The organism is Corynebacterium sp. 11A (assembly GCF_008930935.1).
In the GTDB taxonomy this organism is placed as follows: domain Bacteria; phylum Actinomycetota; class Actinomycetes; order Mycobacteriales; family Mycobacteriaceae; genus Corynebacterium; species Corynebacterium megadyptis.
Window position 1 is genome coordinate 1 of the sequence record NZ_PQMR01000003.1, and the last position, 115,343, is coordinate 115,343.

104 protein-coding genes, 3 tRNA genes, 1 other RNA gene and 1 riboswitch (1 of these 109 running past the window's edge) are annotated in these 115,343 nt (G+C 62.8%); of the genes, 40 read left to right on the forward strand and 68 right to left on the reverse strand.

The genetic code is table 11. The features are described from left to right. Nucleotides 1-1,151 (forward strand): PASTA domain-containing protein (locus tag GBB18_RS03610; protein ID WP_151640791.1); only part of this gene is annotated, 1,151 nt, incomplete at its 5' end. 77 nt (nt 1,152-1,228) lie between these two features. Here the strand turns inward: GBB18_RS03610 and GBB18_RS03615 are convergent. The 14 genes from GBB18_RS03615 to GBB18_RS03680 form a co-directional block, all read right to left on the reverse strand. Then, the gene (locus GBB18_RS03615; protein ID WP_151640792.1) at nt 1,229-2,620 is read right to left on the reverse strand and encodes a class II 3-deoxy-7-phosphoheptulonate synthase; all 1,392 of its coding nucleotides are present in this window, start codon (nt 2,618-2,620) and stop codon (nt 1,229-1,231) included. Between the two features lie 68 nt (nt 2,621-2,688). Continuing rightward, entirely contained in the window at nt 2,689-3,213 is a 525-nt protein-coding gene (locus GBB18_RS03620; RefSeq protein WP_151549195.1) for a polyadenylate-specific 3'-exoribonuclease AS, read from the reverse strand. Between the two features lie 207 nt (nt 3,214-3,420). After that, nucleotides 3,421-4,689 carry an acyltransferase family protein gene (locus GBB18_RS03625; RefSeq protein WP_192795916.1) on the reverse strand — a complete coding sequence of 423 codons (1,269 nt, stop codon included), beginning with the start codon at nt 4,687-4,689 and terminating at the stop codon, nt 3,421-3,423. Between the two features lie 195 nt (nt 4,690-4,884). Then, on the reverse strand, nt 4,885-5,634 hold the full coding sequence (locus GBB18_RS03630; RefSeq protein WP_151549197.1) for a 1-acyl-sn-glycerol-3-phosphate acyltransferase: 750 nt from the start codon (nt 5,632-5,634) through the stop codon (nt 4,885-4,887). A 179-nt stretch (nt 5,635-5,813) separates the two neighbouring features. Then, nucleotides 5,814-6,779 carry an ROK family glucokinase gene (locus GBB18_RS03635; RefSeq protein ID WP_151640794.1) on the reverse strand — a complete coding sequence of 322 codons (966 nt, stop codon included), beginning with the start codon at nt 6,777-6,779 and terminating at the stop codon, nt 5,814-5,816. Between the two features lie 72 nt (nt 6,780-6,851). After that, nucleotides 6,852-7,994 carry a glycosyltransferase family 4 protein gene (locus GBB18_RS03640; RefSeq protein WP_151640795.1) on the reverse strand — a complete coding sequence of 381 codons (1,143 nt, stop codon included), beginning with the start codon at nt 7,992-7,994 and terminating at the stop codon, nt 6,852-6,854. A gap of 109 nt (nt 7,995-8,103) precedes the next feature. Further along, nucleotides 8,104-9,129: an NlpC/P60 family protein gene (locus GBB18_RS03645; protein WP_151640796.1), complete on the reverse strand. Its 1,026-nt coding sequence runs from the start codon at nt 9,127-9,129 to the stop codon at nt 8,104-8,106. 386 nt (nt 9,130-9,515) lie between these two features. Further along, a complete protein-coding gene (locus GBB18_RS03650; protein WP_151549362.1) occupies nt 9,516-10,145 on the reverse strand; it encodes a C40 family peptidase in 630 nt (209 codons plus the stop codon). Nucleotides 10,146-10,158: 13 nt separating this feature from the next. Beyond that, a riboswitch (cyclic di-AMP (ydaO/yuaA leader) is annotated at nt 10,159-10,356 on the reverse strand. 732 nt (nt 10,357-11,088) lie between these two features. Further along, entirely contained in the window at nt 11,089-12,711 is a 1,623-nt protein-coding gene (locus GBB18_RS03655; RefSeq protein ID WP_151549201.1) for a cytochrome bc complex cytochrome b subunit, read from the reverse strand. Then, complete coding sequence (locus GBB18_RS03660) at nt 12,708-13,913, reverse strand: ubiquinol-cytochrome c reductase iron-sulfur subunit (RefSeq protein ID WP_151550457.1); 1,206 nt, start codon at nt 13,911-13,913, stop codon at nt 12,708-12,710. Before GBB18_RS03660 ends, GBB18_RS03655 begins: the two co-directional genes overlap by 4 nt. Continuing rightward, complete coding sequence (locus GBB18_RS03665) at nt 13,910-14,791, reverse strand: c-type cytochrome (protein ID WP_151549363.1); 882 nt, start codon at nt 14,789-14,791, stop codon at nt 13,910-13,912. The genes GBB18_RS03660 and GBB18_RS03665 overlap by 4 nt, the downstream gene beginning before the upstream one ends. A 131-nt stretch (nt 14,792-14,922) precedes the next feature. Next, on the reverse strand, nt 14,923-15,537 hold the full coding sequence (locus tag GBB18_RS03670; RefSeq protein ID WP_151529247.1) for a heme-copper oxidase subunit III: 615 nt from the start codon (nt 15,535-15,537) through the stop codon (nt 14,923-14,925). Nucleotides 15,538-16,178: 641 nt separating this feature from the next. Next, a complete protein-coding gene (locus GBB18_RS03675; protein ID WP_151640797.1) occupies nt 16,179-16,610 on the reverse strand; it encodes a cytochrome c oxidase subunit 4 in 432 nt (143 codons plus the stop codon). Between the two features lie 18 nt (nt 16,611-16,628). After that, entirely contained in the window at nt 16,629-17,735 is a 1,107-nt protein-coding gene (locus tag GBB18_RS03680) for a cytochrome c oxidase subunit II (protein WP_151640798.1), read from the reverse strand. Nucleotides 17,736-18,340: 605 nt separating this feature from the next. On the opposite strand from GBB18_RS03680, the gene asnB reads away from it, so the two are divergent. Next, the gene (asnB, locus tag GBB18_RS03685; RefSeq protein WP_151640799.1) at nt 18,341-20,263 is read left to right on the forward strand and encodes an asparagine synthase (glutamine-hydrolyzing); all 1,923 of its coding nucleotides are present in this window, start codon (nt 18,341-18,343) and stop codon (nt 20,261-20,263) included. A gap of 106 nt (nt 20,264-20,369) precedes the next feature. On the opposite strand, the gene erpA is transcribed toward asnB, so the two are convergent. Continuing rightward, nucleotides 20,370-20,714 carry an iron-sulfur cluster insertion protein ErpA gene (erpA, locus tag GBB18_RS03690; RefSeq protein WP_151529243.1) on the reverse strand — a complete coding sequence of 115 codons (345 nt, stop codon included), beginning with the start codon at nt 20,712-20,714 and terminating at the stop codon, nt 20,370-20,372. 347 nt (nt 20,715-21,061) lie between these two features. On the opposite strand from erpA, the gene GBB18_RS03695 reads away from it, so the two are divergent. The 5 genes from GBB18_RS03695 (at nt 21,062) to GBB18_RS03715 (ending at nt 24,767) form a co-directional block, all read left to right on the forward strand. Next, nucleotides 21,062-21,769, forward strand: coding sequence for a DUF3043 domain-containing protein (locus GBB18_RS03695; RefSeq protein WP_151549205.1), 708 nt, complete (start codon nt 21,062-21,064; stop codon nt 21,767-21,769). Nucleotides 21,770-21,790: 21 nt separating this feature from the next. Then, complete coding sequence (locus GBB18_RS03700; protein WP_151549206.1) at nt 21,791-22,318, forward strand: bifunctional adenosylcobinamide kinase/adenosylcobinamide-phosphate guanylyltransferase; 528 nt, start codon at nt 21,791-21,793, stop codon at nt 22,316-22,318. 92 nt (nt 22,319-22,410) lie between these two features. Then, nucleotides 22,411-23,481, forward strand: coding sequence for a nicotinate-nucleotide--dimethylbenzimidazole phosphoribosyltransferase (cobT, locus tag GBB18_RS03705; protein ID WP_151549207.1), 1,071 nt, complete (start codon nt 22,411-22,413; stop codon nt 23,479-23,481). After that, nucleotides 23,471-24,322, forward strand: coding sequence for an adenosylcobinamide-GDP ribazoletransferase (locus GBB18_RS03710; RefSeq protein WP_151549208.1), 852 nt, complete (start codon nt 23,471-23,473; stop codon nt 24,320-24,322). The genes cobT and GBB18_RS03710 overlap by 11 nt, the downstream gene beginning before the upstream one ends. Nucleotides 24,323-24,572: 250 nt before the next feature. Continuing rightward, entirely contained in the window at nt 24,573-24,767 is a 195-nt protein-coding gene (locus tag GBB18_RS03715; RefSeq protein WP_151529238.1) for a hypothetical protein, read from the forward strand. Nucleotides 24,768-24,868: 101 nt separating this feature from the next. On the opposite strand, the gene GBB18_RS03720 is transcribed toward GBB18_RS03715, so the two are convergent. Further along, nucleotides 24,869-25,975, reverse strand: a complete 1,107-nt coding sequence (locus GBB18_RS03720; protein ID WP_151549209.1) for a branched-chain amino acid aminotransferase — start codon at nt 25,973-25,975, stop codon at nt 24,869-24,871. A gap of 190 nt (nt 25,976-26,165) precedes the next feature. On the opposite strand from GBB18_RS03720, the gene GBB18_RS03725 reads away from it, so the two are divergent. Then, the gene (locus GBB18_RS03725; protein WP_151640800.1) at nt 26,166-27,647 is read left to right on the forward strand and encodes a leucyl aminopeptidase; all 1,482 of its coding nucleotides are present in this window, start codon (nt 26,166-26,168) and stop codon (nt 27,645-27,647) included. A 74-nt stretch (nt 27,648-27,721) separates the two neighbouring features. Here the strand turns inward: GBB18_RS03725 and GBB18_RS03730 are convergent, their stop codons facing one another. Continuing rightward, the gene (locus GBB18_RS03730) at nt 27,722-28,132 is read right to left on the reverse strand and encodes an oxidoreductase (protein ID WP_151549211.1); all 411 of its coding nucleotides are present in this window, start codon (nt 28,130-28,132) and stop codon (nt 27,722-27,724) included. A gap of 240 nt (nt 28,133-28,372) precedes the next feature. Between GBB18_RS03730 and sucB the strand changes: the two genes are divergently transcribed. The 8 genes from sucB (at nt 28,373) to GBB18_RS03770 (ending at nt 39,731) form a co-directional block, all read left to right on the forward strand. Next, nucleotides 28,373-30,454, forward strand: a complete 2,082-nt coding sequence (gene sucB, locus GBB18_RS03735; RefSeq protein ID WP_151640801.1) for a 2-oxoglutarate dehydrogenase, E2 component, dihydrolipoamide succinyltransferase — start codon at nt 28,373-28,375, stop codon at nt 30,452-30,454. Between the two features lie 251 nt (nt 30,455-30,705). After that, nucleotides 30,706-33,555, forward strand: a complete 2,850-nt coding sequence (gene gcvP / locus GBB18_RS03740) for an aminomethyl-transferring glycine dehydrogenase (RefSeq protein ID WP_151640802.1) — start codon at nt 30,706-30,708, stop codon at nt 33,553-33,555. A 15-nt stretch (nt 33,556-33,570) separates the two neighbouring features. Next, nucleotides 33,571-34,683: a glycine cleavage system aminomethyltransferase GcvT gene (gene gcvT, locus GBB18_RS03745; protein ID WP_151640803.1), complete on the forward strand. Its 1,113-nt coding sequence runs from the start codon at nt 33,571-33,573 to the stop codon at nt 34,681-34,683. Between the two features lie 45 nt (nt 34,684-34,728). Beyond that, nucleotides 34,729-35,115 (forward strand): glycine cleavage system protein GcvH, encoded by a 387-nt coding sequence (gene gcvH, locus GBB18_RS03750; RefSeq protein WP_151640804.1) that lies wholly within the window; start codon nt 34,729-34,731, stop codon nt 35,113-35,115. A 146-nt stretch (nt 35,116-35,261) separates the two neighbouring features. After that, a complete protein-coding gene (lipB, locus tag GBB18_RS03755) occupies nt 35,262-36,026 on the forward strand; it encodes a lipoyl(octanoyl) transferase LipB (RefSeq protein ID WP_151549216.1) in 765 nt (254 codons plus the stop codon). A gap of 44 nt (nt 36,027-36,070) precedes the next feature. After that, nucleotides 36,071-37,105, forward strand: coding sequence for a lipoyl synthase (gene lipA / locus GBB18_RS03760; RefSeq protein ID WP_151549217.1), 1,035 nt, complete (start codon nt 36,071-36,073; stop codon nt 37,103-37,105). Nucleotides 37,106-37,193: 88 nt separating this feature from the next. Next, complete coding sequence (locus GBB18_RS03765; protein WP_151529228.1) at nt 37,194-37,982, forward strand: DUF4191 domain-containing protein; 789 nt, start codon at nt 37,194-37,196, stop codon at nt 37,980-37,982. A gap of 144 nt (nt 37,983-38,126) precedes the next feature. Then, nucleotides 38,127-39,731, forward strand: coding sequence for an aspartate:alanine exchanger family transporter (locus GBB18_RS03770; protein ID WP_151640805.1), 1,605 nt, complete (start codon nt 38,127-38,129; stop codon nt 39,729-39,731). A 66-nt stretch (nt 39,732-39,797) separates the two neighbouring features. Here the strand turns inward: GBB18_RS03770 and GBB18_RS03775 are convergent, their stop codons facing one another. Beyond that, entirely contained in the window at nt 39,798-40,271 is a 474-nt protein-coding gene (locus GBB18_RS03775) for an RDD family protein (protein ID WP_151549219.1), read from the reverse strand. A 349-nt stretch (nt 40,272-40,620) separates the two neighbouring features. On the opposite strand from GBB18_RS03775, the gene glnA (GBB18_RS03780) reads away from it, so the two are divergent. Beyond that, nucleotides 40,621-42,054, forward strand: coding sequence for a type I glutamate--ammonia ligase (gene glnA, locus GBB18_RS03780; RefSeq protein WP_151549220.1), 1,434 nt, complete (start codon nt 40,621-40,623; stop codon nt 42,052-42,054). A gap of 138 nt (nt 42,055-42,192) precedes the next feature. Here glnA (GBB18_RS03780) and GBB18_RS03785 read toward each other — a convergent pair whose 3' ends face one another. The 6 genes from GBB18_RS03785 to GBB18_RS03810 form a co-directional block, all read right to left on the reverse strand. Next, nucleotides 42,193-42,462, reverse strand: coding sequence for a hypothetical protein (locus GBB18_RS03785; protein ID WP_151640806.1), 270 nt, complete (start codon nt 42,460-42,462; stop codon nt 42,193-42,195). A gap of 20 nt (nt 42,463-42,482) precedes the next feature. Continuing rightward, nucleotides 42,483-42,776 (reverse strand): hypothetical protein, encoded by a 294-nt coding sequence (locus GBB18_RS03790; protein ID WP_151640807.1) that lies wholly within the window; start codon nt 42,774-42,776, stop codon nt 42,483-42,485. Nucleotides 42,777-43,016: 240 nt separating this feature from the next. Continuing rightward, complete coding sequence (locus GBB18_RS03795; protein WP_151549223.1) at nt 43,017-43,877, reverse strand: metal ABC transporter permease; 861 nt, start codon at nt 43,875-43,877, stop codon at nt 43,017-43,019. Beyond that, nucleotides 43,870-44,547, reverse strand: coding sequence for a metal ABC transporter ATP-binding protein (locus GBB18_RS03800; RefSeq protein ID WP_192795917.1), 678 nt, complete (start codon nt 44,545-44,547; stop codon nt 43,870-43,872). Before GBB18_RS03800 ends, GBB18_RS03795 begins: the two co-directional genes overlap by 8 nt. Next, on the reverse strand, nt 44,544-45,863 hold the full coding sequence (locus GBB18_RS03805; protein ID WP_151640809.1) for a metal ABC transporter solute-binding protein, Zn/Mn family: 1,320 nt from the start codon (nt 45,861-45,863) through the stop codon (nt 44,544-44,546). Before GBB18_RS03805 ends, GBB18_RS03800 begins: the two co-directional genes overlap by 4 nt. 40 nt (nt 45,864-45,903) lie before the next feature. Beyond that, nucleotides 45,904-46,584 (reverse strand): ZinT/AdcA family metal-binding protein, encoded by a 681-nt coding sequence (locus tag GBB18_RS03810; protein ID WP_151549226.1) that lies wholly within the window; start codon nt 46,582-46,584, stop codon nt 45,904-45,906. Between the two features lie 346 nt (nt 46,585-46,930). On the opposite strand from GBB18_RS03810, the gene GBB18_RS03815 reads away from it, so the two are divergent. Then, on the forward strand, nt 46,931-47,623 hold the full coding sequence (locus GBB18_RS03815) for a hemolysin III family protein (RefSeq protein WP_151640893.1): 693 nt from the start codon (nt 46,931-46,933) through the stop codon (nt 47,621-47,623). Here GBB18_RS03815 and GBB18_RS03820 read toward each other — a convergent pair. Further along, entirely contained in the window at nt 47,620-49,110 is a 1,491-nt protein-coding gene (locus tag GBB18_RS03820; protein ID WP_151640810.1) for an MFS transporter, read from the reverse strand. The genes GBB18_RS03815 and GBB18_RS03820 overlap by 4 nt on opposite strands. 90 nt (nt 49,111-49,200) lie before the next feature. Between GBB18_RS03820 and GBB18_RS03825 the strand changes: the two genes are divergently transcribed. Then, nucleotides 49,201-49,737, forward strand: a complete 537-nt coding sequence (locus GBB18_RS03825) for a TetR/AcrR family transcriptional regulator (protein WP_151549229.1) — start codon at nt 49,201-49,203, stop codon at nt 49,735-49,737. Nucleotides 49,738-49,744: 7 nt separating this feature from the next. Here the strand turns inward: GBB18_RS03825 and GBB18_RS03830 are convergent, their stop codons facing one another. The 5 genes from GBB18_RS03830 to GBB18_RS03850 all read right to left on the reverse strand — a co-directional run bounded on the left by GBB18_RS03830 (nt 49,745) and on the right by GBB18_RS03850 (nt 55,764). Next, nucleotides 49,745-50,395, reverse strand: a complete 651-nt coding sequence (locus tag GBB18_RS03830) for a hypothetical protein (protein WP_151640811.1) — start codon at nt 50,393-50,395, stop codon at nt 49,745-49,747. Between the two features lie 128 nt (nt 50,396-50,523). After that, complete coding sequence (gene glpK, locus GBB18_RS03835; protein ID WP_151640812.1) at nt 50,524-52,056, reverse strand: glycerol kinase GlpK; 1,533 nt, start codon at nt 52,054-52,056, stop codon at nt 50,524-50,526. A gap of 38 nt (nt 52,057-52,094) precedes the next feature. Continuing rightward, a complete protein-coding gene (locus tag GBB18_RS03840) occupies nt 52,095-52,835 on the reverse strand; it encodes an MIP/aquaporin family protein (protein ID WP_151549232.1) in 741 nt (246 codons plus the stop codon). After that, the gene (locus GBB18_RS03845) at nt 52,835-54,559 is read right to left on the reverse strand and encodes a glycerol-3-phosphate dehydrogenase/oxidase (RefSeq protein ID WP_151640813.1); all 1,725 of its coding nucleotides are present in this window, start codon (nt 54,557-54,559) and stop codon (nt 52,835-52,837) included. Before GBB18_RS03845 ends, GBB18_RS03840 begins: the two co-directional genes overlap by 1 nt. A 665-nt stretch (nt 54,560-55,224) precedes the next feature. Further along, on the reverse strand, nt 55,225-55,764 hold the full coding sequence (locus tag GBB18_RS03850; protein ID WP_151549234.1) for an NUDIX domain-containing protein: 540 nt from the start codon (nt 55,762-55,764) through the stop codon (nt 55,225-55,227). A gap of 134 nt (nt 55,765-55,898) precedes the next feature. Between GBB18_RS03850 and thrC the strand changes: the two genes are divergently transcribed. After that, nucleotides 55,899-57,329 (forward strand): threonine synthase, encoded by a 1,431-nt coding sequence (thrC, locus tag GBB18_RS03855; RefSeq protein ID WP_151640814.1) that lies wholly within the window; start codon nt 55,899-55,901, stop codon nt 57,327-57,329. Nucleotides 57,330-57,382: 53 nt separating this feature from the next. Further along, nucleotides 57,383-57,739, forward strand: a complete 357-nt coding sequence (locus tag GBB18_RS03860; protein WP_225976647.1) for a YbaN family protein — start codon at nt 57,383-57,385, stop codon at nt 57,737-57,739. An 83-nt stretch (nt 57,740-57,822) separates the two neighbouring features. Here GBB18_RS03860 and GBB18_RS03865 read toward each other — a convergent pair whose 3' ends face one another. The 3 genes from GBB18_RS03865 to GBB18_RS03875 all read right to left on the reverse strand — a co-directional run bounded on the left by GBB18_RS03865 (nt 57,823) and on the right by GBB18_RS03875 (nt 61,613). Further along, on the reverse strand, nt 57,823-59,448 hold the full coding sequence (locus GBB18_RS03865; RefSeq protein WP_151549236.1) for a cation acetate symporter: 1,626 nt from the start codon (nt 59,446-59,448) through the stop codon (nt 57,823-57,825). A gap of 35 nt (nt 59,449-59,483) precedes the next feature. Continuing rightward, a complete protein-coding gene (locus GBB18_RS03870) occupies nt 59,484-59,825 on the reverse strand; it encodes a DUF485 domain-containing protein (RefSeq protein ID WP_225990231.1) in 342 nt (113 codons plus the stop codon). A 525-nt stretch (nt 59,826-60,350) separates the two neighbouring features. Further along, nucleotides 60,351-61,613: a glutaminase gene (locus GBB18_RS03875; protein ID WP_151529208.1), complete on the reverse strand. Its 1,263-nt coding sequence runs from the start codon at nt 61,611-61,613 to the stop codon at nt 60,351-60,353. 124 nt (nt 61,614-61,737) lie between these two features. Here GBB18_RS03875 and GBB18_RS03880 point away from each other — a divergent pair, with 124 nt between their 5' ends. Next, complete coding sequence (locus GBB18_RS03880) at nt 61,738-63,018, forward strand: nitrate/nitrite transporter (protein ID WP_225979143.1); 1,281 nt, start codon at nt 61,738-61,740, stop codon at nt 63,016-63,018. Here GBB18_RS03880 and GBB18_RS03885 read toward each other — a convergent pair. The 3 genes from GBB18_RS03885 to glnA (GBB18_RS03895) are packed head-to-tail and all read right to left on the reverse strand — an operon-like array spanning nt 63,015 to nt 68,029. Beyond that, nucleotides 63,015-63,422 carry a hypothetical protein gene (locus GBB18_RS03885; RefSeq protein WP_151549238.1) on the reverse strand — a complete coding sequence of 136 codons (408 nt, stop codon included), beginning with the start codon at nt 63,420-63,422 and terminating at the stop codon, nt 63,015-63,017. The two genes, GBB18_RS03880 and GBB18_RS03885, sit on opposite strands and share 4 nt — an antisense overlap. Before the next feature lie 44 nt (nt 63,423-63,466). Next, the gene (locus GBB18_RS03890; RefSeq protein ID WP_151640816.1) at nt 63,467-66,649 is read right to left on the reverse strand and encodes a bifunctional [glutamine synthetase] adenylyltransferase/[glutamine synthetase]-adenylyl-L-tyrosine phosphorylase; all 3,183 of its coding nucleotides are present in this window, start codon (nt 66,647-66,649) and stop codon (nt 63,467-63,469) included. Between the two features lie 39 nt (nt 66,650-66,688). Beyond that, nucleotides 66,689-68,029: a type I glutamate--ammonia ligase gene (gene glnA / locus GBB18_RS03895; RefSeq protein WP_151529205.1), complete on the reverse strand. Its 1,341-nt coding sequence runs from the start codon at nt 68,027-68,029 to the stop codon at nt 66,689-66,691. A 130-nt stretch (nt 68,030-68,159) separates the two neighbouring features. Between glnA (GBB18_RS03895) and GBB18_RS03900 the strand changes: the two genes are divergently transcribed. After that, nucleotides 68,160-69,752, forward strand: a complete 1,593-nt coding sequence (locus GBB18_RS03900; protein WP_151640817.1) for a CYTH and CHAD domain-containing protein — start codon at nt 68,160-68,162, stop codon at nt 69,750-69,752. Between the two features lie 17 nt (nt 69,753-69,769). On the opposite strand, the gene GBB18_RS03905 is transcribed toward GBB18_RS03900, so the two are convergent. Further along, on the reverse strand, nt 69,770-69,967 hold the full coding sequence (locus tag GBB18_RS03905) for a hypothetical protein (protein WP_151549241.1): 198 nt from the start codon (nt 69,965-69,967) through the stop codon (nt 69,770-69,772). A gap of 142 nt (nt 69,968-70,109) precedes the next feature. On the opposite strand from GBB18_RS03905, the gene GBB18_RS03910 reads away from it, so the two are divergent. Continuing rightward, on the forward strand, nt 70,110-71,399 hold the full coding sequence (locus tag GBB18_RS03910) for a hypothetical protein (RefSeq protein WP_151640818.1): 1,290 nt from the start codon (nt 70,110-70,112) through the stop codon (nt 71,397-71,399). A gap of 21 nt (nt 71,400-71,420) precedes the next feature. Next, complete coding sequence (thiD, locus tag GBB18_RS03915; RefSeq protein ID WP_151640819.1) at nt 71,421-72,284, forward strand: bifunctional hydroxymethylpyrimidine kinase/phosphomethylpyrimidine kinase; 864 nt, start codon at nt 71,421-71,423, stop codon at nt 72,282-72,284. 10 nt (nt 72,285-72,294) lie between these two features. Here the strand turns inward: thiD and rnpB are convergent. From rnpB to cobC, 5 genes are all read right to left on the reverse strand, one after another. Beyond that, nucleotides 72,295-72,741, reverse strand: an RNA gene (gene rnpB, locus GBB18_RS03920) — RNase P RNA component class A. 16 nt (nt 72,742-72,757) lie between these two features. Continuing rightward, the gene (locus GBB18_RS03925) at nt 72,758-73,960 is read right to left on the reverse strand and encodes a bifunctional RNase H/acid phosphatase (RefSeq protein ID WP_151640820.1); all 1,203 of its coding nucleotides are present in this window, start codon (nt 73,958-73,960) and stop codon (nt 72,758-72,760) included. A gap of 12 nt (nt 73,961-73,972) precedes the next feature. Further along, the gene (locus GBB18_RS03930; protein ID WP_151640821.1) at nt 73,973-74,689 is read right to left on the reverse strand and encodes a C4-type zinc ribbon domain-containing protein; all 717 of its coding nucleotides are present in this window, start codon (nt 74,687-74,689) and stop codon (nt 73,973-73,975) included. 9 nt (nt 74,690-74,698) lie between these two features. Continuing rightward, nucleotides 74,699-75,838, reverse strand: coding sequence for a Nif3-like dinuclear metal center hexameric protein (locus GBB18_RS03935; RefSeq protein WP_151640822.1), 1,140 nt, complete (start codon nt 75,836-75,838; stop codon nt 74,699-74,701). A gap of 48 nt (nt 75,839-75,886) precedes the next feature. Further along, entirely contained in the window at nt 75,887-76,915 is a 1,029-nt protein-coding gene (gene cobC / locus GBB18_RS03940) for an Rv2231c family pyridoxal phosphate-dependent protein CobC (RefSeq protein WP_192795918.1), read from the reverse strand. A 50-nt stretch (nt 76,916-76,965) separates the two neighbouring features. Here cobC and GBB18_RS03945 point away from each other — a divergent pair, with 50 nt between their 5' ends. Genes GBB18_RS03945 through GBB18_RS03955 form a run of 3 tightly spaced genes read left to right on the forward strand, consistent with a single transcriptional unit; the run spans nt 76,966 to nt 79,032 of the window. Further along, on the forward strand, nt 76,966-77,625 hold the full coding sequence (locus GBB18_RS03945) for an HAD hydrolase-like protein (RefSeq protein ID WP_151640824.1): 660 nt from the start codon (nt 76,966-76,968) through the stop codon (nt 77,623-77,625). Further along, nucleotides 77,609-78,097 carry a low molecular weight protein-tyrosine-phosphatase gene (locus tag GBB18_RS03950; protein ID WP_151640825.1) on the forward strand — a complete coding sequence of 163 codons (489 nt, stop codon included), beginning with the start codon at nt 77,609-77,611 and terminating at the stop codon, nt 78,095-78,097. The genes GBB18_RS03945 and GBB18_RS03950 overlap by 17 nt, the downstream gene beginning before the upstream one ends. Before the next feature lie 5 nt (nt 78,098-78,102). Continuing rightward, a complete protein-coding gene (locus GBB18_RS03955) occupies nt 78,103-79,032 on the forward strand; it encodes an SURF1 family protein (RefSeq protein ID WP_151640826.1) in 930 nt (309 codons plus the stop codon). On the opposite strand, the gene GBB18_RS03960 is transcribed toward GBB18_RS03955, so the two are convergent. The 4 genes from GBB18_RS03960 to GBB18_RS03975 form a co-directional block, all read right to left on the reverse strand. Beyond that, on the reverse strand, nt 78,969-79,943 hold the full coding sequence (locus GBB18_RS03960; protein ID WP_151640827.1) for a CobD/CbiB family cobalamin biosynthesis protein: 975 nt from the start codon (nt 79,941-79,943) through the stop codon (nt 78,969-78,971). The genes GBB18_RS03955 and GBB18_RS03960 overlap by 64 nt on opposite strands. A gap of 71 nt (nt 79,944-80,014) precedes the next feature. Next, the gene (locus GBB18_RS03965; RefSeq protein ID WP_151640828.1) at nt 80,015-80,950 is read right to left on the reverse strand and encodes a GDSL-type esterase/lipase family protein; all 936 of its coding nucleotides are present in this window, start codon (nt 80,948-80,950) and stop codon (nt 80,015-80,017) included. A gap of 469 nt (nt 80,951-81,419) precedes the next feature. Further along, a tRNA-Val gene (locus GBB18_RS03970) sits at nt 81,420-81,492 on the reverse strand. A gap of 95 nt (nt 81,493-81,587) precedes the next feature. Beyond that, entirely contained in the window at nt 81,588-82,016 is a 429-nt protein-coding gene (locus GBB18_RS03975; RefSeq protein WP_370513260.1) for a DUF3052 domain-containing protein, read from the reverse strand. Between the two features lie 463 nt (nt 82,017-82,479). Between GBB18_RS03975 and aceE the strand changes: the two genes are divergently transcribed. Then, nucleotides 82,480-85,215, forward strand: coding sequence for a pyruvate dehydrogenase (acetyl-transferring), homodimeric type (gene aceE / locus GBB18_RS03980; RefSeq protein ID WP_151640829.1), 2,736 nt, complete (start codon nt 82,480-82,482; stop codon nt 85,213-85,215). 63 nt (nt 85,216-85,278) lie between these two features. Here aceE and GBB18_RS03985 read toward each other — a convergent pair whose 3' ends face one another. Continuing rightward, entirely contained in the window at nt 85,279-86,298 is a 1,020-nt protein-coding gene (locus GBB18_RS03985; RefSeq protein WP_151549254.1) for an alpha/beta fold hydrolase, read from the reverse strand. 37 nt (nt 86,299-86,335) lie between these two features. On the opposite strand from GBB18_RS03985, the gene GBB18_RS03990 reads away from it, so the two are divergent. Continuing rightward, nucleotides 86,336-86,650: an acyl carrier protein gene (locus tag GBB18_RS03990; RefSeq protein ID WP_151549255.1), complete on the forward strand. Its 315-nt coding sequence runs from the start codon at nt 86,336-86,338 to the stop codon at nt 86,648-86,650. A 5-nt stretch (nt 86,651-86,655) separates the two neighbouring features. Next, nucleotides 86,656-87,519, forward strand: a complete 864-nt coding sequence (locus tag GBB18_RS03995) for an HAD-IIA family hydrolase (protein ID WP_151549256.1) — start codon at nt 86,656-86,658, stop codon at nt 87,517-87,519. Here the strand turns inward: GBB18_RS03995 and GBB18_RS04000 are convergent. The 5 genes from GBB18_RS04000 to GBB18_RS04020 all read right to left on the reverse strand — a co-directional run bounded on the left by GBB18_RS04000 (nt 87,516) and on the right by GBB18_RS04020 (nt 91,389). Next, a complete protein-coding gene (locus GBB18_RS04000) occupies nt 87,516-87,902 on the reverse strand; it encodes a hypothetical protein (protein ID WP_151640830.1) in 387 nt (128 codons plus the stop codon). The two genes, GBB18_RS03995 and GBB18_RS04000, sit on opposite strands and share 4 nt — an antisense overlap. Before the next feature lie 282 nt (nt 87,903-88,184). Next, complete coding sequence (locus GBB18_RS04005) at nt 88,185-89,030, reverse strand: serine hydrolase (RefSeq protein WP_151640831.1); 846 nt, start codon at nt 89,028-89,030, stop codon at nt 88,185-88,187. Nucleotides 89,031-89,079: 49 nt separating this feature from the next. After that, entirely contained in the window at nt 89,080-90,420 is a 1,341-nt protein-coding gene (locus tag GBB18_RS04010; RefSeq protein WP_151640832.1) for a dicarboxylate/amino acid:cation symporter, read from the reverse strand. A gap of 118 nt (nt 90,421-90,538) precedes the next feature. After that, nucleotides 90,539-91,285: a trimeric intracellular cation channel family protein gene (locus GBB18_RS04015; RefSeq protein ID WP_151640833.1), complete on the reverse strand. Its 747-nt coding sequence runs from the start codon at nt 91,283-91,285 to the stop codon at nt 90,539-90,541. 32 nt (nt 91,286-91,317) lie between these two features. After that, nucleotides 91,318-91,389: transfer RNA gene (locus GBB18_RS04020), tRNA-Asn, on the reverse strand. 189 nt (nt 91,390-91,578) lie between these two features. Here GBB18_RS04020 and GBB18_RS04025 point away from each other — a divergent pair. From GBB18_RS04025 to GBB18_RS04035, 3 genes are all read left to right on the forward strand, one after another. Further along, nucleotides 91,579-91,655, forward strand: a tRNA-Ile gene (locus tag GBB18_RS04025). A 249-nt stretch (nt 91,656-91,904) separates the two neighbouring features. Continuing rightward, nucleotides 91,905-93,581: an AMP-binding protein gene (locus GBB18_RS04030; protein ID WP_151640834.1), complete on the forward strand. Its 1,677-nt coding sequence runs from the start codon at nt 91,905-91,907 to the stop codon at nt 93,579-93,581. Nucleotides 93,582-93,653: 72 nt separating this feature from the next. Beyond that, nucleotides 93,654-93,893 carry a hypothetical protein gene (locus GBB18_RS04035; protein ID WP_018019019.1) on the forward strand — a complete coding sequence of 80 codons (240 nt, stop codon included), beginning with the start codon at nt 93,654-93,656 and terminating at the stop codon, nt 93,891-93,893. On the opposite strand, the gene dnaG is transcribed toward GBB18_RS04035, so the two are convergent. Then, nucleotides 93,890-95,770: a DNA primase gene (gene dnaG / locus GBB18_RS04040; protein ID WP_151549262.1), complete on the reverse strand. Its 1,881-nt coding sequence runs from the start codon at nt 95,768-95,770 to the stop codon at nt 93,890-93,892. The two genes, GBB18_RS04035 and dnaG, sit on opposite strands and share 4 nt — an antisense overlap. 85 nt (nt 95,771-95,855) lie before the next feature. Between dnaG and GBB18_RS04045 the strand changes: the two genes are divergently transcribed. Genes GBB18_RS04045 through crtI form a run of 4 tightly spaced genes read left to right on the forward strand, consistent with a single transcriptional unit; the run spans nt 95,856 to nt 99,001 of the window. After that, the gene (locus GBB18_RS04045) at nt 95,856-96,305 is read left to right on the forward strand and encodes a ribonuclease domain-containing protein (RefSeq protein WP_151640835.1); all 450 of its coding nucleotides are present in this window, start codon (nt 95,856-95,858) and stop codon (nt 96,303-96,305) included. Nucleotides 96,306-96,307: 2 nt separating this feature from the next. Further along, nucleotides 96,308-96,550: a hypothetical protein gene (locus tag GBB18_RS04050; RefSeq protein ID WP_151549264.1), complete on the forward strand. Its 243-nt coding sequence runs from the start codon at nt 96,308-96,310 to the stop codon at nt 96,548-96,550. 2 nt (nt 96,551-96,552) lie between these two features. Beyond that, nucleotides 96,553-97,440, forward strand: coding sequence for a phytoene/squalene synthase family protein (locus GBB18_RS04055; protein WP_151640836.1), 888 nt, complete (start codon nt 96,553-96,555; stop codon nt 97,438-97,440). Beyond that, nucleotides 97,427-99,001, forward strand: coding sequence for a phytoene desaturase family protein (crtI, locus tag GBB18_RS04060; protein ID WP_151640837.1), 1,575 nt, complete (start codon nt 97,427-97,429; stop codon nt 98,999-99,001). The genes GBB18_RS04055 and crtI overlap by 14 nt, the downstream gene beginning before the upstream one ends. On the opposite strand, the gene GBB18_RS04065 is transcribed toward crtI, so the two are convergent. Both GBB18_RS04065 and GBB18_RS04070 read right to left on the reverse strand, forming a co-directional pair. After that, on the reverse strand, nt 98,998-100,260 hold the full coding sequence (locus GBB18_RS04065) for a deoxyguanosinetriphosphate triphosphohydrolase (RefSeq protein ID WP_151640838.1): 1,263 nt from the start codon (nt 100,258-100,260) through the stop codon (nt 98,998-99,000). The genes crtI and GBB18_RS04065 overlap by 4 nt on opposite strands. A 10-nt stretch (nt 100,261-100,270) precedes the next feature. Further along, on the reverse strand, nt 100,271-100,825 hold the full coding sequence (locus GBB18_RS04070; protein ID WP_192795920.1) for a YdcF family protein: 555 nt from the start codon (nt 100,823-100,825) through the stop codon (nt 100,271-100,273). Between the two features lie 47 nt (nt 100,826-100,872). On the opposite strand from GBB18_RS04070, the gene GBB18_RS04075 reads away from it, so the two are divergent. Beyond that, nucleotides 100,873-102,861, forward strand: a complete 1,989-nt coding sequence (locus GBB18_RS04075; RefSeq protein WP_151640839.1) for a TPM domain-containing protein — start codon at nt 100,873-100,875, stop codon at nt 102,859-102,861. Here GBB18_RS04075 and GBB18_RS04080 read toward each other — a convergent pair. From GBB18_RS04080 to GBB18_RS04090, 3 genes are read right to left on the reverse strand one after another with little or no spacing between them, the layout of a single operon-like run. Beyond that, a complete protein-coding gene (locus tag GBB18_RS04080; protein WP_151640840.1) occupies nt 102,858-103,337 on the reverse strand; it encodes a hypothetical protein in 480 nt (159 codons plus the stop codon). The genes GBB18_RS04075 and GBB18_RS04080 overlap by 4 nt on opposite strands. 25 nt (nt 103,338-103,362) lie before the next feature. Continuing rightward, on the reverse strand, nt 103,363-103,920 hold the full coding sequence (locus tag GBB18_RS04085; RefSeq protein WP_151640841.1) for a hypothetical protein: 558 nt from the start codon (nt 103,918-103,920) through the stop codon (nt 103,363-103,365). Between the two features lie 12 nt (nt 103,921-103,932). Beyond that, nucleotides 103,933-105,318: a glycine--tRNA ligase gene (locus GBB18_RS04090; RefSeq protein WP_151529172.1), complete on the reverse strand. Its 1,386-nt coding sequence runs from the start codon at nt 105,316-105,318 to the stop codon at nt 103,933-103,935. 266 nt (nt 105,319-105,584) lie between these two features. Here GBB18_RS04090 and GBB18_RS04095 point away from each other — a divergent pair, with 266 nt between their 5' ends. Further along, nucleotides 105,585-106,019, forward strand: a complete 435-nt coding sequence (locus tag GBB18_RS04095) for a Fur family transcriptional regulator (protein WP_151549269.1) — start codon at nt 105,585-105,587, stop codon at nt 106,017-106,019. A 3-nt stretch (nt 106,020-106,022) separates the two neighbouring features. On the opposite strand, the gene GBB18_RS04100 is transcribed toward GBB18_RS04095, so the two are convergent. The 10 genes from GBB18_RS04100 to dnaJ form a co-directional block, all read right to left on the reverse strand. Further along, nucleotides 106,023-107,165: an HNH endonuclease signature motif containing protein gene (locus GBB18_RS04100; protein WP_151549270.1), complete on the reverse strand. Its 1,143-nt coding sequence runs from the start codon at nt 107,163-107,165 to the stop codon at nt 106,023-106,025. A 302-nt stretch (nt 107,166-107,467) separates the two neighbouring features. After that, nucleotides 107,468-108,610, reverse strand: a complete 1,143-nt coding sequence (locus tag GBB18_RS04105; RefSeq protein WP_151640842.1) for a VIT1/CCC1 transporter family protein — start codon at nt 108,608-108,610, stop codon at nt 107,468-107,470. 160 nt (nt 108,611-108,770) lie between these two features. Further along, nucleotides 108,771-109,511 carry an isoprenyl transferase gene (locus tag GBB18_RS04110; RefSeq protein WP_151549272.1) on the reverse strand — a complete coding sequence of 247 codons (741 nt, stop codon included), beginning with the start codon at nt 109,509-109,511 and terminating at the stop codon, nt 108,771-108,773. Between the two features lie 15 nt (nt 109,512-109,526). Then, entirely contained in the window at nt 109,527-110,270 is a 744-nt protein-coding gene (gene recO, locus GBB18_RS04115; protein ID WP_151640843.1) for a DNA repair protein RecO, read from the reverse strand. 15 nt (nt 110,271-110,285) lie between these two features. After that, complete coding sequence (era, locus tag GBB18_RS04120; protein ID WP_151549274.1) at nt 110,286-111,200, reverse strand: GTPase Era; 915 nt, start codon at nt 111,198-111,200, stop codon at nt 110,286-110,288. Nucleotides 111,201-111,218: 18 nt separating this feature from the next. Then, nucleotides 111,219-112,547, reverse strand: coding sequence for a hemolysin family protein (locus GBB18_RS04125; RefSeq protein WP_151640844.1), 1,329 nt, complete (start codon nt 112,545-112,547; stop codon nt 111,219-111,221). 3 nt (nt 112,548-112,550) lie between these two features. Continuing rightward, complete coding sequence (ybeY, locus tag GBB18_RS04130) at nt 112,551-113,153, reverse strand: rRNA maturation RNase YbeY (protein WP_151640845.1); 603 nt, start codon at nt 113,151-113,153, stop codon at nt 112,551-112,553. Further along, entirely contained in the window at nt 113,150-114,145 is a 996-nt protein-coding gene (locus GBB18_RS04135; protein WP_151549277.1) for a PhoH family protein, read from the reverse strand. The genes ybeY and GBB18_RS04135 overlap by 4 nt, the downstream gene beginning before the upstream one ends. A gap of 40 nt (nt 114,146-114,185) precedes the next feature. After that, the gene (locus GBB18_RS04140; RefSeq protein ID WP_151640846.1) at nt 114,186-114,947 is read right to left on the reverse strand and encodes a 16S rRNA (uracil(1498)-N(3))-methyltransferase; all 762 of its coding nucleotides are present in this window, start codon (nt 114,945-114,947) and stop codon (nt 114,186-114,188) included. Between the two features lie 5 nt (nt 114,948-114,952). Next, a protein-coding gene (gene dnaJ / locus GBB18_RS04145; RefSeq protein ID WP_151640847.1) for a molecular chaperone DnaJ crosses the window boundary here: on the reverse strand, nt 114,953-115,343 show its 3' end. 746 nt of this gene lie beyond the right edge of the window; the window shows 391 of its 1,137 coding nt (coding positions 747-1,137); its start codon lies beyond the right edge, outside the window — the gene reads right to left on this strand; its stop codon occupies nt 114,953-114,955.

The window sequence follows — 115,343 nt, forward strand, 5'->3', positions numbered from 1 at the left end:
CCGATGCCCCTGATAATCCCCCAGCCCCCGCTGCGTCGGCAGCGCCCTCACGCCCGTCTCGGCCCGCCGGTAATCGCCGCGGCATCGGTTTTTGGGTATGGCTGGTGGTGATTGCCCTCACCACCGCAGCGGTGGCCGTGGGCGGTTGGTGGTTCGGCTCCGGACGCTACGGCGATATCCCCTCGGTCCTCGGCATGGACCAAGAACAGGCCGTAGCGACCGTGCAGGAGGCTGGTTTTTCGGTAAGTACCGACGAGATCTATGACGACGAGGCCGCGGCTGGGGAGGCGGTGAATACCCAGCCCCCTTTTGGCGAGCGAGTACCACGCGGTCATGATGTCGTGGTACTCCTCTCCCGTGGCAAGCCGACCGTCCCCGCCATCCCCCAAGACCACGATCCGCTGAAATACGAGGCGGCGGTCACCGACCGCACCTTGGAGTGGGAGCTGGGCGAGGCCGCCTATGATGACACCGTTCCCGCCGGCAAAGTCCTCGACGTTTCTCCCTCCCCCGGCACCGAGGTGAAGGTGGGATCGGCGGTATCGGTGATTCTGTCCAAAGGCCCCGCCCCCGTCGAGGTACCGGACATTCGCGGCCGCAGCGAAGACTCTGCCCGCGCTATGCTCAAGCGGGCCGGCTTGAAGGTCTCCGACGTGCGCAAGGAATACGACGAGGGCGTGGACCCAGACGAGGCGGTATCGACCATCCCCTCCTCCGGTACCTCGCTGAACCGCGGCGACTCGGTGATCCTGGTGATGTCGAATGCCATCAAGGTACCGAAGATCACTGGGCTGAGCCTCGACGAGGCGAAAGACGTCCTCTCCGACGCCGGTATCAGCGTCCGGGATGCCTCCTATGTATCGCAGACCGGCCGCGTGGTCGATGAAGTGGTGGCGGTGAGCCCCTCCCCCGGCTCCGGCCTGGATCCGTCCAACCCCACCGTCTCCGTGGAGGTGGCGTCGAAGGTGAAGATCCCGAGTGTTTTGGGCAAGCGGGTATCCGATGCGGTGAAACAACTTACCAAGGACGGCTTCGCGGTGGATACCTCGGGGCTAGACGACGATGATCGCGTGATCGCCCAAAGTCCCCTCCCTGGACTGAGCAGAGACTCCTCCCGCGGGGACGTGACCATCGAACTCACGGCCCTTTAGCGCCCAGCCCGCACAACACAACGGCCCGCACTCCCTGTATCAGGAAGGCGGGCCGTGGGCGTGTCGCGAGCAGGACGCTACTGGTTGCGCAGCATCTCCGCGACGAGGAAAGACAGCTCCAAGGACTGCTGGGTGTTCAGCCGCGGATCGCAGGCCGACTCATAGCGACCGGGCAGATCGATATCAGTGATGTCTTCGGCGCCACCCAGGCACTCGGTGACGTCTTCTCCGGTGAGCTCCACGTGGATGCCGCCGGCGTGGGTGCCGAGGGCGCGGTGCACCTCGAAGAAGCCCTGCACCTCATCCAGCACCTTGTCGAAGTGGCGGGTCTTGTACCCATTCGAGGAGGTGTGGGTGTTGCCGTGCATCGGATCGGTCTGCCACACCACCTTGTGGCCGGCTTCTTCCACGGCGCGGACGATTCCGGGCAGCACGGTGCGCACTTTGTCGTGCCCCATGCGGGCCACCATGGCCAAACGCCCCGGTTCCTTGTTCGGATCCAGCTTCTCGGCGTAGGCAACGGCCTCTTCTGGGCTGGTCTTCGGGCCCAGCTTGATGCCCACGGGGTTAGAGATCAACGCGGCGAAGTTGACGTGGAAATCGTCGATGCCGCGGGTGCGCTCACCGATCCACAGCTGGTGCGCGGAGAGATCGTAGAGTCCGGTGTCGCCGTTTTCGTCCTGGCCGAGACGCAGCATGGCGCGCTCATAATCCACCAGCAACGCCTCGTGGGAGCAGAAGATATTGGCTTGGCGCAGGGACTCGTCGGAGACACCGCAGGCCTGCATGAAGCTCAGTCCGCGCTCGATCTCCCGCGCCAGGGCCTCATAGCGGGCACCAGCCGGCGATTGAGCCACGAACTCGCGGTTCCACTCCGTCAGGCGGTACAGATCCGCCGTGCCGGAGGCAGTAAGGGCACGCACCAAGTTCATCGCGGCCGAGGAGTTTGCGTATGCGCGGATCATGCGGGCCGGGTCGTGGCGGCGCGCCTCAGGGGTTGCCTCCACGCCATTGACGATGTCGCCACGGTAATTGGGCAGCCCATTGGCATCGAGATCCTGGGAGCGCGGCTTGGCGTACTGGCCAGCAATACGGGCCATCTTCACCACCGGGGTGGAAGCGCCATAGGTCAATACGACCGCCATCTGCAGCAGGGTCTTCACATTCGCCTTGATGTGCGGCTCAGTATTGGCCTCGAAGGTTTCGGCGCAGTCGCCGCCTTGCAGCAGGAATGCATTACCAAGCGCCACTTCACGCAGCTGGTTCTTCAACAGGTGAATCTCCGGTGGCAGCACCACCGGCGGCACAGACTCGAGGATCTTGCGCACCGCAAGGGCTTCCTTCTCGTTCCACGATGGCTGCTGCTTGGCTGGGCGCGCCACGACATCGTCGAAACGCTCCCGAATGCCCGCAGGCAGCGGGGGAAGATCGGGCAGCTCGGATTCTGATATATCTACACTCCAACTCACACGTTTATTCTTAGCACACCGAACTATTCTTCCCTCCCCTTGCCTACCCCAGCAGAGCGGGGCGGATGCTACTTTCGGCGCGAGATGGACTGAGCCGCCCCATCGAGGCCCAGCGGCATGGCGTTGGTGCAGATAAGAAACTTGGCGCGGTTATGCCTAGCGTCGACAAGCGCATCGTGTACTGCGCTCGGCACGGCGGGTAGTTGCGGTCTACCAGCCATTTCCCAGTACTGCTTCAGCTCGCGGGTAAAGCGCGGCAGCTGCCGTGGCAGGCCCCGCATATCCCCCCAGAGCTGCGCGAGCACAATGTGGTCATAGGCGCCCACCCAGGCCCACAATTCGGGGCGCGTGCCGTCATGGGTGAGGAACTCAAAGACCTCGTGGCGGATGGTGGCCCGCGTTTTCCACTCGCGGCTGCCGCGCTCCGGCAGCTTGTCGAGCACGTGCGCGCGCACCCAGTCATTGGCTGAGCGCGGATCAAACTCGCTCGACACGGCGTAATATTCACGGCCGTCCTCGGCAACAATCCCGATGGAGACCAGCTCGATGGTGGTCCCGTCCTCAATAAACTCGGTGTCGTAGAAGAATCGCACGGTGGTTGTCTGCTTGCTTTCTACGCCCCGGAAACTCGTGTGCCCCGGCGCGAGCGTGGCCGTTTGCGCGCTGCACGGTTAAGAGAAGCCGACAGAGCACAGAAAGGCGAACGTACTCGAAGTGTTATTTCAGTCTAAGCACACCAGCGCGCCACGTGCTCAGCGGGGGTATAGCCACCCTCGCCACAGCCGGCCACACGCCCGCGACTAGGAGTGTTGGTGGTGGACGGCCGCGGCCGATTCGGCGTTGTTGTCCGGATGATTCTTCCTCGCATCCCTGCGGCCTGCAATCATCGGATCGATCGCCGGCGGCGCCAGAGTCCAGCCGATCACTGGTATACGAGAGAGCAGGTAGAAGACATAGCAGGCGGCCATAGCCACGATGAACACGCCGATCACCCAGAGCGATGGGCTGGCTAGGAGCCCGTTACCCGGTTCAATGAGCACGTCCTCACGGTAGCGAAAGAGCATGCCGAAGAGCACGGAGATCGCGATAGGGTGACCGATGTAGACCACGAGGGTGTGGCGGCCGACGAAAGCGAGTGCGGAAAACAGCAGCGGCACGCTAGCGAGCGCCACCGCCAACAAAATGGCCGTGGGCAGCAGCCAGAGCCGCCACATCAGCCCCTCGATGAGGTCGATGAACTCAGTGTTCCATCCCCACATGCCTTCCTCGCGCACGGGTATGTCCATGATCGCCTCAGAGCGAGCCGAGTCCAGCCACCATTCATGCGCCGCATAGGCTGCCAGCCCACTGAGTGCATAGGCCGCAATGAAGCGCGGCTTGGCGCAGCTGCGGGCAATCCAAGTGATGGCGAAACGGTAGCGCAGTCCGATCATGTAGATGGGCAGATATTGCGCGAAATGCAGCACAATCGACGCGCTCACGGGGGTGAGCTGCAGCAGCACCGGGCTAAAGGAGGCGGCCACTGCCACCCCATTGCTCAGCCGACGAGTGGCCCATGCCCAGAGGCAGAACACGGCCAAGCAATACAGGAACCAGTACATGCCCTCGCCGCGGAGCACGCTATCGAATACCCACCCCGTCCCGCGGTGCTCAAAGTCGGCGAAGCGCACCATCTCATACTCTTTGATGAACAAATAAATGGGCATCCACACCAGGTAGGGCAGAAAGAAAAACCAGATACGTTTGGTGAAGACCTCGCGGAGGGAAAAGCGCAGCACTTTCGCCGAGAAGTAGCCGGAGACCAAGAAGAATAGCGGCATGCGCAGTGGATCCAGCAGATGGTTGAGCTCCGCCAGCCAGGTGTCCATACCATAGGGCACCTCTAAGCACACGTGCAGCAGCGCCACCCCCACAATGGACAGCCCCTTCGCGGCATCGGGCCACTTCAGGCGCTCTTTCACCACCGTGCGCTCATGCATATGTGGCATCCCGTGGCCGGTGGCATCCGGCTCCATCTGCTGTTCCACATCAGCAGCGTTATATCGCGCGGCAGGCTGATTCTGCATCATGCGCCCTTCACTTTCTCCCTCGTGCCTCTTCATCGACGAGCGCGCTTATCGACGCTCAGCTCCCCGACACGATCACCGCGAGTGCGCATGCAGCAGCGGCGCCGATAGGGGGTTGTGCAGGACTGCCCTAACCCTATCGACGCCGCTCAAAAAAGTTAAACTATGCCACCTTAGCGTAACCTAAAAATAGCTGTCTTAGCCCTCCCAATTGGCGGGAAGTTCTGCCCCTTCCGGATAGCCCTTGCCCGCAGCGAGCGCTTCTTTGACATCGGCGGCGTAGAGGTTCACATAGGGATAGCCGGACATCTCCGAGAACAGGGCCGTGATGTGGTCGGTGAGCGCGCGAGCGGCCTCATAGCTATCGGGGTCTAGGCCGCGCTCCTGCACAAAGGCGATAGGGTCGATCGGTGGGGCAACCTTCATCCATACCTTGGCGGGGCGCACAATCCACGAGCCAATGGGATTGGCCTTGCGGGAATTAATCATCGCCACCGGCACGATGGGCTGCTGGCACTCCAAGGCGGTGCGGGCCATGCCGGTCTTGCCGCGATAGATGCGACCATCCGGCGACCGGGTGCCCTCGGGGTAGACGCCGAGCACGTCTCCGCGATCGAACACCTTACGGGCCGCAGCAATAGCGTTAGCGGCTGCATCCTCAGATGTGCGGTCGATCGGCACCTGGCGTAGCGAGGTAAAAAACCACAGCTGGATCTTGCCCACCAGACCAGTACCGGTGAAGTACTCGTTTTTGGCGAGGAAGGTGATCTCACGGTCGCACAGCAGCGGGAAGAAGAAGGAGTCCATCACGGACTGATGGCTAGAGGCGATGATCGCAGAGCCACTCGCTGGGATATTCTCCTTGCCTTCGATCTCTGGGCGGTTATACACCCGCAGGAAGGGTCCGATGAGGATGTTCTTAAACACCCAGTACCACTTGTTTTTCATGTGCGACTTCCCTAGCAAATGGGGCGCTGCAGATGATCTGCCCTGCACGGGGCACACCACGGCTCGGCGCCGGTGAATGCATGATCTGTCCTCCCAGGAGGACCGTAAGTATAGGTTAGTAGAAACTAGCCTTCACGTCCCGAAGTTTCGCCGCGGGGAGCCCCTCGGTGCGCACAGAATCACTCCACTGGGGCGAGGAAACGGGTGCGCGCCCGATCGGCGGCGCCAATCATGCCAGCATCCGAGCCCAGCTCCACCGTCTTAATATCGGCGAGCGGACGGTATCCGGCGCCCACAATGCGCCGCGCGAAGCGCTGCTTCGCGGCCTCCAGATACAGTGGGGAATCCTTGGCCACGCCACCGCCGACCACAATGAGTTCGGGGTCGAGGATATCGGCGACAATGGCCAGCCCCTCTCCTAGCCAATGGCTAAAGTGCTCCACCACCTTCAGCGCGGCAGGATCACCATTACAGGCCGCCTGCATAATCCGCCTGCCGGTGAGCTCATCAGCCTGCGAGCGGAAGCGGCGCACAAACCTCGAATCCTCGAACTCACCGGAGCCGATGATCTCCTTGGCAAAATCCGGCAGCGCCGTGCCCGAGCAATAACGCTCTAAACAGCCCCGTTTGCCGCAGGGGCAGCGGCGCCCATCGGGAACCACCGTGATGTGACCAAACTCGGGGGCAGTGCCGAAAGCGCCACGATAAATTTCCCCGTTATGCATGAGCGTCGCCCCGATCCCAGTGCCGATAGCAAATAGCACCCACGTCTGCACATCGCGGGCGGCACCGAAACGGTACTCGCCCCACGCGGCAGCATTGGCGTCGTGCTCGAGCACAACGGGCAGGTCAATGAGCCGCTCGATATCCGCGCGCACATTCTTATCGCGCCACGGCAGATGCGGGGCGAAACGCACCCGCTCACAATCGGGATCAATAAAGCCGGCGACAGCCAGGCCCACCGCCCCCACATCGTGGCGAGAACGCAGAGACGTGACCACATACGCAATCGCCTCGTCGAGCCCACGCTGGGTGGACGGGGTGGGAACCTGTGCCGAGTCGATAATGCGCCCCTCGGGCGTCACTACGGCGCCGCGAAGGTTGGTACCGCCGATATCGAAACCGATGGAGTGGGTGGCAGACATAATGGAAGCTCTATAGGTCCCGTCTCTAGACGTTAAAACTCACCCAGTATATATGCGCCAGACTGCGCCACTCTAATCGCTGGATGAGCAAAGAATACGCTGCAGCCGTGCCGCCATAATCGGCCACGCCCAGTGCTCCAGCACATGGGCACGGCCCCGCTCGCCCATTGTGCTGCGCAGGACGTCATCATCGAGCACATGAACTAGCGCATCCACCAGGCTGTCGATATCGCGGCCATCGACCACGATGCCGGTCTCCTTGGTCACGGTCTCTGGCGCACCGCCAGAGTCGCCTGCTACCACCGGCACCCCGCAGGCCTGGGCCTCGAGGTAGACGATACCGAGTCCCTCGACGTCCAAGCCTTTGCCGCGGGTACGCGCCGGCATACTAAAGACATCACTGGCAGCAAGCAGCTGCCGCATCTCGGTGAATTCAAGCTGGCCCATGAGGTGGATGCGCTCGCTGCCAAGGGAGTTGGCGTCGATAAGCGTGCGCAGCTTCTTCTCATAAGAGCCGGTGCCGACAAGTACGAGCCGCGCCTCGGGGTGGCGGGCAAGGATACGCGGCATAGCGCGGACCAACTGGTCTTGCCCCTTACGGGGCACAAGCCGCGAGATACAGATGATCAGCGGCTCATCGCCAAATCCATAGCGGGCGCGCACCTGTTGCCGCTGCGTCTCGCTCAGGGGGTGAAATAGCTCGGGATCCACGCCTGAGGGCAAGGGCTCATAGCAGGGATGGGGGCCCAGTGCTGGGCGGATCCGGCCCAAGGTGTAGTCGGAGATATAGGTAATCACATCAGCGGAACGGCCAATGCGCCGCAGAATCTGCCGGGCCCCGGGCAGCATCGACCACCCGACCTCATGGCCATGGGTGGTGGCCACCACCTGGCGGGCCCCAGCCGCCCGCGCCGCCGAGCCGAGCACCGCGAGTGGAGCCGCGGCCCCAAACCATACGGTGTGGATGTCGTAGAGCGCGATGAGACGACACATCTCCGCCTTGAGCCCTGGGGTGGGCAGCATGACCCGGCGAGGCCAGCGCACCACCGTGTACTCGGCCTGCGCATCCCATGCCGCGGCCACCGCAGCGTCTTGTGTGGAGGCCAACACCACGATCTCCGCGGGGTCGAGATAGGAGACGAAATCACGGAGATAGGACTGGATCCCGCCGACTGTGGGCGGGAAATCATTGGTAACAAGCAGCGTGCGGCCCATAGTCACCCCATTCTAGCGACGCACCCTAGGCCGCACCGTGGGGCCTAAAAAAATCACACCACGCGATCCTCCCGGAGAGGACGGTGGCGTGAAGAGAGGCCGGACGGTATTAGTAGCGGCGCGCGCCGTAGAAGGGCATCGAATCCACGGAGACGACCTGCACGGGAATACCGTAATCCGAGGCGTGAACCAGCTTGCCATCGCCGATGTACATGCCCACGTGGGTGGCTCCGGGGTAGTAGCCCACGATATCGCCCGGCTGCAGCTGATCACGAGAGACCGGCGTCCCACCAGCCATCTGGGCCTGGGAGGTACGCGGAATGGACTTGCCCTGCTGCGCATAGGACCACACCATCAGCCCGGAGCAGTCGAAGGCGTCGGGGCCGGTGGCTCCCCAGCCATAAGGAGCGCCGAGCTTGCTCATCGCGGCATTAACCGCGCTCATCCCGCCCGGGTTCGAGCTGGTAATACCGGCGAGATCGAATCCCTCGATGGGGCCGTTCTTATTTTGCCAGGCCTGACGCAAGCTCGGCTCGAGCGCGTCGATACGCGCCTCCAGCTCGCTGGTGCGCTTATTCAGCTCATCCTGCTCACGTTCGAGCTTGGCACGCTGGGCCTTCAGGTCGCCGAGACGGAAATCAGCCACCGCCTTGGCTGCGGCGGCACGCTCGTGTTCCTGAGCGGCCTCGCGCAGCGCCTCCTGCAATTCCACAATGATGCGCTCATTACGCTGACTCAGAGCGCTCATATAGGCAGTGCGATCAATGGCGTCCTGCGGGTTATGGGCCGAGGAGATACCAGAAAGAGGATCGAGGCTCGCACCTCGGTAGCGAGCCTTAGCCACCTGGTTCACATCGCTACGGATGCTCTCGGCGTTCTCGGCTGCTTCTTGCGCAGCTGCAGAAGCGCGCTGGAACTCCTCCGCGAGGCGACCCGCCTCCTCCTTGCTCTTGTCAATGTCGATGGAGAGCTGCTTGACTTCCTCGTTCTTCGCAGTGGCCTCGTGGGAGACCGCGTCCATCTCCTTAATGAGGCTGTCCATCTGGGCGGGGTCAGCGCTGGCAAGGGGCGCGGCAATGCTGCTGGCAGATAGGGCTAGGGCGCAGGTAATAAGCCCGAGCTTGGTGAGTTTCATGTGTTCTCCACGTGCGAGTTCGAAGTGCCGGCGCTGAAACATCAGCGTCACAGTAAAAGCTACAGCGGGCCAAGGGCCTCGCTGTGTGGTGTTCCTGCTCCCCTAGGGAGCAAACACCCAGATAGCAGGTAAGTTTAGCGTAAATTCTGCCAATACCAACCTTGATGTGGCCACTGAGGCTTAGAGTAAATCACAGTGGTGAAAGTTATTGGCCTATCCAGCTCGGCACGGCCACTGCCTTGCCCACCCCCAAACGTAGGCGGCGGGCGAAGAGGGTCTATGAGCACCGGCGACCCAGCGGATGCCGAGGCGCCACCATAACGACAAAACCGCAGACCGTTCGTTGGTCTGCGGTGTGCTGTCACGGCTGGTCTAGCCGGTGGCTCTTAGAAGCGAACCACGGAGTGGATCGGCATGTAGTCGAGCGGACGCTCGCCCACCGGAGTGCCGGACTGCATGGCGTCGATGATGGTGCCATTGCCCACGTAGATACCGACGTGGGAAGCGCCGCCGTAGTAGGCAACGATGTCGCCGGGCTGGATCTGGGACAGCGGCACGCGGATGCCGGCGGCTGCCTGCTGCTGAGAGGTGCGCGGGATGGACTTGCCCACCTGGGAGTAGACCCAGGAGGTGAAGCCGGAGCAGTCGAAGGCATCCGGGCCAGCAGCGCCCCACACGTAGGGAGCGCCGGTCTTGGAGCGAGCGATGCTCACGATGCGGTCACCAACGGAGTTGGAGGATGCCGGAGCGACAGAGCGGGCGACCTGAGCCTGACCGGGAATCTGCACGGGCAGCTGAGAGGTCAGCTGGCCGGTGTCAACGATGTTGTTGATCTCTGCCGGCACACCGGGAACGTTCGGCACGCCAGGAACGGACACGTTGCCAACGACCGGCACGTTGATGTCGAGGGCCTGAGCCGGAGTGGCCAGCGCGGCGGAGGCACCGGCGGCGACAGCGGTTGCGGCTGCTGCGTTGCGAACGATACGGCTTGCGCTACGACGATTGTGATTACCCATTTGAAACTTTTCCACGTCTTCCTTGTTTGAACCGGCCGGGTTAGCTGACGGGCTAGGCATCCGGAAGGCCTCCCATCCTCGCGCCGCGCTCTCTATAATGAGCACTCTTGCGAGAATTTCACCCCAGATAATTAGGTGGTTCCCCGGCTCCGGCGGCATCCCCATGATCGGAGTCGATCAGAGACTGTGCCGGATTAGGTCTGGCTTATTCTTTTCGGTAGATGTTCGTCGGTGGCGACCAGATCGTTTTCTACTCTCTGCTTCGTCCCGCGAAGTCTCGTTTAGGTTACGAAACGGCAACGATACTTGTCCAGCTTTCAGCAAAATCTAGGCGCTGTTATCAAGTCGTAATCTTCTAGTGACCATTCGGTGATCGAAAGGAGCGGCCGCGACACGCCCGCAGAATGTTCGAACACCGGCTCTTTTACCTGCGGCTTTTCGCATATTTTAGGCCTATCCTGCACCGATAGTGGGGGTTACCCACCGTCGCTCGGGACTCCAGAAATATTTTTTGTGACCTTCCCCACTATGGCCGTTATCGGGCCGTGATCGTGCCCTCAACGTTATCTCAGCGCGATCAAAGCTAGGTCTCCTGTGTCTGAGGACTAGCGCCGCAAACGCTTCGGTTGCACCCCCTGGGCGCACCACCGCACTCTCTAGAAGGCAGCGTTCCTCCAGTACTGCGTGCTGGCGGTGTGGCGGGCCGAAGAGCGCTGTGCGCGCCTCTTCCCTACCGCGCAGGGCCTGTGATCCACCGGCGGAGCGTGCTACCAACCACGGTAGCCACGGGCAGCTTCTCCCCACCACGCGGAGTGCGGGCGCGGGGTGCGGGCCCTCGCTTGTGTGACCCGAACATAAGAGAAGGACCCTCACCCCTAGGGTGAAGGTCCTTAACTCTATGACGCAGTAGTCTCAGTACAGCATATGCACTTCAGGTGTGGCGCTAGTCGCGGCCGGCATCCTTGTCGGCGCGGCGATTAGCCTCGTTGAGGTTCTCGAGCATGGTGCGCTCTTCCTCTTCGTTGGCGTGCTCGATCTCGGCAGCGCGGCGAGCGACATCCTCGCTGTCGGCCTTCCACAGGCCGCGACCCGGGTGTCCACCGAAACCAAGCTGGTTCGGCTGGTTTGGCACCTTGGCGCCTGCGTAATCGAGCGGAATCTGGTGTCCGTGTTCGTCCACCGGACCGATGGGCTGGTGAACTTCCACGTACTCGCCGTGCGGCAGGCGCACGATCACGCCGGTTTCCACGCCGTGCTCCAGCACCTCGCGGTCAGCGCGTTGGAGGCCAACGCAGATGCGGTAGGTGATGAAGTAAGAGATCGGCGGCAGCAAGATGAGGCCGATACGACCAACCCACGTCATGGCGTTGAGCGAGATATCGAAGTGATAAGCGAAGAGGTCGTTACCACCAGAGACGGTCAGCAATCCGTAGAAGACCAAGGCCATCACGCCGATACCAGTACGCGCCGGTACGTCGCGGGGACGCTGCAGCAGGTTGTGGTGCTCGTCGTCGCCGGTGATCTTCTTCTCGATCCATGGGTAGGCGAAGAGCAGGACCACGAGGATGCCGAGCATGATGGCAACCCAGAACACGGCCGGGATGGTGTGGTTACCGATGTAGAGCTCCCACGCCGGCATGACACGGGCAGCACCGTCAGTCCACAGCATGTAGATATCGGGCTGGGAACCAGCGGAGACCTGTGCCGGGTTGTAGGGGCCAATGTTCCAAATGGCGTTGATCGTGGTGATACCTGCCATGAGGGCCAGAGCACCGGCGGTGATGATGCCGAAGGCAGAGGCCTTCAGAGCGAACACCGGGAGAATGCGGACGCCCACAACGTTGTTCTCGGTGCGGCCTGCGCCCGGGAACTGGGTGTGCTTCTGGAACCAGACAATCGCCAGGTGTGCACCGATCAAAGCCAAGATAATGCCCGGCAGGATCAGCACGTGAGCGATGTAGAAGCGGTCCAGCATGATATCGGAGGGGAAGTCTCCACCGAAGATCAGCCAGTGCATCCAGGTACCGATGATCGGCATACCGACGATGATGGCGGACATAATTCGCAGACCCACACCGGAGAGCAGATCGTCCGGCAGTGAGTAGCCGAAGAAGCCCTCGGCGACGGACAGCAGCATCAGCACGCTGCCGATGATCCAGTTAGCTTCACGCGGGCGACGGAAGGCGCCGGTGAAGAAGATACGCATCATGTGCACGATGATGGAGATCGCGAAGGCCAAGGCGGCCCAGTGGTGCATCTGTCGAATAAACAGACCACCACGCACCTCGAAGGAGATGTTCAGCGCTGTCTCGTAGGCACGAGACATCTCCACACCGTTGAGCGGTGCGTAGGCACCGTCGTAGATGACCTTGGAGATAGACGGATCGAAGAACAGGGTCAGATAGACACCCGTGACGATCAGGATAATGAAGCTGTACAGCGCGATCTCACCGAGCATAAAGGACCAGTGAGTCGGGAACACCTTGTTAATTTGGGTGCGCAGGAAGCCGGCTCCGCTGTAGCGAGAGTCAATGGCTTCTGCGCGCTCAGCTAGTTTATTGCTCATGATTTACGCTCCCAGAATGCCGGTCCGACAGACTCGATAAAGTTGCCTGCGGCGACGAGGTAACCATCTTCATCGACGGTAATGGGCAGCTGCGGCAGTGCACGAGCGGCGGGGCCGAACACCGGCTTGCCGAAGTGCAAAGCGTCGAACTGCGATTGGTGACAGGGGCACAGGATTCGGTTGGTCTGGGCCTCGTAGAGCGAGGTCGGGCAACCGATGTGCGTGCAGATCTTGGAGTAGGCGTAGTAGTCGCCGTAATGGAAGTTTTCCTGTCCGACACGCTCGATCACCTTGGCAGCGTCGGCGCTGCGCAGGCGGATCAACATGACGGCGTTACGCGGACCGTGGATCGAGTGCATGTGCTCCTCGTAGACCATGGCCTGCTTGTCGTAGCGGTCACCGTCGTTGACGTACTCGTCAGGAAGCGGGAACACCGTTTCCATCGAGGCTGCCAACAGGTCTTCGGGACGCATACGCACCAGACGGGTCACGCCCTGGGTGGTGTAGTGCCCATCGTGCTTCTCCGCGGTCACGCCGGTGTCGCGACCCAAGTACAGCTTGGTGCCGTGCTCGGAGAGGGTCCAGCCGGAGGTCCAAAGGGTGCCGTCACCCTGGATGCCCAACTCGTGAGGCTTCCACGGGTTCTTCACCATGCCGCCGAGCGGGGCCAAGATTCCCAGGCCGGCGACGGCTGCGCCGGCGCCCATGACACCCTTGAGCATCTTGCGACGCCCCAGAGTGGAGGTCTCCCATGCGTCGTTGAGCAACGCGCCGAGGGTCTTTGCATCGACCTCAGCGGAGCCGCCGTCGTGACGCTGCTGGACGGAAATCTCTTCGGGGATGAACTTCTTCACATAGGTAACTACGCCCATACCCATCGAGATGATGCCCAGACCGGCAGTCAGGCCCAACATCGGGGTGTAGAAGGTGTAAAGCCACAGTCCCTCTTGGCCGAGTGCCTTGTACTGCCACGGCCAGAAGAGGTAGATCGCCATGAAGGCGAGCATGAGAACGATGCCCGCGATGAAGAAGAAAGCGACCGAGCGCTCGGCTCGCTTCTCTGCGGGGTCATTCTCAATAGGGAAGCGTTCCTTGCGGTACGCAACCGTGACGTCATCAAGCTCGGTTCCGAGACGGGCGAGCTCCTCGTTGCTCATCGCAGCGAGTTCTTGCGAGGTGTATTCTTTGCTGTTTTTGCTCATGAGCGCGATCCAATCCACAGAGCAGCAGCGATAAGCGCTGCCATACCGGCAAGCCACATGAACATACCCTCAGCCACTGGGCCGAGGCCGCCGAGGCTCCAACCACCGGGGCTCGGGGTTTCCTTCGTGGACTTGATGTACGCGATGATGTCCTTCTTCTCGTCCAGCGAGAGCTGACGATCAGAGAACTTCGGCATGTTCTGGGGGCCAGTGAGCATAGCCTGGTAGATCTCTTGCTCGTTGGCGGGATCCAGAACCGGGGCGTACTTACCGGAGGAGAGCGCACCGCCACGTCCGGTGAAGTTGTGGCACGACGCGCAGTTCAGTCGGAAGAGCTCGCCACCGCGGGCGACGTCTGCCGGATCGATAGTGCCGTCGTAGTGGCTACCGCGCAGCGAGTCCATGGCGATGGTGCCATCTTCGTTCTTCACGAGGCCGGGACCGCCACCGTTGGCGTCAACATATGCGGCGAGGGCCAGTGCCTGGTGCTCGTTGTAGCGCGGGGTCTTGCGCTGTGCCTGTGCCTCATTGCGCAGCATCGGCATACGGCCGGAGTGCACCTGGAAGTACACGGCGCCTTCGCCAACACCGATCAGGGAAGGACCGCGTCCCTCAACGCCCTGAAGGTTGGTGCCGTGGCACGTAATGCAGGCTACGTCGTAGATGTCCTTGCCCTCTTGAACGAGAGCGGCATCGTCTTTTTGGGCGGTTGCTACCTGTGCATCGGGGGTCAGTGCGTGAGCCAGCAGGCCGGCGCCAGTCAGACCCACCGTGAGTGCAAGAGCACCCGCGACGGAACGGCGTGCCTTACGCCGCGTCCGGGTCTTCTTTGCTTCCGCGGACTTCGCCGCAGAAACATCGTGTGGTGTGGTATCCATCATTTTCCTTTTTCGGGTTTCGGAAAGTGAAGGGCTGTTGATCCGCGACCACTCCTTCTGCCCTGCCGCATTAGCGCCTGCCTGTCACAGACTGCGGTTGAGAGCCAGAAATGGCGCGAGACCGATACGGCCTACTGAATGAAGTAAATGGTTGCGAACAGGGCAATCCAGACAACATCGACGAAGTGCCAGTAGTAGGACACTGCCATTGCTGCGGTTGCCTGTGCCGGCGTGAACTTGGACTTCGCGATACGAAGCAGGACAACCACAAAGGCCAGAACGCCCGCGAGGACGTGGGCTGCGTGGAAGCCAGTCGTAATGAAGAAGACCGAGCCGTAGACACTGCTCTGAATAGTCAAGCCGTGCTCGACCAAGTGGTAGTACTCGTATGCCTGGCCAACGAGGAAGATCGCGCCCAACAGCGCAGACAGTGCATACCACCGGCGGAGACCGAAGACGTCACCCCTTTCTGCTGCAAAAACGCCCCACTGTGCGGTGAAGGACGACGAAATAAGGATCGCCGTGATCATCATCGCGTAGGGGACATTGAGGTGGCCCGTTCCCTCGTCCCACGAAACTCCCTGGCCATTGGCGCGGGAGACGAAGTACATGGCGAACAGACCACAGAAGAACATCAATTCCTGAGACAGGAACACGATCGTTCCCACACTGACCATGTTGGGTCGGTTCAGTGCGGCAACGCGCTGTGTTGCTGCCGTTCCTGAGTTATTTACTGCGCTCGTCACGCCTCTAAGTATGACTGATTCCTAAGGAAGATTCATCATCTACCCCCGATATAGCGCCAACTTTTTCCGTTTTCCCAGTTCGCGCTCGAGGGTTTTCTAAGAATTTAAGAAGTTTTCGATGAGCCGGGAACTTTTTGGAACCGAATCCGACGCCCCTCCGTCGGCGGTGGCAGTCACTCCCCCAAGCGGGCCTGCAGCGTGATCGTCGAGGATCTCAGCAGCGTGTGCCCAATTCTCTCGCGCTCTGCTATCTCTGCGGGCGAAAGTGAGTATGCGTTTATGCTAGCGGATCAGTGCTTATTAACTCTCATAAATGCACCCTAAGAACGGCGAGATTCATCTCACACCGTTACACAACTGGGTCCCGACGCCCATAGTTACCCCCATGCGGAGGCGCTATCCGCCTGAAGATTCACCTCTTCCACCCTCAATGAGGACAGGGCGCCACGATGCCCCAGAACCGCGCCTAGGTCAGCCGAGGTTCTTAGGCTGCCCTTAGATACAACACACGCGGCACCCGCCTCAACCGAAAGTGAGGTGGGTGCCGCGTGAAAAGTTTTTGTGCGCTATACGGGCCGTACGTAGGAAGCAGACAACCTACACACCGCGGGCCCGTCTAACCGTTGTCTCGGAAAAAAGACTTAGTGCTTTTCCTTCGGGATGCCGTACTGCAGGTTGAGCATGGTGGTGGACCAGATAACCAGAACCGCACCGAAGCCAATCATCCAGTAGTGCATGTAGATAATGCCCGCGCCCAGCACGAAGATGGAACCAGACATCACGGCCGGCCAAATGGAGCTCGTGGAGAAGAAGCCGTACGTGCCGGCACCGTCTTCCACTTCTGCTTCCTCCCAATCCTGCGGGAGGATGTCTTGGCGCTTCTCAGTGAAGTGGAAGTAGCCCGCGAGCATCAGGGTCATGAGAGTGGAGATCACCAGCATGGTGATACCGATCCACTCGCCACCCGGCAGGTTTCCGGAGTCTTCAACGAAGATGGTCGCGAAAATGTAGATGACGGACGCCGCACCAATGTATGCGGTGAGGGCGTACAAGAGTTTAGAGCTGACCTTCATGTTTCTTGACCTCGTTTCCTAGTTGCCCGCGTTGGCGCCGGGCTTGTCGAGGAAGTTCCCGCCATCGCGAGAATCCTCACGGCCAGAGACGAACGGAGCGGTGGAGGTGGCGTAGGGGGCCTCGCCGATCGACTCCAGAGCAGCCGCGTTGGTGGCCTGCGGATTATTAATACGGTACTCGAGGTACTGCTTGAACTTCCCGGGGGAGACTGCACGAACTTCGAAGTTCATCATGGCGTGGTAGGTACCGCACATCTCAGCGCAGCGCCCCACAAATGCGCCTTCCTTATCGATGCTCTCAATCTGGAACTCACGCTGAGACTTATTAGCCTCCGGGTGGGAGTACACGTCGCGCTTGAAGAGGAACTCCGGCACCCAGAAAGAGTGGGAGACGTCAGCGGAAGCCAACTGGAAGGAGATTGCGGTGTTGGTCGGCAGGACCAGAACCGGAACCTCTTCGGTGGTGCCCACGGTCTCGATCTTGTTGTAGTGGAGGTACGAACGATCGTTCAGGGACGTGCCGTGAATCGGGTTCGGGTTCTTCACGCCCTCGGGATCCTTAACGGATGCCTCGGCTGCAGCCTGACGCTTCTCATCGGTGCCCTGGTACTCGTTACCGGTCGGGGTGAACTGGCCGTCCACCTCTTGGTAACCGAACTTCCAGTTCCACTGGTAGGCGGTAACATCCACAGTCACCTTCGGATCCTTATCCAACGCGGTGACGCGGTCCTGGGTCTGCACGGTGAAGAAGAACAGTGCCATCACAATGAGGATTGGCACACCGGTGAGCACGAGCTCAAGGGGGATGTTGTACTGGGTCTGGCGCGGGAACTCGTCCTTGCCAGCCTTCTTAGCGCGCTTCGCGGAGAACCCAAAGATCGAGTAAATCATGAGGCCCCACATGATGATGCCGATGATCCAGGCTGTAACCCAGACCCACACCCAGAAGTTTCCCATCTCGTACGACTCAGGGGTCACACCCTCGGGCCAACCCATGCGCAGGGCATGGAAAAAACCGTTATCAGGTGGGGTGACGTCACAACCAGTCAACGCAAGTGCGCTGACACCGGTGACGCCTGCAAGCATCGCCTTGCGCGAAATACCACGCTTTTTACGCTGTTCCACGTGTGTCTGCCTTCCTGTCCACACAAAAACTCTATGAGTGCCTAGAGCTGCGAGCTCGTCCTAAGACACTCTCTTAACTAAGCAGAGTACTGCATATCGGCTGTTTTTCCATGTTGTTTGTCATGATTCTTTAAGGATTCGGGTGATTCCTGAAAATTCTCTGAGGATTGTACTCGGCACTTCCTGCCACAACGAGAGCGATGCCCGTCAATATTGTGCCCTAAGTCACCAGTTTCGGGGTGTGCTGTTCTCCCCCGTTCGGGCGTAGCCGCCCCCGCTCGCGCTCGCATCACGGGCACCATCGCGGCCGCGCCATGGCGAGTATTGAGACTACATGTCTCTCGACCCAGCCCGCCTAACGCTTAGGGCTCCACGTGATCACGGCTGTACTATTGGGAACGGCGTAGCATGCCCTGTCGTGGATACGTCGCGCGCTTGGGCACCGTGGCTGAACCCGCGCCGCCTCAGGCGCCATAGCCCGCGCCCGTCGCGGGGATCCCGCAGCAGTGTCGGTCGCGCCAGAGCGCACCGTCGGCACTGTACGCTACGTCCCTAATATCTATAGCCCTCTGACACTCTTTAGGAATCGAGGAACCAGCCCGACTATGTGTGGTCTTCTTGGAATGCTCACCGCCGAGGCGAATGCCGCCGACTTTCAACACGCCGTGGAGCAGGCGCTGCCCTGCATGCATCACCGCGGCCCCGACGCCTCGGGCACCTGGCACGATGAGCATGCTGTCTTTGGCTTCAACCGCCTCTCTATCATCGACCTCGCACATTCCCACCAGCCCCTACACTGGGGCCCAGAGGGTGAGCCGGACCGTTACTCGATGACCTTCAACGGCGAGATCTACAACTACATCGAATTGCGGGAGACCCTACGTAAGGAGGGCTATACCTTCCACACCGATGGCGATACTGAAACTATTGCCGTGGGCTATCACCACTGGGGCGATAAGGTGGTCGAGCACCTGCGGGGTATGTTTGCCATCGCCATCTGGGATACCAAGGAGCAGGTCCTCTTCCTGGCTCGCGATCAGTTCGGCATTAAGCCGCTCTACTTCGCCACTACCCCAGCCGGCACGGTCTTTTCCTCCGAGAAGAAGACCATTCTCTCCATGGCGGAGGCCATCGGTCTAGAGTTGGGCCTTGACTATCGCGCCATCGAGCACTACGTGGACTTGCAGTATGTGCCGGAGCCGGAGTCGCTCCACGAGGATATTCGCCGCCTCGAGTCGGGTTGCTTCGCCACGGTGCGCCCGGGTGAGAACCTGGTGCAGCAGCGCTATTTCCGCCCGCAGTTCAACACCACCCCCGTGGCCAAGGGTGCCGAACAGGATCTTTTTGACCGTATCGCTCGGGCACTGGAGGATAGCGTCGAAAAGCATATGCGTGCAGATGTGACTGTCGGCTCGTTCCTCTCTGGCGGTATCGACTCCACCGCCATCGCCACCCTCGCTAAGCGGCACAATCCGAACCTGTTGACCTTCACCACCGGCTTCGAGCGCGAGGGCTATTCCGAGGTGGATGTGGCGGCGGAATCTGCGGAGGCGATCGGCGTCGAGCACATCGTGAAGATCGTCTCCCCAGAGGAGTACGCCACGGCGATTCCGCGGATCATGTGGTACCTGGATGATCCGGTGGCGGACCCCTCGCTGGTGCCGCTGTATTTCGTGGCGCAGGAGGCCCGCAAACACGTCAAGGTAGTGCTGTCCGGCGAGGGCGCCGATGAGCTCTTCGGCGGCTACACAATATATAAGGAGCCGCTGTCGCTGGCGCCCTTTGAGAAGGTGCCCTCTCCCCTGCGCGCGGGGCTGCGTCGTTTGGGCGCTGTGCTGCCCGAGGGCATGAAGGGCAAGTCGCTGCTCGAGCGCGGCACCATGACGATGGAGGAGCGCTACTACGGCAATGCGCGCTCCTTCAACTTCGAGCAGATGCAGCGGGTGATTCCATGGGCGAGCCGCGAGTGGGATCACCGTGAAGTCACGGCACCGATCTACGCCGAGTCCACCCACATGGATCCGATAGCCCGCATGCAGCACCTCGATCTCTTCACCTGGATGCGCGGCGATATCTTGGTCAAGGCCGACAAGATCAATATGGCCCACTCCCTCGAGCTACGCGTGCCCTTCCTTGATAAGGAAGTTTTCGCCGTGGCGGAGACCATCCCGCACGAGCTCAAGATCGCGCAGTCCACCACCAAGTACGCGCTGCGTAAGGCCATGGAGCAGATCGTGCCGGCGCACGTGCTCCACCGCAAGAAGCTGGGCTTCCCCGTCCCGATGCGTCACTGGCTGGCTGGCGATGAACTGCACGGCTGGGCGCAGGACACCATCAACGAGTCCCAGACCGAGGAGATCTTCAATAAGCCTAAGGTGCTGAAGATGCTCGCCGAGCACCGCGCCGGTTCCTCGGATCACTCCCGTCGCCTGTGGACGGTGCTGGCCTTCATGGTCTGGCACGGCATCTTCGTGGAAAAGCGCATCGATCCGCAGATCGAGCAGCGCGACTACCCGGTGGATCTCTAAACCACCACACACAGCACCACAGCCCAGCATCCCGCGCAATCGGGAGCTGGGCTGTGGTGTGTGTATGGACGCTTATCGACGCCGCTCTCCACTCACACGTGCGTGCTTAGTGGAAGGAGTCGCCGCAGGCACAGGAGCCGGTGGCGTTCGGGTTGTCGATGGTAAAGCCCTGGGCTTCGATGGTGTCGGAGAAATCAATGGTGGCGCCGGCGAGATATGGGGTGCTCATCTTGTCCACGACAAGCTTCACGCCGCCGACCTCATCCATCTTGTCGCCGTCCAAGGAACGGTCATCAAAGTAGAGCTGATAACGCAGACCAGAGCAGCCGCCAGGCTGCACGGCGATACGCAGGGAGAGATCTTCGCGCCCCTCCTGCTCGAGCAGGGCCTTCGCCTTCGCGGCGGCAGCCTCGGTGAGGATTACTCCGGTGGCGGATTCGGGTGCAGTCATGGTGAGTGGATTCTCCTTATAGTTATTGAGTCATACGACACACGGCGATCCTCGTGGGAGGCGGGCTGATGCTGTGCTCCCGAGCATGGACGCTGCTGTCATGTCAGTGGCACCAAGGCTACCGCGTGCCTCTACTGAGTGTAAACACATCCTCACAGGCACCTATTCCCCACCCTGTGTTCGCCGGCGGGACGCCTGTGAACAGCGCTCCGGCCCGCCGCGCTGCAGCTCGGGCGGGGGTGCGTCGCCGCCACCACATACCCGTATCACCTGCCGCGCCGGCCAGCGTGGGTACTTCGCGCGCGCCGATGGGTATCTCTGGGGATTCTTTTACTAGCCTATTAGGCGTGAAACTACCGTGGCAGAAGAATCAAGACGAGACCGCATCCGACGCCCCCGCTGACACCAGCGCTGCGGCGGAGCATTCCACCGACTCCGAGGAGCAGCGGCCGCGGGGCTATACCCCGAAGAAGGGCCGCCCCACCCCGAAGCGCAATGAGCGTGAGCGCGAGCGCGGGGTGCGCCGCGAGCACTTCTCCGCACCGGAGACGCGCGCCGAGGCCCGCGCTCGGCGGAAGAAGTTCAAGGAGTCGATGACGAAGGAGGAGTACAAGGAGTACAAGGCGCGGCAGAAGCGGCAGCGCCGCGACGAGCAGCGCCGGGTCCAAGAGGCCATGGACCGCGGCGACGAGCGCTATCTCCTCGAGCGCGATAAGGGCGAGGTGCGTGGCTTTGCCCGCGACTGGGTGGATGCCCGCCGGTTCATCACCAATATGATGATGCCGCTGGCCCTGATCCTGCTGTTTATCATGCTGGTCTCTAATGCCGTGCCGCAGATTTCGATGGCAGCATCGGTGATCGCGATGATCATTATGCTGGCGATCTTCATCGAAGGCATCATCATGGGCCGCCGCGTGAATAGGGCCGCCCGCCTGAAGTTCCCAGGCTCCACCGAGCCTGGTTTCGGTTTGGGCTTCTACGCTTTCTCCCGCGCCGGCCAGCCCCGCCGCTGGCGTTCCCCGCGCCCGCGCGTGGAGATCGGCGCCGAGGTCTAGAGCCATGCTGAAAGGTGCGCGATGCGTCATCTGATTCTCGGCGGGGCCCGCAGTGGCAAGTCGGGCTATGCCGAAGCGCTGCTCAGCGATGCCCCAGATGTGCTCTATGTGGCCACCGCTCGGCCGTGGCCGGGGGATGAGGATTTCGCCACCCGCATCGCCGAGCATCAGCGCCGCCGTGATCCGCGGTGGCGCACGGATGATTCCTCCGATCTTCTCGCTGTGCTGCGCACCCCGCCTGCCGCGACTCTGTTGGTGGACGATCTGGGAACGTGGATCACCCATGAGCTCGACCGCGCCCAAGCGTGGGAGGCACCGCGTGGCACCATCCGCCCGCGCTGCACGGCGCTTATCGACGCCATCTCCTCGCTTCCCGCATCCACCACACTGGTACTGGTCAGCCCAGAGGTGGGCATGGGTGTGATCCCCGAGCACCGCTCCGGCCGGCTCTTTCGCGATGAGCTGGGCTGGCTGAATGCGCAGCTCGCCGCGGTGATGGACCGCGTCACCTTGGTGGTCGCCGGCCAGGCGCTGCCCTTAAAAAAATGAAATTCTCGGTGCTGCGGCCGTATTCTGGGTACGTCTGATCCCCAATGCGGAAACCACCCGCGGTTTCCCGTGCCACTATAAGGAGCTGTCTCATGGAGTCCCTGCCCTCCGCCTCCGATCTATTTGCCAAGGTAGATCCCCCTAGCACTGCGGCGCGGCAGGCGGCGATCGCGCACCAAGCGGACCTGACGAAGCCTGTGGGCGCCCTCGGCCGCTACGAAGAGATCGGCATCTGGATCTCCTCCTGCCAGGACCAGTGCCCGCCGCGCACCATTACTCAGCCCACCATTGTGGTTTTCGCTGGCGATCACGGCATCGCCGCCAATGGTGTCTCCGCCTATCCTTCTGAGGTCTCGATTCAGATGGCGGAGAATATCCGCCACGGCGGCGCCGCGATCAATGTGCTGGGCCGGGCCGCCGGCGCCGAGGTGCGGCTGGTGGATGTCTCCCTCGACCACGATGTGTGGGGCGATGAGCGCGTCTCCCGGTCCTGCGGTTCGATCGACCGCGAAGATGCCATGACTAATGAGCAGGTGGTGCGCGCCCTCGAGATCGGCAAGCGCATCGCCGATGAAGAAATCGATCGCGGCGCGGATCTCCTCATCGCCGGTGACCTCGGCATCGGCAATACCACCCCGGCAGCTGCCCTCACCGGCGTCGCCACCCGCCTGGAGCCCGTTGTGGTGGTCGGCCGCGGCACCGGCATCGACGATGAAGGCTGGAAACGCAAGGTCGCCGCGGTGCGGGATGCCATGTTCCGCGCTCGCTTGCTCAACCGGGAACCCGTCAGTGTGCTGCGTACCATCGGCTCGCCGGATCTGGCCGCCATGGCTGGGTTCCTCGCCCAGGCTGCGGTGCGCCGCACCCCCGTGATCCTCGACGGCGTCGTCGTCACCGCCGCCGCGCTCTGGGCCAACCGCCTCGCTCCCGGCGCGCGTCAGTGGTGGATCGCGGGACACCGTTCCGTGGAGCCGGCGCACTCCGCCGCACTCGAAGCCTTAGATCTCACCCCAGTTCTGGATTTCGGTATGCGCCTCGGGGAGGGCTCCGGCGCCGCCGCTGCCCTGCCGATCGTGCGGGCTGCTGTAGACATCATGACGGACATGGCCACGTTCAGCTCTGCGGGAGTCTCCACCCACAATGAGGACGAGAGTGTCGGGTAAAGCGGGCCCCTCCGGCGGTGGCCGCCACGGCCATCCGCTGTGGGAGGGGCCAGCCACCATCTTTTCTTGGCTCACCGTGGTTCCCCTCCGCGGGGCCACGGTATTTGATAGCACCACGGGCCGGCGGGCCATGACCTCCGTGCCGCTGGTCGGCCTCGCCTTCGGCGTCGTCGCCACCCTGATCGCTGTGGTTTGCGCCCCCGCCTCCGCCGCGCTGGCCGCGGTACTCGTCGTGGTGGCGGTGCAACTCTTGAGCCGCCTCATGCACCTTGATGGGCTGGCCGATGTGGGCGATGCGCTGGGCTCCTATGCTCCGCCGGAGCGAGCACGCGAGATTCTTGGCGATCGCTATACTGGGGCGCTGGGTATGGGCGCGGTCGTGCTCGCCCTGCTCACCCAGGTGGCTGGGCTGGCCACTGTTCTCGGCGCAGTAGCCCCTTCGGCCGCGCTGGTACTGGCCCTGCTCAGTATCTTCTTTCTCTCCCGGTGGTCGGCGCTGGTGGTGTGTCGCCGCAGTGCATCGCCGCACCGCCAGGCGCTCTCTCCCACCGGTTTCGGGGCACTGATCATGGGCACCGTGCCCGCGTGGCGGGTGGCCGCATGGGCCGCCGGATTCTGCATCGTCTCCACTGCGGGGTGGCTCGCGCTGGGTGCTTGTGGCATGGCTGCCGCTACGATCGTGAGCACTGCGGTGATCTGGCTCTGCGCCGAGGGCTTGGTGCGCCATATGGCTCGCCGCTTCGGCGGACTCAATGGAGATTGCACCGGCGCGATCATCGAGATCACCACCGCCCTTGCCGCCGTGGCCTACGGGCTTAGCCTCTCCTGGCTCGCCCCTTAGGTGCAGGGGGAGGCAGCGGGGGTGACACGGCATGCTCCCGCCGCAGGCGTTGTGGACACGTCGACATCGTGGAGAAAATTCCCGCCCCGAGCGAGAAGTAATGAATAAATTTTCTGCGGCCGCATCAGCATTGTTTCCCCAGCGCACACAGCGTTTTTTACTTATTGCCCCTTAGTGAGCGAGCAATTAATCTCCTCTGTGCAAGTGTTCAGAAAGCCACGATTGTGGCACCACAAGAGGGAGACACACTTTGTCCTTCGTCCTATCCATTAATGAGATCGTTGATGGCCCCATCAAAGATCTGTACCTCGAGTTTGGCGGCAACAATTGCTGCCCGCCCCCGGCACCGGCGATCCTGCCGAACCTCACCACCGTAGATTTCTCCGGTGCGCACTTCGGCTCCACCGATCTGCTCGACCTCAACATCGATCTCTCGGCTCTCTAAGCCACCCTTAGATTTAAGCGATACATCTCACGCACACAACAACACCGGCGCCCCCTTCTTTTAAGGGACAGCGCCGGTGTTGTCTGCTATGACTCAGCCGCTTAGGCCTCGATGAGAGTGTGAATCCAGCCGTGGGTATCCTCCACGGTGCCGCGCTGGATACCCGTCAGGTGATTGCGCAGCTCCATGGTGACCGTGCCGGTGGCACCGCCGGCGATCTCAAAATCGCCGTGGGCGGACTTCACCGCGCCCACCGGGGTGATCACAGCCGCGGTTCCGCAGGCCAGGGCCTCGGTCATGGCCCCCGAGGTGGCGTCGTCACGCCACTGCTCCTTCGACACCAGCTTCTCCTCCACCTGGTAGCCGAGATCGCGGGCCACCTGCAGCAGAGAATCGCGGGTCACGCCGGGAAGCAAGGAGCCGGACAGGGCGGGGGTCACCACGGTGACATCCTCCCCTTCGCCGTAGACGAACATGAGATTCATGCCGCCCATCTCCTCGATGTAGTTCAGCTCGATAGAGTCCAGCCACACCACCTGGTCGCAGCCCTTTTCTTCCGCCTGGGCCTGGGCCAAGAGCGAGGCAGCGTAGTTGCCAGCACACTTGGCCGCACCGGTACCACCGCGGGCGGCGCGGACGAAGTCCTCACAAATCCACACCGACACGGGCTTGATGCCTCGCGAGAAGTAGGCGCCGGCTGGGGAGGCGATGAGCACATAAGTGTAGCTATTCGCCGGGTGCACGCCCAAGGAGGTCTCGGTGGAGATCATGAAGGGACGCAGGTACAGAGATTCCTCGCCGCCGGCGGCCGGGACCCAGTCGCGATCGATATCCACCAGCTGGCGGATGGACTCGAGGAATACCTCTTGGGGCAGCTGCGGCATGGCCAAGCGGTGCGCCGAGTTTTGGAAACGCGCAGCGTTGGCGTAGGGGCGGAAGGTCACAATGGAGCCATCCTCGTGCCGATAGGCCTTCAGCCCTTCGAAAATGGCCTGTCCATAATGAAAGACATTCGTGGCCGGATCAAAGGACAGCGGGCCATAGGGACGCACCTGGGCGTCGTGCCATCCCTTATCGTGGGACCACTCAATGGTCACCATGTGATCGGTGAAGTGCTTGCCAAACCCCGGGGCCTCAAGAATCTTCGCGATCTCAGCGGCGGGGGTGGGGTTCTCGTTCTTCCTAATGGTGAACTCTAAATCTTGCATGGTATTAAGCTACTCCCTCTCTGGTTTCCGAGCCCTGATTACCCTAAGTTTCGGGCAACCAACTCGCGACGGCGCTTCTCTGCTCACGCTAGGCTGGTGGAAGTCTTATTCACAAGACGCTGCCGGCGCCACCGACCACAGCTGGGCGTCGATAAGCATTGACCGCTGTACAGAAAGGATTGCGAACCATATGGTGAACTCCCTGCCCGCGCGCGGCTACCTGCCTGAATTAAAGCGAAGCAAGAAGCTGGAGAAGAACACCTCCGTGCTACTCGTGCCCGTTTATGAGGGCGAGAGTGAATTGGAGCTGCCCGTACTGGGGCCGCTGGACGATGCCTCGGCGCGCTCCTTGTGCGCTGCGCTGAGCGCTGTCGGCGCGACCGGCAAGGCCGGCACCGTGCACACTGTGCCCGCCCCGAAAAAGCTCAAGGTAGAGGCAGTCGCCGCGGTGGGTCTGGGCGCTGCCGAGGACTCCGATGCGGAGACGATTCGCCGTGCCGCCGGTAACGCCATGCGCAGCCTGCCTGAGCACGCCGTTGTGGCCACCACCCTCTCTGAGCTCAATACCGCAGCCGCCGTCGAGGGCTGTGCGCTGGGTGCTTATGACTATCGCGGACTGCGCACTGAAGGCGAGAGCACCCGGCCTACCTCGGTGACCTTCCTCGGCGCCGATAAGAAGGACTTCGAGGCCGCCGTGATTGTGGCCGAGTCCGTGGCGCTGTGCCGCGACCTCGTCAACACTCCCTCCTCGCACCTCTACCCCGAGTCCTATGCATCCTTCGTGGCCGAAGAATCCGCGAAGGTGGGGCTGCAGGCCACCGTGCTGGATGAGAAGAAGCTCGCCAAGCGCGGTTTTGGCGGCATCCTCGCCGTAGGCATGGGCTCGTCCCGCACCCCGCGGCTTGTTCGTCTGGAGTGGAAGCCGAAGAAGGCGAAGACCCATGTGGGCTTGGTGGGCAAGGGCGTGACCTTCGATACCGGCGGCATCTCCATCAAGCCGGGAGCCAATATGGAGAACATGATCTCCGATATGGGCGGTTCCGCGGCCATGATCGCCACCATCATTGCCGCCGCCCGCCTCGAGCTGCCGGTGCAGATCACCGCCACTATCCCGCTGGCGGAGAACATGCCGGGTGGCAAGGCCTACCGTCCGGGTGATGTGATCACCCACTATGGCGGCACCACCTCCGAGATCCAGAACACCGACGCCGAGGGCCGCCTCATCCTTGCGGATGCCTTGGTTCGCGCCAGCGAGGACAACCCGGACTATCTCATCGATAGCGCTACCCTCACCGGCGCCCAGGTAGTTGCTTTGGGGGACCGTACCTCCGGCGTGATGGGCGATGAAGCTCTCCGTGAGCGCATTGCCGCCACGGGCCGCGATGCAGGTGAGCCGGCATGGGCCATGCCGATTCCGGAGGAGATCGCCGAGCAGTTCTCCTCACCTTCCGCGGATCTGCGCAACATTGGCACCAACCGCTCCGCCGGCATGATGCAGGCCGGCTATTTCCTCAGCCGTTTCGTCGGCGAGGGCATACCGTGGGCCCACATCGATATCGCGGGCCCCGCCTTCAACACCACCGCCGTCCACGGCTATACCCCGAAGCGCGCCACCGGTGTTCCGGTGCGCACCCTGGTGGATCTGCTCCGTGACATCTCGGCCAATGGTTAAAGACCTGCACCCATGATTAATCCCATCCACTTCGGTGGATGGGATTTTTCTTTTTCTCTGCCTTCTACCTAGGGCTACTTATCGACGTCGCCCTCGGGCTCATTGTGTCTCTTTTCCCATTCCTCGCGCCGCTGCCGCTGTTCCTCGCGCTTGCGGAGGATACGGTCACGTTCGATTCGCTCGCGCATCCTTTGCGGATACCCCGTCTCCTCCACATCGAAGAGGCCGATACCCAGCGCGGAGGCGGTGTCGTTGATGCCCTTGGGCCCGCCAATCCGGCGGCGGATGAAGTCCCCATGCTCATCCACCAACACCACGCTCATCTCATTCACCAGCGTTTCGGGCTCAACAAAGCCCTCCACGAAGCCACGGCCCTGCATCCATGCGCGCAGCTCGGCGAGATCGGCGTCCCGGATGGATCCGGTGGCGCTGCGGGGAGCCTTGAGCCCCTTTTTGGATCTGCCACGGTTGAAAAGATTGAACATGACACATCATTCTACAAGCCCCCTGCGATAAGGCGGGGCTGCTCTCCACTGGGGCCGCGGCGCGCCTGCACAGCATGCAGAGATGCACTCCCACGCGCGGGGCCACGCGGATGGGGGCACGCTATGCACAGAATGCGGAGCCTAACCGCCTACAATGGACCCTTAAAAGCGGTACTCTCTTTGTTGTTACCGTTTGACGATTTTTCACACGCTACTTTCATGCGAGGAGACTTAAAAACAATGGCGTTCTCCGTAGAGATGCCCGAGTTGGGCGAGTCAGTTACAGAAGGCACCATCACCACGTGGCTGAAGTCCGTGGGCGATACGGTCGAGGTCGACGAACCGCTCCTCGAGGTGTCCACCGACAAGGTTGATACCGAGGTTCCTTCCCCCGTCGCCGGCACCCTACTCGAGATCCTCGCCGAAGAAGACGACACCGTCGACGTCGGTGACGTCATCGCCCGCATCGGCGACGCCGACGCAGCCAGCTCCTCCGACGACTCCGACGACGACTCGGATGAAGACGAGGCCGAAGAGGCTGAAGCCAAGGAAGAGAAGAAGGAGTCTGAGGACAAGCCGAAGGCGGACAAGAAGTCCTCCTCCAGCGAGGCCACCGACGTGGCCATGCCCGAGCTGGGCGAGTCAGTTACAGAAGGCACCATCACCTCCTGGCTGAAGTCCGTCGGCGACAGCGTCGAGGTCGACGAACCACTCCTCGAAGTCTCCACCGACAAGGTCGATACCGAGGTCCCCTCCCCCGTCGCCGGCACCCTACTCGAGATCCTCGCCGAAGAAGACGACACCGTCGACGTCGGTGACGTCATCGCCCGCATCGGCGACGCCGACGCAGCCAGCTCCTCCGACGACTCCGACGACGACTCGGATGAAGACGAGGCCGAAGAGGCTGAAGCCAAGGAAGAGAAGAAGGAGTCTGAGGACAAGCCGAAGGCGGACAAGAAGTCCTCCTCCAGCGAGGCCACCGACGTGGCCATGCCCGAGCTGGGCGAGTCAGTTACAGAAGGCACCATCACCTCCTGGCTGAAGTCCGTCGGCGACAGCGTCGAGGTCGACGAACCACTCCTCGAAGTCTCCACCGACAAGGTCGATACCGAGGTCCCCTCCCCCGTCGCCGGCACCCTACTCGAGATCCTCGCCGAAGAAGACGACACCGTCGACGTCGGTGACGTCATCGCCCGCATCGGCGACGCCGACGCAGCCAGCTCCTCCGACGACTCGGATGAAGACGAGGCCGAAGAGGCTGAAGCCAAGGAAGAAAAGGAAGAGAAGAAGGAGGAGCCTAAGCAGGAGTCTGCTCCGAAGAAGGAGGAGAAGTCCGAGGCTCAGCCTGAGAAGAAGGAAGAGAAGAAGCAGGAGAAGGTCAATACCGGCGATAACCTGCCGTATGTGACCCCGCTCGTGCGGAAGCTGGCTGATAAGCACGGCATTGATCTCTCCACTGTCGAGGGCACCGGCGTGGGCGGCCGCATCCGCAAGCAGGATGTGCTGGCTGCCGCCAAGGGCGAGTCCGAGGACGCGGCCCCGACCAAGGAGGAGACTCCCCGCGTGTCCACCAAGTCTGTGGACCCAGCCAAGGCCGAACTGCGTGGCACCACCCAGAAGGTCAACCGTATTCGCGAGATCACCGCGAAGAAGACCCTCGAGGCCCTGCAGATCTCCGCACAGCTCACCCAGCTGCACGAGGTGGACATGACCACCATTGCTGCCCTACGCAAGGAGGCCAAGCCGGCCTTCACCAAGGCTCATGGTGTGAACCTCACCTACCTGCCCTTCTTCGCGAAGGCCATCGTGGAGGCCCTGGTGTCTCACCCGAATGTCAACGCCTCCTACAACGCTGACACCAAGGAGATCACCTACCACCCGAGCGTCGGACTGGCTATCGCCGTCGACACGCCGAAGGGCCTGCTCACCCCGGTGATCCACGAAGCAGAGAAGCTGTCCCTGCCGGAGCTGGCGAAGGCGATCGTGGACCTGGCTGATCGTGCCCGCAATAACAAGCTCAAGCCGGCCGATCTGACCGGTGGCACCTTCACCATCACCAATATTGGTTCCGAGGGTGCGCTCTCCGATACCCCGATCGTGGTTCCGCCGCAGGCAGCCATGGTGGGCACCGGCGCTATCACCAAGCGTCCGGTCGTGGTCAGCGAGAACGGCAATGACGCCATCGCTATCCGCCAGATGGCCTACCTGCCCTTCTCCTATGATCACCAGATCATCGACGGCGCTGACGCTGGTCGCTTCATGACCACCGTCCGTGACCGCCTCGAGAACATCGACTTCACCGAGGATCTCGAGCTGAGCTAAACACACGGCTCTCCCCAACCACCCCGCGCAGTGCTTCAACGCCAGCGCGGGGTGGTTGTCTTTATGTACCACCCCGCAGTTACCCCCACCGCTACCCCCGCAATCCATCACTGCAGGATGTCTGCAATCCGAGAATGGGGGCCACCACTCTCAATCCCAAACAGTGACCCAGCTCCTATAATGAGAGGGACATTTCTTTTCCTTACTGTCCTTAATCCCCAAGGCACATCAACCCCACGGAAAGGCCCACTTTGTCTTTCAGCGATCGCCATATCGGCCCCGACGCTCATGAAACTTCGATCATGCTGGACACGCTTGGCGTCTCCTCGTTGGACGAACTCATTGAGAAGGCCGTCCCGGCCTCGATTATCAATACCGAGCGGATGAACCTGCCGGGCGAGCAGTCGGAATTTGAGGCGCAGCGCGTGCTCGCCCACGACGCCGAGCAGAACATCCCCCTCAAGTCCTTCTATGGCCAAGGCTTCTCCTCCACCATCACCCCGTCGGTGATCCGGCGGGGCGTTCTTGAGGATGCCGGCTTCTATACCGCCTATACCCCCTATCAGCCGGAGATCTCCCAGGGCCGCCTCGAGGCCCTGCTGAACTTTCAGACCATGATCTCCGAGCTGTGCAACCTGCCCATCGCGAATGCCTCGCTGCTGGATGAGGCCACCGCCGTGGCCGAGGCCATTAGCTTGATGAGCCGCAAGGTGAAGAAGGGTCGCAGCGTGGTGTTGGACAGCCGCCTGCATCCCCAGGTGCTGAGCATCGCCCGCGAGCGTGCCCGCGTTATGGAGCTCGACGCGCACGTCCAAGACCTGTCCGTGGGGTTGGTCGCCGAGGATCTTGTGGGCACCGTGATTGCCTACACCGGCACCGAGGGCGATATTCGCGATATTTCTTCGCTTATCGACGCCACCCACCACCGTGGCGGCCTCGCCACCGTGGTAGCGGATCCCATGATGCTGGTCCTGCACACCGCCCCTGGTGATCTCGGCGCGGACGTGTGCGTGGGCACCACCCAGCGTTTCGGTGTGCCGTTGTTCTTCGGCGGGCCACATGCCGCATTCATGGCGGTCACCGACTCCTTGAAGCGCCAGATCCCAGGCCGCATCGTCGGCGTGAGTAAGGATCTCGATGGCTTCCCGGCGTATCGCCTGGCCCTGCAGACCCGTGAGCAGCACATTCGCCGCGATCGCGCCACCAGCAATATCTGTACCGCCCAAGCATTGCTGGCCGTCATGGCCTCGATGTATGCCGTCTATCACGGCGCGGAGGGGCTCAAGGGCATCGCCCGCGAAATCCACCGCAAGGCCTGCAGCTTTGCCGATGCCATAGAGTCTGTGGACGCGGGGCTATCGCTGGTGCACTCCACCTTCTTCGATACCGTTTGCATCTCCACGGGCAACCGTGCCGAAGAGTTCTCCACCACCGCCCTCGAGGAGGGCTATCTCATCCGCGCGGTAGACGAGGACCGCGTGTGCGTGAACTTCGGCGAGGCCACTACAGAGGACGATATGGCGGCCTTGTGCCGCATCTTCGGTATCGCCGAAGATGCCCTGGAGCAGGAGGCCGAGTCGCGCATCGAGCAGGAGCGCGCCGATGAACCGCTGCGGCATGAGATCTTCTCCCAGATCCACTCCGAAACCCAGATGATGCGCTATATTCGCCGTCTCGGCGACCGCGATCTGGCCCTCGACCGCACCATGATCCCGCTGGGCTCTTGCACCATGAAGCTCAATCCCACCTCTGCGGTCGAGCCGATCACCTGGCCTCATTTGGCGGATGTGCACCCCTTCGCTCCGGAATCGCATACCAAGGGCTGGCGTCGCATCATCGAGGATCTCGAAAAATGGTTGGCAGAGATCACCGGCTACGCCAAAGTGTCGGTGCAGCCCAATGCCGGCTCCCAGGGCGAGCTGGCCGGTTTGCTGGCTATCCGCCGCTACCACGTCTCCCGTGGCGATGAGCAGCGCGATGTGTGCATTGTGCCTGCCTCCGCCCACGGCACCAATGCCGCCTCTGCTGCGTTGGCGAACCTGCGCGTGGTCGTGGTGGCCACCGCTGATGATGGCACGGTCGATATCGAGGATCTCAAGGCCAAGCTGGAGGTCCATGCCGGCCACGTCGCCGCCATCATGATCACCTACCCCTCCACCCATGGCGTGTATGAGGAGAATGTGGGCGAGGTGTGCGAGCTGGTGCACGAGGCCGGTGGCCAGGTCTACATCGATGGCGCCAACATGAATGCCCTCGCCGGTATTGCCCGCCCCGGCGCGTTCGGCGGCGACGTCTCCCACCTGAATCTGCACAAGACCTTCACCATTCCGCACGGTGGTGGCGGCCCGGGCGTGGGCCCGATCGGTGTGGCCGAGCACTTGGTGCCCTTCCTGCCCACCGATGCCCGCACCGCTAATCCTCATGAGGATGCCCCCGTGGGCGAGGGCGTGCCGATCTCTGCCACCTACTATGGCTCGGCGGGCGTGACCCCCATTTCGTGGATGTATCTGCGGTTGATGAGCAGCGAAGGCCTCTTCGCCGCCTCCGCCCATGCCGTGCTTGCCGCCAACTACATCGTGAAGAAGCTCGAGGGCGCCTATCCGGTGCTCTATACTGGCAAGAATGGTTTGGTCGCGCACGAATGCATCGTGGATCTGCAGGAGCTGACCAAGAAGTCCGGTGTCACCGCCCTCGACGTGTGCAAGCGCCTGGTGGACTTCGGTTTCCACGCCCCCACCCTCGCTTTCCCTGTGGCCGGCACCCTCATGGTGGAGCCCACCGAGTCCGAGGACCTTGCGGAGCTCGATCGCTTCGTGGAGGCGATGCTCGTGATCCGCGAAGAGATCCAGGAGATCATCGACGGCACGGTCGCTGTGGAGGACTCCGTGATCCGCAAGGCTCCCTTCACCGCGGCCAGCGTCATCAGCGATGAGTGGAACGAGAAGTTCAGCCGCGAAAAGGCCGCCTTCCCCGTGCCGGGGCTGCGCCGCGATAAGTACTTTCCCGCCGTCCGACGTATTGATGACGCCTATGGCGATCGCAACTTGGTCTGCTCCTGCCCGCCGCCGGAGGCCTTCGACATCGACTCCGACCACGCTTAACCCGAAAGGCTCACCATGACTGATCTTTTGCACTCCCCGTTGCACGATCTCAACGAGAAGCTCGGCGCCAGCTTCACCGACTTCGGGGGCTGGAATATGCCGCTGAAGTACGGCCGCGAGCTCGAAGAACACCGCGCCGTGCGCGAGCGTGTCGGCGTCTTCGACCTGTCACATATGGGCGAGCTCTCGGTGCGCGGTAGCGATGCCGCCGCATTCTTGGATTATGTGCTCGTCTCGCAGCTGTCCACCTTGCCGGTGGGCAAGGCGAAGTATTCGATGATCGTCAACGCCGAGGGCGGCATCATCGATGATCTCATCAGCTATCGCCTCGCCGAGGACGAGTTCTTGGTGGTGCCCAACGCCGGCAACCAGCCCGCCGTGTGGGCCGCCTTCGAGGATCGCGCCCGCGAGCGCTTCGCCGATGCTGATCTGGTGCTCGAGAACCAGAGCTTGGACACCGCCCTCATCGCCGTCCAGGGCCCGCGCAGCGCCGAGCTGCTCAGTGAACTGGTTCCGGCCGAATCGACCGACACTCTCAACGGGCTCAGCTACTACTCCGCCGCCCCGCTCGAGGTGGCCGGGGTGGACACCCTCGTGGCTCGCACCGGCTACACCGGCGAGGATGGTTTCGAGGTGTATGTGGACAAGGAGCACGCCCCCGCTGTGTTCTCCGCAGTGGTCGACAAGCTCGAGGCCTATCAGGGTGCCGTCTGTGGTCTAGCCGCCCGGGATTCCCTGCGTCTCGAGGCCGCTATGCCGCTCTATGGCCACGAGTTGAGCGAGGATCTCACACCCGTCGATGCCGGCTTGCGCGTGCTCGTGGGCAAGAACAAGACGGGTGAGTTCTACGGCGATCAGCTCCGCGAGCTGCCCACCCCGCAGCGCAAGCTCGTGGGGCTGCGAGGCGAGGGGCGTCGCGCCGCTCGCGCCGGATCCGTGCTGTATGTCGGTGAGAAGCGCGTCGGCGAGATCACCTCCGGCCAGCTCTCCCCCACCCTCGGCCACCCCATCGCTTTGGCCTATGTAAACGCCGATCACGCTGCAGAGGGCACCACCCTCGAGGCGGATGTGCGTGGCAAGCGCCAGCCGATGACCATTGTTGCCCGCCCCTTCTACAAGCGCGGCTAAACTATTTCCCATTACGTTCTCCAGCTCGACAGAAAGGACTCACCCATGTCCCAGCTGCCCTCCACTTTCTCCTACTCCGAGGATCACGAGTGGATCGATTGCGCCGCGGATGACGCCGCCGGCAACACCGTCAAAGTTGGTCTGACGTCCATCGCCGCGGATCGTCTCGGCGAGATCGTCTTCGTGGATCTGCCCGCTGTGGGCGATTCCGTGGAGGCTGGCGAGATCTGCGGTGAAGTCGAATCCACCAAGTCCGTCTCGGATATCTACGCCCCGGTCACCGGTACCGTCACCTCCGTCAACGAGGAGCTCGAGGACAACCCAGGCCTGATCAATGACGAGCCCTTCGCGGGCGGTTATCTCTTCGAGGTCGAGGTGCAGGAGGTCGGCGAGCTCATGGACGCCGCCGAGTACGAGGCACAGAACGCCTAACTCGTCTATCAGCCGCTTCACGCTTATTGTGTGGAGCGGCCTTTTCCTGCTTATCGACGCCCACCTCTGCCCCGCAACCAGCTGCCGCCCACGGCAGCAAGGCGAGTGAGGTGCACGCCACAGGGCGCGTGTACCCTTGAGTCATTATGACTGCACCGCGCGAGCCTTTTACCCCCGCAAGCCAAGCGATCAGGCATCTCGATACCCCTATTGAGCTGCACCGGCTAGGCAACCGCGACTATGTGGAGATGTGGCACGAGCAGGCGGATCTGGCGGCGGCGCGCGCCCGCGATGAGATCGCTGACCGCGTGCTCATGCTCGAGCACCCCTCCACCTACACGGCGGGGAAGCGCACGCAGGAGTCAGATCGCCCAACCAATGGTGTGCCCTGCATTGATGTGGATCGCGGCGGGCGAATCACGTGGCATGGTCCGGGCCAGCTGGTGGGCTATCCCATCATCAAATTGCGGGATCCGGTGGATGTGGTGGACTATGTTCGCCGCGTCGAGGAGGCCCTCATTCAACTGGTGCGTTCGCTGGGGTTGAGCAAGGCTGGGCGGATTGATGGCCGCTCGGGGGTGTGGGTGCCCGCTGATGAGCGCGGCCCAGATCGCAAGATCGCGGCATTGGGTATTCGCATTACGCGGGGAATAACTATGCATGGTTTTGCGCTGAACTGTGATAACACCTTGGAGTATTACGATCACATCGTTCCTTGTGGCATTAGTGACGCTGGGGTCACTACCCTGTCACGGGAGCTGGACACCGATGTGCGGGTGGAGGATGTGATTGAGCCGTGTTACCACTGGCTGGTTGAGGCTTTTGCAGGCCGGCTGGAGGTGGCCGATCACAGCTTTGGCTCCGCCGAGGACCCCTGCTCCCCAGCTGCCATCCGGAAACTATCGCTATAAAACACACGCCTCGCCCACGGTGGGGCCATTAATTTGAGGACAAAGTGAGCGAAAAGAAGCTACTACGCATCGAGGCGCGGAACGCCGAGACTCCGATTGAGAATAAGCCACGCTGGATCCGCACCCAGGTCAAAACTGGCCCAGAGTATAAGGACATGAAAAATCGCGTGTCCGGCGCCTCTCTGCACACGGTGTGCCAAGAGGCCGGTTGTCCCAATATTCACGAGTGCTGGGAGGACCGCGAGGCCACCTTCTTGGTCGGCGGCGATCAGTGCACCCGGCGCTGTGATTTCTGCCAGATTGCCACGGGTAGGCCCACAGAGGTCGATCGCGATGAGCCTCGTCGTGTTGCTGAGTCCGTGCAGGAGATGCAGCTGAATTACTCCACGATTACTGGCGTGGCCCGCGACGATCTCCCCGATGGGGCATCGTGGATTTATGCCGAGACCTGCCGCCAGATCCACAAACTCAACCCCAACACGGGTGTGGAGCTGCTGGTCGATGATTTCCGGGGCAACACAGATGCCCTGCAGCAGGTCTTCGAGTCCGAGCCGGAGGTATTCGCGCACAATGTGGAAACGGTGCCGCGCATCTTTAAAAAGATCCGTCCCGCCTTCCGCTATGAGCGTTCTTTGGATGTGATCCGCCAAGCTCGTGACTATGGGCTCGTGACCAAGTCCAACTTCATCCTTGGCATGGGCGAGACGGTGGAGGAAGTACGCGAGGCGATGCAGGATTTACATGATGCCGGCTGTGAGATCCTCACCATCACGCAGTATCTCCGCCCGGGCCCGCTGTTCCACCCCATCGATCGCTGGGTGAAGCCCGAGGAGTTCGTGGCGCATTCCAAGGCCGCGAAGGAGATCGGGTTTAAGGCCGTGATGTCTGGGCCGCTGGTGCGCTCCTCCTACCGCGCTGGGCGCCTCTATGCGCGGGCGATGGCCGAGCGTGGAGAGGCCCTGCCGGAGAATCTCGCGCACCTGGGCGAAGAGACCGGCACTACTGCCCAAGAGGCCTCCAGCCTCATTCAGCGCTATGGCGCGTCCAAGGACACTCCGGTAACCTCTGCCCGCCGCTAGAACGGCCCCGACAGACACACGTGAGGAAAGGGTGACACAGGAGGAGGCAATGCGGGCGTGAGCACGCTGATCGCCTATCCTAAAACACATGGCTGATACGAATAAGAAACAACGGAAACTAGCGGCAAAGCAGGCCGCGAAGGAAGAAAAGGCGCTGAAGAAACAGCAGCGCAAGCAAAGCCGGGCGCAGGTCTGGCAGGCCTTCAAGATGCAGGCGAAGAACGACAAGAAGCTCGTTCCGCTCATGCTTCTGGCCATCATCGGTCTCGGCCTCGTCTTCTTCCTCATCGGTTCGCTCTTTGGTGGCCAGTGGTTCCTGCTACCGCTGGGCCTGGTGCTGGGCTTCGCTTTGGCGATGTACATCTTCACCAAACGCGTGGAAAACACCGTGTACGATCGCGCCGAGGGCCAAGCCGGCGCCGCCGGCTGGGCGCTCGAGAATCTGCGTAGTGGTCCCGGCGTGGAGTGGCACACCCGCACCGCGGTGGCCACCAACCACCACATGGATGCCGTACACCGCGTCATCGGCCCCGCCGGTGTGGTGCTCGTTGGCGAGGGCGACATCAAGCGGGTCCGCCCGCTCATGGCGAATTACAAGCGCCGCCTCGTGCGTATCGCTGGGCAGACCCCGATCTATGAGATTTTCGCCGGCGAGGGCGAGGACCAGGTGCGAGTGCGCAACCTGCAAAAGGAAATGATGAAGCTGCCCCGCAACTATAAGAAGAAGGAGCTGGGCGCCCTTTCTGCTCGTTTCGAAGCCATGGACCGCGACCCGCTCCAGGCCGCTGGCATGCCGAAGGGACCTGTGCCCAAGGGCGCATCCATGGCGGGTATGAACCGCCGGGCCCGCCGCGCCGCCCAGCGTCGTTCCAAGTAGACCGCGCCTCAAAATCAGCCACGAGCACTGCCTCTTACCTCCGCTGCCCACTGGGCGCGGAGGTTTTTCTCTGCCCTCCCCCACGCCTGTTTGGCACGGGTGGGCGTCCTATGTTTTAGACTGCGAACGTGCAATGATGGATGGGTGAGTATCTTTGCTGAGAACCACCTGCTCGCGCTCACTGTCATCATGGCGGTGGGGCTGATTATCGGCAGGATTAACATCGGGGGATTTCGCCTCGGGGTAGCCGCTGTACTCTTTGTTGGATTAGGCTTTGCCACCGTTGAACCGGGCGTGAAGCTTCCCGAGGTGGTGTACCTGCTGGGGTTGGCGTTATTCGTCTACACCATCGGGCTCGAGGCAGGGCCGACATTCTTCGCCTCTTTACGCACCCGTGGGCTCAAGCACAATGCTTTCATCCTCGCGGTGCTGTCTTTAGTCACGGCCATATCCTGGGGATTGATCACGCTCACCGGCTTGGGGGAGTCTACCGGTGCCGGCATGTTTACCGGCGCGGTCACCAATACTCCGGCACTGGCCGCGGTGGTGGATTCACTGGCCGAGATCTCGAAACCGGAGCACCTCGATCTGCCCGTGGTGGCCTATTCCCTCGCCTATCCGCTGGGTGTGCTCGGCGTGATCATGGTGATCGCCATCTTGGCGAAAGTGCTCAAGATCGATCATGAGCAGGAAGCCATCGATGCCGGCGTGGCGCCCCACGAGCTGGTGTCACAGCGCGTCTTGGTGATCGCCAATGATGTTCCGGCCGTGGACAATATTCCACTGCTGTGGCAACTGCGCGTGATTATTTCCCGTGTCCAACACGGACACCGGGAAGGGCTGGCGGAGTATGGCGATCGGGTGCGCCCCGGCGATATCCTCACCATCGTCGGCGAACCGTCCGAGGTCGAGCGGGCCGTCGAGCGCCTCGGAAAACCTCTCGAAGGCGGGCCCTCTCACGACGAAGAGCTGGACTTTCGCCGCATCTTCGTCTCCTCGAAGGACGTCGTGGGAGTACCGCTGTCGAAGCTTGAGCCGAAGCTCCAGGGCATGCTGGTCACCCGTGTTCGCCGCGGCGACGCCGACATGGTGGCCACTCCCGATATGATGCTGCAGCTCGGCGACCGAGTCCGCGTGGTGGCCGACCCACAAACACTGCGCCGGGCGAACCGTATTTTCGGTGACTCCTATGCGCGGGTGTCCAATGCCGACATGCTGCCGCTGCTGGCCGGCTTGGCCTTGGGGCTACTCGTAGGCCTCATCCCCTTCCCGCTGCCTGGCGGTTCTGAGCTCAAACTCGGCAGCGCGGGAGGCCCGCTCCTCGTCGCGCTGGTCTTGGGCGCGATTGGCCGCACCGGGCCGGTGGTCTGGCAGATTTCCTATAGCGCGAATAACGTCCTTCGCACCACCGGCATCACCCTCTTTCTCGCGGGAATTGGTACCACGGCTGGGGCGGGCTTTAAAACTGCGCTCAGCGATCCTGCCTCATTGACCATCATTGGCGTGGGCTTCATCATCACCGTATTGGTCTCGACGATCACCATTCTCGCCGGCTATTTCTGGATGAAGATTCCGTTCGGCCAGGTTGCCGGCATTCTCGCCGGCGTGCAAACCCATCCTGCCGTGCTCAGCTATGTCTCTGACCAGACCAAGAATGAACTGCCTGCGATTGGCTACACCACGGTCTACCCCGTTTCCATGGTGGCGAAGATCATCCTGGCCCAAGTCTTGGTGTTCATGCTGCTCTAGCACGCGCCTCGACGCACCTCGTAGTACAGGCCCCTGGTAATTAACCAGGGGCCTGCATGCGTTCTTTTAGCCGAAGATTACGGCGGTTTTGGTGACTCGGTCGTGGATTCCGCGGCCGTCCTCATCCACCATCGCGGCGGGGAAGATCAGCAGGGTGAGAGCAGTACGGGCGGCGGCCCTCCACAGCCCCACCGTGGTCTCCTCATCAATGCGGGCCACACCAACTCCCAGCAAGGCCTGCCCAGGAGTACGGGCGAGCAACGCCACGCTGATCGTGCCCAGGATGAAGTAGCACAGATATGTCAGGGTGGCGGTACCGGTGAAGAAATCAGAGAACTGATCGATGATGATGGCGGTACCCCAACACAGGGTCCAGTCCACGAGAACACCGACGGACCGCCGCATCACCGATGCCAAAGCGCCGGGCCCCGACTCTGGGAATCCGAGCTTTTCACCAGCCCACTTGGCGGGTCGATCGGCGTTCTCGGCCGAACTAGGAATTGCGGGACCGTCAAGCCAGCTACGCCTCTTTTCTGCCATGATCCCAATGTAATCGGGGACACGATAGAAATGAAACTATTCGCGCTGCCCTTTTCCTCATCACGCTCACGGCCGCGTGGCGCCACCAGTGCCCGTGGCCGCTGGGCGAAACACCCCCCTTTTCGTTCGAGCTATAGATATTCGGGTACTATGGGGTTTCAGCGGCAGGCGCTATATCGCAATATAGCCCGCGCCGTTCTCCTCATACCTGACGGTGTTCATTAACTGGAGGGCTGCGTCGATAAGCGCGCATAACTCACACGCCATAGCGGCCCCACGGCAGCGATGTAGCACCTAGACTGGGGAGGAGATCTCACCCCAATAAAATAGCCCCAAGGAGCTAACACCCGTGGAGTTTGAAACCCCGAGCGACGTAGTCAAATTTATTCAGGACGAAAACATTGAGTTTGTAGACGTGCGCTTTACCGATGTTCCCGGCACGGAGCATCACCTCACTATCCCAGCGTCCATGCTCGACGAGGACGCAATGGAGGAGGGACTGGCGTTCGATGGCTCGTCGATTCGCGGATTCACCACGATCGACCAGTCGGACATGAATCTTCTGCCGGATCTGTCGAACGCCTATATCGATCCCTTCCGCGCTGCGAAGACCCTCAACCTTCGATTCTTCGTGCACGACCCCTTCACCCGCGAGCCCTTCACCCGCGACCCGCGCAATGTGGCCCGTAAGGCGGAGGAGTATCTAGCTTCGACCGGCATCGCCGACACCTGCTTCGTCGGCGCCGAGGCCGAGTTCTATCTCTTCGACAAGGTGCGCTACGCCTCCGATGTGCATCGCAGCTTCTACGAGGTGGACTCCGGCGAGGGCTGGTGGAACCGCGACGCTGCAACGCAGATCGACGGCAGCCCCAACCTGGGTTATAAGAACCGACACCAGGGCGGCTACTTCCCCACTGCCCCCTATGACCAGACCATGGATCTGCGTGACGCCATGGCCAAGAACCTGCTGCGCATCGGCTTCGATGTGGAGCGCTTCCACCACGAGGTGGGCAATGGTCAGCAGGAGATCAACTACCGCTTCGACACCCTGCTCCAGAGCGCCGATCTGCTGCAGAGCTTCAAGTACGTGGTGAAGAACACCGCCATCAAGTGGGGCAAGACCGCCACCTTCATGCCGAAGCCGCTGGCACACTCCGCCGGTAGCGGCATGCACGCTCACCTGTCGCTGTGGAAGGACGGCGAGCCGCTCTTCCACGACGAGTCCGGCTACGCTGGCCTCTCCGATACCGCCCGCTACTTCATCGGCGGCATCCTGGAACACGCCGGCGCTGTGCTGGCGTTCTCGAACCCGACGCTGAACTCCTACCACCGCCTGGTGAAGGGCTTCGAGGCCCCGATCAACCTCGTGTACTCGCAGCGCAACCGCTCCGCCGCTGTGCGCATCCCGATCACCGGCTCGAACCCGAAGGCCAAGCGCATCGAGTTCCGCGCCCCAGATCCTTCGGCGAACCCCTACTTCGCGTTCTCCGCGATGATGCTCGCCGGCTTGGACGGTGTGAAGAACCGCATCGAGCCGCATGCGCCCGTGGATAAGGACCTCTACGAGCTGCCGCCGGAAGAGGCCGCGTCCATCCCGACCGCGCCTACCTCCCTGGAGGAGTCCTTGGCCGCACTTGAGAAGGACGCCGACTTCCTCACCGAAGGCGACGTGTTCACCGAGGATCTCATCGACACCTACGTCAAGTACAAGTGGGACACCGAGATCACCCCGTCTCGCATGGGCCCGACCCCGCTGGAGTACGAGCTCTACTACGACTGCTAAACGCTGCGCGTAGCTCCACCGTCCGCATCATTCGTTGCGGGCGGTGTTTTTTATGCTTATCGACGCCTCCTCCCGCCACCATCACGGCCCGGACAGACGACGACCGCCTTCCCGCATAGAGCGAAAGAAGGCGGTCGACTACGGCGCTTCCGGCTTAGTCGTCGTGGTCATGCTCGGCGTGATCGTGATCGAAGAGCAGTTCCTCGATGCTGGACTGATCGGCGGTGGCGGGATCGAGGAAGGTCGGCAGCTGCCGACCTTGTCCTCGCCGAAACGGGCGTGGAAGAAGGTGGTGTCATCCTCCTTTTCCTTCTCGCCAAGCAGCAGGAAGGGGTACGGGGCGGTGTCATCCGTGGCCCTGAATACGTACCACGTGAAGTCATCATCATCGCCGACTGTAGGATCCACGGTCTCGAGGATCGTGTTCTTCAGATCAGCGCCCAGTTCTCGGAATGCTCGAGAGCGGCCTTGGCGAAGTCGGCGGCCATTTCGGGATCGTTGATATAGCTGCCGAGACTGCGGTAGGAGCCATCCCAATCCTGCAGGGCGGCCGCAGCCTCATCTGCCTTATCGGAGACCGCATCGGTGGCCTCGGTGGCCACCTCGAAGGCGGCGCTGGTGGCATCGGATACGCTATCGGAGACCTCGTCGCTGGAGCAGCCGGCTTGGTCCACTGCGCTGGCGGCACCCAGAGCGATGAGTGTCTTCGGTAGTTTCTTCATAAATAGACACCCTTCGATACTGCGACAAGGGTAAACAGCACCCAAGGCTACCGGAGATATATCGCCGCTGATCTATATATGGATAACGATCCGTTTGCGATTGCCCGCGAGCGACCGTGCACGTCGGGCGCCGGACGATACACAAATACGGGCCCTCGTCGTACCTGCGGCGGGAATGAGGTGCTCGTCCCTGCAGGCCGACCAAGGCCCGTGATGGTGTCTGTACTCAGCGGCGGCGGTTTAGGCGGCGCGGCTGAGCACTGCGGAGGTATCGCTGAGCGCCGACTGCTTACGATCCGGCTTCACGATGGCGCGGTAGCCAACGAAGATCAAGAGGCCCACCACAGCGGTGACGACGATCGCACCACCGGGGCGCAGATCGAAGGTGTAGCTGAGAGTCATGCCGAGCATGGTGTAAATGATGCCCAGCACGATCGAGAGCAAATAGGCCTGCTTGTAGCTGCGGGCCACAATGAGCGCGGTGGCCACTGGCAGCACCATGAGAGAGACCACGAGCAGCGCACCGATCACCTTGGCGGCCAATGCCACAGTGACTGCGGCGAGCGCGGTGAACACGGTGTTCACCAACTGCACCTTGGTGCCGGAGATACGAGCCAGCAAAGGATCGACCACCATATCTTGCAGGCTGCCGTAGAACACCACGCTGGCGGCGACGACGAGCACAAACACGATGGAGGTGGCCCACACATCGAATTGGGTGACGGCGGTAATCGAGCCGAAGAGATAGGACTCGAAGCTACGACCACTCGGCGCCAGGTCGGCGAGGATCACGGCCACACCAAGGCCGGCACTGAGGGTCACAGCCGTAGCCATGTCGCCGTACTGCGGGAACTTCTTACGCATAAGCTCGATGCCGAAGGCACCGATAACGGCTACCACAATGGCGCCAACGACGGGGCTGAAGCCCGCGATCAGGCCGAGGGCCACGCCGGCAAGCGAGGTGTGGGAGAGCGCATCGCCCATCATCGCGGTGCGGCGTGCCACCATCACGATGCCGATCAAGGGAATGGATATCGAGAGCAGCAGGCCCACCAGCAGGGTGCGGCGGACGAACTCGAATTCGAAGAAAAGCTCAAGCATCGATCAACTGTCCTTCCTCGATGCGTTGGATGCGATCAATGGTGACATGTCGGCGGATTTCGTCGAGATCGTGCGTAACCATGAGCACGGTGAGGCCATGCTCCTTACGCAGCTGCTCAATGAGAGTGAGAAACTCGACACGAGAGCCGGCGTCGACACCAGAGATCGGCTCATCCAGGATGAGTAGATCGGGTTGGGTAATGAGCGCACGGGAGATGAGCACCCGCTGCTGCAAACCACCGGACAGCTCTGAGAAAGGTACGTCGATGATCTTCTCCAGCCCCATGGAGCGGAGCGTTTCCTCTGCCTTGTCCCGTTGCGTCTTCCGAGCGAAGGTGAACATTCCCATCTCCCGAGTCAGGCCTTGGGCCACCAACTCGCGGGAGGTGATGGGAAAGGAGATCTTCTCGGTGGTGGTGGCCTGCGGCACATACCCGACGCGGTAGAGCTGATCCCCCTTCGCCGAGGGCGATCCGAACAACATCGAGGTGCCCTCGGTGGGCTTATAGGCGCCGATGAAGATCTTCAGGGCGGTGGACTTGCCGCAGCCGTTCTCACCGGTGAGACACACAGCCTCGCCGTTATTGAGGGTGAAGTTCACCCCTTTGAGTACGGGAAAACGGCCGAAAGAAAAGTGCAGGTCCTTAGTTTCGATAACTGCGGTGCTCACTGCTTTTCCCCCAATGATTCGTAGAGGTTTTCTAGATTCATGCGCATATATCCCGTGTAGCCTTTGTCGCCTCCGCCGTACTCCATGGAGTTCAGCGGCAGCGCCCGACCATCGACTTCTTCGGCCACCACATTCGCGGTCTTGGGATCGGTGCCGTCTTCGTAATACACAACGTCGATGTCTTGCGCACGGGCGAAGCGAATGGAATCGGTAAGCACGCGCAGGCTCGGAGCCGAGTTCGTCGTCAGCCCCTGCAGCGGATGCTGAGTGAGCTGATAGTCACGTGCGAGGTACGCGAAAGCATTGTGGGCGGTCACGAAATCGCGGCGCGGGGCGTCGAGCAGCTTCTCCTTGAACTGTGCCTCCATGGTGGTGAGTTCACGCACCAGGTTGGACTTGTTCTTCTCGATCTCTTTTTCATGAGCGGGGATCAGCTTGCCCAGTTCCACGTTGATGGCATTCGCGTAGCGCTTAGCGTTGACCACCGATAGCCACGAGTGCGGGTCGAAGCTCACGGTATCCGTTTCGGAGGAACCTCCGTCGACCACATTGCTCAGCTGTAGCTCATGGCCGTCACCGTCCACGAAGCTGTATTCCAGCAGAGACTCGGAGACGCGATCAGAGACGAACACCCACTCCCCCGACTCGGGGAATTTGAAGGTCACTTCGCCAGATTGGTGACCCATCTGAATGTCATACACCTGGCCGGGGACGACCTCGGTGGCGGCACGCTGCTCGAGCTGTGCCCCCTTATCGTCCATCACCTCGCGGCCTTTGTCGATGTAGTCCTGCTCGCTCAGGCCTTCCTCGAAGGGGAAGAAGGCACCGCGCAGCGAGCGTTCGTGGGTATGACCAAAGACCATGGTGTAGTTCTTCGACCTATCAATGGTGCCGCGCCCCATGTATTGGAACTCGCCGAGAGCGGCTGCGCCCTTGTAGTTAATGAGGTCCACGTAGTCAGAAAGCTGCAATACCGGCAGGTTGGGCAGAATGCCGCGAATTTGCGGTAACCACGGCTCCATATTGGCGCCGTTGACTACGAGCATGTCGGCCTCAGAGAGGGCCTTGATGTTTTTCGGTGTGGGCTCCCAGAGATGCGGGTCTTGGCCTTCGGGCAAGAAGCTACGTACCTCGGCGTGATCGCCGGCGATCTCGGAAACGAGGCTGTAGATGGGATAAAACGACGCGTAGATCAGCGGAGTATCGCCTGAAAGGCCTGAAGACGACTCGTCGCCCCCGCCGTTCGTTGCACTAGGCGAAGCTGCGCAACCAGCGAGAGCGACAAGCAAACTGAGGAGCAGAAGGATTCTTTTCATCACTTCAATGCGTGCCTAAACGGCACAACCTCCATCAATTTTAGTGAGCGTGCTCCAGAAGCTCTTCTTGGATCTGTGCCTGGGTAGCGCTATCTGGGTTCACGAAAGTCGGGAAGTTCTCGGAATCGAGAAGGGCATCCTTGTCATCGCCGAAACGAGCGTGGAAGTGCTCGAGGGTCTCCTCACCGTGCTTCGGCATGAGCAGGACATACTTGTTCTCGGCGTCACCCTTGGCCTCGAAAACGTACCAAGTGAAGTCTTTGCCGTTGAAGCTCTTATCCACGGACTCGAGGAACTCGTACTCGACGGGTTCCTCGGAGGGGTTCTCCAGCTCGTCCGCGGTCTTGACGAAGGTCATGGAGTCGCCATCGACAACCAGGCCCTCGTAGGGCAGACCGTAGGACTCCTGCAGCTCCTTCTTGAGCTCGTCGACGCTCTCGCCGTGCTCTTCAGCAGCCTTGGCGAAGCCTTCCTCCATCTCAGGGTCCTCAATGTAGCTGCCGAGGCTGCGGTAGGTGCCATCCCAGTCGGCGAGGGTGGCCTTGGTGGCCTCGGTGGCATCCGAGGCGGCCTCGGAGGCGGTCTCGCTAGCCTCGGAGACGGCGGAGGTAGCAGATTCGGTTGCGGACGACACAGTGTCCTTGGCCTCCTCGCTGGAGCAGCCAGCAAGCGCCAGAGAGCCGGCGGCGGCGATTGCGAGGATGGAGCGGGAAAGCTTCATGAGAGCCCTTTCCTTTTGTACACAGTTACGGTTTACATTGCGCCGCCGTCCAAAAATCCATCTTCTGGACGCGGCTCCGGACAAGATTCAATTGATTGAACCAAGCTGAGCTTAGGCTAAAACTATCTGGAGAAGAGTGTCAATAGATTACCCCCTAGTGGGGCAATACCCCAGCTATGCTCGAACTTTATACGTGAGCTAGCTCCCCTTGCCGGTGGATTCACCCGAGCTTAAGCTGTGAACGTCCACCCACCGCAGTGGCATGAAGGTTGGCTAGGCACACACTATCTATTTCAACCTTCCGAGCACTCTCGAGAGAAAGGCGTCCTCCGTGGAATCCTCCACAATAACGGTCCACAGCACTCGTGCTTATCGCGGCGAACGACCGCGGGGGCGCGGCTGGGTACACGCCGTGGCCACTGTGTTCGGGATCATTGCCGCAAGTGTCTTAGCTACCTACAGCTGGACCCTGCTCACCCCGGCACAGGCGAGCGGTGTGACCATCTACGGGATGGGCATGGTCGCCCTGTTTAGCGTGTCTGCGGCCTATCATCTTGGCCACTGGCGTCGACCGAGCACCGTGGTGTGGTGGCGTCGTGCCGATCATTCCACCATCGCTGTCTTTATCGCCGCTACCTACACCCCCATGCTGCTTTTGAGCGTCAACTCCCCCCTCGCTGAGTGGATGCTGCTCGCGGCATGGACCGGCGCCACCGCCGCGGTAGCGCTGAACATGCTGTGGATCAACCATCCCCGCTGGCTGGATGTAGCGGTCTATCTCGTCTTAGGCTGGCTAGTGGTGCCTATTCTCCCGCAACTTCTTGCCTCCATTGGGCCTACTGTGGTGTGGCTTCTTGCCGCCGGTGGCGTGATCTATTCCGCGGGGGCTGTCATCTATGGCCTCAAACGCCCAGGACGTAATGCCCGCTATATCGGCTACCACGAGTATTTTCATGCCGCCACGGTGGTGGCCGCCGCGCTGCACTATGCGGCGGTGTGGCTGGTGGTCATGAACCACGCTGCCGCACTGTGCGCTTAACGCTGTGGGCGCAGGACGAAAAATGCCATCGTCGCGGTGGCGCCCATGAGCACCACGGCGATCGAGGAGGTCACCACCACGCCGGAATCGAAGGCGGCCCGCGCCGAGGCAGCGAGCGCCTCCCCCGCCTCACCGCCGATGGACTCTGCGGTGGCAATAGCGCCGCCGAGAGTATCGCGGGCGGTAGCGGCCGCGGAGCCGGAGATGGCGTCGGGCACATCCACATTGCTGCGATAGACGGCATTTACCACCGAGCCGAGCACCGCGGTGCCAAGCACGGCCCCCACCTCATAGGCGGTTTCCGAGATCGCGGATGCCGCCCCGGACTTCTCCGGCGGCACAGCGGAGAGAATGAGGTCATTGGAAATAGTCTCCGCCACGCCTACGCCGATGCCGATCACCATGAAGGCGAGCACGAGGCCCAAGTCGGAGTGGGAGCGACCCGAGAACAGCACCATGAGATAGCCGGCCGCATTCATCAGCAGTCCGAAGGTCACCAGCAAGTGCGCGTCGATACGCATAGCGGCCCTCACTACCAGCAGTCCGGCGATGATCGTGGCGATCATTCCCGGCACGAGCAAGAGCCCGGCCACCATGGGGCTATGTCCACTGACCAGCTGGAAGTGCTGGGAGATGAAATACAGCAGCCCCACCAGCGACAGAATGGCAAAGAGGTTAGCCAGCACGGCGCCGGAAAATTGACCCAACCGGAACAGACGCATGTCGAGCATCGGATTCGCACTGCCCAGCTGCCGGCGCACAAAGAGCACACCGCAGAGCACGCCGGTGGTGGCGAAGAGAATCGGTTGCCAGCTGAAGCCGGAGGCGCCGATGTTTTTGATCGCCAGCACGATCGGCCCCATGGTGAAAAACGCGAGCACAATGGAGACAACATCCAGCGCCCCAGGATTCGGGTTACGAGATTCGGGGATCCACAGTGGCCCCAGCACGATCAACGGCACGAGCACTGGGATAGCCATCAAGAAGACGGAGCCCCAGTAGAAGTGCTCGAGCAACACGCCACCCACAACGGGGCCAATGGCGGCGCCGCCGGAGAATCCCGCGGCCCAAATCGCAATGGCGAGGCGACGCTCCGTGGGATCACTAAAGATATTACGAATCAAGGAGAGCGTGGCCGGCATGATCATCGCACCGAACAGGCCCATGCCCGCACGAGATGCCACCAACAGGGCGGCGCTCGGAGCGAGGGCGGCCACCACGGAGATCACCGCGAAGCCAGAGCAACCGATCAGCAGCATGAGGCGCCGGCCTACGCGATCGCCGATACTGCCCATGGGGATCAGCAATCCAGCCAATACCAGCGGGTAGATATCCACCAACCACAGCAGCTGGGTGCCCGTGGGCGTCAGCTGCTCGGAGATATTTGGCAGGGCGAAGCTGAGGACCGTGTTATCGATGGAGACGAGCAGCACCGGCAGCATGAGTACCGCCAGCGCCTTCCATCTATCTCTCTGTTCTGGAGTCATAGCGCTACACAATCTAACAGACCCAGACTAAACCGTCCAGCCGGTACAGTTTTGCTGGTAAAGAGCACCTTACTGCGCTAGTATGACGGCATGTCCGCACGCGAAGCTGTCCTCGACGCCTATGAAACGCTGCTCATTGAACGTGATGATCAGGCCGCCACAATCAAGGCCATCGCGCAGGCCGCCGGCTGTTCCAAGGGCGGGCTGCTCTACCACTTCCCCAGCAAACAGGCGCTCGCAGACGGTCTCATCGACAGGCTGAAGCGCCGCACCAGCGACGATATTGAGACGATGCGCACCGCCGAGGAGGGCGCGGTGAACTACTACCTGCGCACCTCCGCCGTCACCAATGATCACTTCGGCCGCACGCTCATGGCCGTCACAAAGATCGGCGCGAGCCACAGCGACACCGTGGAGAACGCGCTGTCGCTGGTACAGGAACGCTTTCTCGCCGAGCTGCGGCGCTACTGCCCCAACGAGAATGTGGCCATCGCCGTGCTGCTGCTGGGCGATGGCCTGTACTACAACGAAATCAATTCCGGATTCTGCTGCACGGCGAAGCGCGACGTGACCCCTGAGGTTCTCGCGGCTGCCGCCACGCTTATCGACGCCACCTCGCCGGATTAATCCCCGTTTAGGCGGGGGCGTTGATGTAGATATTCTCCAGCAACTGGTCCCGTAGTTCTGGCTGCACCGGCTCGCCTGATTCATCGATCACGGTGGCCACGAGGCTAATCGAACGCTCCCCGAGCGGCACCACGATCATCTTCGCCTCCTGCACGACCTGCACATCCAGCATGGTGGTGTTGTAGGTCATGTTCTTCGCAGGATAGCCGCAGACTTCGGGGGCGTCGGTGACCTGGAGGTCACCATCCTGGGAGAGCATGTTCAGGGTGTCGGTGTATTGCTGGAAGGCCTCCTCTGAGCCGACCTCGACGGTGCCGCCCACAATGCTGGCGGTGACCGAGCCGGAGCTCATGGACAGCAGAATGGAATCGGCTTCGGCCTCTGGGTGGCGCTCCCAGCCCTCGGGCAGGGGCATCGCCACGGTATAGCCGGTATCGCCGACGGTAACCTCGGCGCTCGGCCCCTCGATCGGGGCGCATGTGCCGGCGGTATCTGCGGGCACATCCGCCGCGGCGGGAGCCTCCTCGCTGGTGGAGCTAGAGGCTGCGGCAGCAGGGGACTCCGCGGCAGAATTATCGGCATCCGAGCCGCAGGCGGCGAGCGGCATGATGAGTGCGGTGGTGGCTAGGGCGGCGAGGGAGATTCTGAGGCAACGCATAGTTGAGTATCGTAGCGTGCCGAGCGGACACGGACAGGGCCAAGCCCCGCCCACGGTGGCTATGAGTGCGAATGCACACCGTGAACGGAGCTTGTATCTATTCCCTCACACACTGTCCCGTACGGAGGTTAATCCTCCTCGGGGACCTCCCAGTTATAGGAGCGTTCCACAGCACGGTTCCAATCGCTGTAGAGACGATCAACCTCTTCTTGCGGCATGGAGGGGCTCCATGTCTTCGCCTCAGAGGACTGGTCCTTCAATGCAGCCAGGTCTTCCCAGAAGCCGACCCCCAGGCCGGCAGCGTAGGCCGCGCCGGTCGCGGTGGTTTCCACGTTCTTCGGGCGCACCACCTTGGTGCCCAGAATATCGGACTGGAACTGCATGAGCAGCTCGTTCATGGTCATGCCGCCGTCGACGCGCAGGTTGGTGATCTCCACTCCGGAGTCGGCCACCATGGCGTCGGCCACCTCGCGGGTCTGGTAGGCAGTGGCCTCCAGCACGGCGCGGGCGATGTGCTTGCGGTTGGTGAAGCGGGTCAGGCCGACGATCACGCCGCGGGCATCGGAGCGCCAGCGCGGGGCGAATAGCCCCGAGAAGGCGGGCACGATGTACACGCCGCCATTGTCCTTGGCCTCGCGAGCGAGATTCTCCACTGAGGGCGAGTTGGGGATCAGCTGCAGGTTGTCTCGCAGCCACTGCACTAGGGAGCCACCCATGGATACCGAGCCCTCCAGGGCGTAGACGGGCTTTTCGCCCTCGAGCTGGTAGCAGACGGTGGTGAGCAGGCCGTTTTCGCTCAGCTGCGGCTTGGTGCCGGTGTTGAGCAACAAGAACAGGCCGGTGCCATAGGTGTTCTTGGCGTCGCCGGCGCGGAAGCAGCCCTGGCCGAACATGGCAGCCTGCTGGTCGCCCAAGATGGCCTTGATCGGCACCCCGGAGAGCGAGCCGCGGGCACGGATGGAGCGGAAGTCACCCACGGAGGGGCGGATCTCGGGAAGCATGGACATCGGAATACCCATGGCCGAGCACAGCTCCTCGTCCCACTCCAGGGTTTCCAGGTCCATGAGCAAGGTACGGGAGGCGTTTGTGACATCGGTGGCGTGCAGCGCCTCTGCCCCATCGTCACCCTCGGCGCCACCGGTCATGTTCCACAGCAGCCAAGTGTCGATGGTGCCGAAGAGCAGCTCGCCCTTCTCGGCACGCTCGCGGGCGCCCTCGACGTTGTCGAGAATCCACTTCACCTTCGGGCCGGCCGGATAGGAGTTGATGAGCAGACCCGTGCGCTTCTGCCACTTATCGGCAGTGCCCTCACCGATCAGCTTGCGGCAGATCTCAGTGGTGCGGGTGTCCTGCCACACGATGGCGTTGTAGATGGGCTCACCGGTGTTCTTGTCCCAGACAATGGTGGTCTCGCGCTGGTTGGTGATACCGACAGCCAGCACATCCTGGGCGGAAATGTCCTGGTTAGCCAGAGCGCGGCCGACGGCGCGGCGGGTGTTGTCCCAAATCTCCTTGGGGTCGTGCTCCACCCAGCCCTTCTGTGGGAAGTACTGCTTGTGCTCGTACTGGCCCACAGAGACTTGGTTGGCGTCGTGATCGAAAATGATGCAGCGAGTCGAGGTAGTACCTTGATCAATCGCGGCAACGTATTTGGTGGACATAGTGTTCTCCAATGGTGGGGGTGATGGGGGAAGGTGGATTACATGACGGTGGCCATGAGGCCAACGACGACGGCTGCAATCATCGGGGCGACAACAGGAACCCAGGCGTAGCCCCAGTTCGCATCGGCCTTGCCTTTGATGGGCAGGAGGAAGGCATAGGCGATACGAGGACCAAGGTCACGGGCCGGGTTGATGGCATAACCGGTGGGGGTACCAAGGGACATACCGATGGAGACCACCACGAAGGCCACGGCGAAGTAGGTCATCGGGCCGAGCTCGCCACCGGTGGGACCCCAAGCGATGAAGGCCAGGAGCACAAAGGTTGCCATGAACTCGGTGAATGCGTTCCAGCCATTCTTCGGATGGGCGGGGCCGGTGAAGAAGATGCCACCGGTCACACTGTTCGCATCGGTGTTCTCACCGTTGTCGTCCAGCGAGTTGGCGTCGAAAAGCTGCTTGAAGGTGAGGTAGCAGAGCACTGCTCCGAAGAGACCGCCGAGCATCTGACCGACGATGTAATATGGAACGAGCTCCCACGGGGTGGCACCATTGAGCGCAAGCATCACAGTCACGGCCGGGTTCAGGTGGCCTCCGGAGACATTGGCCACGGAGGCACCGATAAACACGGCCATACCCCAACCGAGGGCAATGAGAAGCCAGCCAGTGTTCCGGGCGCCGGAGGTGCGCAGCGTATTAACGGCGCACACTCCATTACCGAGGAGCAGGAGCAGGGCGGTGCCGAGGAATTCCCAGCCCAGCGCTTGGGTTGCTGTGATCATTAGATATCTACGCTTTCGTCGATGTTGGTTCGGGGATCACCGGCCTTGATCATGTAGTCGGTGGCAGCGGCATCGGTGAGAGCCTTTTCGGCGTTGAGCTCGGCCTCGACGCGGCCGCGGAAGCTCTCCAGCTCTGCTTCCACAGTTGCGTCATCCCAGCCAAGGTGCGGGGCGATGAAGGTGGCAACAGCCTCGGCCGCGACGGCGCCGCGGTCGTCGTACTCCATAGCCACGCGCAGGCGGCGGTTGAGCACGTCCTCCAGGTGCAGCGCACCCTCGTGGGTGACGGCGTAGAGCACCTCTGCCCAGATATAGCCCTCTGCACCCTCGATGGGCGTGAGCAGGTCCTTATCCTCGGCGGCCGGGGCCAGCACCTCTTCATAGAGGGAGCCATAGCGGCCGAGCAGGTGCTCGATGGTCGCGGCGGGCAGCCCGTGGCGAGCCGCCAGAGCGTCCACCTGGTTGGCGAGCGCATGGTAGCCATCGGCGCCCAGGATCGGGGTCTGATCGGTGATGGACTCCGGAACCTGCTTCGGGATGTCGCCGATAGCGAGATCCACGGCATCCTTACCGATCACGCGGTAGGTGGTGTACTTACCGCCGGCCACGGAAATCAGGCCTGGCAGGTCGCGGGCAACAGCGTGGTTGCGGGAGAGCTTGGTGGTGGTATCGGAGGAGCCGGCCACCAGCGGGCGCAGACCGGAGTAGACGCCCACGATATCGCCGTGGGTGATCGGGGTGCGCACCCGCTCGTTGAGCTCGCCCAAGATGTAGTCGATGTCTTCCTTGGTGGGGGCCGGGTCCGGGCGCCCCTCGGTGTACTCGGTGTCGGTGGTGCCGACGATCCAGTACTCGCCCCACGGGATCACGAAGAGCACCGACTTCTCGGTGACGAAGCAGAGTGCGGCGTCGGATTCGATCTTGTCCTTCGGCACCACAATGTGCACGCCCTTGGATGCGTGCACGGAGAACTTACCCTCCACGCCGGCCATCTTGTGGATGTCGTCATTCCACACGCCGGTGGCGTTGATGAATACGGAGCCGTGGACGCTGGTCTCACGGCCAGTGTCAGTGTCGCGCAGGGTAGCACCGACGACGCGGCCGTGCTTCTTCTCAAAACCGACCACCTGGGTGGAGGTGCGGATGGTGGCGCCGTACTCGGCGGCGGTGCGCAGCACCGTCATGGTGTGGCGGGCGTCATCGACAAGCGTGTCGTAGTAGCGGATACCACCGACAACAGCATCTTCCTTCAGCGCTGGGACTACCTTGAGGGCGCCCTTGCGGGTGTAGTGCTTCTGCATGGGGACGGTCTTGGCGCCACCCATGAGGTCATAGAGAGTGAAGCCGCCGAACATCATGACCCGCTCCCACACGCGGTTGGTCAACGGGAAGAGGAACTTCAGCGGCTTGACCTGGTGCGGAGCCAGAGTGGACATATTCAGCTCGCGCTCGCGGAGGGATTCTGCCACGAGGCGGAAGTCCAGCATCGCGAGGTAACGCAAACCGCCGTGGAACATCTTGGAGGAACGAGAGGAGGTGCCGGAGGCAAAGTCGCGGGTCTCGATCACCGCGACCTTGAGACCACGGGTGGCGGCGTCAAGGGCAGCACCTGCGCCCACCGAGCCCCCGCCGATGATGACGACGTCAAATTTCTCTGAACCGAACTTCTCCCAAGATTCTTCGTAGTACTCGGGGTTGAGTGCCTGCTTCGATGTGGAAGCCATGTGAAATTCACGACCTTTCCGGCCCGTCGACGCCTCGTGTTGCACTCACCAACAGGTGAGCTTCGGCGCATCGGTGGAGGCCAACAATGGGTTGAGGTGAGGACGCAGTGCGGGAGTTAGGAAAGTGCTAACACTCTCATCACCAAGAGCACTGAGTCCTGATGTCAAAGTCCAGAGTAACAGCGCCCACCCCACCCCAAAAGGGTGCTTTTTATTAGCAGGGCAAAGCAAGTCCCACACAAAGGGACATAAATGCAGGTCGCAGACATATATGCAGTGAGCTATACACATTTTGATGTGACCTGTAGCACACTATCCCGCTAACCTACGGCGCCGTCACTACCCCCTTTCGGGGCCTGTTTTTTGAGGATAAGGACTCCCAAAACTACGAAATAGTAACCGGCCCCTAGCTGGCGTTTTGAAGAATCCATCCCATGTCTATTCGCATAAGCTACGAAATGGTAATGAGTTATACCCCCGCGAATTTGAAAATGATCACCACACCACAGGAAACAAAGCTACCAATCGGTAAGCGGGCATATGTGTCCTTTCATTTTGCGCCCAGACACCCCCAGTTATCTCCCCCAAAACCGAACCCTTTATGTCTATTACGGCCATCACCGACCCCTCCCCCACAGGGCCGGTGGCCACGGCCTCCCCCGCCGCTAGAAGGCCGGCTTGTCCCGCTTGTGATAGCCCATGCGCGGCTGGAAGCCCTGCGGGCGGCGTCGTTGCGCAACGGCGTCGGCGATGAGCAGTCGGAAGCGCGGCGCCACAGAGGAGGGCAGCTGGGCGATGCTGAACCAGCCCACCGCGCTGGATTCGTCATCGCCCACGGCCGGCTCGCCCTCGCCCACCAGCTCGAGACGGAAGGCGATATCGATATAGGAGGCGACGTCTCCATTGGGATAGGTCACCGGCCCCACTGCCCCGCACCCGAGAAGCGCGGCCACTCGGGTATCGAGGCAGGCCTCTTCTTTGACCTCGCGTACGGCCGTGGTGGTGGGTTCTTCTCCTGCATCGGCGATACCGGTGACCGGCGTCCACATATCATTATCCGCGCGGCGGACGAGCAATACTTCGGGAGCATTGAGGAAATTGCCGGTGGTGGACTCGCGTAACACGATCGCGGTCACCCCTGGTAAGAGCAGCGGCTCGTGGCCGATTTTTTCACGAAGACTGAGAATATAGTCAGGTGTAGGCATATCACCTGACTCTACCCGCACACGCTGCACGGATAGCCGGTGCGCCCGCGCCCTCACCCGCTTCAGGGGAGACATCCGCCGCAGGAGCGGGGTTGAAGTTTTGCTCACTGCAGCAACCCCCTAAGCTGGGTGAGGTGCACTACATTTCTACTCGCGATACCTCGGCTACCCCGTATTCCTTCACCGACATTCTCCTCGGCGGCCTCGCCCCCGACGGCGGGCTCTTTTTGCCCGAAAGCTACCCGCAGCTCAGCGACGAGCAGCTCACTCAGTGGCGATCTGTGCTGAATGAGCAGGGCTATGCCGCCCTCGCTTTCGAGGTGCTACAGCTATTCGTCGATGACATTCCCGCGGAGGATCTGCGCGGTATCTGCGAGCGCGCCTACACCACCCCGAAATTCTCGGACCCGGAGATCGTTCCGGTGCGCGCCCTAGGCGATGGCCTGCTGCTCGGACGCTTGTCCATGGGCCCCACGGCCGCTTTTAAGGACATGGCCATGCAGCTGCTGGGCGAGCTCTTTGAATACGAGCTGGCCCGGCGCGAGCAGTCGCTCAATATCGTGGGCGCCACCTCCGGCGATACCGGATCCTCGGCGGAATACGCCATGCGCGGGCGCGATAATATCCGCGTGTTCATGCTCACCCCCGCAGGGCGTATGACGCCCTTCCAGCAGGCCCAAATGTTTGGCCTGCACGATGACAATATCTTCAATATCGCCCTCGATGGCGTCTTCGATGACTGCCAGGACGTGGTCAAAGACATTTCTGCGGATGCCGACTTTAAATCCACCCGGTCGATCGGTGCGGTGAACTCCATCAACTGGGCGCGGCTCATGGCGCAGGTGGTCTACTACGTTTCCTGCTGGATTCGCGCCACCTCCTCCAATGAGCAGCAGGTGTCCTTCTCCGTGCCCACCGGCAATTTCGGTGATATTTGCGCCGGCCATATCGCACGCTCGATGGGCGTTCCCATCGACAAGCTGATCGTAGCCACGAACGAAAACAATGTGTTGGAGGAGTTCTTCCGCACCGGCGATTACCGGGTGCGCAGCTCCGCCGAAACCCAAGCCACCTCCTCGCCGTCGATGGACATCTCCAAGGCCTCCAACTTCGAGCGATTCATCTTCGATCTCCTCGACCGCGACGCAGCGGCCACCGCGGAACTCTTTGGCACCCAGGTGAAGCAGGGCGGTTTCTCGCTCAGCGAGCATCCCGCCTTTGCCCGCGCCGCAGCGGAGTATGGCTTCCTCGCCGGCACGTCCACCCACGCCGATCGCCTGCGCACCATCGCCCGCGTGCACCGCGACTATGGGGTGCTCATCGATCCCCACACCGCGGATGGTGTGGCCGCCGCCGAGCAGAACCGCGAGTCCACCGACTCCCCCATCATCTGCTTGGAGACGGCGCTGCCGGTGAAATTCGCCGAGACCATCACCGAGGCCATTGGCTCTGCCCCAGAAGCACCGGAGCGCTTTGCTGGGATTGAAGATGTGGAATTCCGCGTCTTCGATATGCCCAATGATGCCCAGCGCGTCAAGGACTTCATCGACGAACGCCTCGCCTAGCGCCAAGCAGCAAATATTAGTCTTGCCTAAAGCACCCTTGTTAGTATGCAAGGGTGCTTAAGTTTATGCTGCGGGCGGTCGGTGTGATCGCCACCGGATGCGGGATCATCGGCATAGTATTGCCGCTGTTTCCCACGACGCCGTTTTTGCTCCTCGCAGCGTATTGCTTTGCCAAAAGCTCCCCGCGGATGCACGACTGGCTGCTCTCCCACCCGCAACTCGGCCCCTATATCACCAACTATCAATCAGGGGCGATGAGCAAAAAGCACAAGATTTTCACCCTCACCACGATATGGCTGGCCGTGGCCTTGGCCATCTGGCGCGTGGATCATGTGCTCGTCTACACCCTGTTCCCCTTGGGCGCGCTGGGCATGACCTGGCATATTTCGCGGCTGACCACCGCCCGCTAAAACCACCACCGGCCCACCCCTCGAGTCTGCACTGAGGTGGTGGGCCGGTGTGGCGCGAGGTGGCGTCGATAAGCGAGAAGCAGCTAGTGCTGCACCGCCTTAGCGGCGCCGATTCCGGTGAGGGCACGCACTTCCATCTCCGCCGCTTTGCCCTCGAAGTTATCGGGCTTACCGAGGTAGGTGCCGATAATGCCGAGGAGGAACCCGGCAGGGATCGCGACGATCGCGGGATTGGTAATCGGGAAGATCGCGAAGTCCGCATTCGGCAGCATGGCCGTCTCCGAGCCGGAGAATGCTGGGGAGAGCACGATGAGAATGACAGAGGTGAGCAGGCCGCCGTACATGGAGAACAGAGCGCCGGTGGTGTTGAAGCGCTTCCAGTAGAGCGAGTAAATGATCGTGGGCAGGTTGGCCGCGGCGGCGATACCGAAGGCCAAGGCAACCAAGAAGGCGATATTTTGGCCCATGGCACCAATGCCCATGACGATGGCGAGTACGCCGATGACCACCACGGTGATGCGCGAGACTCGCACCTGCTCCTCCTCGGTGGCCTGCCCCTTACGGATCACGTTGTTGTAGAGGTCATGTGCCACCGAGGCCGAGGCGGTGATGGCCAGACCGGCGACCACGGCGAGGATGGTGGCGAAAGCGATGGCAGAGATCACAGCCATGAAGATCGTGCCGCCGACCCGCGCCGAGAGCAGCAGCACAGCAGAGTTCACTCCACCGGGTGCGGCCTGGATCTGCTCGGGGCCCACCAGCGCCGCGGCGCCATAGCCCATGAATACGGTGAGCAGGAAGAAGAGCGCGACGATGGCGATGGTCCACGCCACCGAGCGGCGTGCCTCATGGGCGGTGGGCACGGTGTAGAAACGCATGAGCACGTGCGGCAGGCCAGCGGTGCCGAAGACGAGCGCCATGCCGAGGGAGACGAAGTCCAGTTTGGTCAGCGTGGAGGCGCCGTATTTCAGGCCCGGCCCGAGGATATCCTCGCCCTTGGGGTGATTGGCCACGGCGGATCCGAGCAGCTCATTGAAGCCACCCTTCACGGCGAAGAAAGTCAGCAGGGTGATGAGGATGGAGCCGCCCACGAGCAGCACTGCCTTGATCATCTGCACGTAGGTGGTGCCCTTCATGCCGCCGACGAGCACGTAGACGATCATGAGCACACCGACGATGGCGACCACGCCTGACTGCGCGACCTTGCCCTCGATGCCCAGCAGCAGGGCGACGAGTCCGCCGGCGCCGGCCATTTGGGCGATGAGATAGAACAGCGAAATAGACAGCGTCGAGATCGCAGCCGCGGTACGCACCGGCCCTTGCTTCAGCCGGAAGGAGAGCACATCGGCCATGGTGAAGCGGCCAGTATTGCGCAACGGTTCTGCCACGAGCACGAGTGCCACCAGCAGGGCCACGAGGAAGCCCACGGAGTAGAGGAAGCCGTCATAGCCATAGAGGGCGATGGCGCCGGTGACGCCGAGGAAGGCGGCGGCGGAGAGGTAGTCGCCGGCAATGGCGAGGCCGTTTTGCTTGCCGGAGAAGGAGGCGCCGCCGGTGTAGAAATCGGAACCCTTCTGCGAGGTCTGGCGGGTCACGCGGATCACGATGCCCATAGTGGCCACGATGAACGCCACGAAGATGGAGATATTGAGCACCGGGTTGCCGGTGCTGATCGCTTCAGTCGCGAGCACTGTTGTGGAGTGAGTCATAAGTAGTCCTTGGTATCTGCTCGGAGGGGGCGGCGCTAGTGCTGCTGGGGCTCAGTGAGGCGCTCGTTCATCTGCTCGCGGATCAGCGCGGAGGCGGGATCCAGCGTGTTATCGGCGAAGCGCAGATAGGCCCAGGTAACAATCCCGGCGGTGAGGAACTGGGCGATGCCGAGGACCATGCCGAGGTTGATATAGCCGAACACCTTGATGGTCACCACGTCCACCAAGAAGGTGGCGGTGACAATGTAGAGCAGATACCAGGTGATGAAGGCGACGAAGACGGGGAAGACAAATCCACGGAAGGTGCTACGCAGGTGTGTGAAGTCTTCTGTGTGGGCGGTCTCGATGAAATCCTGCTCGGTGGGAGTCCGGGGCACGACCGGATCCCTACCGTGCGAGGAGGGGGATGGGGACACAGGCATGGGTGTCTCACTTCCTATTGTCAAAGGTTGGGCTCATATCGACCGACACTGTGTTCCACCACATGCCTCCATGCATGTGACGTGGAGCTCATAATGTGCAGCCGTTGTGAAGTGAGACACTACAGGCAGATGCGAGGACTGTGAAGCAACTTTCCTTTCTCATCCGAGCGCAGCACCCCCGCAAAAAAATGAGCCTCGCCTAAACTTCTTTGCACGTCTGCAAAGGTGCGGCACACCACCATCGCAACCCATGCCGCAAGTGACGGAGAAAATGGACTAAAAAATACTTTGATGCATCAATAATCTACCTGCATGGGGGTAACCATGTCGCATTTCGCGCCCGATACACCCCCTTCCCCAACGTAAGTTATGCAAAGTTCTTCACTTTTTTTCGCCGCTCTACCCCCTATTGGGCGATAGTTCCGGAGCGAGCCGCGGCGCGGCCGCCACTACCCCCGCTGTGGCGGCGCCAGCCTGGCGCTAGTACCGAATCAACCCGATATCGGTGACTACTTCAAAGCACTCATCCCCGCTGAGGGAGGATTGGTCCACCTGCGAATCGGGGTCGATGATCACCACGCGGTGGCCCTCCTCGCGCAGCCGCCGCAGCCCCTCGAGCAGCATGCGCAAGGCCACCGGTGCCAAAGAGATAACGCGAGAGATGTCCACGGCGAAGATCGGGCCGCGAATCTCGCGGGTGCGCATGGCGTGCAATAAGGCCTCGCCGGCCGAGAAATTGAGCGTTCCCTGCAGCTTGAGAAGGGAAATATCTCCCTCTTGGACCAGCTCGCGCACCGCGTTCACGCCACGCCGGTCGGTGGACATCAAGTGCAGGCCCCAATCACGGGAGAGCCGCTGGAATACCTTGCGCCCCAGCACCGAGTTGCCATTGACGTCGAGCGGCGGGGAGAAGGTGGCAATGCCCAGCTGCCCGGGCAGACAGCCCATCATGCCGCCCGAAACCCCCGATTTAGCGGGAATGCCCACGGAGGTCATCCATCGCCCGGCGGCGTCATACATGCCCGCCGAGGCCATCACGGCCAAGGCTTGGTGGCACACGTCCTCGCTCACGACCTGCTCGCCGGTGAGCGGCTGCACCCCACCATTGGACAGGGTGGCGGCCATGACCGCGAGATCCCGCACGGTGACGTTGATGGAGCACTGATACACATAGGAGACCACGGCGTCATGGGCGTCGTCGCCGATGATGCCGTAGGAGCGCAGCATGTGCGCGATGGCGAAGTTACGATCCGAGTTGTCCAATTCCGAATAGGCCACCGCCATGTCCACGCTGAGCTCGCGGCCGGCCAGCCGAGAGAATTGGGCAAGGATCTTCTCCACGCGTTCTTCAATGGTGGAGTCCACGCCATTAATCAGCTGGTTAATAGCGATCGCCCCCGCATTAATCATGGGATTAACCGGGCGGTTGGTGGGCGTATCCAAAGACAGTTCATTAAACGCCTCGCCGGAAGGCTCCACGCCCACGGTTTCTAAGACGGTCTGCAACCCACATTCTTCGAGGGCGAGGGCATAGGCGAAGGGCTTGGAGACTGACTGCATGGAGAATTCGTGCTCGGCATCGCCGACACAGTAGATGCGGCCATGCGAGGTGCACAGGCCGATGGCCTTGCGCTCCGGATCGGCCTGCGCCAGCACGGGGATATAGTCGGCGACCGTGCCTTCCGCGTCATAGTCGATGGACTCGAGGGCGAGCGATAGGTAATCGTGAATCGGGGTAGACATACTTCAGCTCCAAAGCCTTCCTTATCGCTGCGGGCCACAGGCGGACAAACTCGACACTACCAACGCTCGGCCTCTGCCTAGGACCCGCCTGCCAGCAGCGCTCTTCCCAGCACTATCGTGGTGGATGATGAACACCTCTGATGCCGCGTCCGCCGCTGGCGCCACCGACCCCACCGACCCCACCGCTGCCGTCAGCCAGCGCCAAGCGATCGTGGTGTGGCTGGCCGCCGTCGTGGTCTACATCGTGGCCATCATGGGCCGCGGTTCCTTTGGCGTAGCCAGCGTCGAAGCCTTCGAGCGTTTTTCCGCCTCCGCCAGTGGGCTCGCCGTGTTCACCGCGGTGCAAATGGGGGTCTATGCCCTCGCCCAGATTCCCACCGGCGTGCTGATTGATCGTTTCGGTGCCCGCCGCCTGCTCGTCGCCGGCGCCCTCGTCATGGCCGGCGGCCAGCTGGTGCTCGCGCTGAGCACGAGCTTTACGGTGGCCATCATCGCCCGGGTGCTGGTGGCGATGGGCGATGCCACCGCATTTTTGTCGGTGATGCGCATCATTCCGCAGTGGTTTCCCTTGCACCGGGCGCCCATTTTCACGCAGCTGACTGCCGCGTTGGGACAGGTGGGCCAGTTTCTTTCCGCGGTGGTGTTTCTCGGTATCCTCCACGCCGCGGGCTGGGAAGTGGCCTTCATTTCCGCGGCGGCGGCGGGCGTGCTGGTGGCGCTGGCGGCCTGGGTGGCTATTCAGGAGCCGCCCCGCCGGCTGGTGAGTTCCACCCAGCCGCTGCGGGCCCGCCTGCGTATCGTGGCCACCCATCCGGCCTGCTGGCAGGGCTTCTTCATTCACGGCATCGGCCTATTTCCACAGGTGGTCTTCACTCTCACCTGGGGCATCCCGCTGATGACCCTCGGCATGGGAATCAGCGCCCACGTCGCCGGCTGGGTGCTGGTGGTCAATACCGTAGTTCAGGTTCTTGCCGGCCCGCTCCACGGGTTCATCTCGGCGCGCTTCGGGGCGAATCGCTGGATGCTGGCGCTGGTGAGCTCGGGCATCACGATAGCGCTGTGGGCGCTATTTTTCTGCAGCTCCTCCCCGCGCGGGGTGGCGTGGATCGTGGTGCTCAATGTGGTGATGGGTGCGCTTGCTCCGGTGGCCAATTATGGCTTCGACCAGGTGCGCGAGGCCGTGCCCCACGAGGTACTCGCCACGGGCACGGGCTTGGCCAACATGGGCGGCTTCACCGCCGGCATGATCGTCGCCCAAGGCTATGGCATGCTTCTCGACGTCGCCGCCGCGGACAGCACCCACTACACGTGGGGCGATTTCCGCTTCGCTGGGCTCGCCGCCCTCATCGTGTGGGCGCTGGGCGCCAGTGCTTTGGTGTGGGCGCGCCGCCGCGAGCGCCGCTAGCGCGGGCTGGGGCCACCACGGCCCCGCAGCAGCGCATCCACCACGCTGTGCACCGCTTGGTCGCCTAAGGTTTGACGCACGGCGTCATAGACCTTGCCGGCGTCGAAGCTCGTACCGCGCGGAAATTCGATCCTGTCCTCGCCCTCATCTCCGGTGGGCGGGGTCGCCGCTGCGGGCTCGGCATCCTCCACCTCCTCCGCGTCCACCACATCCTCGGCGGCCGAGGCAGCGGAGGGAGCACCGGGCACGCCGTTGTGCTCCACATAGATCTCGCGCGTGTCCTCATCGATCACGAGATATTCCTCGGGATCGACCCCGAGGGTACGGAGGGTATCGGCGAACTCGATGAGATCAGCGACGGTAGGGCTATCCATATCGAGCCCGATACGCATCGAAATATTCATTGCACTGCTCCTTCTAGGCACTACGTGCACCCCAGTGTAGCGATTTAGAAACGCTCACTCCCCCGGGGAATGCGCCGCATCTGCTGGGGCCGCTGCTGGCCGCCGCCGGAGAAAGAACCCATGGGTCCGAATCGGTGCTCCATCCCCTCCGAATCGGCAATCTCATCACTGATGGTGGACTCGCCCCAGAACACCTCGTCCACCACCTGCCGGGCGCGGCGGGTCTTTTTCAGATAGTCCTCCAAAAATTCCTGGTAATTCATGGGGTTCCAGCCGGCGGCCGCCGCGGTTTCCGCGAGCTGCGGCCCGGGCTGCGGCAGCTGATCGGTGCGCTTGCCCCGCACCAGCACCAGCGCATTGCGGGCGCGGGTGGCGGCCAGCCATGCGGAGCGCAGAATCTGTACCTTCTCCGCGTCCACGATGCCCTCATGTTCCATCACATCCAGCGCCTCCAAGGTGGAGGTGGTGTGCAGGGCTGGGTGCTTGTGCGCCTCGAGCATACTCACGAGTTGCACCGTCCACTCGATATCGGTGAGCGCGCCCCGCCCCAGCTTGGTGTGGGTTTTACGATCCGCGCCGCGCGGCAAGCGCTCATTGTCCACGCGCGCCTTCATGCGGCGCACCTCGCGCACAGTCTTCTCATCCACGCCTTCAGGGGGATAGCGGAACTCGTCGATGGCGGCAAGGAACTGCACGCCCAGCTCCTTATCGCCGGCAATGTCGGTGGCCCGCAGCAGCGCCTGCTTCTCCCATACCGCACCCCACGAGGAGTAGTAGCGCTGATAGCTTTCCACGGTGCGGGCCACGGCCCCCGATTTCCCTTCAGGGCGCAGGCCCAAATCCACCTCGAGGGAGGGATCGCTGGAGGGCTTGCTCAGCCGGCGGCGCATGCGATCGACGATGCGCTTAGCCCACATCAGCGCCTCATTCTCCCCCACCGACTCCACGGGCTCGGCCACAAACATCACATCGGCATCGGAGCCATATCCCAGCTCCTTACCGCCCAATCGGCCCATACCGATCACCGCGATGCGGGCAAGGGGTTTGTCCACCTCGCCCTTGTGCACGGAGCCGCGGATCTCGGCGGCGAGGGCGGCGTCGAGCACCGCATCCCAGATCTCCGAGAGGCTCGCACACACCGTCTGCACGTCGATAAGCCCGAGGAGATCCGCGGAGGCGATACGCGCCAGCTCTACTCGACGCAGAGAGCGGGCCACGGTGATCGCCCGGTCGGGATCATCGTGCCGGGCCGCGGCCGCACGCAGTGACTTGGCAATGGTCTCCGGGGATTGCTCCAAAAGCCGCGGCCCCTTGGCGGAGTCGCTAAAGAGCTTGAGCACCTCGGGGGCGGAGACCACCAGATTCGCCGCATAGGGCGAGGTCCCCAGCACTTTCATCAGGCGCTGCCCCACGATCCCCTCATCGCGCAGGGTACGCAAGAACCACGTGCGGTCATAGGCCGCATCCGAGAGCTTGCGATAGTTGAGCAGGCCTTGGTCCGGGTTGGCGGTATCGCCCAGCCACTCCATCAGGGTGGGCAGCAGCATCGCCTGGATCTTGGCCTTGCGGGAGGAGCCCGAGGCGAGCGCCGTGAGATGCTCATAGGCCCGATCTGGGAATTGATAACCCAAAGCAGCCAGCTGCAGCTTCGCGGATTCCTTACTCAAGGTGAGCGTGCCCGAATCGAGCGCCGCCACCGAGCCCAGCAAGGGGCGGTAGAACAGCCGCGTGTGCAGCCCACGGACCTGAATGGAGACGCGTTTGAGCTTCTTCAACAGGGTTTCCGCGCTGGTGCCGCGTCCCTCGCCGCGCAGCCCGGCAGACCGCGCCAGCCACCGCAGGGCGGTGGTGTCCTCCGGCTTGGGCAGGGCATGTGTGCGCCGCAGGCGCTGCAACTGCAAGCGGTGTTCGATGGTGCGGAGAAACTCATAGTCCTCGATGAGCACCTTGCCGTCTTCACGGCCCACATAGCCGGCGTCGATAAGCGCCTCGAGTGCAGACACGGTGGCCTTGGTGCGCAGGGTCTCGTCCACGCGGCCGTGCACCATCTGCAGCAGCTGCACGGCAAATTCCACATCGCGCAGCCCGCCGCGGCCGAGTTTGAGCTCGCGCTCTTGCATATCGGAGGGCACATTATTCAGCACCCGAGAGCGCATGTGTTGCACGCCCTCCACAAAATTATCCCGCTGGCTGGCCTCCCACACCATGGGATCGAGCGCCTCAATATAGCGGCGTCCCAGCTCCATATCGCCGGTGAGAGGGCGGGCCTTGAGCAGCGCCTGAAATTCCCAGGTTTCCGCCCAGCGCTTGTAGTAGCTCACATGTGATTCGAGGGTGCGCACCAGCGCCCCTCGCTTGCCCTCGGGGCGCAGGGCGGCATCGACCTCGAAGAAGGCTTTGCCGCCGATGCGGATGAGTTCGCTGGCCAGGCGGGTGGCCTTCGGGGTAGCCGGCTCGGCTACGAAGATCACATCAACATCGGAGATATAGTTCAGTTCCCGCGCCCCGCACTTGCCCATGGCGATCACCCCGAGCGCGCAGTCCAGGGGATCCTCGCCGTAGACCCCGGCGGCGGCCACGGCGAGCCCAGCGGTGAGCGCGGCATCGGCCGCATCAGACAGCCGCGCCGAGACCGTCTTAAACGCCACCATCTCCAATCCGGAGCGGCGGCTGGTCTCGGGATAGGTGCCGGCGAGATCCGCGGCGGCAATGCGCATGATGATGCTGCGATAGGCCACCTTCAGCGCCCGCTCGGCCTCAGTGCCCGCCATGCAGGCCACATACATGCCCACCTCGGAGCAGTTCTCGGCCGCGGGCTGGGCGGAGACATCCTCGGCAAAGCGGGCGGGACGGGCATCCACCGCGCCGAGCATGAGGCGCAGCATCTCCTCCTTGGTGGGCATCGGCTCTTTGAGGCTGCGCCACGTCTCCGGATGGGCCACCAGATGATCGCCGAGCGCGGTGGAACCGCCGAGGAGCGCGATGAGTCGGACCCGCAGCTCGCGGTGCTCGCGCATGCTGCGATCAAACTCGGCGCGTTCCGCATCGTCGAGGTTGCCGACCAAGCGAATGAGGGTATTGAGCGCCAGATCCGGGTCGGCGGCACCGGAGAGCTGCCGCAGCAGCTCGAGGGACTCCTCGTTATACCACCCCAGCTCCTTGAGGTCATCGGCGGCCGTGGGGCGCTGGAGGGACAAGCTGGCTGGGGTGGGCAGACTAGTGCGCATGATCTTTATCCTCGACTGCGGGCGGTGGAATGCTCGATCTTAGTAGTGCAGATTGGTGCGCAATTCCCACGCGCTGATCTGGCTTTGATAGTCCCGCCACTCGCTCCACTTGCTGCGCAGGAAAAACTCGAAGACGTGCTCGCCCAATACCTCGGCGAGGAACTCGGACTGCTCCATCATGTGCAATGCCTGGTCCAGGCTGGCCGGCAGGTCCTGATAGCCGAGGGCGCGGCGCTCCCGGCGGGTCAGCTGCGAGATGTCGTCCTCGGCCGGATCCGGCAGCTCATAGCTTTCTTTAATGCCGCGCAGACCGGCGGCAAGCAGCACCGAATAGGCCAGGTAGGGATTGCAGCCGGTGTCCGGGGAGCGCACCTCGATACGCCGAGAGGAGACCTTCGTGGGCCGATAGGTGGGCACCCGCACCATGGCGGAACGATTCGATACCCCCCACGTGGCCGCGGTGGGGGCCTCGTTGCCAAACATGATGCGCTTATAGGAGTTCACCCACTGGTTGGTGACCGCGGAGATCTCCGGGGCGTGGTAGAGGATGCCGGCGATGAACTGCTTCGCGGTGCGCGAAAGGTTGTACATGTCATCGGAGTCGTGGAAGGCATTGGTATCGCCCTCGAATAGCGACATGTGGGTGTGCATGGCCGAGCCGGCGAAATCCCGGAAGGGCTTCGGCATAAAGGTGGCCTTCACGCCGTGGTGGGCGGCCACATCCTTAATCAGGTAGCGGAAGGTCATGATGTTATCCGCCATATTCAGCGCCTCGGCATAACGGAGATCAATCTCCTGCTGGCCCGGCGCGGTCTCGTGGTGCGAGAACTCCACGGCGATGCCCATGGATTCGAGAGCGGCCATGGCGTCGCGGCGGAAGCGCGGGGCATCGTCGTAGGTGGCGTGGTCGAAGTAGCCGCCGTTATCGGTGGGCACGGGCTCTTTGCCATCAGTATCGAGGCTGCGGACCATGTAGAACTCAATCTCGGGGTGCAGCAGCGCCCGGAAGCCTTCATCGGCCAGCCTTTCGGTCTGGCGTCGCAGCACCTGGCGGGGATCCACCCAGGAGGGCTGACCATCGGGCATGACGATGTCGCAGAACATGCGGGCGGTGTTTTCCAGCCCTTCGCCATAGGAATCCGGCAGCATCTGGAAGGTGGAGGGATCGGGCTTGGCCAGGGTGTCCGATTCAGAGATACGGGAAAAGCCCTCCACGGCCGAGCCATCGAAACCGATGCCGTCTTCGAGCGCGATCTCGAGCTCTGCGGGGGCGATAGCCACGGACTTCAGGTAGCCGAGGATGTCGGTAAACCAGAGGCGCACGTAGCGGATGTCTCGTTCTTCAATGGCGCGGAGCACGAATTCCTGTTGGCTGTTCATATAATCCAACCTACTTGAGTTGGGCGCTCGAGTTGGTCCAGTATCCCGCCCTAATCTACGGCCGCGGCCCAGCACACCCCCGAGTGGTGTTTACGCAGCTAACACGGAGCAAAACTGGTAGATATTGGGCATGGGCACTGCCACGAATCTTGAGGTTGAAATAAAGTTCTCCGCCACCGAGGAGCTCGCGGTTCCGGATCTGACGCATGTCTCTGGCTGCGAGGCGGCGCGCGAGACCGTGGTGCATCGTTTATCGGCGGTGTATTTTGACACCCCCGATCTGCGGTTGACGCGGGCGAAAGTGACGCTGCGGCGCCGTACCGGCGGCAAGGATGACGGCTGGCATATTAAGCTACCCAGCGAGCAGGGTCGGCTGGAGATTCACGCCGATAGTGACCCCTCAGATCCGGAACGCATCCCCGCGGAGATTCTGGCGACGGTGCGGGCCCTAAGCCGCGGCCACAGCCTGGAGCCTATCGCCCGAGTGGATAATGAACGCCACGAGACGGTGTATGAGGATGCGGCGGGAGAAGCGTTGGCTGAGTTCTGCGATGATCACGTATCTGCCCGCTCTTTCCTGCCCACGGGCACGGCGCGGCGCTGGCGCGAGTGGGAGATCGAGCTCGCCGGGCCGGCGGCAGAGACCAAGCGCGGGGCGAAGTTCTTGCGCAAGGCCAGCAAGGTGGTGCGCGCCGCCGGCGCCAGCGACTCCGATAGCCCCTCCAAGTTGGTAGCAGCGTTGGGCGAGTCGATTACTGCCGCCCCTACTCCCCCACAGCTGGCCGAGCTGCCCTCCTCGTCCCCCGCGGCGGGCGTGGTGGCGGCGCTGGCGCAGAATCGCGATCGCATCGTGGAGATGGATCCGCGGGTGCGCCGCGATGAGTGGGATTCGATCCACCAGATGCGGGTGGCCACCCGTGAGCTGCGCAGCCACATGCGCACCTTCGAGGGCATTCTCGTGGGCGAGGCCTATAGCCATATTGAGCAGGAACTCAAGGCCTTGGCCGGCATCCTCGGCCAGGCCCGCGATGCAGAGGTGGTGGCCGAGCGCATGGTTCATCTGATTGAGGCCGAGGACAGCGGCATGATCGATGAGACCACCCGCGCCCGCGTGCTCCAGGGGCTCAACCGCGATTATCGCCGTGCCCACGCCCGGGTGGTGAAGGTGCTTGATAGCGAGCGCTATCTCACCTTATTGCGGGATCTCGACGAGCTGCTCGCCCATCCCCCGCTGGCCGCCGACGTGCATGAGGCCGCCAATGCTGCGGCAGCGCCCGAGCCGGAGCAGGTGCTGGCCGGCCATCTCGACGGCGCCTACCGCCGTTTGGTGAAGCGCCATAAGAATGCGGTGGCGCTGTGGGCCAACCAAGAGCTGGATCTGCACACCCGCGAAAACGCGGTGCACGATATGCGCAAGGCGGCGAAGAAGTTGCGCTATTCGGCGGATGCCGCCGGCGCGGCCACCTCCTTGAAAACGAAGAAGGTGGTGAAGGCCTGTAAGCGCATGCAGTCTGTGCTCGGCGACTTCCAGGACACCGTCACCTCGCGGGATATGATCGTGCGGCTAGCGCTGCGCGCCCGCGCGAAGGGCGAGGATACCTTCGCCTATGGGTTGCTCTATCAAAAAGAACGCCAGCTGGGGCTGCAGGCCCTCAGCGGCTATGAAGAGTCTTTCGACGCCATTCGCGCCGCCTATACAAAGATGAGCGCGCGGCGTCGATAAGCGCTACGACTGCGGTCTTATCCCCAGTCGTCGTCGTTCCAGTCGTCCTCGCGCTCGCGCTCATCGGCGGCCTCGTTGCGCTGGTGCACGATCTCGAAGGCGTTGCGGGCCTCTTCTTCGGTGGCATAGGGACCCATGCGGTCGTCCCACGATCCCACCTTGTCGGTGGATACTTCTCCGGTGGAGACGTTGTAGTACCACTTTTTCTCAGTCATGCACGCTCCTTAAAAACTTTGTGTATTGGGCATTATGCCTATTGTAGGGGTCTTAGCGCCCCCATGTCGGCGCATGTGGGAACGCGCTGTCCTAGAGTGGGTGAGAAGTTATGTTCCCGCGGAGTCCTAAGGAGGGGCCAAGGTGTTGTGGCCGAGCGCACATCCTGATCACGCAGCGGAGGTGGCACGGCTACACCCCACCGCCGCTCCGGTGGCCTCGGCCCCTGCGACTGTGCCGGTCATTGGCGAATATGGCGATGACACCGGCGGTACCGTGATCATTGCGCACACGACCTATCGCAGCGCGGTAGCCGCCAGCCCTGTCGCAGAGGATGTAGTGCGGGTGCAGGTGCACGCCCGCGATGTGGACGGCACCACCACCACGTTCAGCGAGACCATTGGCTGGTCGCGGGTGGTCGAGCTCATGGATCAGCCGCCCGCTGCCCACGCGGAGCTACGCACCGCTTATCCGTGGGCATGGCGCTTATCGACGCTCATTGCCAGCCTCGGCTGGCGTCCCTCCGCCGCCTCCGGCCACGCCGGCTTGGAGATCACTGTCTTCACCGATATTCCTGCCGTCGTGGGCTTTGGTCGCTTCGAGGCCACCGAGGCGGCGCTGGCGCTGCTCATTCACAGCGAGTCCACGGCCAAGGATGATGCGCCGGGGCGCACCCGCGTGGTGGACACCTTGGTGCATCATGCCGCCACGCTGGCCCCGCAACCGGTGCTTCCCGCCCGCTACCATGCGGCGCTGCGTAGCACCGGCGCATCCACGAGGCCGCATCTGGTGGTGCTCGATCACGCCGATGGCTCGGTAACGGCCGCCGCGAATCTCAGCCAGGACGGCGGGCAGCCGCACGTGGTGATCGGGGTGTATGCCCCGGGCCAGCGCCCCGCGCCTGCGGAGGCGAGCGCCACCCGCCGTGCCTGCATGGCTGCGGCGTGTTCCACCTTCGGAGTGACGACACTGCGGAGTCTCCCCGATGCCTCGGAGCGCATCCATGACTGGGTGCAGGCGCTGCATATTCACCATTCCCACAGCGATTCCCCCGTGCCGGACTATGTGCCGAGCGCCCGCGAGGCACAGGAGTGGGCCGAGTTTTTCGCGGCGGAAGATGAGCGCGCCCAGCACACCGCCATGTTTTTGCGCTCCCGGCGCGAATCCCAGGCCTATGATGCGCTGAATGCCTCGGCAACAGCACTAGCGACGCACTGTGCCACGGGCAGCGCCCTCGATGAGCACCTCACCGCGCTGGTGCAGCTCTGCCGCGCCCGCGGGGCCGTGGCGGCTCGCCCCCTAGAGTGGGGCGTCTCGCCCGCGGTACTCGCCGTTGTCCCCCAGTCCCGCGCCCAGCACACCATTGCGGAGCTCAGCGAGGACGGGTGTGTCGTCGTTGCGCTGGGCACCGGAACCACCGCTTGTATGCACTAGCCCCCATCTACACGAGAGCCTATGACCTTCGACTCCATCCCTCGCGTCCTGTCCATCGCCGGTACGGATCCCACCGGCGGCGCCGGTATCCAAGCCGATATCAAGGCCATCTCCGCGGCCGGTGGTTTCGCGATGACAGTCGTGACCTCCTTGGTATCGCAAAACACACGCGGGGTGCGCGAGATTTTTACCCCGCCCCGCTCTTTCCTGCGCGAGCAGCTGGAGGCGGTGCGCAGCGATGTGGATATTGACGCCATCAAGATCGGCATGCTTGGCGATCGCGACACCATCGGCGAGGTGGCGGATTTTCTGGGGCGTATCGACGCCGACATCCCGGTGGTGATCGACCCCGTGATGCAGGCCTCCTCGGGGGATCTGCTGCACGATGAGCGCTCGGCCGATGCCCTCATTGAGCTGCTTCCTCGCGCCGATCTGATCACTCCCAATGCTGGGGAGCTGGCGGTGCTCCGCCAGGCCATGAACGGCAGCGGTCCTTTCCACGCTGGGGAGTGCACGAATCGCGAGGAATCGCTCGCCTATGCCGCCGAGGTCGCGCGCACGCTGCACACCGCCGTGGTGTGCAAGGGCGGCCATATCTCCGATGCGGACGCCGGCAACACACTGATCACCCCCGATGGCGCCCAGTGGCATACCCCTGTCGAGCGAATCGATACCCGCAATACCCACGGCACCGGCTGCTCCTTGTCCTCGGCTATTGCGACTCGGCTCGGCGCCGGCGAGCATGCATCCGAGGCTGTGCACTGGGCCACCGTGTGGCTGCGTGAGGCCATCGCGCACGCCGATGAGCTGGAGGTAGGCCACGGCCATGGGCCGGTGCACCACTTCCACCAGCTCTACCGGCAGGCCGGGCTGCTGGGCGAGTAAAAAAGAGGGGCGAATGAGCCGGCCTATGAGCCGGATTCTGTTCCCGCGGCTGCTGCCGTGGGCGGTAATCATCCATCTGGACCCGCCATTGCTGACGGGCCTCACGCGGCCAACCCACACGGCTCAAGAAGTCGAGCAACCTCAGCCTTTCACTTGGCTGTCCGTGTGCAGGCACACCAGTGGTGCGCCCTTCGGCCTTGCTCCCGGTGGGGTTTACCTAGCCGCCCGCATCACTGCGGGCGCTGGTGCGCTCTTAACACACCCTTTCACCCTTACCTGCCAGTGCATATCTTCCAGTACAGCTGGGAGGCGGTTTCCTTTCTGTGGCACTATTCCCGCAGGTCGCCCTGGGTTGCCGTTAGCAACCACCGTGCTCTGTGGAGTCCGGACTTTCCTCGACGAGGCGACGTACACGCTCCCGCGCAGTTACGCCCGCCGCGATTACCCAGCCGACTCATTCGCAAGAAGCTAGCTTAGCCGGTGAGATTCACAATGCGCACACTCACTGGGCCATCGGCGTAAAACTCCACCACGGAGATGGAGGCGAGGTCGAGGTGTAGCCGGTGAAAGAAGCGCTCATCGGCGCCGAGGGCATGCCTCAGCACCGCCTTGATGGGGGTGACATGGGCGACGAGGGCAAGGGTGCGTTCGCGGTGGCGCTCGATGAGCTGCTGCACGCCTTCCCACACGCGATGATCGGCGTCGAGTACGGATTCCCCACCGGGGGCGGCCATGGTGGGGTCGTTCAGCCAGGTGCTGTGCAGCTGTGGATCGCGGGCGTGGGCGTCAGCGAAGCTCAGCCCATCCCAGTCGCCAAAGTCCATCTCGTGCAGGCATTCGGCGGTGTCCACAGCGGGGCCTTCGATCGTCTCGGCGAGGATCTCGGCGCTGCGCTGGGCGCGGCTCAGAGGCGAGGCCACGATGGCGTCGATGTGCTGCGCCCCATAGAAGCCCTCCCCGTCGAGGCCCGCGGCAATGCGCTGTGCAGCCGCCCGCACCTGCTGTTCGCCGAGCTCCGTGAGCGGGGCATCAGAGTGGCCGGCATAGAGTTTCTGCGCGGACATCTCGGTTTGGCCGTGGCGCAGCAGGATCAGCCGCGTCGGCGTGCTCGTCGCCCCAGTCCAGCGCGCCGCGGTGCTGGGGGCGCTCGGGGCGGGGTCGAGCGGCAGCTCCTGAACGGTGCCGGGCTCGTCGGTGGCGAGCAGCGGATGTACCGCCCGTGGCTGCGGGCGATCCTCCCCACCGAGCACCATGTGCCCCGGCTTCACCCCGGTGCCGTGCAGGTCCATGGCCTCATTAGAGAGCTCATCGGCCCGCTTATTCTTGGCCCGCGGAATCCAGTGATAGCTCACTTCCCCGATCTCCTGGGCCAAGGAGCGCGCCGCCAGTGCCAGCTTCTGCATATCGGCGTGTTTGATCTTCCACGCCCCAGACATCTGCTGCACCACCAGCTTGGAGTCCATGTACACCTCCACCTCGGAGGCGCCAAGGTCGCGGGCGACCCGCAGACCGTTAATCATGCCGTGGTATTCGGCCACGTTATTGCTCGCCGAGCCCAGGTATTCCACCACGGTGGCCAGCTCGCGGCTGCGGGTGGCGTTATACACCACGGTGCCGGCCCCAGCGATACCGGGATTGCCGCGGGAGCCGCCATCGGATTCAATAACCAGCTTCACAGATGCTCCCTCCTAGCCGCGCTCACGCACCAAGTAGGTGCCACACTCTGGGCAGGTGGGCACGCTATCGCTGGGGGCGGACATGATGGCGGATGCCTGCGCCACCGGCAGGATAATGGAACACCCGCCACAGGTGCGCCCATTAAAGAATGCGGCGCCGAAGGCGGAGGCGCTCGCCGCGAGCAGCCGCAGCGCGTCCTCGGGGAGCTCGGCGCGGAGCTCAGTGATGCGCTCCGCATTAGAGGCCTCGGCGGCCTCGGTGGCGTGCTGGGCGGCGGCCACCACCCGCTCCGCGGCCTCGATCTTGCGATCCAACTCATCGGATTCCGCGCCGCTGGCCATGGTATTCATCTCGGCGGCAGTCACCCTCTGCTCTGCCTCCTGCAGGAGGTTCTGCTGCTCGCTCAGTTTCTGGCGGGTGGAGCGGAGATCGTGCTCGAGATCGCGGCGGGTGGCGGTATCCGTCGACGCCCCCAAGGCCTGCACATTGGCCTTTTCGCGGCGCCGTAGCTTGCGGATATCCGCCTCGATCCGGCTGACCGCCCACCGCTGATCCTCGGTGGACATCTGCGAGGCGGCGCGGGCATTGCGCTCCTCGGCGCGCTGGGCGAGCAACGCCTCCAACACCTCGCGCTCGGCCTGCTCTTCTTTTTTCAGCGGGCCGGCTCCAACGCGTTCGCGGCGAGCTAATTCGGCGAGCATGGGCTGCAAGTGCGCAGCTAGGCGCATGATTCTCCTCTAGTGGTGGTGCGGGTGTGCGGACATCGTCCACGGGTCGGTACGGATGTCGATGATTGTAGTGTCTAGCCCCGTTTCCGTAGCGATCAGCTCACTGACCTGCGCGGTCCAGGGGAACTCGCTGGCCCAGTGCGCGGTATCGATCACGGCGGGGCCACCGGCGCGCAGATACTCGTCCACGGGGTGATGGCGCAGATCGGAGGTGACGTAGACATCCACGTCCAATCCGCGCACCGTATCGAGGAAGCTATCCCCCGCCCCCGAGGAGACCGCCACGCGCTGCACGAGCTGCTCGGGGTCGCCGGCGGCCCGAATCCCCCAGGCGGTTTCGGGCAGGGCGTTCGCCACCTGCTGCACAAAATCGGCGAGCCGCATCGGCTCGGGCAGCTGTCCGATGCGCCCCAACCCATAGGCCTGCTCGGGGTCGGTGATGCCGGCGAGCTCGACGATATCGAAGGCCACCTCCTCATAGGGATGGGCCTGCTGCAGTGCGGCATGGATGGCCTGGCGGGCTCGGCGCGGGGCCACGCATTCCACCCGCCACTCGGCGGTGTGCTGCAGGGTGCCCACCTCGCCGTCATAGGGATCGGCGCCGTCCTGGGGCTCAAATTGGCCGGTACCGGGGAAGCTATAGGCGCACTTGGCATAGTGCCCGATCTTGCCCGCACCAGCACTAAATAGCGCCTGCTTGACCTGCTCCAGATGGCTCTCGGGCACCTGTACGCCCCACTTATCCAGCCCCGCGGGATCGATCGGTTTGATGGGCCGGCCAGGGCGAATGCCGACCAGCTCGGCGAGCTTATCGTTCACCCCAGGCCGCGCCGAATCGGCATTGGTGTGCGCCGCAAAAAGCGCCACCCCGCCGCGGATAAGGGTGTGCAGCACCTGCCCCTTGGGGGTGTCGGCGGCCACCGAGTTCACACCCCGCAGCAGCAGCGGGTGGTGCACGATGAGCATGTCCACCCCCTGCTCCACGGCGCGCTGGGCCACCTCGAGGGTGACATCCAAAGCGAAGCCCACAGAACGCACTGGTGCTGTCGGGTCACCGCAGATCAGGCCCACCTTGTCCCAGGATTCCGCCAGATAGGGCGGGTAGGCGCGGTCTAGGATGGTGCGGATATCGGCCACGGTATAGCTCATGGACTCTCCTCATTCGCTGTGGTGTGTCGTCCACCCCAGCGTACGTGCCTAGTCCGTGGTGGTGGCGCAGGCCTGCAGGAAAGCGTCGATAAGCGTGCGCACAGCGGCCTCATCGCGCACCGCGAGCCGCCAATAGCGCTCATCTAGTCCGGGGAAGCTCTGGCAGGGGCGCACACTAATCCCGGCGCGGGCGAGAGCTAGGCGTACCTGCTCGGGGTGGGGGCAGCGCGGCTCGATAAGCATGAATGGCGCGGGTGAGGTGGGCAGGTGTATCCGCGCATGCGGGGCGAGCAGCGCGCACTGGCGTTGTTTCGCCGCCGCCAGCCGCTGCCGCTCATGGCGGAGAAACTCCTCGCCGTGTGCGGCCACGGCGAGAAAGGCTCGATACTGCAGCGTGCTCAGTGGCCAGTGCGGACGGTAGCGCGCCCAGCGCTGGAGAATCTCTGGACTACCCACCGCATAGCCACAGCGTAGCCCCGCTAGGGCGAAGGTTTTGGTGAGCGAGCGCAGCACCACATACTCCCCCGCCGCGGCCTTGTTGATCACGCTCCCGTGCTCGCCTGCGATGTCCATGAAGGCCTCGTCCACCACCACAGTGCGCTGTGGGGCGCGCAGCTCGGCGATCTCCTCGGCGCTATAGAGCCGGCCGGTGGGGTTGGTGGGATTGCCTAGCACCACCATGTCGGCCGCCGCGGGAATCGCCGGGAGCGAGAAATCGGCGGCAGTCGGACACAGCTCGACCTCATAGCCTTGGTCGAGCAGCTGGGCGGCGGGCTCGGTGAAACCGGGGCTCAGCACCACGGGATGGCGCGGCTCGCACCGCCCGAGCAGCGCAAAGCCCTCCGCAGCGCCGTTAAGCAGGAGCACGTTGTCTGCCCGTACCCCGTGCATCGCCGCGATCGCCTCTTGGGCCTGGGCGGCGATGCCGTGGTCCGGATAATCGCGCAGATTGTCCACCTCGGCGCGCAGCGGCGCGAGCAGCCACTCTGGGGTGCGGGCGGCGACGTTCACCGCGAAGTCGAGCTGCGCGGTGGCCGCAGGCACATCGCCGTGGAAATGTAAATCATAGAGGGACACAAACCTCAAGCCTAAAGCATGGCGTGGGGGTTTCTGACAGACTGGACAGCATGAGTTCTGGGACATTTCTGCTGCTCGATATCGATGGCACCCTCGTGGATTCTTTTCGCGGCATCCGCCACAGCCTGCTGCTCGCCTTAGACGAACTGGGGGTGGACCACCCCAGCGAGGAGTTCCTCTCCACTATCGCTGGTCCGCCCATGGAGCACACCCTCGGCCGGCTCGGCCTGGATGAGCAGACGACGCGCCGTGGTCTGCACTCCTATCTACGCCATTTCGGCGAGTCGGGCTGGTCGATGTCGCAGCCCTACCCTGGCGCGCTCGATTTCCTGCGCCGCGCCGCCGCCACCCCAGGGCTGACTGTGTCCACCTGTTCGAGCAAGGGCGAAGGCTTTGCCCGCCAGACCCTGGAGCACTTCGACATGATGGAGCACCTCGCCTTCCTCGGGGCGGCCGAGGAGCACGGCGCCCGCCGCACTAAGATTGCGGTGCTCGACTATGTCATGGACTGCCTCGAGATCGATCCGCAGCGCGACACAGTAGTGCTGGTGGGCGATCGCATCCACGATTTCGAGGCGGCCAACGCTCGGTCGATCGACTCCATCGCGGCCGAGTGGGGATATGGGCGTCCGAACGAGTACGCGGCGGCCACCCACTCCGCCTCCGATTTTGCAGCCACCGAAAGGATTCTCAGTGACTACTTCAGCTAAGCCCCACATCGTGTTCGTCTGCACCGGCAATATTTGCCGCTCCCCCATGGCCGAGGTCATCGTGCGCGCCGCAGTTGACGATGCGGGCATGGCAGACGCCGTCGAGATTTCCTCCTGTGGCATCGGCGGCTGGCATAGCGGACAAAAGGCGGATCGTCGCGCCCGCGCCGAATTGGCCGCGCATGGCTACGATGGCGAGTCCCATCGCGCCCAACAGCTCTCCAGTGCGCTTATCGACGCCGACCTGCTGATCGCTCTCGACGATGGACACGTCGATGACCTTCTCTCCCAGGGCGCCGCTGCGGAGCGTATTCGTTTATTGCGGTCCTTTGATCCGGACTCCGATCCGGAGGCCATCGTGGAGGATCCCTATTATGGCGGCAGCGAGGGCTTTAGCATTACCCGCAGGCAGATCGAGGCGGCCACCCCAGGCATTGTGGACTGGGTTCGCCACGCGACTTCGCTAAGCTAAGCACCGTGTCTGGACATAACAGCGCCGAAAGCAACCGCAGTACTGCGAGCCTCAAAGCTTTTCTCAATCCTGGCTGGGTGATCGCCGCCGTACTTGTGGTGGCCTTCACCTATCTTGCTATCGCGGTGCTTGCGCCGTGGCAGCTGGGCAAGAACTCCGATACCAATGAGCGCAATGAGCAGCTGGATGCTGCTTTTGCGGTGCAGCCGGTGGACTATAGCGAGCTGGTGGACCCCACCGGCCGTATTGATCCGGCAGATGAGTGGCATCGCGCGATGCTGCGCGGACACTATCTCCCCGAACACGAGGTGCTCTTGCGCATGCGCCCCGTCGGGGGCGGCCCAGCCTTCAACGCGCTGACTCCTTTCGAACTGGATTCCGGCGAGGTGGTGCTGGTTAACCGTGGCTATGTGCCGGCCCGCAACACCGAGGTGCCGCCCATCGCCCCTGCGCCCCGCGGCGAGGTGAGCATCACCACCCATGTGCGCGTTAATGAGCCCACTCCCGCCCAGGAGCCGATGCAGGATCAGGGCTATGAGCAGGTGTGGGGCATTAATACTGAGCAGCTAGCGGAGCTCACCGGCCTGCCACTAGGCCGCGATTTTGTGCAGCTCACCGCGGATCAGCCGGGGGTACTCACCGCTCAGCCGCTACCTTCTAAGGAGAGCGGCCCCTATCTCTCCTATGGTTTGCAGTGGATTGCCTTTGGCATCATGGCGCCCCTCGCGCTGGGCTATTTCATCTTTGCTGAGCTGCGGGAGCGCCGCCGCGATGAGGAGGAAACGGAGCACACCTCCGCCTTGGATCCGCTCTCTCAGCCACAGCCCTATCTCAGCGATACTCCGGCCGCGCCGAGTCCGAAGCGGGCACGCTATAGCGAGAAGCGCCATAGCGCCTTCCATCGACGCGCGGAACAGGACGAAGAGCGCTTCTGAGCCACCAGCACCGCCCCTAGCGCCGCGAGCGCCTGTGTGCGCCGCGCCAGCTGCACTGCTGCCCGCAGATCTTGGGCCTGCGGCGCCTTCCCGGCCCCCAAGTGGGGCCGGTTTTCTGTGCCATAGGCATAGACGGTAGGTCCACCCAAGCGCACCCCAAGATACCCCGCGGCGGTGGACTCCACCACCCCAGCATTGGGGCTAGGATGCTGCGGGGACTGCTCCCGCCAAAAACGCAGCGTGGCGCGGCCCCGGCCGCGGGTGGCAGCCAAGGCCACGTGCAGCGCCCCATTGATACGGGCGGGGATATAGGCAACGAGATCATCGATCACCGCGGCGACGCGCCCGAAACGGAGATAACGCTCGGAGCGATAGCCCACCATGGCGTCGAGGGTGTTGATGGCGCGGTGCGCGGCCACCAGCTCGGGACGGCCGGTGGCGGCGAGCACCAGCGGCACTACCGCAGCGTCGGAGGTATTCTCCGCCAGGGATTCGGTGCCGGCGCGGGCCATGGCCGGCAGATCAAGCAACTCGGGATCCCGAGAGCAGAGCCAAGGGATCCAAGCGCGGGCAGCCTCGCTCTCGCCGGCCTCCAGGGCATCGGCCAAGCTACTTCCGACACGCTCGAGGGTGGTGCCGCCGAGGCTGGCCCACAGTACCGCCGCCATGGTGATCTCGGGGGCGCGTGTCGCCGCCAAGCGCGTCGCTAGCACCACAGGGGCGAGGGCCGCGCCCCAATAGAGAGCGCCACGGGCCACCGAATCGGCATAGAGGTGGCGCTCCAGCCACAGCGCATAACGGCCAAATAGCGCCACGGGATGCCCGCGCTGCGGATCGCCGATGACCCGATCGGCGGTCACACCAGCGATAATGCCGCAGGCGCCGGCGCGGCCGTGCGTAGGAGGAATCATAAGCGTCTAGCCTACGACAACCGCCCCCGCACCTCGCGGGTGTGGGGGCGGTGGCAGTCACTCAGAGCGTATTAGCGCAGCTTATTGGCCACGATGTGGCCCATAGCCTTGGTGCCCTGGACGGTCGGGTGGTTCGGCAGCGGCCCGATCACCGGATCCACCACGCCGGCAACCCAGCGATCCTCATTGCGAGGAGCGCAGGTGCCGTGGCCGATGCTCTCGGGGTAGATGTCCACGAAGTTCATGCCAGCGAAGTGAGCGGCATTACGCAGCGAGTCGCGGAACTTCTCCTGCACCTGGGTAGCGCCCGGGGTAGCGACGGGGTGCAGCACGTTCTGCTCGTTGTAGAGGCAGACCTGATCGTTGGTGGCGAACTCAGGGTAGGACACCAAGGACACGCGAGCGTTCGGAGCAACTTGGTGGATGCGGTTAGCGGTGTCGCGCATGGTCTCACGGAAGAGAGTGGAATCTGGGGTGGGGATGTTGGCCATGTCCATGCCGGCATCGACCCACTGCAGGGTATCGAGGCCGCCGTACATCATGGCGACTTCCTTGGTGCCCGGACCAATGGAACCCTGCTGGATGGCGAGCTCCAGGTAGGCGCGCAGCTGAATGACGGGGGCGCCGCCGGTGCCATTGCAGGACCAGTCAGCGAGGGAGTAGCCGAGAGCGTGGGCAGCGGTCTTGGGCCAGTTATCCATATCGGTGGCGCAGTTCGGCACCAGCGGGCTCTGCGCGGGAGCCAGGCCACGCGGGCCGCCCTTACCGGCGTTAGCGGTGAAGGAGTCACCGAAGGTCACCATCTCCTTCTCCCCCGAATGAACCGGCTGGAAGGGCAGGCCCGGTGCCGGCGGCAGAGCCGGGGCGGCAGGCAGACCTGGGATCTGCGGCACCTCCGGCAGCGGCGGCAGCTGGGCGGAGGCCACATTGGCGGAGCCCAAGCCGATGGTGGCCACAGTCACAGCGGCGACGGTGGCCTTAAGGATGGAGGAGGAGAAACGACGCATAACTCACATTTCCTAAGAATATGCAGCCCCAACCAGTACTGAACACACCCTCAGCAGAAGCTGAGAATAGCACTCACCTGGACGGCCGAGACTGCACGGCGGTCATATTGATACCCTCGCAGCGAACCCGTCGGGTACGCAGGACAAAGGGTTTTAAATCACGTGTTGAGGATAGATCATAGATAATCGTGACACAACCGTTATCTAGCGCGGTGAGCAGCAGAACGGCCGCCGCGCCCTTATTTTCTTCTCAGCCCCACAGCGCCAATTCCCCCAGCGCATCGCACCTTTTATTAGTGACCGCAGCGACAGTGACACAGCCTTTTTATAGCTGCCAAAAATAAACTTTCTGCAACACCCGTTTGGGTTCATACTTCCCAATTTCAACACCCGTCACATACGTAACTGCGTGCCAGTCTCCAGCATGCAGACAGCCCCACCGCGATACCGCGATGGGGCTGTGAATCTGTGCGCCCTGACGGGCTCGAACCGCCGACCTGCTGGGTGTAAACCAGCTGCTCTTCCAGCTGAGCTAAAGGCGCGCACGCTCACCATTGTGAGCCGTGTGGACACAGTAGCACAGCTCGAGGGCAATCCTTAAACAATGCCCTCTAGCTGTGCGAATAAGAAAAGAAACCTAGCGCTTATAGCCGCGCTGCACGAGGCAGGAACCCTGCCAATCGCCGAGGCGCTCCGCCTTGGTTTGTACCAGTCCGGCGAGCTGCGCAGATTCCGCGATCACGCCCGGCTCGATGGTGCCGGGATGGCCGGCGCCGGGGGTCAGCAGCCACACTGCGCCGCTGTCGGCGAGGGAGCGAATGGCATCCACGAGGCCGTCGACCAAGTCACCGTCCTCTTCGCGCCACCACAACAGCACGACATCACAGAGTTCATCGGTGTCTTCTTGGAGGAGCTCGGCACCGATGGCGTCTTCGAGAGCCTCGCTGATCGTGCTGTCCGCATCCTCGTCCCAGCCGATTTCTTGGATAATGTCGCCGGTCTTCACATCCATCAGCTGGGCATAGCCTGTTCCACTGTTGTTTACGGCGCCGGGGGCGTCGCCCACTGGGTTGGTTCCTTCCTGAGCTTTAGTTGAGGTCACCCTTCAGAGACTACAGCCCTTGCAGCCTTTTATCTCATCCCAAACTCAAAAAGGCCCTTCCTCCCCCACACGTCCCACCACTACCGCGGGGCCGCACCCCCGTTCACTACACACAGTCCGGCCCCGAGTGCCACCCCTGTTCTCCGGCCGCCATGGGGCCGCCACGACTCGGCGCGGGGCGCTTAGCTGCACAAAGAGCATGGCCAATCTGCAGGCACGGGGCATAAAAGGAGGCGGAGTAGCGCCGATACGCATTGTGTACAAAAGGATCAGTGGAGCGCCGTGCCATGCCACCGCAGATTGATCCGTATTCTAGTGAGTAGACAGAGTCTCCGCGGACACCCCATCGTGCCGTCGCGCGCCCCCTTTTAGAGGGTGATGGGGCATTCGACGAAGGAACAATTTTTGACCCTAGGAGGTTTAAGGCATGGCTTCGACCGCCGGCGACAGCTCTCAAGACCAAACAAACTTCTCCCTCATTCGTGATGGCGTCGCGTCCTATCTCAATGACGTGGACCCCGAGGAGACCCGCGAGTGGCTGGACTCCCTCGATGGCATGCTCGCGGAGTCGGACATCACGCGTGCCCGCTTCCTGATGCTGCGCCTGCTGGAGCGCGCCAGCGCCCGGCGCGTTCCGCTGCCCTCACTGACATCCACGGACTACGTAAACACCATTCCCACCAGCATGGAGCCGGAGTTCCCCGGCGATGAGACGATCGAGAAGCGCTATCGCCGCTGGATTCGCTGGAACGCTGCCATCATGGTCCACCGCGCCCAGCGTCCCGGCATCGAGGTGGGCGGTCACATTTCCACCTATGCCGGCGCTGCCCCGCTCTATGAGGTGGGCTTCAACCACTTCTTCCGCGGCAAGGACCACCCCGGCGGTGGCGACCAGATCTTCTTCCAGGGCCACGCCTCCCCCGGCATGTACGCCCGCGCCTTCTTGGAGGGGCGCCTCAGCGAGGACGACTTGGATGGCTTCCGCCAGGAGGTCTCCCGCCCCCAAGGCGGCATGCCCTCCTACCCGCACCCGCATCTGATGCCGAAGTTCTGGGAGTTCCCCACCGTGTCCATGGGCTTGGGCCCGATGAATGCGATCTACCAAGCCCGCTTCAACCGCTACCTGCAGAACCGCGGCATCAAGGACACCTCCGATCAGCACGTCTGGGCCTTCCTCGGCGATGGCGAGATGGACGAGCCCGAATCTCGCGGCCTCATCCACATGGCCGCCTTGGACAACCTGGACAACCTCACCTTCGTCATCAACTGCAACCTGCAGCGGCTCGACGGCCCAGTGCGCGGCAACACCCAGATCATTCAAGAACTCGAGTCCTTCTTCCGCGGCGCCGGCTGGTCCGTGGTGAAGGTGGTGTGGGGCCGTGAATGGGACAAGCTCTTCGAGAAGGACAAGGAAGGCGCCCTGGTTCACCTGATGAACCACACCCCGGACGGCGATTTCCAGACCTTCAAGGCCAATGACGGCGCCTATGTGCGCGAGCACTTCTTCGGCCGCGATGAGCGCACCGCCAAGCTGGTCGAGGACATGAGCGATGAGGAAATCTGGAATCTGCGCCGCGGCGGTCACGACTACCGCAAGATCTATGCCGCCTTCAAGCGCGCTATGGAGACCAAGGATCGCCCCACCGTGATCCTGGCGCACACCATTAAGGGCTACGGCCTGGGCCACAACTTCGAGGGCCGCAACGCCACTCACCAGATGAAGAAGCTCACTGCGGAGGATCTGAAGAAGTTCCGCGATAAGCAGGAAATCCCGATCTCCGATGAGGAATTGGAGAAGGATCCCTACCTGCCGCCGTACTACAACCCCGGCCCGGAGTCCGAGGAAATCAAGTACATGCTGGAGCGTCGCGAGGAGCTCGGCGGCTTCCTGCCCGAGCGCCGCGATAGCTACACGCCGCTGAGCGTTCCGCCGATCGAGAAGCTGAAGTCCGCGCTCAAGGGCTCGGGCAAGCAGAAGGTCGCCACCACCATGGCGATTGTGCGTATCTTCAAGGACCTGATGCGCGATAAGGAGCTCGCTCCGCACTTCGTGCCGATCATCCCCGATGAGGCCCGCACCTTCGGCATGGACTCGTGGTTCCCGACGCTGAAGATCTACAACCCGCACGGCCAGAACTACACCCCGGTGGACCATGACCTCATGCTCTCCTACCGGGAGGCCACCGACGGTCAGATCATGCACGAGGGCATCAACGAGGCCGGCTCCATGGGCGAGTTCATCGCTGCCGGCACCTCCTATGCCACCCACGGCGTGCCGATGATCCCGCTGTACATCTTCTACTCGATGTTCGGCTTCCAGCGCACCGGCGACTCCATCTGGGCAGCAGCGGACCAAATGGCCCGCGGCTTCCTGCTCGGCGCCACCGCCGGCCGCACCACCCTCACCGGCGAGGGCCTGCAGCACATGGACGGCCACTCCCCTGTGCTGGCCTCCACCAACCCTTCGGTGATCTCCTATGATCCGGCCTTCGCATATGAGCTGGCCTATATCGTCCGCGAGGGCATCGACCGCATGTATGGCGAGGGCCGCGGCGAGGATGTGATCTACTACCTCACCATCTACAACGAGCCCACCTCCCAGCCGGCCGTGCCGGAGAACCTCGATGTGGAGGGCCTGCTCAAGGGCATCTATCTCTTCGACGACGCCACGAATGCCGAGCACTCCGCGAATATCCTCGCCTCCGGTATCGGCATGCAGGCCGCGCTGAAGGCCCAGGAGATGCTGCGCGAGAACTACGATGTCGCCGCTAATATCTACTCGGTGACCAGCTGGACGGAGCTGGCCCGCGATGGCCAAGCCTATGAGCTGGCCGCGCTGCGCCACCCCGATGAGAAGCACGAGAAGCCCTTTGTCAGCCGCGCGCTTGCCGACGCCGAGGGCCCGTTTGTGGCCGTCTCGGACTTCGCTACCGCCCTGCCGGACCAGATCCGCAAGTGGGTGCCTGGCGACTACACCGTGCTGGGTGCCGATGGCTTCGGTTTCTCGGATACCCGCCCGGCAGCCCGCCGCTACTTCAATATCGACGCCGAGTCCATCGTGGTCGCCACCCTGGCCGCGCTTGCCCGCGAGGGCAAGGTAGACGAGGACGTCGTGGCCCAGGCCGCACGGGAGTATAAGCTCGACGATCCCACCGAGGCCTAAGAACCACACACGCCCCCGTGCCGCTCAAGCGGCACGGGGGCGTTGCTGTGTATTCAGGAAAAACTAGTCGAGAGCCTCGATCAACTCATCGATACAGGTGCTGAGCAGCTCCGGCTGCTCCAGCGGCAGCATGTGGCCGGTATCGGCCACGATCTTCAACGTGGCATAGGGCCACACCTCGTGGATCCGCTCGGACTGGCTGACGGGGGTGAAGATGTCCTTTTTGCCCACCAGAATGAAACCTGGGATCCCCCGCAGATACTGGGCGGCGGCGAGCTCTTCGTGCTCCTGGAGATCGTCGAAGAAGCCCACCAGCGTCGCCAAGGGAGTGTGGCGAATCATTTCCGCGTGGAACTCCACGATGGGGTATTCGATGTCGTGCGCCTTGAATACAGAGGTCGCCAGCGCTGGGCCGAGCAGCTCGCTCATGGAGTCGCGATATTTTTGCACCACCTCGGGCGCGGCCTCGACGGCGTTATAGGCCATATCCGCGATCGGCGAGGCCAGCACCTGCGGCACGCCTTGGGCGGAGAAGGAATCGATGGCGGTATCGACGAGCACGAGTCCCTTGATCCGCCCGGCGAGGTGCTCGTGATAGCGGCGCAGCATGTTGAACACGACGAAGCCGCCGAGGGAGTGCCCGACAAGGATGAGCGGCTCGTCCGCAGTGCGGGCGCTAATGGCGGCATAAACATCATCGGCGGCCCCGGAGATGGTGCAGAGCCGAGGATCCACCTCACCCGTTTCGCCGTGCCCGCGCAGATCCACGGCGAGGCTGCGTATCTGCGGATAGCGCTCCCGCAGGTGATCGATCTGCAGGAAGAAGGAATCGGCGGTGAGAGTGAAGCCGTGGACGAACACGACGGTGGCGTCGGGGTCCTGCTCACAGCCGAGTTGATAGTACTGCACCGCGATGTCATCGACATCGACGGTGCCCGTGGCCGTGGGGTTGGTGAGTCCGGGGGCGTGTTGGTCGGAGGCGTGGCGATAGCGGCTCTCGCGGAGCTTCTTTCGCCCGCTGGGGGTGAGCCGCCACACCATGGCTTGGGTGAGCTGTTGAAAGCGGCGGGGAACGAGATCCATAAGTGTCTATCCTAGTCGCACCGTTAAGCTAAGAATCATGAGCCAACTAGGAGAACAGCTTGCCCGCGCCTTGGGCGCGCAGCCGGCCGCCACCGAGGAGCCCGAGGACACCTCCGATACCCGTACCCAGATCACCCGTCTCATCGCCCGAGTGAAGGACATGGACCGGGAATCCGTGGACGTCGATGCCGACTTCACCGCGGATCTGGGCTTCTCACGGCTCGAGTTGCTGGAGCTGGCGCTGCGGGTAGAACAGGCCACCGGCCTGCAGATAGGCGACGAGGACGCCTTCACCTTCAGCACCGCCGCCGAAGTGATAGCCGCTGTGGATAAGCAGAACAGGGCACAATAGGAGCTATGACTGCTCATATTTCCTTTTTGACCGACATGGACGGTGTCCTCATCCAAGAGGGCAAGATGATCGACGGTGCCGATACCTTCATCGCCGAACTCGAGTCCAATGAGATCGAGTACATGGTGCTCACCAATAACTCGATCCACACACCCCGCGATCTCGCGGCCCGCCTACGCAACACCGGCCTGGAGATCCCCGAGGAGCGTATCTGGACCTCGGCGCTGTCCACCGCCCGTTTCCTCTCCAGCCAAGTGGGCGAAACCACCGCCTTCGTGGTGGGTGAATCCGGGCTGACCACTGCCATGCACGAGGCCGGCTGGATCATCTCAGACAAAGAGCCGGAGTATGTGATCCTGGGTGAAACCCGCACCTACTCCTTCGAGGCGATCACCCGCGCCATCCGCCTGATTCGCGATGGCGCCAAGTTCATCTGCACCAACCCGGATGTCACCGGCCCCTCCCCCGAGGGCATTTTGCCGGCCACCGGCGCCGTGGCCGCGCTGATCACCTCCGCCACCGACCAAAAGCCCTACTTTGTGGGCAAGCCCAACCCAGTGATGATGCGCAGCGCCCTGAATGAGCTCGGCGTGCACTCCGAGTCCACCGTGATGATCGGCGACCGCATGGACACCGACGTCAAGTGCGGCCTCGAGGCGGGTATGCGCACCGTCCTGGTGCGCTCCGGCATTTCCGACGATCTCTCGATCACCAAGTTCCCCTACCGCCCCACCAAGGTGGTGGACTCGGTAGCCGATCTGGTGGGTCACACCCTAGATCCCTTCGAGGACGGCTTCTACACCGATGGCGCTAGGAAGTCCTCCACCGCAAGCTCCGGCGAGAAGAAGGGCTCCAAGAAGAAGAACTAGGCCGAGACGATCCGCACGCTCGTGCTGACCTGTGCACTGAGGCTATCACCGAGCTCAGTCAGGGCAGTCGCGAGCGTGTCTAATTCCGTGGCTGTGCCGCTGAGTAACTGAGAGCAGCTGACAGTGCGGGTACGCGGGTCACTCTGCCACTGGGTGCACCAATTCGCTTCATAGTCCACGGTGGCGCTGGCCGGCACCGCCGGCTCGGAGCGCAGGTGGGTATAAAACAGCTCCTCCACGGCCATGCGACGCGAGCGAGGCAGCCCCGCGATATCCACGACGGCGATCTGAATGTCATCCACCTGGGGGCGAGGAAGCGCCCGCAGGGCTGGCCGCAGCGCGGCGCGGTGGGCGAAGTGATGGCAGGTAGCGGGGAAGGTCATGGTGCTGGCTCGTTTCTTCTCTGCGGGACCCAGCTCGCCTTAGAGCGCGGTGGCGCTGGCGAGCAGGTGGCGTCGATAAGCAATGGGCAACCCCGCGGTGCGGGTGCCCTAAGACGAGGTACGTCTTCCCCAACGACCTCTCATGGTGGCGCGGTGCGGTGGCCGCGCATCTAGAAGCTATAGTGCTGAAAAAGAGAGCACCCCAGCAACCCTCAACCACCAGTTGATACCCCCTTTTTCTCAAGTGGTACTTGAGGTTCACAGCGCTCTCTGATGCTGCTCTTAAATCCGCTGCTGTAGTCGGCGCCAGACCCCGTCATTAAACTCGGACCACAGTGGCTTCGCCCACTCGCCGAAGTCGCGGTCGGTAAGCACGACGAGCGCGGTGCGGGCCTCGGGAACGAACCACATATAGGTGCCACTAACGCCGAAGTGGCCGATGGTTTCCGGCGGCATAGACGCCCCCGTCCAGTGTGGATCCTTCTGCCCCTTGATCTCGAATCCGAGCCCCCACGGGCAGGGTTTCTGCATGCCGTAGCCGGGCACGATACCGATGAGTTCCGGATACTGCACGGTGGCGAGCTCACGGCTCATCTGCTGAGAGAGTAGGGAGGGCACGAGCAGCTCCTGGGCAAACTTGGCCACATCCGACACGCTCGACTCGATGCCGTGCCCAGGCGAGCCCTGGAGCACCGTGGTGGCCATGCCTAGAGGCTCGCACAAGGCCTCGTGGAAATATTCGGGGAAGCTGATTCCCGACTCCTGTTCGAGGAGCTCGGCGAGCAATTCAAACCCATAGGAGGAGTAGATCCGGCGCTCTTCCACTCCGCGCATGCGGTCGCCCTCATGAAAACCCACCCCCGAGGCATGCGTCAGAAGATGGCGCACAGTAGAGCCTGCGGGGGCGGGTGCGGGGGCCGGAGTATCGAGGTCAAAGACTCCTTCCTCCACGGCAATGAGGAAGGCATAGGCAGAGAGGAGCTTGCTCACGCTAGCGAGCGGCACCACCTTTTTCGTGTCACCGACGGTCTCGGTGAGGGTGGCGGCGCCAGTCTCGCGATCGAGCTGAACCAAGGCGCCAGCGACGTTGTCCACGGGCCACTGCGTGATCTCCTCCAGAAGCTGCATACACGCCATCGTAATACCTTGGCGGGCAGTGCTTGGCCTTCTTGAGAAGCTAGGCCTTCACGTCTGCGCCTGCGTGCTCCTCCTCATAGGTAGAGGCCTGCTCATTGTTGTAGGTGCGCTCATCGAGGATGCCTTCGCGCTTGGCCACCACGGTGGGCACCAGCGCCTGGCCGGTGACGTTCACGGCGGTACGGCCCATATCTAGGATCGGATCCACGGCGAGCAGCAGGCCAACACCGGCCAGCGGCAGCCCCAGCGTGGAGAGGGTGAGGGTGAGCATCACGGTCGCGCCGGTGGTGCCGGCGGTGGCCGCCGAGCCGATCACGGACACGAACACGATGAGCAGGTATTCCTTCACACCGAGGTCGATGCCGTAGAACTGCGCCACAAAGAGCGCGGCGATGGACGGATAGATCGCGGCGCAGCCATCCATCTTGGTGGTGGCGCCGAGCGGCACCGCGAAGCTGGTGTAGCTGCGGGGCACGCCGAGGGCCTGCTCGGTGGTGCGCTCAGTCACGGGCATCACACCCATGGAGGAGCGGGTAACAAAGCCGAGAGAGGTCACCGGCCATACCTTGCGGAAGAAGGTGCGCACGCTCACACCGTTGAGGGCGAGAACGCTCGGGTAGATCACGCCGATCACCACGGCGAGGCCGAGGTAGATGGCGAGAACGAAGGCGCCAAGGGAGCCGATGGTATCCCACCCATAGGTGGCCACGGCGCGGGCGATCAGCGCGGCGGAGCCAATCGGCGCCAGGCGAATGATCCACCACAGCACCTTCTGCACCAGCTCCAGCAGGGAGCGGGAGAACTCAATCACGGGTTCGGCCTTCTTGCCCACCTGCACCGCGGCGATACCAAAAGCGATGGAGAGCAACAGCAGCTGCAGCACGTTGAAGTTCGGGGTGGCACTGAAGCCGTCCGCCCCCTCACTGACGCGCACGCTCAAGCCGAGCATATTGTCCGGCACGAGCGAGGAGATAAAGCCGAGCCAGGAGCCCACGCTGTCCGGCTCTGCGGCGCTGGCGGCATCTACGCTGCTATTGGCACCAGGGCGCAGGACGGTGCCGATAATCAGACCAGCCACCACCGACACCAAGGCCGTGATGGCGAACCAGATGATGGTCTGCCCCGCCAGGCGGGCGGCATTGGTCACTTCCCGCAGATTAGCCACCGAGGTGATCACGGCGGTAACCACCAGTGGCGGGATAAGGAGCTTCAGCAGGCTCACATAAGTCGAACCGACGGAGCTCACGACCTCCGTCAGCCACGAGTCGTCGCCCATACGGCGGGCGAAGAATCCCAGAATGAGGCCAATGATGAGGCCGTAAATAACTTGTGCGCCGAAGCTGGTGAACTTTTTCCAGCTCGGCGAGGATGTGGCAGTCATAGTCGCTGTCTTTCTTTTTATGCTTGTCGACGCCCACTCGGGGCCGGCGCAGCCCCGTGCTGCGCCGGCCCCCATCCTAAACCGAACCGATCCGTACAGACAATAAAGACAGCTTTGTCTATTTCTTTTTCATATAGGTTGCCCACGTCTGGCGCGCCCGCGCCGCCATGGAGCCACGCACCCGGCGGGGATTGGCCAGAGTACGCGTGCGCATCCACACCTTACGGGCACTCAGAGTGGAGTTTTGCGGCAGCACCCACCCCATCCAGAACGCAAAGATGGCCATGAGCGCTCCGGTCAGTCCGGCCACCACCATGCCGATACCAGAGAGGCCATAAGAATCAAAAACCACGAGCAGAGCCGAGGCCACGAGCGCTGGGACCGCATAGAGGGGCTGCCCACCAAACACGGCGGGCGGATTACCGGCGAAGACATCGCGGATCATGCCACCGCCCACCGCAGTGATGAGCCCGAGGAACATGGCCGAGGCGACCGGAAGATCAAAAGCCAAGGCTTTAGAGGTTCCGGTCACAGCCCAAACACCCAAGATGATGGCGTCGGCATGCACACGAAACATCGTCCACCACCGCGCGTGCAGATCAAGCAGAAACGCAATGAGCGCCCCAACGCCGGCCATGGGCAAATAAATGGGATTAGTGATGGCTACTGGGGCACCTTGTTGAATGAGAACGTCGCGCAGCATGCCTCCACCGAGAGCGGAGAAGACGGCAAGAAAGAAAAAGCCCACCACGTCGAAACCACGCCGGCGGGCAATCGTGCCGCCGATAACCCCATTGAGCACCACGCCGATAAGATCCAGCACGGCCCAGAGAGTGAGAATGGAGGGGGAAACTACAGCAGTCATCGATACTTTTCCTTACCCCAGACATGAAAAAGCTCCCCCAGTTGGATTCGAACCAACAACCCTTCGATTAACAGTCGAATGCTCTGCCGTTGAGCTATGGGGGATTGTGTTTTCAGCTTCGGCCTGTAGCGAACCTCGCTGGCAACGAGATGTAACTATAGCCCGCCCCTACAATCACAAGCAAACCCCCTGCTTATTCCAATTTTTGAACCTTAAGAAGAGCAACTATCACCACACTAGAACGAAGGGCTATAATGACCTTCGCGCCTGAGGCTCCGCACCCGATGGCGCGTGGGGCTGTAGCTCAGTCGGTTAGAGCCGCGGACTCATAATCCGCTGGTCCCGGGTTCGAGCCCCGGCGGCCCCACCACTAAACTTTTTTCACACATGCAACACCACCCCCACTGGCCCCACCCGTTGACCGTTAGGGTGCTGCATATATAGCCTGCTCGCTCACTTCTTAGGCGGCCCTGTCTTGGTTTTGCCCTGCGACTCCCTAGAGTGTAGGTAAACAATAGCTCTTTATCATTTTGTAACCTTGCGCTTAATAAGAGCGATACACCTAGATGAGGCGTTCAGCCCAGCGCCATGTACCCCAGAGGAAAGGCCCGAAAAGACGATGTCTCAACGTCCCACCCGCGTGAGCGCAGCCATCCACGCAGATCAGCTCGTGCGCAGTATTAAGCCCCTGAAGAAAACCGGTGTACTCCGCAATCGCTCGTTCAGCGGCTGGAAGGGCACGCTCACGGCTGTGGGGCGCTGGGGGCTCAGCATTACCTCGCTGGTGGAACAAGCCACCCTCGATTTTGGCGATCGCACCGCCATCATCGATGACTTTGGCGAGCTCACCTTCGCCGAGCTGCGCGAGCAAGCCCGAAACATGGCCATTAACCTCGCCCTCAACGGGGTGAAGGAGGGCGACATGATCGCCATCCAGGCCCGCAATTCCCGCGGCATCATCCTGCCACTCGCTGCCGCCGGCTATATCGGTGCCCAGCCGATGATCGTCAATCCGGCATCCTCCACCACCCAGATCACCAATATCTTCAACACCTATGGCGCGGATGTGTTCATTGTGGACGCCGAATACGCCGAGGTGGCCTACGCCAACCCAGATGTGCCGCACTATGTGGTCGATGGCGCCGTGGCCGCCAAGGGTGAGGAGCAGGTGGACATTTCGAGCAGCCCCACGATCGCGGAGCTGACATCCACTCCCGCTCAGAGTTTCACGCTGCCGAAGCGCCCGAAGCCACAGAATACCGTGATTATGTCTTCCGGCACCCGCGGTATCCCCAAGGGCGTCGTGATGCCCATCCCGCTCACTCCCAAGGCACTGGCCGGTGTGACGCGCGTGATCCCGTGGCGCATGAACATGACTATCCAGGCCACCGCCTCGATCTTTCACGCGTGGGGCTATGGCAACCTGCTGGTCTCACTGATCACCGGCAGCACTCAGATCCTGCGCCGCCACTACGATCCGGTCGAGGCCGTGGCCGATTGTGAGCGCTACAAGGTCAACGCCATCATTTCCTCCGCAGTGTTCCTGCGCGGCTTCGTGGCCGAGGCGAAGAAGACCGGCGCTAAGATTGGTCCCTTCGAGTTCATCGCGAACTCCGGCAATGCCGTGCCTGCCTATCTGGTGGAGGAGCTCGTGGATGCCTTCGGCCCGGTGCTCTACAGCCTCTATGGCTCCACCGAGCACTCCCAGATCTCCATCTCGACCTCCGAGCAAATGCTGGCTGATTCCTCCAATGCCGGCCGCCCCAACTTGGGCACCGTGCTGAAGATCTTCAAGGAGGACGGCTCCGAGGCCGGCGTCGGCGAGCTGGGCGAGATCTACTCGGCTAACTCCATGACCATGGTGGGCTTCCTCTCCGATAAGTACACCCCCTCTACCCACGATGGTCTGCTAGCCACCGGCGATCTGGGTTACCTGGACGAGGACGGCTTCCTACACTTGGAAGGCCGCGCCGATGACATGGTGATTAAGGGCGGCGAGAACGTCTTCCCCCGCGAGGTCGAGGAGTATCTCGGGGCGCTCGATGAGGTCGCCGATGTGTATGTCTCGGGCAAGCAGGACGATGTGATCGCTCACCTCGAGGCTTGGGTGGTCAAGTCGGACTCTGCCGCAGAGCTCACGAAGGACGAGCTGCGCCACAAGGTGCGCGTGGCCCTGGCCGAGCACAATGTGCCGGAGTACATCTTCTGGGTGGATGATCTGCCGCGCAATGACAGCGGCAAGGTGGTGCCGCGCTGGCTGCCGGACCCCGCCACCTTGGACCAAGACCAGAGCTAGCGCGACCCCGACCGTCCTGACCGCCTCTTGCTACAGTGGTTCGATACACGTTGCGCATAGGAAAGGACAGGAATGATTCAGTTCGTTGTCGGCGCTGCCGCCGGTTATGTCTTCGGCACTAAAGCAGGCCGTAAACGTTATTCCCAGATCAAAAACGCCTATCAGGCGGCGGTGAACTCCCCCGCCTCGAAGGCGGCGGTCAACGCTACGCGGAAGGCCATCGCCAATAAGCTCGATCCGCAGCCGCGGATGCGTGAGGTGAAGAACCTGCGCTCTGATAGCCAGTCTGTGCTGGAGCCGGACGAGGACTAGTAGCGGTTCGCCCGCTCCAGCAACTGGCGGCGCTGCTGTTCCAGCGCCACCACATCCGCGAAGAGGCTGTCATAGGCCTTTTCGTCTTTCGTGGGGTTCATTCTTTCCAACTGCCCTTTAAGCTGCGCGATAATCTGCCCCACGCGCACTTCCTGCAGGCGTGAATACACCGAGTCCGCGTAGCGCACCAGATGGGCGGCATCCACCCGGATGGTTTCCACGGCCAGCTCAGAGACCAAGCCGCGGCCGTGAATATCCGGAATCTCCCCTGCCACCGCTGCGAGCCAGTCCACGCCCTCGTGATCCTCGCCCGCCTGCAGGACCTTATCCACGGCCTGTTTCACCGCCACATACGAAGGGTGAGTGAAGGTGGAATCATCAAAGGCCCGCATATAGGGCACCGCGATCTCGGGATACTGCAGCGCCAATTTAATCGCCTCCCGCTCCGGCCAGAGACGGCTATCGCGCGGATCCGGACGCGGTACCCGCGGCTCCTCCTGCGGGGCGGTTGGTGCGCGTCGCTTTGGCTGCTGCTGCGGACGTGGGGCCCGCGCTTGTTCCCGCACCCGCCGAACCACCTCGTCGATGTCGCGCCAGCCTAGCCAGCCGGCAAGCTGCCGGGCGTACTCGTCCCGCAGGGTGTGGTCGTGAATATCGGCGATGACGGGGATCGTGCGTCTTAAGGCCTGCAAGCGCCCCTCGACGGAGTCCAAGTCATAATCCTCGATGATCGAGCGCACCACGAACTCGAACATGGGCTCACGGCTGGCCACGAGCTCACGCACCGCAGCATCGCCCTTCTCTAGGCGCAGGTCGCAGGGGTCTAGCCCCTCCGGCGCCACCGACACATAAGACTGGCCGGTGAATTGCTGATCGCCATCGAAGGCGCGCATCGCGGCTTTCTGCCCGGCCTCATCACCATCGAAGGTATAAATCAGCTCGCCGCGGAAATAAGAATCGTCCAGCATGAGCCGGCGCAGCATCTGCAGGTGTTCCTCGCCGAAAGCGGTGCCGCAAGCCGCCACGGCCGTCTGGATGCCGGCGGCATGCATGGCCATCACGTCCGTGTAGCCCTCCACCACCACCGCCTGGTGGGAGGCGGCGATATGCTTTTTGGCCATGTCCAGCCCGAAGAGCACCTTGGACTTCTTATACAGCAGGGTATCGGGGGTGTTCATGTACTTGCCCAGCTTGTCATCGTCGAAAAGCTTGCGGGCACCGAAGCCGATGACATCCCCGGCCAGGTTTTTGATCGGCCACAGCAGGCGGCGGTGGAAACGATCGATCGGGCCGCGGCGGCCCATCTTGCCCAAACCTGCGGCCTCAATCTCGGTGACGTCGAAGCCCGTGCGCAGCAGGTGCTTGGTCAGGGTGTCCCAGCCTGCCGGGGCATAGCCGCAGCCGAACTCGCGGGCATGCTCGGCACTGAAGCCGCGCTCGGTGAGAAAGTCGCGGGCGGTCTGCGCCTCGGCGGTGCCCAGCTGCTCTTGATAGAACTCGTGGGCGATCTTATTCACCAAGATGAGCCGCTGCCGCGTGCCCACATCTTCCCGCCGGCCCGGTCCCCCGCCCTCATAGGAAATCTGGTAGCCAATTTTCTCCGCGCAGGCTTCAACGGCCTCGGGGAAGCTGAGGTGTTCCATCTTCATGAGGAAGGAGAAGACATCGCCGCCCTCACCGGAGGAGAAGCAGTGAAAATAGCCGCGGGCTGGGCGCACGTGGAAGGAAGGTGTTTTCTCATCCTTGAAGGGCGATAGCCCCTTCAGCGAGTCCACACCAGCGGGCTTGAGCTGCACATAGTCGCCAACGATCTCGTCGATCGGCGTGGCCTCTCTGATCGCTTGAATGTCCCGCTCAGGGATACGTCCTTTACCCATGGCCCCTACATTAGCGTGCGGCTGAGACACGAATCATGCCACCGCAGATGATCTCTATCAACGGAGACTAATACACTACGTGTTTATGGCTGATGAACGTTCTTCGGGGCCGCGCGGCTCCCTGCGTCGGGTGGCGCTGTCCGTCGGCGCCGTCCTCCTCGCCGGTCTCGGTGCCTATATCGGGCTCGATGGCTCGGAGCCGTCCACCGATAGCAGCGCGAGTAGCACAAGCAGCGCCAGCGTTAGCGGCGATACCTGCGCGCTCGATACGCTGCCGCCGGAGGCCGCCGAGGTGGTAGAACGCATCGAGGCCGGCGGCCCCTTCGATTACCCCGAGAACGACGGCACCCACTTCGGTAACTATGAGCAGCTGCTGCCGCAGCGCGCCCAAGACTACTACCGCGAGTACACGGTGAAGACCCCAGGGCTCAATCATCGCGGGCCGCGGCGTATCGTCACCGGCGGAGACAAACCCGATGTGTGGTACTACACGGCCGATCATTATGAGAGTTTCTGCACGATGACGGGAGTTTAGGCATGCAGCTAGTGGCAGTGGATTGTCGGCGCGCACGCAGTCGAGGTGAGTTGATTGCGCTGATCTCTGATGCGCTCAGCGCCCAGCCGCATCAGCGGGCCAGCAACCTTGACGGGCTGCATGATGCGTTCAAGGAGCACCCAGTCACCCACCTGCTGCTGCGTGGGGTGCGGCTGAGCGCAGCCGAGGTGAATCCGATCGAGACGGTGGCCCGCGCCGCCGCTGTGACGGTGGTGTGCCGCTGAGTATGAGTGTCTCCCATCCCGATTATTTGCGGCGTTTCCAAGACTGCGCCGACGCCGCCGCCAGCCAGGTCATCCGCTCCTATTCCACCAGCTTCGGTTTGAGCAGCCAGCTGCTCGCCCCAGCAGTGCGCCGCGATATCCACAACCTCTATGCCGTGGTGCGCATCGCCGATGAGATTGTCGATGGCACCGCGACTGTGGCGGGCATGAGCCCCGCCGAGATCCGCACCGAGCTGGACCGCTATGAGGCGGCGGTGCTGGCTGCCCCCGAGCGCGGTTTTCACACCGACCCGGTGCTGCACGCCTATGCCGCTACCGCCCGCCGCTGCGATTTCCAGCGCGAGCACATGGCCGCCTTCTTCGCATCCATGCGCCAGGATCTGGACCGCAGCGAGCACACCCCTGAGAGCCTCGCTCGCTATATCTATGGCTCGGCTGAGGTGATCGGATTGATGTGTGTGCAGATCTTCCTCACCGGCCGAGAGGTGTCGGCCGCGGATCGGGACACGATGGAGCGCGGTGCCCGCAGCCTCGGCGCGGCCTTTCAAAAAATCAACTTCCTGCGGGATCTCTCCGAGGACAGCGCCAGCCTCGGACGCGCCTATCTGGGCGAGCTAACGGAGGAGTCCAAGGCCGCACTCATCGCCGAGATCCGCGAGGATTTGCAGGTCTCTTATGCGTCGATCCCGCTGCTGCCCACCTCCTCGGCGCTGGCGGTGCGCTCGGCCACTAATCTTTTTTCCTCCCTCAGTGATGAGCTGGAGCAGGTCCCTGCCGAACAGCTCTATCGGCAGCGGCTGCGCCTGAGCCCCGCCCGTAAGGCGGGCATCATTGCCCGCTCCCTCGCCCAAGGTGCACTCCACCGGAAAGGCCCCCATGTATCCCACTAGTGCCCTCGTGATTGGTGCCGGCGTCGCCGGACTGGCCACCGCCGCGCTCTTAGCCCGCAGCGGCATGCAGGTGGATGTGGTGGAAAAGAATGACGAGGTGGGCGGCCGTGCCGGTCTGCTCGTGGAGGACGGCTATCGCTGGGATACCGGCCCCTCCTGGTATCTCATGCCGGACGCCTTCGACCACTTCTTCGAGCTCATGGGCACCTCGACTGCCGAGCAGCTGGATCTGCGGCTGCTCGATCCTGGCTATCGGGTATTTATTGATCCCTATGAGCCGCTCGATGTGCCCTTCGGCCGGAACGCCGCTGTGGAGCTCTTTGAGTCCCTCGAGCCAGGTGCCGGCGCCGCGTTGGAGACCTATTTGGATCAGGCCGAGGACGCCTATGACATCGCCAAGCAGCGTTTCCTCTACACCACCTTCTCCTCGCCGGGGCCGCTGCTCGATTCCAGCGTGCTGCGACGACTCGGCACCCTCAGCTACTTGCTCAGCACCTCGCTGGATAAGCATGTGCGGCGGCGTTTTAGTGATCCGCGGCTGCACCACATTCTCAGCTACCCGGCCGTGTTTCTCAGCTCCCGCCCCGAGCGCACCCCGGCGATGTATCACCTGATGAGCCACACCGATCTCACTCAGGGGGTGCGCTATCCCATGGGTGGTTTCGCGGCCGTGATCGACGCCCTCTACCGCCTCGCCCGCGACGCGGGGGTGCGCTTTCATCTCTCTACCCGCGTCACCGCCATCACTCATGAGGGGAAGCGGGCCACAGGGGTGCGCGTTCTCGACGCCCAGGGCCGAGCCGCCACGCTAACTGCGGACGCGGTGGTCTCCGGCGCGGATCTCCACCACACCGAAACCACGCTGGTGCCCGAGCGGCTGCGCAGCTACTCGGAGCGCTCCTTCGCCCGGCGCGATCCCGGTATCGGCACGGTGCTCGTGCTGGCTGGGGTCGATGGCCCGCTGGAGCAGCTCGAGCACCACAATCTACTCTTCTCCCGTGACTGGACCCCGGATTTCGATGTGGTCTTTTCTGGCCCCCACCCGGATCGCCCCTTGGGTGCGTCGCAGTCGATGTATGTATGCCGCCCTTCGGCCACGGATCCGAGCGTCGCTCCGGCGGGCAAGGAGAATCTTTTCCTGCTGGTTCCGGTGCCCGCCGATATCAGCCTCGGCTACGGCGACGCCTATGGGCATTCCCCCAGCGCGGCGGTGCAGGCTATTGCGGACTCCGCTCTGGCGCAGCTGGGGGCCGCCATCGGCGAGCCGGCGCTGCGTTCCCGAGTGGAGGTGCTGCGCACGATTGGCCCGACGGATTTCTCTGATCGCTATCACGCCTGGTGCGGCGGCGCGATCGGCCCCGCCCACACGCTGCGCCAGTCGGCTTTTCTGCGCGGCGCTAATGCCTCCTCCGAGCTCCACGGCCTCTACTATGCGGGTGCCACCACGGTGCCTGGGGTGGGTGTGCCGATGTGTTTGATCTCGGCGGAGAACGTGCTCAAGCGGATCCGCGGGGATCGCTCGGGCGGGCCCTTGGCCTCCCTCGAAGAGGAGAATACCTAGCAGTAGAACACGGAGATATCAGCTGCGTTGCGGGCGGTGCGTTCGAGCCGGGATTCTGTCATGGACGCGATCTGATCCACGAGCACCCGCTGGCGTTGTTGCTCGTTCTCGGCCTGGGTGTACCAGGCGGCGAACATCGGGTCGAGCGAGCCGGGCGCGCTGAGATGCAGGTAGTCGTACACCCGGTAGATGAGGTTGCGCTGCCGAGTTTGTCGGCGCTGGTGCTGGTCTTCTTCCATCACGTACAACACGGCGATGGTTTTGAGCATGCGCACCTCGGCGGCCACCTCGGCGGAGACGACCAACTCTCCGTGGTGCCGGCCCAAAGGCGCCCCGTCGTGGGCGTGGAGGGTGGCGCTAATCGCGGCGCCTACATAGCGGCCGACTAGCTGCGAGGTCATGGCTTTTAATCGAGTGAGGGCGCGCAGGGAGCCATCAAAGTCGGCGGCGTGGGCCACACAGGAGAGCTGACGTAGCCGGTCGGCGGCGTCGATAAGCTCCTCGGGGCTGCCGCCGAAGGCCTGGGCTCCTTGCTGGGCGAGGGCGGCGAGTTCCACCAGGTCCCAGAGCACGCCGAGGCGGATGCGTCCGGAAAGGATGCCGTCTTCCACATCGTGCACGGAGTAGGCGACGTCATCGGAGAAGTCCATCACCTGGGCTTCCATGCATTTTCCTTGCCCGCTCACTCCGGCGCGGGCCCAACGGAGAATCTCGCGATCCTCATCGTAGGCACCGTACTTGCGGCGGCCTTCGCTGGCGGTCCAGGGGTATTTGCAGGAGGCGTCGATGGCGGCGCGCGATAGGTTCAGCCCATAGCTATTCCCGGCGGCGTCGAGCACCTTCGGCTCGAGGCGGGTGATGATCCGCAGAGTTTGGGCATTACCTTCGAAGCCGCCGGCGTCCTGGGCGACGGTGTTGAGCGCCACTTCCCCATTGTGCCCGTAGGGTGGGTGGCCGATGTCGTGGCAGAGCCCGGCGAGTTCGCAGAGGTCGGGGTCGAGCCCGAGGCCGCTGCCGATACCGCGCGCAATCTGCGCCACTTCGAGGGAGTGCGTGAGCCGAGTGCGCGGGGTGTCGCCATCGCGGGGCCCAACGACTTGGGTTTTGTCCGCGAGTCGTCGCAGTGCCGCCGAGTGGAGGACGCGCGCCCGGTCGCGGGAGAAGTCGCTGCGCTCGTCGGGGGCGGCCCTGGGGAGCTGAGCGCTTTTGGCCGCTTCGCTCAGGCGGCGTTCATAATCGCTGGCGGAGTAGACGTTCACCCTAGTGACGCTAGTAGAGTTGCTTCATTCGGGCCCGCAGACTTGGCCGATAATATGAGCCAAGCGTGCGAAAACACCGCTCGACACGTCGCGCCCAGCGCCGACCGGCCACGGTGTCCACCACGAGCACCACCAGCCCGCCGGCTTCATGCAGCAGCCCATAGACGCGCAGCTTCGCCCGCACCCCATGCCCGGTGGCGGCATATCCTTCCCGGCGCGCCACCCACCTCGCCCGCAGCAGATGAGTCCGATCCGTCACCACGATCAACGGTGTTCGCTTATCGACGCTCTCCCCCACCGCTTCCAAAGAGCTGCGCGTATCGTGGCCTTCCGGCACTTCCACGAGGTCGCAGCGCGGCACCCCGCGCTCCGCGAGATAGTTCGCCCCCGCTTCGGCTTCGCTGAAGCGATCCCCGGGTAATTTCCCGCCCACGATGACGATCGTCTGCACGGTGTGGTCCTGATAGAGCCGGTGGGCGGCGTCGAGGCGCGCGGCGAAGACCGGGGAGGGCACGCCATCGTACTGGGAGGTTCCCAGCACGAGCGCTGTGGGAGACGTGGTCATAGTGGTGCCGAGACTAGCACGGCCCATAGTGCACTACTCTGGCACGTATGAGCACGCGCATAGTTGGTCCCCTGTCCGCCACCATGATCGCCGCCGGCGCTATCGGCCTGCTTGCCGCTAACCCCAGCGCCCATGCGGAAGCACCGCCAGTGACTATGGTGTCCTCCGCGGATTATCAACAGTTGAGAGACAATTATGTGGGTGATTTTGCGGGGGTATTCTCCTCCGCGGAGACTACCGCCATTAGCGACTCGCTACGCCAGGGCTTTCAGGATCATGGGCGGCTGCTTTATCTGATTTTCGAGTCTGATTATCAGGGCACCGGCACCGAGCGGGCCGAGCAGTGGTTCCAGCAAATGTCGGGCGATAACGTGGCGATCATCTCGGTGGACGTATCCTCGCGCGCCTATGGCTACCACGGTGGTTCCGAGTGGTCGGAGTCGGAGCTCAAAGACATTGTTAATGCCGGCCTGCCTGCCCTGGGAGACAGTAACTGGGCTGCGGGGGCGCAGACCATGGCTGATACTTATGCCTCCTCTGGTTCTTTGAGCGGCGAGGAGATTGGCTGGCTCGGCGGCGGTGCCGTTGCCGTAGTGGGCGCCGGCGGCGGGCTGTGGTACGCCTCGAAGCGGCGGCGCCGGAAGGAACAGCGCCAGCAGATCGAACAGGCCCGGAAGTTCCGCTCCGATGACGTGGATAGCTTCCGCAGCCTCGATACCGAGGTACTGGCCGAGCTGGCGGAAGAAGAACTGGTCTCGACGGATGAGTCCATTCGCCGCGCCCAAGAGGAGCTGCGTTTGGCAAAGGCCGAGTTCGGTGAGATCCGCACCCGCCAGTTCACCCAAGCTCTCGAGTCCTCGCAGCGCACCCTGCACGAGGCTTTTGCCATCAAGAGCGCCCTCGATGCCGGGACTTTCCGCGGCGAGCGGCGCGATGGGCTGGTGCGGATCGTGACCTCCTGCGCGAGCGCCGATGATATTCTCGACGCCCGCTCCGAGGACTTCGCGCGGATGCGCAATGTCTTGCTCAATGCCTCGGAGAATCTGGATCGGCTTACCCAGCGCATCGTGGATGTGCGCACTCGCCTGCCGCGCGCCGAGGAGCAGCTGGACCAGCTGCGTTCCCGCTATAGCGCTAGCACCTTGGGGTCGATCACCGACAACGTGGAAATGGCGGAGAAGCATCTCTCCCAGGCCGAGTCCACCCTCGATACCGCCCGCGAGCACGCCCAGCTGCCGGCGGGCGAGCAGTCCGATGTGGTGGATTTGATCACCGGCACCGAAAAGCTCGTGGACCAGGCCGATCAGCTGCTGGCTGGCGTGGAGCACGCCGAAACGAATATCGCCGGCGCGCGTGCCGCCCTGCCGGGGCTGATCGAGGAGGTCCGTGCAGAGCTGCGTGAGACCGAGGATCTCATGCGGCGCAGCCGCAACACCGGTGTGCGGGTGGATGAGCAGCGTGTCAGCTCCGTCACCCAGCAGGCCGAGCAGGCGGTAGCCCAGGCGCAGGAGCAGGGCGAGGCCGATCCCTTGGCCAGCCACGCCACCCTCACCGAGGCCGATGGCGAGCTCGATCTGCTGCTCGAGACCCTGCGCACAACCTCGCGCGTCGGCGAGGAACTGCTGCGGCGTCTCGACAGCATCTTAGCGTCTGCGGATCGTCTCATACAGTCCACAGAGGATCTGGTGGCCACCCGTGGCCGAGTTATTGGGGCGCGGCCACGCACCCTGCTGGCCGAGGCTATCCAGCTGCGCTCGCGAGCGCAGCAGCTGCGCAGCACGAATCTGCGGGGCGCGGCCGATACCGCTGTGGAGGCGCATCGCGCCGCTGATCGCGCCTACCGCGCGGTAGAAGACGAGATTTCGAAGTACAACGATCGGCACCGCTCCTCGGGCAGTACCTCGGGCGCATTTGTAGCCGGCATGGTGATCAACAGCCTGCTCAGTGGAGGCGGTGGCGGCGGCTTCAGCGGCGGCGGAGGCTCCTTCGGCGGCGGTGGCGGCGGCGGTTCCTTCGGTGGCGGCGGCCGTTTCTAATAGCGCGGCCGCCTGATCGGCGAATCCACCACCACGCAGGCCCATGTCAGCACCACAGCGTCGATAAGCGGTATCTCTGCATGGGCGGGGCCGTTTTCTATCTCGACGCGGCCAGACACCCACGGCCGGGTGAAGGCCGCGATGGCGCCATCGGAGGTGGTGATGGCGCGTTCTTTGCGCCAGACCGAGCAGCGATCCAGCTTGTAGCGCCGATCGCCGCACTCGGCCTCGAGAGAGGTAATGGTAAAGCCTGATTGGCGCACGCACATCATCTCCCCGTCCGCGGCGGTGGCGCGGAAGCTGAAGGAGGTGGTGCCGGGGGTGTATTCCACGAGGAGGCGCTGGCCGTCCACGTAGATCACATCGGAGCGCACGTGGGCGATGAGGAGATCATCGCGGTCGAGCAGCTCGTTTTCATCCCACACCCACACCCATGGCGATTGCCCAGGGGTAGTAGAGACTCGCTGCTCAACCATGATCGTGCGCCCTTTCTATCGGTACTTAAAGCAGGAACACGGCCAGCGCCAAGATGGTGAGCAACACCAAGGTGGCGATGATGATGGTGGATCGCGACTCGAGACGGTTCTCCAATGCGATACGCGCCAGCCAGGCGAGGAACACGGCTTCTTCGTGGCTGAGTAGATCATCGGAGGGAAGATCGCTCAGATCCAGCTCGACGTCGCGAACCCCCGAGTTGAAGCCAGTGAATTGGCCCAGCTTGGTACCGTCGTGATCCTCCACCACCCAGTTATTGGCGGATTCATTGACCACGCGCAGTGCCCGGCCACTGGCGTCCACGGTGAACGCCTTGGCCTTGGTGAACTTGGTGCCAGCCTCTTCGGGCTTCGCGCTGTAGACGCGGCCGTCCGGGGTGGTGGCAGAGGCGCCGTCATCGGGGGCCACATGGAGACGCCACGGCTCGCTGCCGCCCACGCTCATGCGCCCAGATACACCCTCTTGGGTAATCACGTCCACGGCCACCACATCCGCGCCTTGACGCAGCTTCATGACGGTGCCGGACTCGCCCTTTTCGCGGCGCGACCACTGCAGATTCTCCATGTGCACTACTCCTTAGCAGCCAATGAGGCGCTGGGCCAGATAGCCCTGCAGCTGGTCGATGGAGACGCGCTCCTGCTCCATGGTGTCGCGCTCACGCACGGTGACTGCGTTGTCCTCGAGCGTGTCGAAGTCCACGGTGACGCAGAAGGGGGTGCCGATCTCGTCGTGACGACGGTAGCGGCGGCCAATAGCACCGGAGACGTCATAGTCGATGGTCCAGTACTTACGCAGCTCATCGGCCACCTTCTCGGCAGTCGGGGTGAGCGTTTCCTTCTTGGAAAGGGGCAGCACAGCCACCTTGATCGGAGACAGGCGGGGATCGAGCTTCAGCACGGTGCGCTTATCGACGCCACCCTTGGCATTCGGGGCCTCGTCCTCGGTGTAGGCATCGCAGAGGAATGCCATGAGGGCGCGAGTGAGGCCAAAGGAGGGCTCGATCACGTAGGGCACATAGCGATCGCCGCTCGCTTGGTCGAAGTAGGACAGGTCCTCGCCGGAAGCGGTGATGTGGCTGGAGAGGTCGAAATCGGTGCGGTTGGCCACGCCCATGAGCTCGCCCCAGGGGTTGCCGCTGAAGTCGAATTTGTACTCGAAATCGATGGTGCGATCGGAGTAGTGGGCGCGCTCGTCCTGCGGCACATCGAACTGGCGGATGTTCTCGGGGTTGATGCCCAGATCGATAAACCAGTTCCAGCAGGCATCGACCCACTCGTCGAACTTCTCCGGCGCTTCTTCCGGCTTGACGAAGTACTCGATCTCCATCTGCTCGAACTCGCGGGTACGGAAGATAAAGTTGCCCGGGGTGATCTCGTTGCGGAAGGCCTTACCCACCTGGCCGATACCGAAGGGCGGCTTGAGGCGGGCGGTCGTCATCACGTTTTTGAAGTTGATGAAGATACCCTGGGCGGTTTCGGGCCGCATGTAGTGCAAGCCCTGCTCATTATCGACGGGGCCGAGGTAGGTCTTCATCAGGCCCGAGAAGAGCTGCGGTTCGGTCCACTTGCCGTCCTGGCCGGTCTCGGGATCCTTGACGTCGGCGAGACCATTAGCCGGCGGGTGGCCGTGCTTCGCCTCATAGGCCTCGAGCAAGTGGTCGGCGCGGTAGCGCTTGTGCGTGTGCAGGGACTCCACCAGTGGGTCGGTGAAGGTCTCGACGTGGCCGGAGGCCTCCCACACCTGGCGCGGCAGGATGATCGAGGAGTCCAAGCCCACCACGTCGGCGCGGCCCTGAACGAAGGTGCGCCACCACTGCTTCTTGATGTTTTCCTTCAGTTCCACACCCAGCGGGCCGTAGTCCCAGGCCGAGCGGGTGCCGCCGTAGATCTCACCGCATGGATACACCAGACCTCGGCGTTTGCAGAGATTGACCACGGAATCGACAACAGATTGCTGTGCCACAGGAAGCTCCTCTTTTAGCGTCTACACATGTAAGTCTCAACCATACTATCGCTAGGGTCCGCAGCCGCTGTCATCTCCTCGCCCGAGAGACGTCCCTTCCCTGATGTAACCGTTTTCATTTCAATTTCGATAAACCTTAAAGGAAACAGATGACAATACTGTGACGGCCCCATTGTGGGGCTTACACTAATGCCTGATGATCCCCGTCTCGGCGATAACAGCCCCGCCGAGTGATTGTTCCCCTGTAACTCGAAGGAGTCAGTTCGATGGCTACCCGTAACGACCCGACCATCCCCAAACTTGGCGTGCGTAGCACCAGGCAGCGTGCAGCTGTGGTGAATGTTCTCCGCGATCTGGACGCCTTCGCTTCTGCGAAAACGATCCACGAGGAGCTCACCCGCCGTAATTACCGAGTGGGCCTGACCACCGTGTACCGCACCCTGCAGTCCTTGGCCGACATTGAGGCCGTGGACGTGCTGAACATGGCCTCTGGGGAGACGCGCTACCGCCATTGCGACACGGAAGGCCATCACCACCACCTGGTCTGCACCGACTGCGGCAAGACCGAGGAAATCGAGGGTGGCCCCGTGGAGGAATGGGCCCAGCAGGCCGCCCAGGCTCATGGTTTCAAACTCACTGCCCATACCGCCGAGGTCTTCGGCTTCTGCGCCGAGTGCGCCCCGCGCCACTCCGCCCCTTAAGCACTAGAACGGGGCGGGCTCGTCCGCCTCGGACTGCACCTCAGTGCCGTAGATCGCCTCATTCTTCTCGCGCCGCACCTGGTGCTTGCGCCGCATCCGCTCCTCCAGCGTCAGCCGGCGCATATCCTTGATCACTCCCTCCGGCACGGAGGTGGCTTCTTCACCGTCCTTGGAGCGCCAGATAGTGGTGCCCTGCGGATCCATCTCGACGGTGTACTCCCCGAGAGTCTTGAGCCGGTGATGCTTGGTGCACAGTGGATGCAGATTCCACGTCGCCGTCGGGCCGCCTCGGTTATATTCCTGGAGGTGGTCCATCTGGCATTTCGATGCCGCCGTGGTACACCCTGGGAAGTTGCAGCAGCCATAGCGGGCGATCACCTCGTGCCGCTGCGACTCCGTGGGTTGATAGGAATCCACCTCCGAATCAGAGAGCAGCTGTAGCGCGGTCACCTGCTTGAGCAGCTCGTCTGTGGCGTATTCCGATAGCCACCCCTGCTCGGGAGTCCACGCCTGCTTCTCATACCAGTTGGCGTAGACATGAAAGACCACCTTGGTGTTGGTGTTCTGCGTCATCAGCTCCACGAGCGCATCCGTCTGCGAGATCCCCCGCTGCGCGGCCACTTGGGTGATCGCTCCCATCACCTGGTGGTAGCGATGATTCTTCAGCTCGATGTCGATATAGCCGGTCTCGCCCTCGGGATTGTCCCAAAAGCTCACTGACTCCTGCGTCGCTCGGCGCGGATCTTTCTCCCCGCTGGAATCCACCCCGAGCGGATCCACCCGCACCAAGATGTCGTTGATGCGCCGGCGCAACCAGTAGCGCCCTTTGAGCTGCTGATTATTGCGCCGCGGCAGCACATCGAGCAGGAAATTCAACTCAAAGTCCACTCTTTTCTCCGGCGCAATCCCCACTAATGCCGAGGCAAGCGTCAGCAGGTGCGAGTCATTGAAAATTGGCCTCAGGCGCAACACCGCCGCGAGCAGCGGGAAGTCCCGGAAAAGCTGGGAGAGCTCAAGGAGCGTCACCACGAAATTCTCGGTACACCCTAAAGGCCCAGCAAAGCGCGCCGCGGTATATTCCACCGCATCGCCCTCCCCCGCCCTCTCCGCGAGATAATCGATCAGCTCGATGCGGCGACGATTCACCTCGAGGGCGCTATACGGTAGTGTCGCCAGCTCGTGACTATAGCGACAGCCTGTATTGTTAATGCGTTCGAACACCGCATCCCATAGCGAATGAGAACTGTAGATAGTACGGATCCCTGCGGGTAATTGACCTTCTTCTAGCCGCGCAAACACTATTCCCCCTGCACGCTATTTTTACCTAACCTTTTCCCCTTAGAACTATCTTCTCGCATAGGTGTTCGATAGTCAATAGCTGCGCACGAGTTTTTTAGACAGGGCAGCGTCGTCGCTGCGCCCAGCCAGCAGCTCAGCCAGCAGCCCAGCTAGGAGATGCTGGTACCGAAGATCGTGCCCAATAGCCACGTCACGCCCGCCGCGCCGAGACCAATGGCCAGCTGCCGCAGCGCCCGCTTGGCCGGCGGCGCGCCGGAGAGTACACCCACGATGCCGCCGGTGAGCAGAAGGGAGAGACCAACGAGCACGGTGCTAATCAGCGCGGCCGTAGCGGTGGAGAGGACAAAGAGGAAAGGCAGGATGGGAATGAGGGCACCACCGGCAAAGAACGCGAAGCTCGACAACGCCGCTGTTACTCCTGTGCCCACGGAGCTGGTATCGGAGGACGCATCGCTCAATTCGGCTGGGGTCTGGGCATCATGTGCGGTGCGGATACTCTGCAGCACGGCCCGCGCTTTGTTCTCGGCCTCCTGCTGATCAATCCCGCGGGCACGATAGACCAAGGCGAGCTCATTGGCATCAAAGTCGAGCTGCGGCAGGGCGCGGCGCACCTCGGGATCGGGGGTGGATGCCTCGAGGAGCTCTTTTTGCGACTGCACCGAGACGTACTCCCCCGCCGCCATCGAGAGTGCACCAGCCAAAAGACCAGACACGCCAGTGAGCAGAATAACGTTTTGGGATACGCCGGAGCCCACGACACCGAGCACGAGCGCAAGGTTAGAGACGAGACCATCGTTGAGGCCAAAGACCGCAGCGCGAAATCCACCGGATATGCGCTCCCGCGATCGCGCCGCGAGGCCGCGAACAACCTCGGCGTGGATGCGCTCATCGGCCTGCATCTGGCTGGTGGCGTCTTGGTCCTCCTCATAGGGGCTACGCGACTCCGCGTTTTGCATCAGCGCCAAGGTGAATACCGATCCGAAGTGTCGCGCCATAAAAGCCATAAACCGCGTGGAGAAATCCGGCCGCAGGGGCATGCCCACTTCGTCGCCGAGAAGGGTACGCCAGTGCTGCTCATGCCGAGACTCCGCATGGGCGATACGCAGCAGGATCTCGCGCTCTTCCCCTGACTTGCCGCGGGCGAGCTCTCGGTACACGGCCGCCTCGGCACGTTCATTGGCGAGGTATTGGCGCCAGCGCTTGACTTGCTTGGGGCTGGCAGTACTCAGCAGCCGCGCGGCCTTCTTCCCTCTCGCCTCATGGCTTCCTGCGGACGTCGCTTTGTCTGACATTTCTCTCCCAGCTCACGCTTGCGCCACGTCGCACGCTATATGTTCACGCGCCACGGCTCATGAAGACGATACGTGGCCGATTACCACGTGATCGCCGGTATCTTAACCCCTCGTGGCGGCGCTGCCAACCGGGGTTGATCATGGGATATGGATGAAATTTTTATTTCACTCCGCCGAATCGGCGATCGCGGCGGGCATATTCTTCCACTGCGGCGAAGAGGTCCTGGGGAGTGAAATCGGGGAAGAGCTTGTCTTGGTAGACCATCTCGGCATACGCGGACTGCCAGAGCAGAAAGTTCGAGGTGCGCTTCTCTCCGGAGGGCCGCAAGAAGAGGTCCACATCGGGCATATCGGGCTCGTCGAGGAACTCGGAGAAGCGCTCCTCGGTGATAGCGCCAGGCGAGAGCGTCCCAGCGCGGGCTTGGCGGGCGATCTCACGGGCGGCGTCAACAATCTCGGCTCGGCCGCCGTAGTTGACGCACATAGCCAAGGTCATGCGGGTGTTGGCGGCGGTGAGCTGCTCGGCTTCTTCTAGCTCGCGGATGACGCTGCGCCACAGCCGCGGGCGGCGGCCTGCCCACCGCACCCGCACGCCCTTCTCGTTGAGCACATCGCGCTGCCGCCGCAGCACATCGCGGTTGAAGCCCATGAGGAAGCGCACCTCGTCCGTGCTGCGCCGCCAGTTCTCGGTGGAGAAGGCGTAGGCGGACAGATAGTCCACACCCAATGCGAGGCAGGCATCCACCACATCCATGAGCACGGCTTCGCCGCGTTTGTGGCCCTCGGTGCGCTTGAGGCCGCGTTCCTTAGCCCAGCGCCCATTTCCGTCCATGACCAGCGCAATATGGCGCGGAATAAACTCGGCGGGAATGTTCGGCGGGGTAAGTGCAGATGAATTCACTCCCTCATTGTGCCATTAATCCGCCCGCAGGCTGAGCACACCCCGCTCGAGGTGGTATTGCACGTGATCGGTGATCAAACGGTGCGCTGTATCCACCAGCGCCGCCCACTGCACCGGATCGGCCTGCTGGGCGCGGGCCATGGCATCATAGCGGCCGTGCGCCATCCACCACATGAGCCGGAGCGCCTCGGTGGGCACGGTGGAGGCACCGGGTGGCCGGCATTCGGCGCATACGGCCCCGCCGGAGCCGGGGTCGAAGCCGCGGTGGGGCCCCGGTTTATCGCAGTGGGCGCAGTTGAACATTTCGGGCAACCAACCGGCGCTGCCCATCGCCTGCAAGAGGAAAATATCGAGGCTGAGCAGCGGAGTGTCATCGTGGCGCAGGGAGTCGAGGGCGGCGGCGGCGAGATCGAAGAGGGCCGCATCGGGCAGATCCGCCAGGGAGAGCTTTTCGGCAGTTTCGAGCACGGCGCAGGCCGCACTGTAGCGCTGATAGTCCTCGATGATGCCCGATGCATAGTAGCTCACCGTGTCTGCGCCGGTGATGAGCGCCAGGTTCTTGCCTGGGTAGCACTCGACGTCGAGAAGCACGAAGCGCTGGATCCGTGAGCCGAAACGCGAGCGGGCGCGGCGCACGCCCTTGGCCACCGCACGCACCAGGCCGTGCTCGCGCGTCAGCAACACGACGATGCGATCGGCCTCGCCGAAATCATAGGTGCGCACCACGAGGGCGCGGTCGCGGAAGCTGCCGCGTCGCACGCGTGAGGACCTCCCCTAAAACCCGAGTCGTCCCAAGGACTTGGGATCCTGCTGCCAGTCTTTGAGCACCTTAATACGCAGGTCGAGATAGATATTATGGCCCAGCAGCTGCATGATCTCTTGGCGGGCGTTGTGCACGATGCGCCCATAGCGGCGATCGGCTTTGCCCATGAGGATCTTCTTCTGCCCGGGCCGCTCCACATAGATCACGGCGTGCACGTTTTTCACCCCGGGGCGCTCGGGATCGTCCAGCACCTCGTCGATCTCCACGGCCACCGAGTGCGGCAATTCCTCTTTGAGTCCGCTGAGGGCGGCCTCGCGGATGAGCTCGGCCATGCGCTTTTCGGTGGAATCGTCGGTGATGTGATCGTCGGGATAGAACTTCGGCCCCTCGGGCAACAGCCCCACAATCACGTCCATGAGCACATCGAGCTGCTCGCCCGACATGGACGAGACCGGCACGAGTTCCGCCTCAGGCCCGAGCAGTTCATGGGCCTGCAGCAGCCGCTCGGCGATGGTATCGCGGCTGACCTTATCCACCTTGGTGATCACGCCCAGCAGGGTGGTGTGCGGCGCCACCTTGCGCACGTTCTCCACGATCCACCGATCGCCGGGGCCGATCTTCTCATCGGCGGGAATGGTGATGCCGATGACGTCCACATCGGCGTAGGTCTCGGCCACCATCTCATTGAGGCGCTCACCCAGCAGGGTGCGCGGGCGGTGCAGCCCGGGGGTATCCACGATGACTACCTGCGCGTCCTCGCGGTGCACGAGCCCGCGAATAGTGTGACGCGTGGTTTCCGGCTGATCGGCGGTAATGGCCACTTTCTCACCCACCAGGGCGTTCATCAGCGTGGACTTGCCGGTATTGGGCCTTCCCACGAAACTCACAAAGCCGGAGCGGAAACCTTCAGGTGTATCGGTGAACATGCGCTTAAGCATACGCGATCAGCGTTGCGGCTCTTCGTCCTGCTCCGCTGGCTTATCGACGCTGACCACCACGGTGACAATACGCATCCGCCCCTTGCGATCCGTGCCGCCTTCCGCAGCCAGGGTGAGCCCGTGGGTGTGGGTGCTGGAGCCGGGCAGGGGCACACGCCCCAGGCCGAAGGCCATGAGCCCGCCCACGGTGTCCACGTCGAGGTCATCGTCGAACTCGAGATCCTGCTCGAGTTCCTCGGCCACAAACTCCTCGAGCTCGTCGAGGGAGAGCTTGGCGTGCACGCGGTAGCACCGCTCGGAGATCTTCTCGATGGGGGCAATTTCATCGGAGTCGTACTCGTCGGCGATCTCGCCCACGATCTCTTCCAGGATGTCCTCGATGGAGATCAACCCAGCGATGCCGCCGTATTCGTCCACCAACATCGCGATGTGGAAGCGCTGCAGCTGCATCTCCTGCAGCAGCTCGTCGAGGGACTTCGAATCGGGTACGAAGCTGGGCTCGCGCATCACATCGGTGACGGCCACGCTGCGGCCGCCATCGGTGGAATAGTAGGTCTGCTGCACGAGGTCCTTGAGATAGACCACGCCCACGATATCGTCCACGTTTTCCCCGATCACAGGGATTCGGGAGTAACCGGAGCGCACACACAGCGAGGTGGCCTGGCCGGCATTCTTGTCCTGCTCGATCCACACCATCTCGGGGCGCGGCACCATCACTTGGCGAGCCGTGGTGGAGGTGAGGTCGAAGACGGACTGGATCATCTTGCGCTCGGAGTTTTCCACGATGCCGTTCTCGAGGGCCATGTCCACCATCTCGCGCACCTCCACCTCGGAGGCGAAGGGGCCATCGCGGAAACCATCGCCGGGGGTGAGCTTATTGCCCACCCAGATGAGAATGCGGCTGATCGGGCCCAGCACATAGCCGATGGCAGAGAGCGCCACGGCGGAACGCAAAGAGACCGTGTAGGGGTTCTTGCGCCCCACGGTGCGGGAGAACACGCCCACCACGAGATAGTTGATGAGGCTGAAGCCGAGCACCGCGATCAGCAGCGCCCAGGCCTTGCCATCGATCAGGTCCACGGTGAACAGGGCAATGAGCACCGCCGCGATGGCGTCGAGAAGCGTGCGCAGCAACACCAAGAGATTGATGTTGTCGGCGCGGCGCTGCAACACCTTCAGGAGGGTTTTGGACCCCTCCTTCTCGCTTTTGACCATCTCCTCCACACGGGCGGGAGAGATGGAACTGACAGCGGATTCAATGGTGCCGAAAGCCGCGGAGGCGATGGTGGCGACCACTGCCCCGAGGACGAAGATGAGCAATAAGGTGGGTTCCATAAGTTAGGGGCGGGGCTCCGCGATCGGCGGAATGTGTCCTTCTGTATCGGTCAGGGTCTCGTCCAAACCGGCGCGATCGGCCGCGCTGGGAAAAGCAGATGCCCCCGAGGGCTTGGCGGGAAACTCGAGCTCGCGCTCGTGGATGTCATCGTACCAGTCGGCCAAAAGCTCATTTTGCAGCGCGAACATCTCCCGTTCCTGCTCGGGCTCAAGGTGATCGAAGCCCATCAGGTGCAGGCAGCCGTGCACGGTGAGCAGCGCCAGTTCGTGGGAAAGATTGTGTCCGGCCTTGGTGGCTTGGCGCTCGGCGAACTCGGGGCAGAGCACGATATCGCCCAGCATGGCCGGGCCGGGGTCGGCGGCGTCGGGGCGCCCACCAGAACCGGGGGTGAGCTCGTCCACGGGGAAGCTCATCACATCGGTGGGGCCTTCTAGATCCAGCCAGCGCACATGCAAATCGGCGATGGTGTCAAGGTCCACGATGTGGATGGATAGCTCTGCGGCTGGGTTGATGTCCATGCGTCGCAAAGCGAACCCGGCGACGTCGATGAGTGCTTCCTCGTTGAGGCCCGGATATCCGGACTCATTAAAAATCTCGATGCTCACTGCTGGGCCTTCCGCTTGAGCTGGCGTTCATCATACTCGTCATAGGCATCCACGATGGCGCCCACGAGCTGGTGGCGCACCACGTCCTCGGCGCCGAGATCGGCAAAGTAGATATCCTCTACCCCGGAGAGGATCTCGCGGATAATGCGCAACCCGGACTTCTGCCCACCAGGCAGATCCACCTGCGTGATATCGCCGGTGACCACCATCGTGGAGCCAAAGCCGAGGCGGGTAAGAAACATCTTCATCTGCGCCGGCGTGGTGTTCTGGGCCTCGTCGAGGATCACGAACGCATCATTCAGGGTGCGGCCGCGCATATAGGCCAAGGGCGCCACCTCGATCACGCCGGCCTCCATGAGCTTGGTGATGGCCTCGGGGTCCATCATGTCGCGCAGCGCATCATAGAGCGGCCGCAGATAGGGGTCGATCTTGTCATTTAAGGTGCCGGGCAAAAAGCCCAGCTTCTCCCCCGCCTCCACGGCGGGACGAGTGAGAATGATGCGCGACACAGCCTTGGACTGCAGAGCCTGCACCGCCTTGGCCATGGCCAAATAGGTTTTACCGGAGCCGGCCGGGCCGATACCGAAGACCACGGTGTGCTCATCGATGGCATCCACATAGTCCTGCTGGCCGCGGGTCTTGGGGCGAATCACCTTGCCGCGGCGGGCCACGATCTCCTGGGCCAGGCGGCGATTAACGCCCTCGGGGGCCTCGACGCTCACCATGGTGATGGTGTGCTTGACCGCATCGCGGGTGATTACGTGCCCCCGCCGCGCCATAGCCTGCAGCTCGTTCAGCACGCGGCGAGCCCGAGCCACCACGGGGGCGGGCCCGGTGAGGGTGACCTCGTTGCCGCGCACGAAGAAATCGCAGGCCAGCTGGTTGTCGAGGACCTTGATGTTCTCGTCATTGATCCCGCAGACCGCCTGGGCCAGCTGCGGCTCGATGCTATAGCTCAGCGATGCGGTTTCTGTGCGCTCGTAGATTCCCACGTGCTCTCTTTCTTGTCCTTTCCGGAGTGTCCACTGCAGCTTAACGTAGATGCCAGCGCGGAGTGCGCGAACCAATCGCGGCCAACGCCACCAGCCCGGCGCTGGCCGTGCGCAGCACCTCAGGGCCGAGCAGCACCGGCTGGGCGCCCGCCGCGCGAAAGGCCGCCAGCTCCTCCTCACTGATCCCGCCCTCGGGGCCGACGATGAGCATGATCTCTGGGGCATCAACGGTGGCGGTGCCTAGCGACTCGGTGGCTTCCTCGTGCAGCACATAGGCCAGCCCGCCGGCGGCGGTGAGGGCGTCGATGCGCTGCACAATGTCAGCGGTCTGGTGCAGCTGCTCCACCTCGGGCACGACGGGGCGGCGGGACTGCTTGGCAGCCGCCACCGCGGTGCTCACCCATTTGCCGTGCAACTTGGCGCGCTTCTGCGCCGGCCACTTGGCGATACACCTACTGGCTTGCCAGGGAATGAGGGTATCGACCCCTCCCTGGGTGGCGAGATCCACAGCGAGCTCCGCCCGCTCGGATTTGGGCAGCGCCTGGACGATGCTCACCCGTGGCCGCGGCGCGGCCACCTCCTCCACCGCGCAGACAATCAGCTCCACGCGCTGCTTGCTGGGCGGGGCGGCGATCTCGCAGCGCAACACGAGGCCGCGGCCGTTGCTCAGCCGCAGCTGCTCGCCCGCGCCGAGCCGCATCACGGTGCCTGCGTGGGTGGCCTCTTGGCCGCGCAGCTCCACGCGCGCGCCCACCGGCGGGGCCGCCGCGAGCTCGGGGTCCAGAAAGAGTGGAAGGGACACTGCTCTTACCTGCGGAAGCGGCTGCGGACGCGGTCAAAGAAACCCTCGCCCTCACGGTCCTGGCTATGCACCTTGACCGACTCGGAGGACTGGGCACGCACCTTCTCCAGCAGCTCGCGGGAGGCGTCGTTGAGCTCGGTGGGCACGGTGACGTCGAGGTGGGCCACCAAGTCACCGGCGCCCTCGGCGCGCAGCTTCGGCATGCCGGCGCCGTGCATGCGTACGGTCTGTCCGGGCTGAGAGCCCGGCTGGATGTCCACTGTCAGTTCCTCGCCGCGGAGATCGGTGACGGTGAGAGCGGCGCCGAGCGCCGCATCCACCATGGGCACCTTCGCGGTGAAGTGCAGGGTATCGCCATCGCGGGTGAATACCGGGTGCGGCGTGGTGCTGACCTCC

Excerpts from the sequence above, each read along its gene's own strand:
- GBB18_RS03845 (WP_151640813.1), bottom strand. The coding sequence starts at position 54,559 with ATGGCTTCCACATCGAAGCAGGCACTCAACCCCGAGTACTACGAAGAA.
- GBB18_RS04030 (WP_151640834.1), top strand. The coding sequence starts at position 91,905 with ATGTCTCAACGTCCCACCCGCGTGAGCGCAGCCATCCACGCAGATCAG.
- era (WP_151549274.1), bottom strand. The coding sequence starts at position 111,200 with ATGTTCACCGATACACCTGAAGGTTTCCGCTCCGGCTTTGTGAGTTTC.
- GBB18_RS03990 (WP_151549255.1), top strand. The coding sequence starts at position 86,336 with ATGAGCCAACTAGGAGAACAGCTTGCCCGCGCCTTGGGCGCGCAGCCG.
- GBB18_RS04070 (WP_192795920.1), bottom strand. The coding sequence starts at position 100,825 with ATGACCACGTCTCCCACAGCGCTCGTGCTGGGAACCTCCCAGTACGAT.
- crtI (WP_151640837.1), top strand. The coding sequence starts at position 97,427 with ATGTATCCCACTAGTGCCCTCGTGATTGGTGCCGGCGTCGCCGGACTG.
- GBB18_RS03935 (WP_151640822.1), bottom strand. The coding sequence starts at position 75,838 with ATGAGCTATACCGTGGCCGATATCCGCACCATCCTAGACCGCGCCTAC.
- GBB18_RS04010 (WP_151640832.1), bottom strand. The coding sequence starts at position 90,420 with ATGACTGCCACATCCTCGCCGAGCTGGAAAAAGTTCACCAGCTTCGGC.
- GBB18_RS03655 (WP_151549201.1), bottom strand. The coding sequence starts at position 12,711 with ATGAGCAATAAACTAGCTGAGCGCGCAGAAGCCATTGACTCTCGCTAC.
- GBB18_RS03635 (WP_151640794.1), bottom strand. The coding sequence starts at position 6,779 with ATGTCTGCCACCCACTCCATCGGTTTCGATATCGGCGGTACCAACCTT.
- GBB18_RS03730 (WP_151549211.1), bottom strand. The coding sequence starts at position 28,132 with ATGTTCAATCTTTTCAACCGTGGCAGATCCAAAAAGGGGCTCAAGGCT.
- GBB18_RS03645 (WP_151640796.1), bottom strand. The coding sequence starts at position 9,129 with ATGAAACTCACCAAGCTCGGGCTTATTACCTGCGCCCTAGCCCTATCT.
- GBB18_RS03985 (WP_151549254.1), bottom strand. The coding sequence starts at position 86,298 with ATGGATCTCGTTCCCCGCCGCTTTCAACAGCTCACCCAAGCCATGGTG.
- glpK (WP_151640812.1), bottom strand. The coding sequence starts at position 52,056 with ATGTCCACCAAATACGTTGCCGCGATTGATCAAGGTACTACCTCGACT.
- sucB (WP_151640801.1), top strand. The coding sequence starts at position 28,373 with ATGGCGTTCTCCGTAGAGATGCCCGAGTTGGGCGAGTCAGTTACAGAA.
- GBB18_RS03790 (WP_151640807.1), bottom strand. The coding sequence starts at position 42,776 with ATGAAGAAACTACCGAAGACACTCATCGCTCTGGGTGCCGCCAGCGCA.
- GBB18_RS03930 (WP_151640821.1), bottom strand. The coding sequence starts at position 74,689 with ATGCGCCTAGCTGCGCACTTGCAGCCCATGCTCGCCGAATTAGCTCGC.
- GBB18_RS04015 (WP_151640833.1), bottom strand. The coding sequence starts at position 91,285 with ATGACTGCTGTAGTTTCCCCCTCCATTCTCACTCTCTGGGCCGTGCTG.
- GBB18_RS03850 (WP_151549234.1), bottom strand. The coding sequence starts at position 55,764 with ATGCCTACACCTGACTATATTCTCAGTCTTCGTGAAAAAATCGGCCAC.
- GBB18_RS03960 (WP_151640827.1), bottom strand. The coding sequence starts at position 79,943 with ATGATTCCTCCTACGCACGGCCGCGCCGGCGCCTGCGGCATTATCGCT.
- GBB18_RS03820 (WP_151640810.1), bottom strand. The coding sequence starts at position 49,110 with ATGACTCCAGAACAGAGAGATAGATGGAAGGCGCTGGCGGTACTCATG.
- GBB18_RS03665 (WP_151549363.1), bottom strand. The coding sequence starts at position 14,791 with ATGGATACCACACCACACGATGTTTCTGCGGCGAAGTCCGCGGAAGCA.
- GBB18_RS04045 (WP_151640835.1), top strand. The coding sequence starts at position 95,856 with ATGGCTGATGAACGTTCTTCGGGGCCGCGCGGCTCCCTGCGTCGGGTG.
- GBB18_RS03630 (WP_151549197.1), bottom strand. The coding sequence starts at position 5,634 with ATGAAAAACAAGTGGTACTGGGTGTTTAAGAACATCCTCATCGGACCC.
- GBB18_RS03795 (WP_151549223.1), bottom strand. The coding sequence starts at position 43,877 with ATGCTTGAGCTTTTCTTCGAATTCGAGTTCGTCCGCCGCACCCTGCTG.
- GBB18_RS03640 (WP_151640795.1), bottom strand. The coding sequence starts at position 7,994 with ATGGGCCGCACGCTGCTTGTTACCAATGATTTCCCGCCCACAGTCGGC.
- GBB18_RS03965 (WP_151640828.1), bottom strand. The coding sequence starts at position 80,950 with ATGCGTCGTTTCTCCTCCTCCATCCTTAAGGCCACCGTCGCCGCTGTG.
- GBB18_RS03885 (WP_151549238.1), bottom strand. The coding sequence starts at position 63,422 with ATGAATATTTCGATGCGTATCGGGCTCGATATGGATAGCCCTACCGTC.
- asnB (WP_151640799.1), top strand. The coding sequence starts at position 18,341 with ATGTGTGGTCTTCTTGGAATGCTCACCGCCGAGGCGAATGCCGCCGAC.
- GBB18_RS03900 (WP_151640817.1), top strand. The coding sequence starts at position 68,160 with ATGGGCACTGCCACGAATCTTGAGGTTGAAATAAAGTTCTCCGCCACC.
- GBB18_RS04075 (WP_151640839.1), top strand. The coding sequence starts at position 100,873 with ATGAGCACGCGCATAGTTGGTCCCCTGTCCGCCACCATGATCGCCGCC.
- GBB18_RS04095 (WP_151549269.1), top strand. The coding sequence starts at position 105,585 with ATGGCTACCCGTAACGACCCGACCATCCCCAAACTTGGCGTGCGTAGC.
- dnaG (WP_151549262.1), bottom strand. The coding sequence starts at position 95,770 with ATGGGTAAAGGACGTATCCCTGAGCGGGACATTCAAGCGATCAGAGAG.
- GBB18_RS03660 (WP_151550457.1), bottom strand. The coding sequence starts at position 13,913 with ATGAGCAAAAACAGCAAAGAATACACCTCGCAAGAACTCGCTGCGATG.
- GBB18_RS03725 (WP_151640800.1), top strand. The coding sequence starts at position 26,166 with ATGGTGAACTCCCTGCCCGCGCGCGGCTACCTGCCTGAATTAAAGCGA.
- GBB18_RS04000 (WP_151640830.1), bottom strand. The coding sequence starts at position 87,902 with ATGACCTTCCCCGCTACCTGCCATCACTTCGCCCACCGCGCCGCGCTG.
- GBB18_RS04080 (WP_151640840.1), bottom strand. The coding sequence starts at position 103,337 with ATGGTTGAGCAGCGAGTCTCTACTACCCCTGGGCAATCGCCATGGGTG.
- GBB18_RS03775 (WP_151549219.1), bottom strand. The coding sequence starts at position 40,271 with ATGGCAGAAAAGAGGCGTAGCTGGCTTGACGGTCCCGCAATTCCTAGT.
- GBB18_RS03875 (WP_151529208.1), bottom strand. The coding sequence starts at position 61,613 with ATGTCTACCCCGATTCACGATTACCTATCGCTCGCCCTCGAGTCCATC.
- GBB18_RS04050 (WP_151549264.1), top strand. The coding sequence starts at position 96,308 with ATGCAGCTAGTGGCAGTGGATTGTCGGCGCGCACGCAGTCGAGGTGAG.
- gcvT (WP_151640803.1), top strand. The coding sequence starts at position 33,571 with ATGACTGATCTTTTGCACTCCCCGTTGCACGATCTCAACGAGAAGCTC.
- aceE (WP_151640829.1), top strand. The coding sequence starts at position 82,480 with ATGGCTTCGACCGCCGGCGACAGCTCTCAAGACCAAACAAACTTCTCC.
- erpA (WP_151529243.1), bottom strand. The coding sequence starts at position 20,714 with ATGACTGCACCCGAATCCGCCACCGGAGTAATCCTCACCGAGGCTGCC.
- GBB18_RS04125 (WP_151640844.1), bottom strand. The coding sequence starts at position 112,547 with ATGGAACCCACCTTATTGCTCATCTTCGTCCTCGGGGCAGTGGTCGCC.
- glnA (WP_151529205.1), bottom strand. The coding sequence starts at position 68,029 with ATGAACAGCCAACAGGAATTCGTGCTCCGCGCCATTGAAGAACGAGAC.
- GBB18_RS03945 (WP_151640824.1), top strand. The coding sequence starts at position 76,966 with ATGAGTTCTGGGACATTTCTGCTGCTCGATATCGATGGCACCCTCGTG.
- cobT (WP_151549207.1), top strand. The coding sequence starts at position 22,411 with ATGGAGTCCCTGCCCTCCGCCTCCGATCTATTTGCCAAGGTAGATCCC.
- GBB18_RS03995 (WP_151549256.1), top strand. The coding sequence starts at position 86,656 with ATGACTGCTCATATTTCCTTTTTGACCGACATGGACGGTGTCCTCATC.
- thiD (WP_151640819.1), top strand. The coding sequence starts at position 71,421 with ATGACCTTCGACTCCATCCCTCGCGTCCTGTCCATCGCCGGTACGGAT.
- GBB18_RS04005 (WP_151640831.1), bottom strand. The coding sequence starts at position 89,030 with ATGCAGCTTCTGGAGGAGATCACGCAGTGGCCCGTGGACAACGTCGCT.
- GBB18_RS03810 (WP_151549226.1), bottom strand. The coding sequence starts at position 46,584 with ATGAAGCTTTCCCGCTCCATCCTCGCAATCGCCGCCGCCGGCTCTCTG.
- GBB18_RS03825 (WP_151549229.1), top strand. The coding sequence starts at position 49,201 with ATGTCCGCACGCGAAGCTGTCCTCGACGCCTATGAAACGCTGCTCATT.
- GBB18_RS03700 (WP_151549206.1), top strand. The coding sequence starts at position 21,791 with ATGCGTCATCTGATTCTCGGCGGGGCCCGCAGTGGCAAGTCGGGCTAT.
- GBB18_RS03890 (WP_151640816.1), bottom strand. The coding sequence starts at position 66,649 with ATGCGCACTAGTCTGCCCACCCCAGCCAGCTTGTCCCTCCAGCGCCCC.
- GBB18_RS03720 (WP_151549209.1), bottom strand. The coding sequence starts at position 25,975 with ATGCAAGATTTAGAGTTCACCATTAGGAAGAACGAGAACCCCACCCCC.
- GBB18_RS03905 (WP_151549241.1), bottom strand. The coding sequence starts at position 69,967 with ATGACTGAGAAAAAGTGGTACTACAACGTCTCCACCGGAGAAGTATCC.
- GBB18_RS03805 (WP_151640809.1), bottom strand. The coding sequence starts at position 45,863 with ATGAAAAGAATCCTTCTGCTCCTCAGTTTGCTTGTCGCTCTCGCTGGT.
- GBB18_RS03830 (WP_151640811.1), bottom strand. The coding sequence starts at position 50,395 with ATGCGTTGCCTCAGAATCTCCCTCGCCGCCCTAGCCACCACCGCACTC.
- GBB18_RS03765 (WP_151529228.1), top strand. The coding sequence starts at position 37,194 with ATGGCTGATACGAATAAGAAACAACGGAAACTAGCGGCAAAGCAGGCC.
- GBB18_RS03880 (WP_225979143.1), top strand. The coding sequence starts at position 61,738 with ATGATGAACACCTCTGATGCCGCGTCCGCCGCTGGCGCCACCGACCCC.
- GBB18_RS03675 (WP_151640797.1), bottom strand. The coding sequence starts at position 16,610 with ATGAAGGTCAGCTCTAAACTCTTGTACGCCCTCACCGCATACATTGGT.
- lipB (WP_151549216.1), top strand. The coding sequence starts at position 35,262 with ATGACTGCACCGCGCGAGCCTTTTACCCCCGCAAGCCAAGCGATCAGG.
- GBB18_RS04055 (WP_151640836.1), top strand. The coding sequence starts at position 96,553 with ATGAGTGTCTCCCATCCCGATTATTTGCGGCGTTTCCAAGACTGCGCC.
- GBB18_RS04085 (WP_151640841.1), bottom strand. The coding sequence starts at position 103,920 with ATGGAGAATCTGCAGTGGTCGCGCCGCGAAAAGGGCGAGTCCGGCACC.
- GBB18_RS03625 (WP_192795916.1), bottom strand. The coding sequence starts at position 4,689 with ATGATGCAGAATCAGCCTGCCGCGCGATATAACGCTGCTGATGTGGAA.
- GBB18_RS04105 (WP_151640842.1), bottom strand. The coding sequence starts at position 108,610 with ATGTCAGACAAAGCGACGTCCGCAGGAAGCCATGAGGCGAGAGGGAAG.
- GBB18_RS03840 (WP_151549232.1), bottom strand. The coding sequence starts at position 52,835 with ATGATCACAGCAACCCAAGCGCTGGGCTGGGAATTCCTCGGCACCGCC.
- GBB18_RS03865 (WP_151549236.1), bottom strand. The coding sequence starts at position 59,448 with ATGACTCACTCCACAACAGTGCTCGCGACTGAAGCGATCAGCACCGGC.
- GBB18_RS04035 (WP_018019019.1), top strand. The coding sequence starts at position 93,654 with ATGATTCAGTTCGTTGTCGGCGCTGCCGCCGGTTATGTCTTCGGCACT.
- gcvH (WP_151640804.1), top strand. The coding sequence starts at position 34,729 with ATGTCCCAGCTGCCCTCCACTTTCTCCTACTCCGAGGATCACGAGTGG.
- GBB18_RS03650 (WP_151549362.1), bottom strand. The coding sequence starts at position 10,145 with ATGGGTAATCACAATCGTCGTAGCGCAAGCCGTATCGTTCGCAACGCA.